Source organism: Streptomyces sp. Wb2n-11 (assembly GCF_001049855.1).
GTDB lineage: Bacteria > Actinomycetota > Actinomycetes > Streptomycetales > Streptomycetaceae > Streptomyces > Streptomyces altiplanensis.
In genome coordinates, this window is sequence record NZ_CVPB01000001.1 from 57,672 (window position 1) to 173,014 (window position 115,343).

At 70.9% G+C, this 115,343-nt stretch carries 57 protein-coding genes and 15 pseudogenes (2 of these 72 cut by a window edge); 29 read left to right on the forward strand and 43 right to left on the reverse strand.

The window, feature by feature from the left end:
* A protein-coding gene (locus tag BN1555_RS00070; protein ID WP_093796797.1) for a type I polyketide synthase crosses the window boundary here: on the reverse strand, nt 1-27,223 show its 5' portion. 1,241 nt of this gene lie to the left of the window's left edge; 27,223 of the gene's 28,464 nt are visible here — the first part of the coding sequence; its start codon is at nt 27,221-27,223; the stop codon falls past the left edge of the window.
* A 187-nt stretch (nt 27,224-27,410) separates the two neighbouring features.
* Nucleotides 27,411-28,442: a GDP-mannose 4,6-dehydratase gene (locus BN1555_RS00075; protein WP_093796799.1), complete on the reverse strand. Its 1,032-nt coding sequence runs from the start codon at nt 28,440-28,442 to the stop codon at nt 27,411-27,413.
* Between the two features lie 276 nt (nt 28,443-28,718).
* Here BN1555_RS00075 and BN1555_RS00080 point away from each other — a divergent pair, with 276 nt between their 5' ends.
* From BN1555_RS00080 to BN1555_RS00095, 4 genes and pseudogenes are all read left to right on the forward strand, one after another.
* Nucleotides 28,719-30,476: an ABC transporter ATP-binding protein gene (locus tag BN1555_RS00080; protein ID WP_093796801.1), complete on the forward strand. Its 1,758-nt coding sequence runs from the start codon at nt 28,719-28,721 to the stop codon at nt 30,474-30,476.
* 159 nt (nt 30,477-30,635) lie between these two features.
* Nucleotides 30,636-32,485 (forward strand): annotated as a pseudogene (locus tag BN1555_RS00085) (ABC transporter ATP-binding protein).
* 13 nt (nt 32,486-32,498) lie between these two features.
* Nucleotides 32,499-33,368 (forward strand): metallophosphoesterase family protein, encoded by an 870-nt coding sequence (locus tag BN1555_RS00090; protein WP_176709893.1) that lies wholly within the window; start codon nt 32,499-32,501, stop codon nt 33,366-33,368.
* Nucleotides 33,365-34,132, forward strand: a complete 768-nt coding sequence (locus tag BN1555_RS00095; protein ID WP_093796805.1) for a 4'-phosphopantetheinyl transferase family protein — start codon at nt 33,365-33,367, stop codon at nt 34,130-34,132. The genes BN1555_RS00090 and BN1555_RS00095 overlap by 4 nt, the downstream gene beginning before the upstream one ends.
* Nucleotides 34,133-34,245: 113 nt before the next feature.
* Here BN1555_RS00095 and BN1555_RS38365 read toward each other — a convergent pair.
* A pseudogene (locus BN1555_RS38365) lies at nt 34,246-34,416 on the reverse strand (ATP-binding protein); the annotation flags it as partial.
* A gap of 66 nt (nt 34,417-34,482) precedes the next feature.
* On the opposite strand from BN1555_RS38365, the pseudogene BN1555_RS00105 reads away from it, so the two are divergent.
* Nucleotides 34,483-34,944, forward strand: a pseudogene (locus tag BN1555_RS00105) (IS6 family transposase); the annotation flags it as partial.
* Nucleotides 34,945-34,980: 36 nt separating this feature from the next.
* Here BN1555_RS00105 and BN1555_RS39805 read toward each other — a convergent pair.
* Together BN1555_RS39805 and BN1555_RS00115 are read right to left on the reverse strand one after the other, a co-directional pair.
* Complete coding sequence (locus BN1555_RS39805) at nt 34,981-35,688, reverse strand: transposase (protein ID WP_369689021.1); 708 nt, start codon at nt 35,686-35,688, stop codon at nt 34,981-34,983.
* A gap of 299 nt (nt 35,689-35,987) precedes the next feature.
* A complete protein-coding gene (locus BN1555_RS00115; protein ID WP_255305788.1) occupies nt 35,988-37,973 on the reverse strand; it encodes a choice-of-anchor P family protein in 1,986 nt (661 codons plus the stop codon).
* 552 nt (nt 37,974-38,525) lie between these two features.
* On the opposite strand from BN1555_RS00115, the gene BN1555_RS00120 reads away from it, so the two are divergent.
* Together BN1555_RS00120 and BN1555_RS00125 are read left to right on the forward strand one after the other, a co-directional pair.
* Nucleotides 38,526-39,680 carry a cytochrome P450 gene (locus BN1555_RS00120; RefSeq protein ID WP_093796813.1) on the forward strand — a complete coding sequence of 385 codons (1,155 nt, stop codon included), beginning with the start codon at nt 38,526-38,528 and terminating at the stop codon, nt 39,678-39,680.
* A gap of 296 nt (nt 39,681-39,976) precedes the next feature.
* A pseudogene (locus BN1555_RS00125) lies at nt 39,977-41,160 on the forward strand (IS110 family transposase).
* Between the two features lie 18 nt (nt 41,161-41,178).
* Here the strand turns inward: BN1555_RS00125 and BN1555_RS00130 are convergent.
* From BN1555_RS00130 to BN1555_RS00140, 3 genes and pseudogenes are all read right to left on the reverse strand, one after another.
* Nucleotides 41,179-41,579 (reverse strand): annotated as a pseudogene (locus BN1555_RS00130) (transposase); the annotation flags it as partial.
* 143 nt (nt 41,580-41,722) lie between these two features.
* The gene (locus BN1555_RS00135) at nt 41,723-42,325 is read right to left on the reverse strand and encodes a hypothetical protein (protein ID WP_093796815.1); all 603 of its coding nucleotides are present in this window, start codon (nt 42,323-42,325) and stop codon (nt 41,723-41,725) included.
* A gap of 388 nt (nt 42,326-42,713) precedes the next feature.
* Nucleotides 42,714-42,908 (reverse strand): hypothetical protein, encoded by a 195-nt coding sequence (locus tag BN1555_RS00140; protein ID WP_093796817.1) that lies wholly within the window; start codon nt 42,906-42,908, stop codon nt 42,714-42,716.
* Nucleotides 42,909-43,417: 509 nt separating this feature from the next.
* Between BN1555_RS00140 and BN1555_RS00145 the strand changes: the two genes are divergently transcribed.
* A complete protein-coding gene (locus BN1555_RS00145) occupies nt 43,418-44,824 on the forward strand; it encodes a WS/DGAT domain-containing protein (protein WP_176709895.1) in 1,407 nt (468 codons plus the stop codon).
* A 359-nt stretch (nt 44,825-45,183) separates the two neighbouring features.
* Here the strand turns inward: BN1555_RS00145 and BN1555_RS00150 are convergent, their stop codons facing one another.
* Entirely contained in the window at nt 45,184-45,981 is a 798-nt protein-coding gene (locus tag BN1555_RS00150; protein ID WP_093796821.1) for a hypothetical protein, read from the reverse strand.
* Nucleotides 45,978-46,583: an ABC transporter ATP-binding protein gene (locus BN1555_RS00155; protein WP_176709896.1), complete on the reverse strand. Its 606-nt coding sequence runs from the start codon at nt 46,581-46,583 to the stop codon at nt 45,978-45,980. The genes BN1555_RS00150 and BN1555_RS00155 overlap by 4 nt, the downstream gene beginning before the upstream one ends.
* Before the next feature lie 280 nt (nt 46,584-46,863).
* Here BN1555_RS00155 and BN1555_RS00160 point away from each other — a divergent pair, with 280 nt between their 5' ends.
* Nucleotides 46,864-47,091, forward strand: coding sequence for a phosphopantetheine-binding protein (locus BN1555_RS00160; protein ID WP_093796823.1), 228 nt, complete (start codon nt 46,864-46,866; stop codon nt 47,089-47,091).
* 81 nt (nt 47,092-47,172) lie between these two features.
* Nucleotides 47,173-48,402, forward strand: coding sequence for a beta-ketoacyl-[acyl-carrier-protein] synthase family protein (locus BN1555_RS00165; protein WP_093796825.1), 1,230 nt, complete (start codon nt 47,173-47,175; stop codon nt 48,400-48,402).
* A gap of 30 nt (nt 48,403-48,432) precedes the next feature.
* On the opposite strand, the gene BN1555_RS00170 is transcribed toward BN1555_RS00165, so the two are convergent.
* Together BN1555_RS00170 and BN1555_RS00175 are read right to left on the reverse strand one after the other, a co-directional pair.
* Nucleotides 48,433-50,709, reverse strand: coding sequence for a TIGR03617 family F420-dependent LLM class oxidoreductase (locus tag BN1555_RS00170; RefSeq protein ID WP_093796827.1), 2,277 nt, complete (start codon nt 50,707-50,709; stop codon nt 48,433-48,435).
* Nucleotides 50,706-57,440: a type I polyketide synthase gene (locus tag BN1555_RS00175; protein ID WP_176709897.1), complete on the reverse strand. Its 6,735-nt coding sequence runs from the start codon at nt 57,438-57,440 to the stop codon at nt 50,706-50,708. The genes BN1555_RS00170 and BN1555_RS00175 overlap by 4 nt, the downstream gene beginning before the upstream one ends.
* A gap of 581 nt (nt 57,441-58,021) precedes the next feature.
* On the opposite strand from BN1555_RS00175, the gene BN1555_RS38370 reads away from it, so the two are divergent.
* Nucleotides 58,022-59,266: a wax ester/triacylglycerol synthase domain-containing protein gene (locus BN1555_RS38370; protein WP_176709898.1), complete on the forward strand. Its 1,245-nt coding sequence runs from the start codon at nt 58,022-58,024 to the stop codon at nt 59,264-59,266.
* A 106-nt stretch (nt 59,267-59,372) separates the two neighbouring features.
* Here BN1555_RS38370 and BN1555_RS00185 read toward each other — a convergent pair whose 3' ends face one another.
* The 6 genes and pseudogenes from BN1555_RS00185 to BN1555_RS00210 form a co-directional block, all read right to left on the reverse strand.
* A complete protein-coding gene (locus BN1555_RS00185; protein ID WP_369688926.1) occupies nt 59,373-60,839 on the reverse strand; it encodes a flavin-containing monooxygenase in 1,467 nt (488 codons plus the stop codon).
* 126 nt (nt 60,840-60,965) lie between these two features.
* The gene (locus BN1555_RS00190; RefSeq protein WP_093803058.1) at nt 60,966-61,532 is read right to left on the reverse strand and encodes a transposase; all 567 of its coding nucleotides are present in this window, start codon (nt 61,530-61,532) and stop codon (nt 60,966-60,968) included.
* Nucleotides 61,448-62,044, reverse strand: a complete 597-nt coding sequence (locus tag BN1555_RS00195; protein ID WP_107081124.1) for a helix-turn-helix domain-containing protein — start codon at nt 62,042-62,044, stop codon at nt 61,448-61,450. The genes BN1555_RS00190 and BN1555_RS00195 overlap by 85 nt, the downstream gene beginning before the upstream one ends.
* A 229-nt stretch (nt 62,045-62,273) precedes the next feature.
* Nucleotides 62,274-63,347 (reverse strand): annotated as a pseudogene (locus tag BN1555_RS00200) (IS701 family transposase); the annotation flags it as partial.
* Nucleotides 63,340-63,996, reverse strand: a pseudogene (locus tag BN1555_RS00205) (transposase); the annotation flags it as partial. The pseudogenes BN1555_RS00200 and BN1555_RS00205, both read right to left, overlap by 8 nt.
* A 96-nt stretch (nt 63,997-64,092) precedes the next feature.
* Complete coding sequence (locus BN1555_RS00210; RefSeq protein WP_093796835.1) at nt 64,093-67,005, reverse strand: AfsR/SARP family transcriptional regulator; 2,913 nt, start codon at nt 67,003-67,005, stop codon at nt 64,093-64,095.
* A gap of 185 nt (nt 67,006-67,190) precedes the next feature.
* Between BN1555_RS00210 and BN1555_RS00215 the strand changes: the two genes are divergently transcribed.
* Nucleotides 67,191-67,682: an RICIN domain-containing protein gene (locus BN1555_RS00215; RefSeq protein WP_093796837.1), complete on the forward strand. Its 492-nt coding sequence runs from the start codon at nt 67,191-67,193 to the stop codon at nt 67,680-67,682.
* Between the two features lie 151 nt (nt 67,683-67,833).
* Here the strand turns inward: BN1555_RS00215 and BN1555_RS00220 are convergent, their stop codons facing one another.
* The 4 genes and pseudogenes from BN1555_RS00220 to BN1555_RS00235 form a co-directional block, all read right to left on the reverse strand.
* Nucleotides 67,834-68,154: a hypothetical protein gene (locus BN1555_RS00220; protein ID WP_093796839.1), complete on the reverse strand. Its 321-nt coding sequence runs from the start codon at nt 68,152-68,154 to the stop codon at nt 67,834-67,836.
* On the reverse strand, nt 68,151-68,369 hold the full coding sequence (locus BN1555_RS00225) for a hypothetical protein (protein WP_093796841.1): 219 nt from the start codon (nt 68,367-68,369) through the stop codon (nt 68,151-68,153). Before BN1555_RS00225 ends, BN1555_RS00220 begins: the two co-directional genes overlap by 4 nt.
* 365 nt (nt 68,370-68,734) lie before the next feature.
* Nucleotides 68,735-69,766: an IS630 family transposase gene (locus BN1555_RS00230; protein ID WP_093803059.1), complete on the reverse strand. Its 1,032-nt coding sequence runs from the start codon at nt 69,764-69,766 to the stop codon at nt 68,735-68,737.
* A gap of 57 nt (nt 69,767-69,823) precedes the next feature.
* Nucleotides 69,824-70,126 (reverse strand): annotated as a pseudogene (locus BN1555_RS00235) (IS21 family transposase); the annotation flags it as partial.
* Between the two features lie 273 nt (nt 70,127-70,399).
* On the opposite strand from BN1555_RS00235, the gene BN1555_RS00240 reads away from it, so the two are divergent.
* The gene (locus BN1555_RS00240; RefSeq protein WP_255306337.1) at nt 70,400-71,893 is read left to right on the forward strand and encodes an ISL3 family transposase; all 1,494 of its coding nucleotides are present in this window, start codon (nt 70,400-70,402) and stop codon (nt 71,891-71,893) included.
* Between the two features lie 369 nt (nt 71,894-72,262).
* On the opposite strand, the gene BN1555_RS00250 is transcribed toward BN1555_RS00240, so the two are convergent.
* Nucleotides 72,263-73,678 (reverse strand): MFS transporter, encoded by a 1,416-nt coding sequence (locus BN1555_RS00250; protein WP_255305790.1) that lies wholly within the window; start codon nt 73,676-73,678, stop codon nt 72,263-72,265.
* Between the two features lie 95 nt (nt 73,679-73,773).
* On the opposite strand from BN1555_RS00250, the gene BN1555_RS00255 reads away from it, so the two are divergent.
* Nucleotides 73,774-74,352, forward strand: a complete 579-nt coding sequence (locus tag BN1555_RS00255; protein ID WP_093796845.1) for a helix-turn-helix domain-containing protein — start codon at nt 73,774-73,776, stop codon at nt 74,350-74,352.
* 343 nt (nt 74,353-74,695) lie between these two features.
* Here the strand turns inward: BN1555_RS00255 and BN1555_RS39810 are convergent.
* Nucleotides 74,696-74,827 (reverse strand): annotated as a pseudogene (locus tag BN1555_RS39810) (winged helix-turn-helix domain-containing protein); the annotation flags it as partial.
* Between BN1555_RS39810 and BN1555_RS39815 the strand changes: the two are divergent.
* Complete coding sequence (locus tag BN1555_RS39815) at nt 74,772-74,948, forward strand: hypothetical protein (protein ID WP_255306481.1); 177 nt, start codon at nt 74,772-74,774, stop codon at nt 74,946-74,948. The pseudogene BN1555_RS39810 and the gene BN1555_RS39815 overlap by 56 nt on opposite strands.
* 341 nt (nt 74,949-75,289) lie before the next feature.
* On the opposite strand, the gene BN1555_RS00265 is transcribed toward BN1555_RS39815, so the two are convergent.
* Entirely contained in the window at nt 75,290-76,333 is a 1,044-nt protein-coding gene (locus BN1555_RS00265; RefSeq protein ID WP_176709899.1) for a saccharopine dehydrogenase family protein, read from the reverse strand.
* 128 nt (nt 76,334-76,461) lie between these two features.
* On the opposite strand from BN1555_RS00265, the pseudogene BN1555_RS00270 reads away from it, so the two are divergent.
* Nucleotides 76,462-77,396: pseudogene (locus tag BN1555_RS00270) on the forward strand (helix-turn-helix domain-containing protein).
* A 406-nt stretch (nt 77,397-77,802) separates the two neighbouring features.
* Here the strand turns inward: BN1555_RS00270 and BN1555_RS00275 are convergent.
* The 11 genes and pseudogenes from BN1555_RS00275 to BN1555_RS00320 all read right to left on the reverse strand — a co-directional run.
* Nucleotides 77,803-78,225: pseudogene (locus BN1555_RS00275) on the reverse strand (transposase); the annotation flags it as partial.
* 47 nt (nt 78,226-78,272) lie between these two features.
* Complete coding sequence (locus tag BN1555_RS00280) at nt 78,273-79,145, reverse strand: IS3 family transposase (RefSeq protein ID WP_093796849.1); 873 nt, start codon at nt 79,143-79,145, stop codon at nt 78,273-78,275.
* A 17-nt stretch (nt 79,146-79,162) separates the two neighbouring features.
* Nucleotides 79,163-79,441 (reverse strand): annotated as a pseudogene (locus tag BN1555_RS38720) (transposase); the annotation flags it as partial.
* Nucleotides 79,442-79,547: 106 nt separating this feature from the next.
* A complete protein-coding gene (locus BN1555_RS41425; protein ID WP_093796853.1) occupies nt 79,548-80,825 on the reverse strand; it encodes a wax ester/triacylglycerol synthase domain-containing protein in 1,278 nt (425 codons plus the stop codon).
* Nucleotides 80,822-81,307, reverse strand: coding sequence for an ATP-binding cassette domain-containing protein (locus BN1555_RS41430; protein ID WP_093796855.1), 486 nt, complete (start codon nt 81,305-81,307; stop codon nt 80,822-80,824). Before BN1555_RS41430 ends, BN1555_RS41425 begins: the two co-directional genes overlap by 4 nt.
* Nucleotides 81,241-82,167 (reverse strand): annotated as a pseudogene (locus BN1555_RS41435) (ATP-binding cassette domain-containing protein); the annotation flags it as partial. The gene BN1555_RS41430 and the pseudogene BN1555_RS41435, both read right to left, overlap by 67 nt.
* A 184-nt stretch (nt 82,168-82,351) precedes the next feature.
* Entirely contained in the window at nt 82,352-82,681 is a 330-nt protein-coding gene (locus BN1555_RS38375; protein ID WP_141662785.1) for a hypothetical protein, read from the reverse strand.
* The gene (locus BN1555_RS00305; protein WP_093803061.1) at nt 82,668-83,789 is read right to left on the reverse strand and encodes a diiron oxygenase; all 1,122 of its coding nucleotides are present in this window, start codon (nt 83,787-83,789) and stop codon (nt 82,668-82,670) included. The genes BN1555_RS38375 and BN1555_RS00305 overlap by 14 nt, the downstream gene beginning before the upstream one ends.
* Before the next feature lie 23 nt (nt 83,790-83,812).
* Entirely contained in the window at nt 83,813-85,186 is a 1,374-nt protein-coding gene (locus BN1555_RS00310; RefSeq protein WP_093796857.1) for a hypothetical protein, read from the reverse strand.
* A complete protein-coding gene (locus tag BN1555_RS00315; protein WP_255305791.1) occupies nt 85,183-92,553 on the reverse strand; it encodes a type I polyketide synthase in 7,371 nt (2,456 codons plus the stop codon). The genes BN1555_RS00310 and BN1555_RS00315 overlap by 4 nt, the downstream gene beginning before the upstream one ends.
* Before the next feature lie 105 nt (nt 92,554-92,658).
* The gene (locus BN1555_RS00320) at nt 92,659-94,956 is read right to left on the reverse strand and encodes an MMPL family transporter (RefSeq protein WP_176709901.1); all 2,298 of its coding nucleotides are present in this window, start codon (nt 94,954-94,956) and stop codon (nt 92,659-92,661) included.
* Between the two features lie 238 nt (nt 94,957-95,194).
* On the opposite strand from BN1555_RS00320, the gene BN1555_RS00325 reads away from it, so the two are divergent.
* Nucleotides 95,195-96,031 carry an SDR family NAD(P)-dependent oxidoreductase gene (locus BN1555_RS00325; RefSeq protein ID WP_093796863.1) on the forward strand — a complete coding sequence of 279 codons (837 nt, stop codon included), beginning with the start codon at nt 95,195-95,197 and terminating at the stop codon, nt 96,029-96,031.
* Between the two features lie 52 nt (nt 96,032-96,083).
* Here BN1555_RS00325 and BN1555_RS38725 read toward each other — a convergent pair whose 3' ends face one another.
* From BN1555_RS38725 to BN1555_RS41440, 3 genes are read right to left on the reverse strand one after another with little or no spacing between them, the layout of a single operon-like run.
* A complete protein-coding gene (locus BN1555_RS38725; protein ID WP_176709902.1) occupies nt 96,084-96,419 on the reverse strand; it encodes a transposase in 336 nt (111 codons plus the stop codon).
* 54 nt (nt 96,420-96,473) lie between these two features.
* Nucleotides 96,474-96,647: a hypothetical protein gene (locus BN1555_RS38730; RefSeq protein ID WP_176709876.1), complete on the reverse strand. Its 174-nt coding sequence runs from the start codon at nt 96,645-96,647 to the stop codon at nt 96,474-96,476.
* Nucleotides 96,610-96,879, reverse strand: a complete 270-nt coding sequence (locus BN1555_RS41440; RefSeq protein WP_176709903.1) for a transposase — start codon at nt 96,877-96,879, stop codon at nt 96,610-96,612. Before BN1555_RS41440 ends, BN1555_RS38730 begins: the two co-directional genes overlap by 38 nt.
* Before the next feature lie 156 nt (nt 96,880-97,035).
* Between BN1555_RS41440 and BN1555_RS00340 the strand changes: the two genes are divergently transcribed.
* From BN1555_RS00340 to BN1555_RS00355, 4 genes are all read left to right on the forward strand, one after another.
* Complete coding sequence (locus BN1555_RS00340) at nt 97,036-97,689, forward strand: hydrolase (RefSeq protein WP_093796869.1); 654 nt, start codon at nt 97,036-97,038, stop codon at nt 97,687-97,689.
* 416 nt (nt 97,690-98,105) lie between these two features.
* Nucleotides 98,106-99,008: an alpha/beta hydrolase gene (locus BN1555_RS00345; protein WP_093803062.1), complete on the forward strand. Its 903-nt coding sequence runs from the start codon at nt 98,106-98,108 to the stop codon at nt 99,006-99,008.
* A 102-nt stretch (nt 99,009-99,110) separates the two neighbouring features.
* A complete protein-coding gene (locus BN1555_RS00350; protein WP_093796871.1) occupies nt 99,111-100,043 on the forward strand; it encodes a zinc-binding dehydrogenase in 933 nt (310 codons plus the stop codon).
* A 268-nt stretch (nt 100,044-100,311) separates the two neighbouring features.
* On the forward strand, nt 100,312-103,074 hold the full coding sequence (locus BN1555_RS00355; RefSeq protein WP_093796873.1) for a helix-turn-helix transcriptional regulator: 2,763 nt from the start codon (nt 100,312-100,314) through the stop codon (nt 103,072-103,074).
* 560 nt (nt 103,075-103,634) lie between these two features.
* Here the strand turns inward: BN1555_RS00355 and BN1555_RS00360 are convergent.
* Both BN1555_RS00360 and BN1555_RS00365 read right to left on the reverse strand, forming a co-directional pair.
* The gene (locus tag BN1555_RS00360) at nt 103,635-104,084 is read right to left on the reverse strand and encodes a hypothetical protein (protein ID WP_176709877.1); all 450 of its coding nucleotides are present in this window, start codon (nt 104,082-104,084) and stop codon (nt 103,635-103,637) included.
* A pseudogene (locus BN1555_RS00365) lies at nt 104,026-104,366 on the reverse strand (ATP-binding protein); the annotation flags it as partial. The gene BN1555_RS00360 and the pseudogene BN1555_RS00365, both read right to left, overlap by 59 nt.
* Before the next feature lie 178 nt (nt 104,367-104,544).
* On the opposite strand from BN1555_RS00365, the gene BN1555_RS00370 reads away from it, so the two are divergent.
* Together BN1555_RS00370 and BN1555_RS00375 are read left to right on the forward strand one after the other, a co-directional pair.
* Nucleotides 104,545-104,907, forward strand: a complete 363-nt coding sequence (locus BN1555_RS00370; RefSeq protein WP_255305792.1) for an STAS domain-containing protein — start codon at nt 104,545-104,547, stop codon at nt 104,905-104,907.
* Nucleotides 104,908-104,978: 71 nt separating this feature from the next.
* On the forward strand, nt 104,979-105,161 hold the full coding sequence (locus BN1555_RS00375; protein ID WP_093796879.1) for a DNA ligase-like domain-containing protein: 183 nt from the start codon (nt 104,979-104,981) through the stop codon (nt 105,159-105,161).
* Between the two features lie 95 nt (nt 105,162-105,256).
* Here BN1555_RS00375 and BN1555_RS00380 read toward each other — a convergent pair whose 3' ends face one another.
* The gene (locus BN1555_RS00380) at nt 105,257-105,595 is read right to left on the reverse strand and encodes a thioredoxin family protein (protein ID WP_093796882.1); all 339 of its coding nucleotides are present in this window, start codon (nt 105,593-105,595) and stop codon (nt 105,257-105,259) included.
* Nucleotides 105,596-106,121: 526 nt separating this feature from the next.
* Complete coding sequence (locus BN1555_RS00385; RefSeq protein WP_093796884.1) at nt 106,122-107,261, reverse strand: PucR family transcriptional regulator; 1,140 nt, start codon at nt 107,259-107,261, stop codon at nt 106,122-106,124.
* 86 nt (nt 107,262-107,347) lie between these two features.
* On the opposite strand from BN1555_RS00385, the gene BN1555_RS00390 reads away from it, so the two are divergent.
* From BN1555_RS00390 to BN1555_RS00415, 6 genes and pseudogenes are all read left to right on the forward strand, one after another.
* The gene (locus BN1555_RS00390) at nt 107,348-108,403 is read left to right on the forward strand and encodes a ferredoxin reductase (RefSeq protein ID WP_093796886.1); all 1,056 of its coding nucleotides are present in this window, start codon (nt 107,348-107,350) and stop codon (nt 108,401-108,403) included.
* Nucleotides 108,404-108,410: 7 nt separating this feature from the next.
* The gene (locus BN1555_RS00395) at nt 108,411-109,529 is read left to right on the forward strand and encodes a fatty acid desaturase family protein (protein WP_093796888.1); all 1,119 of its coding nucleotides are present in this window, start codon (nt 108,411-108,413) and stop codon (nt 109,527-109,529) included.
* 803 nt (nt 109,530-110,332) lie between these two features.
* Entirely contained in the window at nt 110,333-111,841 is a 1,509-nt protein-coding gene (locus BN1555_RS00400; protein ID WP_107081125.1) for an ISL3 family transposase, read from the forward strand.
* Between the two features lie 521 nt (nt 111,842-112,362).
* Nucleotides 112,363-113,073 carry a polyprenyl diphosphate synthase gene (gene uppS, locus BN1555_RS00405; RefSeq protein WP_369689022.1) on the forward strand — a complete coding sequence of 237 codons (711 nt, stop codon included), beginning with the start codon at nt 112,363-112,365 and terminating at the stop codon, nt 113,071-113,073.
* Nucleotides 113,070-114,538: pseudogene (locus tag BN1555_RS00410) on the forward strand (oxygenase MpaB family protein). The gene uppS and the pseudogene BN1555_RS00410 overlap by 4 nt, the downstream one beginning before the upstream one ends.
* A 116-nt stretch (nt 114,539-114,654) precedes the next feature.
* Nucleotides 114,655-115,343 carry the 5' portion of an IS481 family transposase gene (locus BN1555_RS00415; protein ID WP_093796890.1) on the forward strand. It continues 265 nt past the right edge of the window, so 689 of the gene's 954 nt are visible here — the first part of the coding sequence; its start codon is at nt 114,655-114,657; the stop codon falls past the right edge of the window.

A 115,343-nucleotide genomic window follows, 5' to 3' on the forward strand; every position in this document is an offset into this window, starting at 1 on the left:
CGAGCCGGAGGGCGACCTGCGCGCCGAGGGCTCCGGTGCCTCCGGTGATCAGCACGGTGCCGTTCGGGTCCCAGGTGCGGACGGGCCGCTTGCCGGGGGCCTGTACGAGGCGCCGGGCGAGGACCGCGGAGGTGCGTACCGCGAGCTGGTCCTCGCCGTCGAGGCCCGCCAGTGCTCCGGCGAAGCCCGCCGCGGCCCGCTCGTCGAGAGTCTCCGGGAGGTCGACCAGACCGCCCCAGCGCTCGGGGTACTCCAGCGCGGCGACCCGGCCGAGCCCCCATACGGCGGCCTGGAGCGGGTGGTTCACGCTGTCCGTGCGGTTCACGGACACCGCGCCCCGGGTGGCGCACCACAGCGGCGCCCCGATGGCGGCGTCGCCGAGCGCCTGGAGCAGCACGGCGGTGAGGGCGACTCCCTCGGGGACGCTGCCCGCCGTGGTCTCCCGCAGGGCCAGGAGCGAGAGGACACCGGCGAAGCGTGTGCCGTTCCCGGTGCGCGACCGCAGCTCCCCGGCCAGCGCGGCCCGGTCGGGGCCGGCCACTGCCAGCCGTACGACCTGGGTGCCCAGCGCGTCGAGTACGGCGTTCACCCAGGGGTCCTCGGCGAACTCGGCGGGGATCACGGCGAGCCAGGTCCCCGTCAGGGCCTTGCGGTTCGCGGTGGCTCCGCCGGTCAGCGCCTTCCAGACGATCCGGTGGCGCCAGCCCTCCATGACCGTTTCGTCGTTCTGCTGCCGGCGCCAGTCGAACAGGGCCGGCAGCACCTTCGAGAGGGCGTCGCCCTCGACGTCCAAGGTGGCCTCCAGCGAAGCGAAGTCCTCCTGTTCCACGGCGTCCCAGAACGCGCGGTCCGTCGTCCGGGTGTCCTGCGCGTCGCCGCCCGTGGGGGTGACGCCCGGCATGACGTCCGGCCAGAAACGGCCGCGCTGGAAGGCGTACGTCGGCAGGTCGAGCCACTGGGCTCCGGTGCCGGTGAAGAACGCGGACCAGCGGGGGCCCGCTCCGTGGACGTGGAGCCGGGCGAGCGCGCCGACGAGGGTGGTCTCCTCGTCGCGGTTCTTGCGCAGGACCGGTACGACGACGGCGCCCTGCGGTGCCGTCTCCTGGGCCATGGCGGCGAGGACGCCGTCCGGACCCAGCTCCAGGAACGTCATCACGCCCCGGTCGGCGAGGGTCTGCACACCGTCGGAGAAGCGCACGGCCTCGCGGACGTGACGCACCCAGTACCCGGCCGAGCACAGCTCCTCGGCCGACGCCACACCACCGGTCAGGTTCGACACCACCGGAATGACCGGCTCGGCGTACGACAGGCCCTCCGCGACCGCCCGGAACTCCTCCAGCATCGGATCCATCAACGGCGAATGGAACGCGTGCGACACCCGCAGACGCGTCGTCTTACGGCCCAGCTCCGCCAGCCGCACCGCGACCTCCAGGACCTCCTGCTCGTCACCGGAAACCACCACCGACGACGGCCCGTTGACCGCCGCGATCGACACACCGTCGACCAGCAGCGGCAGAACCTCGACCTCCGTCGCCTGCACCGCGACCATCGCTCCACCGGACGGCAACGCCTGCATCAACCGCGCCCGCGCCACCACCAGACGGACCGCGTCCTCCAGCGAGAACACCCCCGCCACATGCGCCGCCGCGATCTCACCGATCGAATGACCCGCCACGAAGTCCGGGGACACACCCCACGACTCCACCAGACGGAACAACGCCACCTCGATGGCGAACAACGCCGGCTGAGTGAAACCCGTCTCGTTCAGCAGGTCGACATCCCCGCCCCACATCACCTCACGCAACGGGCGCCCCAGCAGCGGATCCAGTACAGCGAGCACCGAATCCAGCGCCTCCGCGAACACCGGGAACCGGCCGTACAACTCCCGACCCATCCCCAACCGCTGCGAACCCTGACCCGAGAAGAGGAACGCGCGCTTTCCGACCCGCTCCACCTGGTGCTCGACCAGCTCGGGCGCCGTACGTCCCTCCGCCAGGGCGGTGAGCCCCGCCAGCAGACCTGCACGGTCGGTGGTCGTCAGGGCGGCCCGGTGGTCGAAGGCCGTGCGGGTCGTCGCCAGGGAGAACGCCAGGTCGGTCAGGGCGGCGTCCGGTCGTACGGTCACCTGGGTGAGCAGCCTGCGGGCCTGGGCGCGCAGCGCGTTCTCGGACTTGCCTGAGAGCAGCACCGGCAGCGCCCCGGGCTCGCGGGCCGGTCCGTGCGGGGTGGTGACCGTGGGGTCGGTCCCGGCGGGCGGCGCCTGTTCCAGGATGACGTGGGCGTTCGTGCCGCTCGCGCCGAACGAGGAGACCGCGGCGCGGCGCGGGCGGTCGGAATCGGGCCAGGCGACCGGCTCGGTGAGCAGCCGGGCGGCGCCCGCCGTCCAGTCGACCTGGGTGGTCGGCGTCTCGGCGTAGAGCGACCTCGGCAGGGTGCCGTGTCGCATCGCCATCACCATCTTGATCACGCCGGCGACGCCGGAGGCGGCCTGGCTGTGACCGATGTTGCTCTTCAGCGAGCCCAGCAGCACCGGGCGCTCGGGGTCGCGGCCCTGGCCGTAGGTGGCCAGCAGCGCCTGCGCCTCGATCGGGTCTCCGAGCTTGGTGCCGGTGCCGTGGGCCTCGACCGCGTCGACCTCGGCGGTCGTCAGACCGGAGTTGGCGAGGGCCTGGCGGATGACCCGCTGCTGGGCGGGTCCGCTGGGCGCCGTCAGTCCGTTGGAGGCGCCGTCCTGGTTGATGGCGGAGCCGCGCAGGACCGCCAGGATGTGGTGGCCGTTGCGCTGGGCGTCGGAGAGCCGCTCGACGACGAGCATGCCCACGCCCTCGGACCAGCCGGTGCCGTCGGCCGAGTCGGAGAAGGCCTTGCAGCGGCCGTCGTCGGACAGGGCGCCCTGGGCGCTGAATTCGACGAAGCCCGCCGGGGTGGCCATGACGGTCACACCGCCGGCCAGGGCGATGGAGCACTCGCCCGAGCGCAGGGCCTGGGCCGCGAGGTGCAGGGCGACCAGCGACGAGGAGCACGCCGTGTCGACGGAGACCGTGGGCCCCTGGAGTCCGAAGGAGTACGCGATGCGGCCGGACAGGAGGCTGGCCGACTGGGCCGTCTCCCACTGTCCCGCCTCGGCCGGCGGCCGGTAGTCGCCGCTGCCGCCTCCGACGTAGACGCCGGTGGTGCTCCCCCGCAGGGTCGCCGCGTCGATGCCCGCCCGCTCCAGTGCCTCCCATGCGGCTTCGAGCACGATGCGCTGCTGCGGGTCCATCACGATGGCCTCGCGCGGCGAGATGCCGAACACGGCGGGGTCGAAGTCGGCGGCGTCGTAGAGGAAGCCGCCGTTCCCGGTGGTGCTGCGGCCGCGGCCGCCCTCCGGCGGGCCGCCGAGCAGGGTGTCGAGGTCCCAGCCGCGGTCGGTGGGGAACTCGCCCACGGCGTCGGTCTCGTCGAGTACGAGCTGCCACAGGTCCTCGGGCGAGCCGACGCCGCCGGGGTAGCGGCAGGCCATGCCGACGATGACGACGGGGTCGTCCCCGGTGTGCGCCGAGGCCACGACGGGGGCCGTGGTGTCCGGCAGTGCGCCGAGCAGCAGGCTGCGCAGGTGCAGGGCGAGTTCGGCCGGGGTCGGGTGGTCGAAGACCAGGGTGGCGGGCAGGGTGACGCCGGTGGCGGCCGTGAGCTGGTTGCGCAGGTCGACGGCGGTCAGCGAGTCGAAGCCGAGGTCCCGGAAGGGCAGGTCGGATTCGACGGCGTCGGTGTTCGAGTGGCCCAGGACCACGGCGACCTTGTCGGTGACCAGGGCCAGCAGGGCGTCGTCGCGCTCCGCCTCGGGCAGCGCGAGCAGGTCGCGCCGGTAGGCGCCGTCCGCCGAGAGCTCGTCGCCGCGGTCGGCGTCGGCGGCGGCGATGGCGGTGCGGGCTTCGGGCAGACCGGCCAGCAGGGCGGTGCGGCGGCTTTCGGTGAAGGCCGGCGCGAAGGTCTCCCAGCGCACGTCGGCGACGGTGACGGCCGGTTCGCCGTCGGCGACGGCCCGGCCGAGCGCGGCGAGCGCCGCGTCGGGGTCGAGTACGGGCAGGCCGCTCAGCCGCAGGTGCGCGGCCATGGAGGGCTCGACCAGGTCCGACCAGGCGCTCCAGGAGACGGTGAGCGCGGTGGCGCCGCGGTCGCGGCGCTGCCGGGCGAGGGCGTCGAGGTACGCGCCGTGCGCGGCCTGCGCGGCCTGGCCCCGGACGCCCCAGACTCCGGCGATCGTGCCGAAGAGGACGAACGCGTCCAGCGGCCGGTCGCCGAGTACGGCGTCGAGCTGGAGCGCGCCGGCGACGGCGGCGGTGAGCCCCGCCTCCCCGGCGCCGATGCCGTCGGTGTCCGCCTCCGCGTGGATCATCGCGGTCAGCGGCAGGTCCTCGGGGAGCGCGGCCAGCAGGGCGGTCAGCGCGTCGTGGTCGGACACGTCGCAGACGGCGAAGGTGACCGTGGCTCCGAGCTGTTCCAGTTCGGTTTCGAGCTCCTCGGTCCCGGCGAGGTCGTCCGCGTGACGGCCGGTCAGGACGAGGTGCCGGGCGCCGTCGCGGGCCAGCCTGCGGGCGGCCCTGCCGCCCATCGCCGCGGTGCCGCCGGTGATGAGCACGGTGCCGGTGGGCCGCCAGGAGTCGCCGGCCGGGTTGGCCGTCGTGGCGGTCGTACGGACCAGGCGGCGTCCGAGGGTCGCGGTGGCGCGGACCGCGATCTGGTCCTCGCCGTCGCGGTGGCTCAGGGCCGCCGCGAGGGCGGTGCCCGTGCGGTCGTCGAGCGTGGCGGGGAGGTCGATGAGCCCGCCCCAGCGGTCGGAGTGTTCCAGTGCGGCGACCCGGCCGAGCCCCCATACGGCGGCCTGTCCGGCGCTCAGCAGCGGCTCGGCGGAGGAGACCGACACCGCGCCCCGGGTGACGCACCACAGCGGCGCGTCGATGCCCGCTTCGCCCAGGGCCGTCAGCAGCGCCTCGGGCCAGGCCGTCTCCGGCGGCAGGCCGGTGGCGTCCGTGGTGCCGGTGGCGAGCAGGGAGACGACACCGGCGAAGCCCGCTGCGTCGCGGTCCTCGCGGGCCGAGGTGAGCAGACGCGTCAGGTCCGCGGCGGTGGGCCCGGCGTTCACCCGTACGACGTCCGCGCCCAGCGCCTCGACGACGGCGTCCGTCCACGGGGACGGGTCGCCGGCGGGCAGGAGCACGAGCCAGGTGCCGGGCGGTGCGGCGGCGGTCCGCGCGGGCAGCGGGATCCAGGTCTCGCGGTAGCGCCAGTCGGCGCCGGTGGACTGCTCGCCGCGGCGGCGGCGCCACGCGGAGAGCGCGGGCAGCATCGTGGTGACGGTGTCGCCGTCCAGGTCGAGCGAGGCGGCCAGCGACTCGACGTCCTGGCGCTCCACGGCCGACCAGAACGCGGCGTCCACCGGGTCGGGCACGCCGACGGCCGCGATGGCGGCGGGCTCCGGCCAGTACCGCTCGCGCTGGAAGGCGTACGTCGGCAGTTCGACCCGGCGTGCCCCAAGCCCCTCGAAGAACGCGGACCAGCGCGGTCCCGTCCCGTGGGTGTGCAGGGCGGCCAGTGCGGCGACGACCGCCGCTTCCTCGCTCTGGTCCTTGCGCAGGAACGGCACGACCAGCGGCGTCGGCTGGGCGCCGTCCAGGCTCTGCTGGGCCATCGCGGAGAGCACCCCGTCCGGGCCCAGCTCGACGAAGGCGCCGACTCCGGCGTCCCGCAGGGTCCGTACCCCGTCGGCGAACCGCACGGCTTCGCGCACGTGCCGCACCCAGTAGGCCGGGGAGCGCAGTTCGTCGGCGGTCGCCAGGGCGCCGGTGAGGTTGGAGACCACCGGGATGCGGGGCTCGTCGAAGGTCAGGCCATCGGTGACCCGGGCGAAGTCCGCGAGCATCGCGTCCATCAGCGGCGAGTGGAAGGCGTGCGAGACCCGCAGCCGCCTGGTGCGGCGGCCGTCGGCGGCGAACACCTCGGCGACCAGCAGGACGGCGTCCTCGGCGCCGGCAACGACCAGCGAGCGGGGGCCGTTGACCGCGGCGATCGACACGTTCGCGTCGAGCAGCGGAGCGACCTCGTCCTCGGTGGCCTCGATGGCGACCATCGCGCCGCCCTGTGGGAGCGCCTGCATCAGGGTGGCGCGGGCCGCGACCAGGCGGCAGGCGTCGGCCAGGGAGAACACGCCCGCCACATGGGCGGCGGTGATCTCGCCGATGGAGTGTCCGGCGACGAAGTCCGGGGTGATGCCCCACGACTCGGCGAGCCGGAACAGGGCGACCTCGACAGCGAACAAGGCGGGCTGGGTCCAGCCGGTCTCGTCGAGGAGTTCCGACTCGAAGGTGCCCGGGAGGGCGAACAGCACTTCCCTCAGCGGGAATTCGAGCTCCGTGTCCAGGTGGGCGAGGACCGCGTCCAGCGCCTCGGCGAAGACGGGGAACCGCTCGTACAGCTCGCGGCCCATGGCGGCGCGCTGGCTGCCCTGGCCGGAGAAGAGGAACGCCGTCTTGCCCGGGGCGCGGCTCGCGACTCCGCGTGCGCTCTCGCGCACACCGCCGGGGCCGGCCAGCAACACCGCGCGGTGCGGGAAGACCGTGCGGTCGGTGGCGAGCGAGCGGCCGATGTCCAGCGGGGACAGCCCGGTGTTCAGCGCGGCGAAGCCGGTGATCCGCTCGATCTGGGCCTGAAGGGCCTCACGCGTCCGGCCGGAGACGATCCACGGCACGACGGCGGGGGCTGCGGCCGGCTCGGCGGGCTGTGCCTGCGGCGCTTCGAGCGCCGGCGCCTGCTCGACGATGACGTGCGCGTTCGTACCGCTGACACCGAACGCCGAGACTCCGGCGCGGCGCGGGCGGCCGGTCTCGGGCCAGGCGGTCTGCTCGGTCAGCAGCTCCACCGCGCCCGCCGACCAGTCCACGTGCGCGGACGGGGTACCGATGTGCAGGGTCTTGGGCAGCGTGCCGTGGCGCATCGCCATCAGCATCTTGATGACGCCCGCGACGCCGGCGGCGGCCTGGGTGTGGCCGATGTTGGACTTGACGGTGCCGAGCAGCAGCGGGCGCTCCCGGTCCTGTCCGTAGGCGGTGAGCAGCGCCTGGGCCTCGATCGGGTCGCCCAGGGTGGTGCCGGTGCCGTGGGCCTCGACGGCGTCGATGTGGCCGGGGGCCAGTCCGGCGTCGGCCAGCGCCTGCTGGATGACCCGTTGCTGGGAGGGGCCGTTGGGGGCGGTCAGGCCGTTGGACGCGCCGTCCTGGTTGACGGCGGTCGAGCGGATGATGCCGCGGACCTCGTGTCCGTTGCGTACGGCGTCGGAGAGCCGCTCCAGGACCAGGATGCCGACGCCCTCGGACCAGGCGGTGCCGTCGGCGCTGTCGGAGAACGCCTTGCACCGGCCGTCGGGGGCCAGTCCGCCCTGCCGGGAGAACTCGACGAAGGAGTCGGGGCTCGACATCACCGAGACGCCGCCCGCGATCACCAGGGAGCACTCGCCGGCGCTCAGTGCCTTGCCGGCCCAGTGCATCGCGACCAGCGAGGAGGAGCAGGCGGTGTCGACGGTGACGGCCGGGCCCTCCAGGCCGAGCGCGTAGGAGAGCCGGCCCGACATGACGCTGGCGGTGTTGCCGGTGGCGACGTAGCCCTGTACGTCGGACAGTGACCGGCGCAGCAGGTTGGGGTAGTCCTGGCCGTTGGTGCCGACGAAGACGCCGGTGCTGGAGCCGCGCAGGGCCGAGGGGTCGATGCCCGCCCGCTCCAGCGCCTCCCAGGTGGCCTCCAGCAGCAGGCGCTGCTGCGGGTCCATGGCGAGCGCCTCACGCGGCGAGATGCCGAAGAAGCGCGCGTCGAAGTCGGCGACCTGGGTGAGGAATCCGCCTTCGAGGGTGTCCGACGCGCCCGCTCCGAGCGCCTCGATGTCCCAGCCGCGGTCGTCGGGGAACCGGGTGATGCCGTCCCCGCCCTCTTCGAGCAGTTGCCACAGTTCCTCGGGCGAGGTGACGCCGCCGGGGAAGCGGCAGCTCATGCCGACGACGGCGATCGGGTCGTCGTGGACGGGCTTGCCGCTCGCCACCGGGGCGGCGGCGCGCTCGGGCAGCGAGCCGAGGATCTCGGCGAGCAGGAAGTCCGCCATCTCGCGCGGGGTCGGCCGGTCGTAGACCAGGGACACCGGGAGGCTGAGCCCGGTGACGGCGGCCAGGGTGTTGCGCAGTTCGAGCGTGGTCAGCGAGTCGAAGCCCAGGTCGCGGAAGGCCCGGTCGTCCTCGATGGCGCCGGGGTCGCTGTGGCCGAGCACGGCGGCGACCTGGGTGCGCAGCAGGTCGAGCACGAACGCGCCGCGCTCGGCGTCCGGGAGTTCCACGAGGCGCTGTCGCAGCAGCGTGTCGTCGCCGGTGGCGCCGGCCGGGGCGGTGGCCGACTGCCGTACCTCCGGCAGGTCGCCGACGAGCGGCAGCGGGCGGGTCGAGGCGAACGCCGGGACGAAGCGGGCCCAGTCGATGTCGGCGAGCGCGAGGGCGGTGTCGTCCTGCTCGATGGCGCGGAGCAGGGCGCGTACGGCGGGTTCCGGCGCGAGGGGTTCGAAACCGCCGCGCCGGACGCGCCGCTCGATCTCCGCCTCGTCGGCGACCATGCCCGATCCGGCCCAGGGGCCCCAGGCGACGGAGAGCGCGGTGCGGCCGTGTGCCCGCCGGTACTCGGCGAGGGCGTCCAGATAGGCGTTGGCCGCGGCGTAGTTGCCCTGTCCCGCGGCGCCGAAGACACCGGCGGTGGAGGAGAAGAGGACGAACGCGGACAGCGGGAGGTGGGCGGTCAGCTCGTGCAGGTTGAGCGCGGAGGCGACCTTGGCCTCCAGTACGGTCCGGAAGCTGTCCTGGGTCAGGGTGTCCACCACGCCGTCCTGGACGACACCGGCCGTGTGGATCACCGCGTTGAGCGGGGCGTCGTCGGGCACGGAGTCGAGCAGGGCGGCCAGGGCGTCGCGGTCGGCGACGTCGCAGGCGGTGATGGTGACCCGGGCGCCCAGGCCCGCCAGTTCGGCGCGCAGCGCGTCGGCGCCGGGGGCGTCCTCGCCGCGACGGCTGACGAGCAGCAGATGTTCCGCGCCGGCGCGGGCCAGGCCGCGGGCGACGTGGCCGCCGAGTCCGCCGGTGCCGCCGGTGATCAGGGTGGTGCCCGTCGGGTCGAAGGTGTCCGCGGTGGTCTGCGCCGCGGGGCCGTGGGCGAGGCGGCGTACGAACACGCCGGAGGCGCGTACGGCCGCTTCGCTCTCCCCGGCGGTCCCGGCCAGGACGCCGCGCAGCCTGCGCGCGCTGTGGGTGTCGAGCTGCTCGGGCAGGTCGACGCAGCCGCCCCAGCGGTCCGGCTGTTCGAGGGCGACGACGCGGCCCAGGCCCCATACGGCGGCCTGGTCGAGTCCGACGACCGGCTCGGAGCGGCCCACGGAGACGGCGCCGCGGGTGACGGTCCACAGGGGGGCGTCGATGTCCGCGTCGCCGAGCGCCTGTACGGCGACGGCGGTCAGGAGCAGGGAGTCGGGCACCCGGGTGCGGGCGAGGCCGCCGCAGCCGGCGAGGCCGAGCAGCGACAGGACGCCGGCGAACTCGCCGTGTTCGGCGCGCAGTGCGGCCAGCCGTTCGGCGAGCGCGGCCCGGTCGGGGCCGACGCCCTCGCACAGGACGGTCTGTGTCGCGAGGGCGGCGACGACGTCGGCGGACCATTCGGCCTCGTCGGTGCCGGGGGGTGTGAGGACCAGCCAGCGTCCGGTGAGCGTGGTGGGGGCGGTGGATCCGGTCTGCGGCTTCCAGGTGACCCGGTAGCGCCAGGCGTCCACCTCGGACTGCTCGTCGCGGCGGCGGCGCCAGGCGGTGAGCGCCGGGACCATCGCGGTGACGGTCGCGTCGTCGAGGCCCAGTGAGGCGACGAGTGAACCGACGTCGTCGCGCTCGACCGCCGACCAGAACTCTGCGTCGGCGGCGCTGCCGGTGCTCAGGGGTCCGGCGGCGGGGGCGGCGAGGGTGTCGGGCCAGTACCGCTCGCGCTGGAATGCGTAGGTGGGCAGCGCGATCCGGCCGGCGCCGCTGTCCGCGAAGTACGCGGTCCAGTCGACGTCCACGCCGTTGGCGTGGGCGCCGGCCAGCGCGGTGGTGACGGTCTGCTCCTCGGGCCGGCCGCTCCGCAGCAGCGGCAGCAGCGCGGTGCGCGGCTCGTCGGTGAGGCTGTCGCGGGCCATGCCGCAGAGCACGCCGTCGGGGCCGATCTCCAGGAAGGTGCGGACCTGGCCCTGTGCGGAGAGCCAGTTGACGCCGTCGGCGAAGCGGACGGCCCGGCGCACGTGCTGGACCCAGTACTCCGGGTCGGTCATCTGGTCCTCGGCGGCGAGGCCGCCGGTGACGTTGGAGACGAGGGGGATCACCGGCGGCTGGTAGGCGACGCCCCGCGCGACGCGGGCGAAGTCGTCGAGCATGCCGTCCATGAGGGGCGAGTGGAAGGCGTGGCTCACCCGCAGCCGCTTGGTCCTGCGGCCGCGTTCGCCCAGGGTGGCGGCGATGCCGAGGACGATGTCCTCGACGCCGGCGATGACGAGCGACGCCGGGCCGTTGACGGCGGCGACGGACACCTCGTCCTCGTGACCCTCCAGCAGCGGCAAGACCTCGTCCTCGGCGGCCTCCAGGGAGATCATCGCGCCGCCCTCGGGCAGCGCCTGCATCAGCCGTCCGCGCGCCGCCACCAGGGCGCACGCGTCCGGCAGGGTGAGCACGCCCGCGACGTGCGCGGCGGCGAGCTCCCCGACGGAGTGCCCGGCGAGGTAGTCGGGGGTGATGCCCCACGACTCGGTGAGCCGGAACAGGGCCACCTCGACGGCGAACAGCGCGGGCTGCGCGTACTCGGTGCGGTCGAGGAGGGCCGCCTCGGGCGAGCCGTCGGCGGAGAACAGGATCTCGCGCAGCGGCCGGTCGAGGGCACCGTCCATCCGGGCCAGTACGGCGTCGAGCGCGTCGGCGAAGACGGGGAACCGCTCGTACAGCTCGCGGCCCATGCCGGGCCGCTGGCTGCCCTGGCCGGTGAACAGGAACGCCGTGCGGCCGCGGGCCGTGCCGCCCTGCACCACGCCGGGTCCGGGCAGTCCGTCGCGCAGCGCCAGCAGGCATCGCAGCAGTTCGTCGCGCTCCCCCGCCACCACGGCGGCGCGGTGCTCCAAACCGGCCCTGGAGGTGGCCAGGGAGAAGGCGAGGTCGGTCAGGGGGGTGTCGGGACGCTCCTCGACCAGGGCGAGCAGCCGTCCGGCCTGGGCGCGCAGGGCGGTTTCGCTGCGGGCGGAGACCACCAGCGGCAGAGCGCCGGGGCGGGGCCGGCCGGCGGAGGCCGGCCGGTCGGCGGGCTCCTCGGCGGGCGCCTGTTCGAGGATCGCGTGCACGTTGGTGCCGCTGAGGCCGAACGAGGAGACGGCGCCGCGGCGCGGGCGGCCGGTCTCGGGCCAGTCGGTGCGCTCGGTGAGCAGGTCGATGGCGCCGGAGGACCAGTCCACGTGCGAGGACGGGGTGTCGATGTGGAGGGTCTTCGGTACGACGCCCTCCTGGAGGGCGTGCACCATCTTGATCACGCTGGCGACGCCGGAGGCCATCTGGGTGTGGCCGATGTTGGTCTTGACCGAGCCGAGCAGCAGGGGCCGTTCGCCGTCCCGGTCCTGGCCGTAGGTGGTGAGCAGGGCCTGGGCCTCGATGGGGTCGCCCAGGGCGGTCCCGGTGCCGTGGCCCTCGATGACGTCGACCTCGCGGGACCGCAGGCCGGCGTTGGCCAGGGCCTGGCGGATGACGCGCTGCTGGGAGGGGCCGTTGGGGGCGGTGAGCCCGTTGGACGCGCCGTCCTGGTTGACGGCGGAGCCGCGTACGACGGCGAGCACGGTGTGGCCGTTGCGGCGGGCGTCGGAGAGGCGCTCCAGCAGGACCAGGCCGACGCCCTCGGCGAGGGTCATGCCGTCGGCGGCCTCGGCGTACGCCTTGCAGCGGCCGTCGGTGGCGAGGGCCCGCTGGCGGCTGAAGCCGACGAAGGCGCTGGGGGTGGACATGATGCTGACGCCGCCCGCGAGCGCCAGGGTGCTCTCGCCGTTGCGCAGGGACTGGCAGGCCAGGTGGAGCGCGACCAGGGACGACGAGCAGGCGGTGTCGAGGGTGACGGCCGGTCCCTCGAAGCCGAACAGGTAGTTGACCCGGCCGGACAGCACGCTGGAGAGCGTGCCGGTGATCATGTGGCCTTCGGAGCCCTCGGAGGAGTTGGCCACGCTGGACGCGTAGTCCTGGTAGCTGGCGCCGATGAAGGTGCCGGTGAGGCTGGAGCGCTGGGAGACGATGTCGATCCCGGCGTGCTCGAAGGCTTCCCAGGCCGTCTCCAGCAGGAGGCGCTGCTGCGGGTCCATCGACATCGCCTCGCGCGGCGAGATCCCGAAGAAGCCGGGGTCGAACTCCGCGACGTCCTGGAGGAATCCGCCCTGGACCGAGTAGGTCTTGCCGGACCGGTCGGGGTCGGGGTCGTAGAGTCCCTCGGCGTCCCAGCCCCGGTCGGCCGGGAAGGCGGAGACGGCGTCGATGCCGTCCAGGGTGAGCTTCCACAGCTCATCGGGCGAGGTGACCCCGCCGGGGTAGCGGCAGCCCATGCCGACGATGACGATGGGGTCGTCGTCGGTCGCGGCGGCGGACGCGGTGGCCGCGGGCGTTCCGGCGCTCTGGGCGCCGGCCAGCTCGGTGCGGAGGAATCCGGCCAGTGCGGTCGGGTTCGGGTAGTCGAAGACCATGGTCGTCGGCAGCGTCAGTCCGGTGACGGACGCGAGGCGGTTGCGCAGTCCGACGGCGGTGAGCGAGTCGAAGCCCACGTCACGGAAGGCACGCTGGTCCGGCAGGGCGTCGGGGGACGAGAGCCCCAGCACGGCCATGGCCTCGGTGCGGACGACCTCCAGCACCAGCCGCTCCTGCTCGGCGGCGGACAGGACCCGCAGCCGGGCGGTGAACTCGCCCTCCACCACGGTGCCGGTGCTCTGCTCGGCGGCCTCGGTCAGGGCCCGGACCTCGGGGATCTCGGCGAAGAGGTTCGTGGGGCGGCTGGAGGTGTAGACGGGGTGGTACGTCGCCCAGTCGACGTCGGCGACCGCGACCGCCGTCTCGTCGTCGTCCAGGGCCCGCTTCAGTCCGCTCAGCGCCAGCTGCGGGTCCATGAACTCCAGGCCGCTGCGGCGGATCATCTGCGGGTCGACGCGGCCGGCCTTGATGTCGTCGGCCCAGATGCCCCAGGAGAGCGAGGTGGCGCGCAGGCCGCGGGCGCGGCGGTGGGCGGCGAGCGCCGCGAGGTAGGCGTTGCCTGCCACGTAGGCGGCGTGCGCCCCGCTGCCCCACATGCCGGCGGTGGACGAGTAGAGGATCAGGTCGTCCAGGTCCTCGTGGTCGAGGAGTTCGTCCAGGACCCGGGCGCCGGTCACCTTGGCGTCCAGGACGCGGGAGAAGGCGTCCATGGTGGTCTCGGCCAGCGAGTACAGCTCGATGAGCGCGGCGGTGTGCACGACCGTGCGCACGGTGCGGCCCTCCGCCTTGAGCTGGGCGAGGAGAGCGGCGACGGCGTCGCGGTCGGTGACGTCGCACGCGACGGCCTCGGCCTCGGTGCCCGACGCGGTGAGTTCCGCGACGAGTTCGGCCACGCCCGGGGCGTCCGCGCCCCGGCGGCTCATCAGCACCAGGTGCTCGGCGCCCCGCCCGGCCAGCCAGCGGGCCAGGTGCGGGGCGAGCGTGCCCGAGCCGCCGGTGATCAGGGTGGTGCCGCGCGGCGTCCAGTCGCGGGCCGGGCCCTGCCCGCCGCCGGCCGCGGCGCGGACGATGCGCCGGGTGAAGACCCCGGAGGCGCGGACGGCGAGCTGGTCCTCGTCGCCCAGTGCGCCGGACAGAGCGGACGCAAGCCGTCCGGCGGCGCGCTGGTCGAGTTCGCGCGGCAGGTCGACGACGCCGCCCCAGCGCTGCGGGTGCTCCAGTGCGGTGGTCCAGCCGACGCCGGTGACCAGGGCCTGGGTGGGGGACGTGATCTCGTCGGAGCGGCCGGTGGAGACCGCGCCCCGGGTGAGGAACCACAGCGGTGCCTCGATTCCGGCGTCGCCCAGGGCCTGGACCAGGGAGACGGTCAGGGCCAGGCCGAGCGGCAGCACGGGGGTGCGCTCGTCCGGCTCCTCGGCGGGGGCGAGCGTGGAGACGACACCGGTGATCTCCCCGGCGCCGGCCAGCCGTTCGGCGAGCACCGCGCGGTCCACGCACGTCCCGTCCAGGACGAGGCGGGTGACCGCGGCGCCCTGGCCGCTCAGTGCGTCGGCGACCTCGTCCGTGTCGCGGTCGTGGCCTTCGGCGCCGACCAGCAGCCAGGTGCCGGACAGCGACCGCTGCGGGACGGTGCCGACGGGGCTCCAGGACACCCGGTAGCGCCAGGAGTCGACAGTGGAGCGGTCCTTGCGGGACCTGCGCCACGTCGAGAGGGCCGGCAGGACCGCGGCCACGGAGTTCTCGTCCGTGCCCAGGGCGGAGGTGAGCGCGGAGACGTCCTCCTGCTCCACGGCGGCCCAGAACTCGGCGTCGGCGGGGTCGGTGGCCACCGCCGGCTCGGCGACGGGAGGGATGGCCCAGAGCTGTTCGTGCTGGAACGCGTAGGTGGGAAGGTCGACCCGGCGGGCTCCGGAGTCCTCGAAGATCCCTGCCCAGTCGACGTCGACGCCGCGGACGAAGACCTCGGCCGCCGAGAGCAGGAAGCGGGACACGCTGCCCTGGTCCCGGCGCAGCGTGCCGGTGGCGACGCCCGGTTCGGCCGACTCGTCGATCATGTCCTGCACGGCCATGGTCAGTACGGGGTGCGAGCTGACCTCGATGAAGGCGCGGTGCCCGGCCTCCAGCAGATCGTGCACGGCGTCGGCGAACAGGACCCTCTGGCGCAGGTTGCGGAACCAGTAGCCCGCGTCCATTCCCGCGGTGTCCAGCCAGTCGCCGGTCGTCGTGGAGAAGAACGGGACGTCGCCGGTGCGCGGGGCGATCGGCGCGAGTACGTCGAGGAGTTCGCCGTGGAGGTTCTCGACCTGCGCGGAGTGCGAGGCGTAGTCCACGGCGATCCGCCGCACGCGTACCTCGTCGGCGGTCAGCTCGTCCGACAGCCCGTCCAGCGCCTCGGGTTCGCCGGAGACGACGACCGAGCGCGGTCCGTTGACGGCGGCGACGGACACCCGGCCCTGCCAGGCGTCGAGACGGCTCTCCAGCTGCTCCACCGGTAGCGCCACCGATATCATCCCGCCATGGCCGGCCAGGGTGCGGCCGATGGCCTGGCTGCGCAGGGTCACGACCCGGGCGCCGTCCTGGAGGGACAGCGCGCCGGAGACGACGGCCGCGGCGATCTCGCCCTGCGAGTGGCCGACGACGGCGGCGGGCTCGACGCCGCGGGAGCGCCACAGGGCGGCCAGCGACACCATGACCGCGAACGAGGCGGGCTGTACGACGTCGACGCGCTCCAGGGTGGGCGCGCCCTCCTTGCCCTGGAGCACGTCGATGAGCGACCAGTCCACGAACTCGCCGATGGCCGCGGCGCATTCGGCGATCCGCTCGGCGAAGACCGGTGACTCGGTCAGCAGTTGGGCTCCCATGCCCACCCACTGAGAGCCCTGGCCGGGGAAGACGAAGACGGTCCTGCCCTCGACGTCGGCGGTCCCGCGGGCCACCACGGCGGACGGTCCGTCGGCCGCGACGGCGCGCAGGGCGTCCATCGGGTCGGTGTCCTCGGCGGGGACCATCACCGCGCGGTGTTCGAAGACCGCGCGGAAGGAGACGAGCGAGTATCCGACGTCGAGCGGGCGCGGCGAGGGGCTCGCGGTCTCCAGGTGCGACACGAGCCGGGCCGCCTGCGCGCGCAGCGCGGCTGCGGTCTTCGCCGAGACGGTCCACGGTACGACGCCGCCGGCCACCGGCATGGGCTCGGCGGCGGGGGACGCCTCGGGCTCGTCGGCGGGGGGCGCCTGCTCGATCAGGGTGTGGGCGTTGGTGCCGCTGATGCCGAACGAGGAGACCGCGGCACGGCGGGGCCGGCCGGTCTCGGGCCACTCCACGGCCTCGTGCAGCAGCCGCACGGAGCCGGAGTCCCAGTCCACGTGCGAGGACGGGTTGTCGGCGTGCAGGGTCCTGGGCAGCAGGCCGTGGCGCAGCGCCATGACCATCTTGATGACGCCGGCGACACCGGCGGCGGACTGGGTGTGGCCGATGTTCGACTTGACCGAGCCGAGCAGCAGCGAGCGCTCCGGGTCGCGGTCGCGCCCGTACGTCGCCAGCAGGGCCTGCGCCTCGATCGGGTCGCCCAGGGGCGTACCGGTTCCGTGCGCCTCCACGACGTCGATGTCCGAGGGGGCCAGGCGGGCGTTGGCCAGGGCCTGGCGCATCACCCGCTGCTGGGCGGGCCCGTTGGGGGCGGTGAGTCCGTTGGACGCGCCGTCCTGGTTGATCGCCGAGCCGCGGATCACCGCGAGGACGGGGTGTCCGTTGCGCCGGGCGTCGGAGAGCCGTTCGACCAGCAGGATGCCGACGCCCTCGGCGAGGGTCATGCCGTCCGCCTCGTCGGAGAACGCCTTGCAGCGGCCGTCCTGGGCGAGGGCCCGCTGGCGGCTGAAGGCGATGAAGGGGGCGGGGGTGGTCATGATCGTGGCGCCGCCCGCGACGGCGAGCGTGGACTCCCCGTTGCGCAGCGACTGGCAGGCCAGGTGCAGCGCGACCAGGGACGAGGAGCAGGCGGTGTCGACGGTGACGGCGGGGCCTTCGAGGCCCATGACGTAGGAGATGCGTCCGGACAGGACGCTGGGGATGCTGCCGGTGACCATGTGGCCCTCGGCGCCGTCGCCGGCGCCCAGCCCGTAGTCCTGGTAGCTGGAGCCGATGAAGGTGCCGGTGAGGCTTCCGCGGGCTGCGGCGGGGTCGATCCCGGCGCGCTCGAAGGTCTCCCAGGTGGTCTCCAGCAGCAGCCGCTGCTGGGGGTCCATCACCAGTGCCTCGCGCGGGGAGATGCCGAAGAACGTCGGGTCGAACGCGTCGGCCTCGTGCAGGAAGCCGCCGAGGGTGGAGTAGGTCTTGCCCTGCCGGTCCGGGTCCGGGTCGAAGAGGCCCTCGGTGTCCCAGCCGCGGTTGACGGGGAAGTCCGACACGGCGTCCGCGCCGTCGGTGAGCAGGTCCCACAGCTGCTCGGGCGAGTCGGCTCCGCCGGGGAAGCGGCAGCCCATCCCGATGATGGCGATGGGTTCGTCGTCGGCGGCGCCGGTGGCGACCGGCCCGGCCACGTCGAGGACGGCGCCGAGGATCTCGGCCAGGAGGTACTGCGCCAGCTCCAGCGGAGTCGGGTAGTCGAAGACCATGGTGCTGGGCAGGGTGAGGCCGGTGGTGGCGGCCAGGCGCTTGCGCAGTTCGACGGCGGTCAGTGAGTCGAAGCCGATGTCCCGGAAGGCGCGTCCCTCGGGGACGCTGTCCGCGGAGCCGTGGCCGAGGACGACGGCGGCCTCGCTGCGTACGAGGTCGGACAGGAGCCGGGTCTGCTCGGGCTCGGAGAGGGCGCGTACCCGTGTGACGAACTCGGAGGTGTCGCCGGTGTCGGCGGCGCCTGCCGCGTCGGCCAGTGCCCGGACCTCCGGCAGGCCGTCGAGCAGCGCGCTGGGGCGGGCCGAGGTGAACACCGGTGCGTAGCGGTCCCAGTCGACGTCGGCGACGGTGACGGTGGTGTCGCCCTGGACGACGGCGCGCCGCAGTTCGGCCACCGCGAGGGCCGGCTCCAGGAGGCCGAGTCCCTGGCGCTGCAGGGCGCCGGAGACCGCCTCGTCGGTGGCCATGCCCGCTTCGGCCCAGGGGCCCCAGGCGACGGAGGTGGCGGCCAGTCCGCGGGCGCGCCGGTGCTCGGCGAGGGCGTCGAGGTAGGCGTTGGCGGCGCCGTAGGCGCTCTGGCCGCCGCTGCCCCAGACGCCGGCGATGGAGCCGAAGAGGACGAACAGGTCGAGTTCGCGGTCCCCGAGCAACTCGTCGAGGTGTGCGGCGCCCGCGAGCTTCGCGGAGGTGAGTTCGGCGAACTCGGCGGGGGTCAGCCCGTCGAGGGGGCCGTACTGGCCGACGCCCGCGGTGTGCACCACGCCGGTCAGGGGCAGTTCGTCCGGGACGGCGGCCAGCACGGCGGCCAGCGCGTCCCGGTCGGCGGCGTCGCAGGCGACGATCCCGACGCGGGCGCCCAGCTCCTCCAGTTCGGCGCGCAGGGCGTCGGCGCCGGGGGCGTCCGGGCCGCGGCGGCTGGTGAGGATGAGGTTCTCGGCGCCGGAGCGGGCCAGCCAGCGGCCGACCTCCGCGCCGAGGCCACCGGTGCCGCCGGTCACCAGCACGGTGCCGCGGGCGGTGAACTCATCGGTGGCGGAAAGGGTTTCGGCGGCGTGCCGGACGAGACGGCGGCCCAGGGCCCCGCCCGCGCGGAGCGCCACCTGGTCCTCGCCGTCGGGGGCGTGCTTGACGGCGAGGACGCCGGCGAGGCGCTGCGCGGTCCGCTCGCCGAGCGTCTCGGGCAGGTCGACGAGCCCGCCCCAGAGCCGCGGGTGCTCCAGGGCCGCGGTCCGCCCGAGCCCCCAGGCCGCGGCCTGCGCGGGGTGGGTGAGGGGATCGGCGGGCCCGGTGGACACGGCGCCGCAGGTGGCCGTCCACAGCCGTCCGTGGGATCCCGTGTCGTGGAGTGCCTGGACGAGTGCGAGCGTCAGGGTGAGGCCGTGGCTGAGCGGCGCGTACGCGCCGGAGGGGCGCTCGTCCAGCGGGAGCAGGGAGAGCACGTTGGCCGCGCTGTCGAAGCCTTCGGTGGCTTCGAGCCGGGCGGCGAGCACCCGCCGGTCGGCACACGCGGCGTCCAGGGCGAGGCGGTGCACCCGCGCGCCGTGCGCGCTCAGGGTGTTCGCCAGCTGCTCGACGAGCTCGCCGGCGCCCCCGGCGTCCTCGGCGCCACCGGTGACGAGCAGCCAGGTGCCGTCGAGGACCGGGGCGGCGGGCTTGTTGAGCTGCGCCCATTCGACACGGTAGCGCAGCGCGTCCAGCCGGGACTTCTCCTGCTTGCCGCGCCACCAGGAGGTCAGCGCGGGCAGCAGGGAGCCGAGGGAGTCGTGCTCCTGCTCGCCCAGGCCGAGGATGGCGGCCAGCTCGTCGGCGTCGCCGCGCTCGACGGCGGCCCACAGCCGCTGGTCGGCGGGGTCGGCGCCGTTCGGGGCGGCGGCTGCGGCGGGCAGTTGCGGCCAGTAGAACTCGTGCTGGAAGGCGTAGGTGGGCAGGTCGACGCGGCGGGCGCCGCTGTCGGCGAAGTAGGCCGTCCAGTCCACCGTGACGCCTTGGACCTGGAGCCGGGCGAGCGCGGTGGTGACGGCCAGTTCCTCGCCGCGGTCGGCGCGGCAGAGCGGGACGAGTTCGGCGTCGTACGTGTCGCCGAGGGTGTCCTGGGCCATGGCGGACAGCGGGCCGTCGGGGCCCAGTTCCAGGAAGGTGGTCGTGCCGGCGTCGCGCAGGGTGCGGACGCAGTCGGCGAAGCGGACGGTGTCGCGGACGTGGGTGACCCAGTACTCGGCCGAGCACACCTGCTCGTCGGTGGCCAGGGCGCCGGTCAGGTTGGAGACCAACGGGATGCGCGGTGCGTGGAAGGTGAGTCCTTCGACAACGGTGCGGAACGCGTCGAGCATTGCGGCCATGCGCGGCGAGTGGAAGGCATGGCTCACCCGCAGGCGCTTGGTCTTGCGCCCGAGCTCGTCGAACGCGGCGGCGATCCCCAGGACGGCGTCCTCGTCGCCGGAGACGACGACGGAGTCGGGTCCGTTGACGGCGGCGATCGCCACGGCGTCCTCGCGGCCGGCCAGCAGCGGGGTGACCTCGTCCTCGGTGGCCTGGACGGCGACCATCGCGCCGCCCGTGGGCAGCGCCTGCATCAGCTTGGCGCGGGCGGCGACCAGGGTGCAGGCGTCCGTGAGCGACAGGACGCCGGCGGCGTGGGCCGCCGCGAGCTCGCCGATGGAGTGGCCGGCGACGAAGTCCGGCTTGATGCCCCAGGACCGTACGAGACGGAACAGCGCGACCTCGACGGCGAACAGCGCGGGCTGGGTCCAGCCGGTCGTGTCCAGCAGGGCGGCCTCGTCCGTGCCGTCGGCCGCGAACAGCACCTCGCGCAGGGGGCGGTCGAGCAGCGGGTCGAGGTCGGCGAAGACCGCGTCGAGGGCCTCGGCGAACATCGGGAAGCGCTCGTAGAGTTCGCGCCCCATGGCGGCGCGCTGGCTGCCCTGGCCGGTGAAGAGCATCGCGGTCCGGCCGCGCCGGGTCGCCTCGCCCTCGATCACCCCGGCGTCGGGGCGGTCGGTGGCCAGTGCGGTGAGGGAACGCAGCAGCCCGGCGCGGTCCCCGGCGAGCACGGCGGCCCGCTGGTCGAACCGGGTGCGGGTGGTGGCGAGGGAGAACGCCCCGTCCAACAGGTCGAGTTCGGGGTGCGCCTGCACGTAGGAGAGCAGGCGTGACGCCTGGCCGCGCAGGGCGGCGCGGGTCCGGCCCGAGATCAGCCACGGCGTGGTCGCGGGGGCGTGGCCCGGGGTGGTGCGCTCCGGGGCGGTGGCGGCCGGGGCCTGTTCGACGATGGTGTGGACGTTGGTGCCGCTGATGCCGAAGGAGGAGACGCCGGCGCGGCGGGGGCGGCCGGTCTCGGGCCAGGGGGTCGGCTCGGTCAGCAGCTCGACCGCGCCCGCCGTCCAGTCCACGTGCGAGGACGGGGCGTCGACGTGCAGCGTCTGCGGCAGCACACCGTGGCGCATTGCCATGATCATCTTGATGACACCCGCCACACCGGCCGCAGCCTGTGTGTGGCCGATGTTCGACTTCACCGAACCCAGCAGCAGCGGACGCTCCGGGTCGCGGTCGCGCCCGTACGTCGCCAGCAGCGCCTGCGCCTCGATCGGGTCACCCAGCGACGTGCCGGTGCCGTGCGCCTCGACCACGTCCACGTCCTCGGCCGACAGCCCGCCACTGGCCAGCGCCTGGCGGATCACCCGCTGCTGCGACGGGCCGTTGGGCGCGGTCAGGCCGTTGGACGCACCGTCCTGGTTGACCGCGCTGCCGCGCACCACGGCCATGATCTCGTGTCCGTTGCGCAACGCGTCCGACTGCCGCTCCAGCACCAGCATGCCCACGCCCTCGGACCAGCCGACACCGTCGGCCGACTCGGAGAACGCCTTGCACCGGCCGTCGGCCGAAAGACCGCGCTGCCGGGAGAAGTCCACGAACACCGTCGGCGTCGACATCACGGTCACGCCGCCGGCCAGCGCCAGCGAGCACTCCCCGCTGCGCAGGGCCTGCATCGCCCAGTGCATCGCCACCAGCGACGACGAGCACGCCGTGTCCACCGTCACCGCCGGCCCCTCGAGACCGAGGGTGTACGACACCCGGCCCGACGCCAGACTCGCCGAGCTGCCGCTGCCGCGGAAGCCCTCGAACTCGGGGGCGGCCAGCACCGCGCCGTAGTCGCTGTACATCACACCGGCGAACACGCCGGTCGCACTGCCCTTGAGCGTCACCGGGTCCATGCCGGCCCGCTCGATCGCCTCCCACGACGCTTCGAGCAGCAACCGCTGCTGCGAGTCCGTCGCCAGCGCCTCGCGCGGGCTCATCCCGAAGAACGCGGGATCGAACTCACCCGCGTCGTGCAGGAAGCCGCCCGAGCGCGTGTACGCCGTACCGGCGTGGTCCGGGTCTGGGTGGTAGAGCGACTCGATGTCCCAACCGCGGTTGGTCGGGAAGCCGGATATGACGTCCGCGCCCTCGGTGACCAGTCGCCACAGGTCCTCGGGCGAGGTCACGCCGCCCGGATAGCGGCAGCTCATCCCCACGACCACGATCGGGTCGTCCGCCTCCGCGGCGCCGCGTCCGGCCGCGGGCAGCGCCACGGCCACCTCGGCACCGAGCAGTTCTTCGAGGATGTATCCGACCAGGCTCCGCACGGTCGGGTAGTCGAAGACCAGCGTGGCGGGCAGCCGCAGCCCGGTCACGGTGTTGAGCCGGTTGCGGAGCTCGACCGCGGTGAGCGAGTCGAAGCCCAGCTCACGGAAGGCACGCCCGGGGTCGATGTCCTCGCCGCCCGCGTGGCCCAGGACGAGGGCGGTCTGGCCGCGCACGAGGTCGAGCAGCAGGTCGAGACGCTCCTCCGTCTCCAGCCGGTTCAGCTTCTGCACGAGGCCACTGGCCGTGCTCGATCCGGCGACGGAGGCACGGCGGGTACGGGTGCGGATCAACGAGCGCAGCAGCGGCGGGACTTCGCCCCGCGCGCGCAATGTCGGGAGGTCCAGCCGCACGGGTACGACGACGGGCTCCGAAGTGGACTGCGCCACGTCGAAGAGCGCCACGCCCTGCTCGGGCGTCAGCGCCCGCACGCCGGAGCGGGCGTGCCGGTCCGCCTCGGTCTCGGCCAGGGTGCCCGTCATGCCGCCGGTGCGGTCCCACGGGCCCCAGGCCAGGGACAGGCCCGGCAGTCCCTCGGCCCTGCGGCGCTCCATCAGCGCGTCCAGGAAGGCGTTTCCTGCCGCGTAGTTGCCCTGACCCCCGCTGCCGATGACGCCGGCGACGGAGGAGAAGACCACGAACGCGGTAAGGGCGTGGTCCTGTGTCAGTTCGTGCAGGTTCCACGCCGCGTCGGCCTTGGGCCGCAGGACCGCGTCCAGCCGCTCCGGCGTCAGCGAGCCCAGCACACCGTCGTCCAGCACACCGGCGGTGTGGATCACCGCGGAGACGGTGTGACGTGCCAGCAGGTCGGCCAGCGCGTCCCGGTCGGCGACGTCGCACGCCTCGACCGAGACCTCCGCGCCCAGCTCCGTCAACTCGCCCACCAGGGCTTCGGCGCCGTCGGCGTCCGCACCCCGGCGGCTCACCAGCAGCAGACGGCGCGCACCGTGCTCCGTGACCAGGTGGCGGGCCATCACCGCGCCGAGACCACCCGTACCACCCGTGATCAGGACACTGCCGTCGCCGTCCCACACCGGGTCGGCGGCGATCTCGCCCAGCGCCCTGCGCACCAGCCGCCCGGCCAGGACGCCGCCGTCGCGCACGATCGTCTGCGGCTCGTCCAGGTCCAGCGCCGGCAACGGCAGGACGACCGGCCCCACCGGATCGAGGTCCACCAGGCCGAAGCAGCCCGGATTCTCCGACTGCGCCGACCGCACCAGGCCCCACACCGCGGCCGCGGCCACGTCGGTGCCACCGACCGCGCCGCGCGTCACGAACACCAGCCGTGACGCGGCGAACCGCTCGTCGGCGAGCCAGGACTGCGCGGATGCCAGGGCTTCGGCCGTCAGTGTGTGGGCGGACCGCGCCACGTCGGCGCCGGTCCTGCCGTCGAGGGTCACCAGGACGACGGCGGGCACGGGCCCGTCGGCCGCCGCCAGCTCCGTCAGATCCCGGTACGCGGCGGCGGTGAGCGCCCCGTGCCCGACGAGTCCGAACGCGTCGGGGCCGACCAGGGCGACGGACTCGGGAGCGGTCGCCCCCTGCCGTACGGACACCCAGTCCAGGCCGAACAGCGCGTCACGCGCGGCCGTGGCGGCGGAGTCGAGCTGCTGGGCGGCGACCGCCCGCAGCACCAGCGACTCCACGGAGACCACGGGCGCGCCGGAGGCGTCGGCGACCTGGATCGCGATCGAGTCCTCGCCGGCCGGAGTCAGCCGCACCCGCAGTGCGGTGGCTCCGGTGGCGTGCAGGGACACGCCCTCCCAGGAGAAGGGCAGCCCGCCGCGGCTGTCCGCGCCGAGCTCGACGAAGGACGCGGCGTGCAGCGCGGCGTCCAGCAGTGCGGGGTGCAGTCCGAACGTGTCCGCTCCGGTGTCGCCGCCCTCGGGCAGTGCGACCTCGGCGTAGACGTCGCCGTCGTGCCGCCAGACGGCCCGCAGACCCTGGAAGACCGGGCCGTAGGCGAAGCCCTCCTCGGCCAGCCGGTCGTAGACGCCCTCGACGGACACGGGCCGGGCCCCGGCGGGGGGCCACTGCGCGGCGTCGAATCCGGCGCCGTGCCCGGCGGTCTGCTCGTCGACGGCCAGTACGCCGGTGGCGTGCCGGGTCCAGGCGTTCTCGTCGCTCTCCTCGGGCCGGGAGTAGATGTCGACCGTGCGGCGGCCCGAGTCGTCGGGGTTGCCGATCCACAGCTGGACCTGGATGCCGCCCTGCTCGGGCAGGACCAGGGGCGCGGCCAGGGTCAGCTCCTCGACCCGGTCGCAGCCGACCTCGTCACCCGCGCGGACGGCGAGTTCGAGGAAGGCGGTGCCGGGGAGCAGCGTGATGCCGCGCACGGCGTGGTCGGCGAGCCACGGGTGGGACTGGAGCGAGAGGCGGCCGGTGAGCAGCACGCCCTCGGAGTCGGCGAGCGAGACGGCGGCGGCGAGCAGCGGGTGGTGCGCGGCGCCGAGCCCGGCCGCGCGCAGGTCGGCCGACTGGCTCTGGGCGCCGCCCTTGGGCCAGTACCTGCGGCGCTGGAAGGCGTAGGTGGGCAGGTCGTGGCGGCGGGCGCCGGTGCCGGCGAAGTACTCCGTCCAGCGGACGGCGGTGCCGCGTACGTACAGCCCGGCCAGCGCGGTGGTGAGGGCGTGGGTCTCGGAGCGGCCGGCGCGAAGGGTGGGGAGCGCGGTGGATCCGTCGGCTGCGGCGGCATCCAGGCAGTCCTGGGTCATCGCGGACAGGACGCTGTCGGGGCCGAGTTCGAGGAAGGTGGTGACGCCGTGGCCGGTGAGCCAGCCGATGCCGTCGGCGAACCGGACGGCCCGGCGGACGTGGTCCACCCAGTAGTCGGCGGAGGTGACCTGCGCGACGGTGGCGGGCTCGCCGGTGAGGTTGGAGACGAACGGCAGCAGCGGGGCCTGGAGGGACAGCCCCGACACGACCGCGCGGAACTCGTCGAGCATCGGCTCCATGAGCGGTGAGTGGAAGGCGTGCGAGACGGCGAGGCGTTTGGTTCTGCGGCCCTCGGCCTCCAGGCGGGCGGCGATCTCGGCGACCGCGTCCTCCTCGCCCGCGAGGACGAGCGAGCGGGGGCCGTTGACCGCGGCGACGGACACGGTGTCCCGGTGGCCGGCCAGCAGCGGGGCGACCTCGCCCTCGGTGGCCTGTACGGCGATCATCGCGCCGCCCGCCGGCAGTGCCTGCATCAGGCGGCCTCGGGCGGTGACGAGCACGGCCGCGTCGCTCAGGGAGAGCACTCCGGCGACGTGGGCGGCGGTGATCTCACCGATGGAGTGGCCGGTCAGGTAGTCGGGCTTGACGCCCCAGGACTCCACCAGGCGGTACAGCGCGACCTCGACGGCGAACAGCGCGGGCTGCGCGTACTCGGTACGGTTCAGCGCCTCGGCGTCCTCGCCCCAGAGCACCTCGTGCAGGGGGCGGTCCAGCAGCGGGTCCAGGGCGGCGAAGGCGGCGTCCAGCGCGTCGGCGAAGACCGGGAAGGCGGCGTGCAGTTCACGGCCGGCGCCCAGGCGCTGGGAGCCCTGGCCGGTGAAGAGGAACGCCAGCTTCCCCTCGCCCTGGGCGGCGCCGCGCACCTGGTCGGCGGCTTCGCGGTCCTCGGCCAGCGCGGTCAGTCCGGCGAGTGCCGTGTCGCGGTCGGCGGCCATGAGTACGGCGCGGTGCTCGAAGCCCGCGCGGGTGGTGGCCAGCGAGTAGGCGACGTCCAGGGGGGTCGCGGCGGGCCCGGACTCCAGCGCGGCCGCCAGCGAGGCGGCCTGGGCGCGCAACGCCTCGCGGGTCCGTCCGGAGACCAGCAGCGGCACCGGGCCCCGGTGCGTGACCGTGTCGTCGTCCTCGCTCACGGGGGCGGGCGGGGCCTGCTCGACGATGGTGTGCGCGTTGGTGCCGCTGATGCCGAACGAGGAGACGCCGGCCCGCCGGGGCGCGCCGGTCTCGGGCCACGGGCGGTTCTCGTCGAGGATGCGGACCGCACCCTGCGACCAGTCGACGTGCGACGAGGGCTCGTCGGCCAGCAGGGTCCGCGGCAGCACTCCGTGCCGCATGGCCATGACCATCTTGATGACACCGGCGACACCGGCCGCGGCCTGGGTGTGGCTGATGTTGGACTTGACGGAGCCGAGCAGCAGCGGCCGGTCCTCTTCGCGTCCCTGGCCGTAGGTCGCGAGCAGGGCCTGTGCCTCGACCGGGTCACCGAGTGTGGTGCCGGTGCCGTGCGCCTCGACGGCGTCGACCTCGGACGCGGAGAGCCGGGAGTTGACCAGGGCCTGCCGGATGACCTCCTGCTGGGAGGGGCCGTTGGGGGCGGTGAGTCCGTTGGACGCGCCGTCCTGGTTGACGGCGGTGCCGCGTACGACGGCGAGGACCTCGTGGCCGTTGCGCCTGGCGTCGGAGAGCCGTTCGAGCACGAGGACGCCCACGCCCTCGGCCCAGCCGGTGCCGTCGGCGGTGTCGCCGAAGGAGCGGCAGCGTCCGTCGGCGGAGAGGCCGCCCTGGCGGCCCATCTCGATGAAGGTGCCGGGGCTGGACATGACGGTGACGCCGCCGGCCAGTGCGAGGGTGCACTCCCCCGCGCGCAGCGCCTGGGTGGCGAGGTGGACGGCCACCAGGGAGGAGGAGCAGGCGGTGTCGACGGTGACGGCGGGGCCGACCGTGCCGAAGGTGTAGGAGATGCGTCCTGACAGCACGCTGCCGGTGTTGCCGGTGAGCTGGAACCCCTCCGCGCCGTCGGCGGGGCCGACCCGGTAGTCCTGGGCCATCGCGCCCATGAACACACCGGTCTGGCTGCCCTTGACCGAGGTCGGATCGATACCCGCGCGCTCGAAGGCCTCCCAGGCCGATTCGAGCGCGACCCGCTGCTGGGGATCCATGGCGACGGCTTCGCGCGGCGAGATGCCGAAGAAGTCGGCGTCGAAGTCGGGGGCGTCGTGGAGGAAGCCGCCGGACCGGGTACTGGACGCGGAGAGCGCCTCGGTGTCCCAGCCGCGGTCGGCGGGGAAGTCGGAGATGCCGTTCTCACCGGCTTCGACCAGGCGCCAGAGGTCTTCCGGGCTGCTGACGCCGCCGGGGTAGCGGCACGTCATGCCGATGATGGCGATCGGCTCCTGGGCCGCCGACTCCAGCTCGTTGACGCGCTGCCGCGTCCGCCGGAGGTCCGCAGTAGCAAGCTTGAGGTAGTCCCGGAGCTTCTGTTCGTTGTCCATCTCAACTCAACCCATCTCGACAGCCAGTGGCCGAACATGAATCACGCGGGGGCATCTCGCGCTCGCCGTGCAATACGAAAAAATTGGAAATCCACATGGCTTCGCAGCCGTTCAGCAGGAAGCCATGTGGCGAGTGTCGTACGAACCGCGACGGGAATTCCCTAGTCCTTTGCGGCCCTTCGGACGGCTACCAGTTGGAGGCCAGCAGAAGGTCCCCGTATTCGTGTTCCCGGGAGACCTGATTCAGGTCGGAATCGACCATCATGCACATCAGCTCGGGGAAGTCGACGGTGGGCTTCCAGCCGAGCTGGGCGCGGGCGTGCCCGCTGTCGGCGCAGAGGACCTCCACCTCGGCCGGGCGCACCAACGCCGGGTCGATGACGACGTAGTCCTGCCAGTCCAGGCCCACGTGGTCGAAGGCGATGCGTACCGCGTCGCGCACGGAGTGCATGGTGCCGCTGCCGATCACGTAGTCGTCCGGCTCGTCGGGCCGGAGCATGAGGTGCATCGCGCGGACGTAGTCGCCGGCGAAGCCCCAGTCGCGTACCGCGTCGATGTTCCCCAGGTGCAGCTTCTCCTGGAAGCCGAGCTTGATGCGGGCGACAGCCAGGGATATCTTCCGGGTCACGAATTCCGAGCCGCGGCGCGGGGACTCGTGGTTGAAGAGCATGCCGGAGACGGCGTACATCCCGAAGGACTCACGGTAGTTGCGGGTGATGAAGTGCCCGTACGCCTTGGCGGCGCCGTACGGGCTGCGCGGGTGGAACAGCGTCGACTCGCGCTGCGGAGTCTCGGCGGCCTTGCCGAACATCTCCGAGGACGACGCCTGGTAGAAACGGATCTGGCCGCCCGAGGTGGTGCGCGAGCCGTTCAGGCCGCTCACCATCCGGATGGCCTCCAGGACACGCAGCACACCCATGCCGTTGACCTCGGTCACCAGCTCGGCCTGCTGCCACGACATCGGCACGAACGAGATCGCGCCGAGATTGTAGACCTCGTCGGGCTGCACGGTGTCGACGGCGGAGACCAGGCTGCCCTGGTCCATCAGGTCGCCGTCCACGAACGAGAGCTCGGAGACGAGCCGGCTGACCCTCGACTTGCGCGGGTTGGCCTGACCTCGGTTCAGCCCCCAGACCTCATAACCCTCGGCCAGGAGATGCTCGGCCAGATAAGAACCATCCTGGCCGGTAATACCGGTGATCAGTGCACGCTTGGTCATACGAACCCCTTCTCGACCACGGAGAGACCGCCCAAACGCACAGCTCGGTCGACGACCCAGCATCGAATACGCTTCATGTCCGGACGATAGACATCGGCACGCTCGCAAGCCGCCGGCCACGGTGTCAAGAAATCCCGGGCTTACTAGGGAATTTCCGAGTCGGGGCCCCGCGCGGAAGGCCGGAAGGGGCAGAACACTAGTAATTTTCGACTCCGCGATGGGGTGCACTGTGTGCGTCGGCGTTCGGGCCGGCTCTGCCAACCGGAGCGTCTTTCCGTGCTGCTGAGACTTCTGCGTACCCATGTGCGCCCGTACCGGCGCGCCGTCGCGCTGCTGATCCTTCTGCAACTGGTCCAGATCCTCGGGACGCTGCTGCTGCCGACGCTGGGCGCGGCTCTGATCGACAACGGCGTGGTCGCCCGCGACAACGGCTACATCGCCCGGCTCGGCGGCCTGATGGTCGCGGTGGCCTTCGTCCAGGTCCTCGCGGCGGTCGGCGCGGTGTCCCTGGCCGCCCGCACCGCGATGGCGATGGGACGCGACATCCGGTCCGTCGTCTTCCGCCGGGTGCTGGACTTCTCCGCCCGTGAGGTGGGCCGCTTCGGAACGCCGTCGCTGCTGACCCGCACGGTCAACGACGTCCAGCAGGTGCAGACGCTGGCCCAGTCGGGCTTCGGCATCGTGGTGGCCGCGCCCCTGATGTGTCTAGGCAGCGTCGTGCTGGCGCTCCGCCAGGACGTCCCGCTGGCGCTGATCCTGGTGCTGCTGGTGCTGGTCGTCGGCGTGGCGTTCGGTCTGCTTCTGGCCCGTATGGGCGCCCTCTACGCCCGCATGCAGACCGGTCTGGACCGGCTCGGCCGGATGCTGCGCGAGCAGATCACCGGGGTGCGCGTGGTGCGCTCCTTCGTCCGGGACGGCTACGAGCGCGAGCGGTTCGCCCGTACCAGCACGGAGCTGTTCGATGTCTCGCAGCGGGTCGGCCGCCTCATCGCGTCGATGCTGCCCGTGGTACTGCTCCTCATGAACGCCTTCACGGTCGCGATCCTCTGGGCGGGCGCCCACCGGATCGACGGCGGGGCGATGCGCATCGGCGCGCTCAGCGCGTTCCTGATGTATCTCTCACTGATCCTGATGTCGGTCGTGATGGTCGCGTTCGTGTTCCTCTCGGTGCCCCGCGCGCGGGTGTCCGCCGCGCGCGTCCAGGAGGTCGTGGGGACGTCGCCGAGCGTCGTCCGGCCGTCCCTGCCGGTGCCTGCCGCGTCGGACGCGGCGGGCCATGTAGAGCTGCGCGGCGCGGAGTTCCGCTACCCGGGCGCCGAGAAGCCGGTGCTCCAGGGGATCGGTCTGAGCGCCGGTCCCGGGGAGAACGTGGCGATCCTCGGCTCCACGGGCAGCGGCAAGACGACACTGCTCAACCTCGTGCTGCGGCTGTTCGACGCCACCGAGGGCTCGGTGCGGGTCAACGGCGTCGACGTCCGGGAGCTGAATCCCGAGGACCTGGGCCGGACCGTGGGCTTCGTCCCGCAGCGCCCGTATCTCTTCTCCGGGACCGTCGCGACCAATCTGCGCTTCGGCGACCCGGACGCCACCGACGACGAGTTGTGGCGGGTCCTGCGGATCGCCCAGGCCGATACGTTCGTCGCGAACATGCCCGACGGGCTCGACACCGAGATCTCCCAGGGCGGCACGAACGTCTCGGGCGGCCAGCGCCAGCGGCTCGCCATCGCGCGCACCCTGCTGCGGCGGCCCGCCGTCTACCTCTTCGACGACTGCTTCTCCGCGCTCGACCACGCCACGGACGCCGCGCTGCGGACCGCCCTGACGCCGGAGACCGCCGGGGCGACCGTGATCACGGTCGCCCAGCGGATCGCCCAGGTCCAGTACGCCGACCGCATCGTGATCCTCGACGCCGGCCGGGTCGTCGGCACGGGTACCCACGACGAACTGCTGCGCGACAACGCCACCTACCGCGAAATCGCCCTCTCCCAGCTCACCGAGGAGGAGACCGTTCATGGTCTCGCCGGACGGCCGTAGGGCCTGCCTGAGAAGTCACCCCCGGCCGGCGGCGCCCGGTGCGCACCCGCGCCACGCCGTCGCCCCGTCCGCGCTCGCGCGGGACACGGCGGACGCCGTCTCCCGCGCGCTCGCGCACCGGGCGCCGCGCACCACGTCCCGCGGGCGAACGGCGGGCCGGTGAAGACACTCCCCGAGCAACCCGAGAAGCGCGGCACGGGCCGCCGCCTGCTCGGCCTGCTGCGCCCGCACCGCCCCCGCATCGCCGTCGCGCTCCTCGTGGGAATCGTCGGGATCGTACTCAACGCGTTCGGTCCGCTCCTGCTCGGCAGGGCCACCGACCTGGTCTTCGACTCCCTCCTTGACGGGTCGGACATCGACTTCGACGCGGTCGGGCAGCTGCTGCTGATCCTGCTCGCGCTGTACGGCGCGGCCTCGCTGTTCATGCTGGCGCAGGGCCGGCTGGTCGCGGCCGTCGTCCAGCGGGTGGTCTTCGACCTGCGGCAGAGGGCCCAGGACAAGCTCGGGCGGCTGCCGCTGCGCCACTTCGACCGCAATCCCGCGGGCGAGGTGCTGAGCCGCACCACCAACGACGTCGACAATCTCCAGCAGACCCTCCAGCAGACCCTGGCCGAGCTGATCACCTCGGTCTTCTCCATCATCACCATGCTCGTCCTGATGCTGGTCGTCTCGCCGTCGCTCGCTCTGGTCATGCTCGCCGGCGTGCCGGTCTCCGGGGTGCTCGCCGCGTGGATCAGCAAGCGCGCCCAGCCCCGCTTCACGGACCAGTGGGACGCCAACGGCTCGATGAACGCGCAAGTGGAAGAGGTCTACACGGGCCATTCCCTGATCAAGGGGTTCGGCAGGCGCGAGCAGGCCGAGGAGCGGTTCGACAAGCTCAACGACGTCCTCTTCCGGGCCGGCGCCAAGGCCCAGTTCGCCTCGGGCACCATCGAGCCCGCCATGATGTTCATCGCCAACCTCGGCTACGTGGCCGTGGCCGTGGTGGGCGCCTGGAAAGTGGTCAGCGGCGAGCTGACCCTCGGGGACGTACAGGCGTTCATCCTGTACTCCCGGCAGTTCAGCCAGCCGATCGTGCAGGTCGCCGCGGTGGCCGGCCGTCTCCAGTCCGGGATCGCCTCGGGCGCCCGGGTCTTCACCCTGCTCGACGCCGAGGAGCAGAGCCCCGACCCTTCGCGTCCGGCGCGCGCCCAGGCGGCGGCCGGGCGGGTGGAGTTCGAGGGGGTGTCGTTCCGCTACTCCCCCGACAGACCGCTGATCGAGGACCTCTCGCTGACGGTCGAACCCGGCAGCACGGTGGCGATCGTCGGCCCGACCGGGGCCGGCAAGACCACGCTCGGCAATCTCCTGCTGCGCTTCTACGAGGTCGACGGGGCCGGATCCTGCTCGACGGCACGGACATCGCGACGATGACCCGCGACGGCCTGCGCGCGCAGTTCGGTCTGGTGCTCCAGGACACCTGGCTGTTCGGCGGCTCGATCGCCGAGAACATCGCCTACGGCCGCGCCGGGGCGACGCGTGAGGAGATCGTGGCCGCGGCGAGCGCCACCTGCGCCGACCGTTTCATCCGTACGCTGCCGGACGGCTACGACACCGTGCTGGACGACGAGTCCGCCGGGGTGAGCGCGGGCGAGAAACAGCTGATCACCGTGGCCAGGGCCTTCCTCGCGAAGCCCGCGGTGCTGGTGCTCGACGAGGCCACGAGCTCCGTCGACACCCGCACCGAGGTGCTGATCCAGCGCGCGATGAACACCCTGCGTGAGGGCAGGACCAGCTTCGTCATCGCGCACCGCCTCTCCACCATCCGCGACGCGGATGTCATTGTGGTCATGGAATCGGGCAGGATCGTCGAACGCGGCACTCACGACGAGCTGATCCGTGAACAGGGCGCCTACGCCCGCCTGTACGACGCCCGCACCCAGGGCCCCGCCCGGCCCGCCGGGAACGACGGGCAGCCGGTGGCGGGCGCCCTGCCGGCGGGATCGGCGCACCAACCCGACCCTGTGTGAGCGAGCCCGACCGATGAGCGATAAGGACCGTACTGTGCCTGCCGGAAAACTCCTCGCCGTGAGCGATCTCCATGTCGTGTACGACGACAACCGCACGCTGGTCGAGAAACTGCGCCCGGCCTCGGACGACGACTGGCTGATCGTCGCGGGCGACGTCGCCGAGAAGTTCGCCGACGTCGAGTGGGCGATGCGGCTGCTCAGCGGCCGGTTCTCCCGGGTGATCTGGGCTCCGGGCAACCACGAGCTGTGGACCCACCCGCAGGACCCGTGCGAGCTGCGCGGCGAGGAGCGTTATCTGCGGCTGGTCCGGCTCTGCCGGGAACTGGGCATATCCACCCCCGAGGACCCCTACCCCGTATGGAGGGGCGACGGCGGGCCGGTGGTGGTCGCGCCGCTGTTCGTCCTCTACGACTACTCGTTCCTGGCTCCCGGAGCCACGACGAAGGAGGAGTCGCTGCGGCTCGCCCACGAGTCGGGCGTGGTCTGCTCCGACGAGTACTTCCTGCACCCCGACCCCTACCCCAGCAGGGACGCCTGGTGCCGGTCCCGGGTCGAGGAGACCGAGCGCCGGCTGTCGGCCGTCGATCCGTCGCTGTCCACGGTCCTGGTCAGTCACTATCCGCTGGTCCGCGACCCCACCCGCGTACTGCACTACCCGCAGTTCGCACAGTGGTGCGGCACGGAGCTGACCGCCGACTGGCATGTGCGCTTCCGCGCCGCCGCCGTCGTCTACGGCCACCTCCACATCCCCCGGGTCACCCGCCACGACGGGGTGCGCTTCGAGGAGGTGTCGGTCGGTTATCCGCGTGAGTGGCGGGCGCGCCCGCCACGGACACCGCTGCGCCAGATCCTGCCGGAACCGGCCAGACAGGCCGCCCGGTGATCGGCTCGGTGCTGCCCGCCGAGGTGGCGGCCGAGGTGGCGTACGACGACGCGCGCGCACCGGACGACAAGCTGTTCCCGCAGGAGATGGCGCTGATCGAGCGCTCGGTGCCCAAGCGGCAGCAGGAGTTCACGACCGTACGGTTCCTGGCCAGGCGTGCGCTGCGCAGCCTGGGACAGCAGCCCGTGCCGCTGCTGCCCAACCGGCGCGGGGCGCCCCAGTGGCCGCAGGGCATCGTGGGCAGCATGACGCACTGCGACGGCTACCGCGCGGCGGTCGTGGCGCGGTCCGACACGACCGCCGCGCTCGGCATCGACGCGGAGCCGGACGCTCCGCTGCCCGACGGCGTGCTCGACACCATCGCGCTGCCGCACGAGATCGCCCTGATCGGCTCGCTGACCGCCCGGCACCCCGGCATCAGCTGGGACCGGCTCGTCTTCAGCGCCAAGGAGAGCGTCTTCAAGGTGTGGTACCCGCTCACCGGACGCGAACTCGACTTCTCCGAGGCGCAGATCGACATCAGCCCGGTCGAGCGGACCTTCCGGGCGCGGCTTCTGGTGCCGGGACCGCTCGTGGCGGGCGTCCGCGTCGGTGAATTCCACGGCCGGTGGACCGCCGGGCGCGGCCTGGTGGCAACGGCCATCCATCTGACCCACGCCGCACCGCAGACCCGCGTCACGGCGGCCCGCACGGACAGGCGTGACGAGGGGACGGCCGCCACCGCGCTCCAGGTCCCGCCGGACCGGAGTGACGACAGGGTGTAGTCACGCGCGGGCAGCGCCCGGAAATCCCCCGGCCACGAGCTTCGCAGGATTCACTCCGCCGCCTCGATTCATGAGTCGATCCCTGGGAACCCAGCTCATGGATGTCTCGGTGGGATCCGCGCGGTGACCACGGCTCCGCCGTCCGTGTGCATCAGCGCGTTGGTCATCAGCTCGTCGGCGGCCAGCTCGATCTCGTCCGCACGTTCCTGGGCGCCCCAGGCCCCCACCGCCGCGCGGATCATGTGCCGCGCCGAGCTCAGCGCCTCCGGATCACTCTGCGCGACAGGCGCTGTCGCGTTGGCTGACCGGGTGGGATGACCTTCGGGTCGATCATGGTGGAGGGGTTGTCCGTGGGCAGCGCGTCGCCGTCGTACAAGGGGCACCGCTGCCCGGTCGAGGCCATCTCCCGCTGCGTGTGGCTGTACTTCCGCTTTCCGCTGTCGTTTCGCGAGGTGGAGGAGCTGATGCTCCAGCGCGCGTCATCCTCTCCTGCGAGACCGTGCGCCGCTGGTGCGCCAAGTCCGGGCAGGCCTGCGCGGCCGCCGGCCCCGGCCCGGGGACAGATGGCATGTGGACGAGGTGCTCATCAAGGTCAACGGCGAGCTGAAGTATCTATGGCGAGCCGCCGACGCCGGCGGCAACGTCCCCGGCATCCCCGTGCGGAACCGGCGGGACAAGGCCGCCGCCAGGCGGTTCTTCCGCCACCTGACGATGAAGACGCGTGCAGTGCCGCGGGGGGCCGTCACCGACAAACTGCGCTCCCACAGCGCCGTGTCAACGGCGAGGTCATGCCTTCCGTCGAGCACCGCGCGGGACTGACACGAAGACGACCCCCTCATCGGGGTGGTTCAGGCGGTGATCGGTTCGAAGCGGATGGTCAGTCCGAGGCTGTTGGCCTCCTTGATCATGCGGTGCATGGCGCGTTCGGGATCTCGGCGGGTGAAGTGGTCGGCGCCGGGTTCTCGGTAGGGCGCGTGGTCATGCAGGACGTGCCAGATGGCGATGGCGAGTTTGTGCATCACGGCGACCAGGGCGCGTTTGCCTCCTCGTCTGGCCGCGGTCCTTCGGAAGAAGACACCGAGGTAGGAGTCCTTCTTCCTGATGGCGGCCATCGCGGCGATCCCGAGCAGACGTCTGAGGTTCTTGTTCCCGGGGCGGGTGCGTCCGGAGCGGTTCACTCCGGCCGACTCGTTCTGTCCGGGGCAGACCCCGATCCAGGACACGAGGTGAGGTTCCCCCGCTGCGCGGGAGGTGTTGATCAGCTGGTCAAGTGAGGTTTGCGGGGTTTCGGGCCTTGACCCAAGGCCCCATCCCCGCCTCCGGCTTGGAAGTCCGTGCCTGCTGGACGTCCAGGCTGGTCTACCCAACGCAGACCGTGACCAATCGGGCGATCCACCACTTCGCCGAAACCCTGCCCCGAGAAGACCATCGTGCCCACCTACGAGACCTTCCACCGCTTCACCGCCGGCCTCCGCCACCTCACCCCCGCCCAGCCGCCGGCGCTCCCGCTGCGCGGTCCTGAACGCCTTCGTGCCCGACCTTCGCCCCGGCACCACCAGTTCCGTCCCGGGTTACGGAAAGCGCGCGAGTTCCCGGGATCCCGGAGCCGGAGAACGTCGAAGCCGGACGCCAGTTCCCTGCCTCCGGGGGCTGCCATGCGGGTTCGGCCTCCATTCCTGGGCCAGAGGAGTGCCCGTGCCTATCCGGGCGTACTCCCACTCATCCGGTGCGCCGGTGTCGACTGACGTTGTTTTTCGCTTCGTTGCCACGGTTCTTCTCCCGCGTCCCAGCAGGTGTCCTGCCGTGCCGGCTGGCGGTTCGGCACGGCAGGACGTGTTGCTGGTGCTCAGGCGTGTCAGGGGTTGGGACAGGGACCCGGTGTGGGAGTGAGTGAGGCCCTGGTGCCGCTGACGATGATGTGTACACCGGTCAGCAGTTTGACGTGCAGGGCGTTGACGACGATGCCCTTGCCGTTGCCGTACGGCTTCTGTTCGTTGAGGATCACGGAGCCGACGAGAGGGATGGTGATGCCGGTGTTCGGGGCGGGATGCGCTGTGATCGTGATGCCGGCCACCTTCGTGTCGGTCAGGACGGAGCTGCCGCTTGTGGATACCGGCCCGATACCGTCAGGCGTCACACTGCCGGTGGCAGTGGCGGTGGCGGTGACTTCCTTCGCGGAGATCGTCCCGCCCAGCAGGTTCACTTGCGCGGTTGTGGCTTTCGCCGTGGCGGTACGGGCACCGTTCGTGCCGACAGCTCCCTTTGCCGATGTCTGGATGACGCCGAGGGAGCCGAGCGAGCCCAGTGAGGCGTTGAGCAGATCGGCGTCGTCGGTCCCCGGTTCCTGCGTGCAGGTGACGTCGGACGGCGCGATGGGCGGCACCGCGTCGATAACAGCGTCGACCTTAGCGCTGTATGCGTGCGCGTCCATCAGCAGAGAACCGAAGGTGACAGTGGCGCAACCCGGCGCTTTGAGGCCGACACGCTCGGTGGTGGCTGCCGCGCAGAGGGTGTACGAGGCGCCGCGGGCCGAGGTCACTTCGACCTGGACGGTGCAAGCGTCCTGCCCGTCCGCGAGGTTTCCGGTGGCGGTGAGCCTGTCGTTGTCCGGGGAGATGGTGACGGTGCCGGCACCGCAGGTGGTCGTGGCGGTGGATGGGTCGGACACGACCAGGCCGGGGGGCAGTTGCTCGGTGAACGACCAGCCGTTCTTGGCTGCCTTCTCGCTGGTGTTGGTGACTGTGAGAGTGAGCGTGCTGCCTGCCCCGGCGGGCAGGGATGTGGGGCTGAAGGCGATGTCGAGCTGGGGGGTGGCGTCCAGGAGTCGGACGTTGTCGAAGGCGCCGTCGTTGCCTATGCCACTGGCCTGTGCGTTGATCAGTCGGATACCGGCTGAGGGGCCGGAGAACAGCACGGCGTTGTTGCCGGCGTATGTGCCCACGGAGGTTCCGTTGATGACCTGGTCCGGGTCGGTGCAGGGGTTGATCGGCGTGGTGAACGTCGGGATCGCGGTGCTGCCGTCGAGCAGGTAGAACTCCAGCAGTGGGTGAGCGGCGAAGCAGTTGCGTGCGGCCGCGTCGACCGAGAAGGTCAGGAACCGGTTCTCCCCCTCGAGCGGGATGGGCTTCACCGTCTCCAGCTCGACCTTGCCGGCCCCCGGATTGCCTTCGGTATAAGCAGCGACGGCATGGTTGGTGGCCGGGTCATCACCGGACCACTGTCCGAGCGCGCTTGCCATGGACTCCAGCGGCCCCCAGAACGGGCCGCAACCGCTGCCGGGCGGGCCGCTGTCGGGATTGAGGGGAGAGACGATCCACCCGTTGCATCCGGTCAGCCACGCCGGGTCGGCGGTGTACGTCTGGGAAAGCGGGGGTGTTCCGGTGTAATGGGTGATCAACCGAGGGACGGCGTCCTGCTCGTACTCGAAGTCTTCTTCGAACACCACGGCGGGCGCTTGCGGGACACCAGGACTGCCCGGCGCCATCTCCCGCGCCTGGGCAACGGTGGCCGGGCCAGTGAGAACCACTCCCATGGCCAAGGCCATGACGGTCATGAAACCGGTGCCGTGCATTGCGCGTCCGCGCGCCCCGCTTCCTGTCGCAGCTCTTCTTGACGGTAATCGCCTGTACATCTGTGTGTCCCTTCGTCGCGTGGCCGGCTGTCTCCACGACCGGCGGATGCCGTGTCCTGTCGATGCCGGGCAGGTGAGTACCCGAATACCCGGCGGATGCCGCCACCAGGAAGATGCCGGATCCATGATCTGCCTGGAATCGGGCACACTTTCGCCATCGGTGTACCGGAGTATGCCTGTGGTCGGGACAGTCTGGAGCTGTTCAAGCACCGCCGCAGGGGCGCACGCACAAGCGCAGGGTGCACATCCGGCGCGCGAACGTTCACGCTCCGGCGCGCCCCTCAGCATCGCTGGTTTGGCCGGTTTCACCGGTTCACCCGGTTCAGCCGGGTGTGTAGCGTCATGATGCAAGAGGTGGGCCCTGGCCGACCGAATTCATGTCACTGGGCTGATCGTGCGCTGCGACGTGCGGTGGCGGGCCGAAAGGTGCAAACCGGCCGGACAGCAGAGATCACCGACCAGAAGGAGGCCCACCATGTCCTGGATCACCACCGGCCTTCGTGCGTTCAGCGGTGAGAGGCGCGCACGCTGGCACGGGTACTTCGTCGGATACGGGCAGCAGGACTGACGCAAAGCGCTGCGCTACAGGAGGACAACAGTGGCGTGGGTCACAAGGTGTGTTCAGGTGCTCATCGGTGGGACGCGCGCTCGCCACGACGCATACGGCGACAGCCCCGGACGCAAAACCTAGACATCCCGCCGTACGGGAAGGGGTGCGTAGCCGGAGCCGCGCGTCCCTTCCCTCGGATTGCGGAGGACTTCGTGTTCCTGGACAGGCAGAGCCTTTGGCATCACCTTCGAAGGTGGGAGAGCCTGGCGGCGGACGCCGACGGCCCGTTCAGGCTCCGCTTCGGGACCCTGTTCGTCGCCGATGCGGAAACGGCCCGGGACGTGCTGGTCGATTTAGCTGACAAGTACGTGCCGCAGTCCGGGTTCTTCCGTCTGGGACCGGCGCCTCTGCCCCAGCCGCTACGGGCCGGGGCGTCACACGAACTGCTCAAGATCCTGGCCCGTCACGATCTCCGCTCGTCGTTCGACGTCGACTCCGCCCTCCACGAGGCAGGTGACAGGTGCGGCCGCCTGCGGCACCAGCGCTGGGGAGTGCAAGTAGTCCGGCGGTACTTCGCACCGGTGATAGCACACCAGCGGCACAGCGAAATCAACTCGCTCGTCGATGCTTACCTGACCTCGAGCATCGTCGCCGACGACATCGTCGGTCACGCGGTGAGGCGTTCCCACCGCTCCGTACCCGTCATCCGGGCCGGATTCACCGAGCAGCTGGCACGGCTGCCCGCACAGAGCGCCGACGCCCAGGACCTCGTCGACATGGTGATGCGCCTGCCCGGGCAACTCTCCCTCGCGGATCGCGCGCAGTTGCTGCAGCGGCTCGTCCTTGCCACCGTCGGCTTCACCGGCGTAACCCTCGAATGGGTGGTGCTGCTCGGCATTCAGCACGGGTACAACGATCCAGCGTTACGACTGGAACATGTCCGATCGCTGGTCAAAGAGGCGTTACGTCTCTGTCCGACGGCATGGCGGCTGGCCAGGGTGGCCGCCATTGATCACGAGATAGCTGGCGCTCCGGTGCGGGCAGGCGAACACATCCTGATCGGCACCCACGCGCTCCACCGGTCGGCGACCGTGTGGGACCAGCCACTGGACTTCCGTCCCACGCGCTGGGAGAAACCGACCCGCGATCAGAAGCGGTCCTACCTTCCCTTCGGGAAGGGGGAGGAGATGTGCCCAGCAAACGGATTTGCGGCCCAGGCTCTCGAGCACCTCAGCTACCTCGCCCTTCGTCACTACCAAGGGACCGTACGGCTCCGGAGGCGAAAGCCTCACGCCCGCACGCTCCTGGCTCCACCGGCGGGCTGGACCCGCCTCACCAGAAGAGCACAGGCGGAACGGCAGGACTGAGCCAAAGGGTTCCCGCGGGCCTACTCAGTGACCATAAAAGGATCATTCGGGAAGATGCCTCCCCCTACCTTCTTGGTGGCCCCGCAATGGAGCGCCCGGCCTTCGGAGTTGGCATGACTTTCTCCCCCTGTCGAACGCATGGCCTGGGGGGTGGTGTCATCGGCTCCGGAGGCATCGACAGACCGCTGATCAGGGGCGTGACCACCGGCTTCTTCGCAGGTCGGGAGGCTCTTCGCAAGGTGGGTATGGCGATCGGTGCCGTGGGACGGCCGGGTGAGGACGACCGGAGGACGCACATGATCGACATCAGCGACATCGGCGCCTTCCTCGGCCTGGACGTGGGCAAGGGCGAGCACCACGCCACCGCCGTCACGCCGACCGGGAAGAAGGCCTTCTGCAAGCGGCTGCCCAACAGCGAGCCCAAGCTCCGCGAGGTCTTCCGCAAGCTGCAGGCCAAGCACGGGACCGTGCTCGTCGTGGTCGACCAGCCGGCCTCGATCGGGGCCCTGCCTCCGGCGGTGGCCCGGGACATGGGCTGCCCGGTCGCTTATCTGCCGGGCCTGACGATGCGGCGGATCGCCGATCTCTATCCAGGTGAGGCCAGGACCGACGCCCGCGACGCCTTCGTCATCACGGACGCTGCCCGCGTCATACCCCACACACTCCGCTCGGTCGAACTCGAAGACGAGACCACCGCCGAGCTGGGGATGCTCGTCGGGTTCGACGACGACCTGACCAGTGAGGCGACGAGGACCAGCAACCGGCTACAGGGCCTGCTCACCCAGATCCACCCCTCTCTGGAACGCGTCCTGGGCCCGCGCATCCAGCACCCGGCCGTACTCACACTCCTCGACCAGTTCGGCTCCCCCGCACAGACCCGCAAGGCCGGACGCCGCCGGCTGGTGACCCTGCTGCGGCCGAACGGCTGGCCCAGAACATCTTCACTGCCCTGGACGAACAGACCGTCGCCGCCCCGGGAACCGACGCGGCCACACTGATCGCCCCCAGCCTCGCCGCTTCCCTGACCGCAGTCCTTGACCAGCGAAAACTCCTGGCCGGACGGATCGAGGAACTGCTGGATGCCCACCCTCTTTCCAAGGTCCTGACCTCGATGCCCGGCGTCGGAATCAGGACTGCGGCCCGCATCCTCATCGACGTCGGCGACGGCAGCGGCTTCGCCACCGCCGGCCACCTCGCCGCCTACGCCGGCCTCGCGCCCGTGACCCGGAACTCCGGATCCTCCATCCGCGGCGAACACCCCTCCCGCCGAGGCAACAAACAGCTCAAAAGAGCCTTCTACCTCGCCGCGTTCGCCTCGCTCTCACAACCCGAGTCACGCGCCTACTACGACCGCAAACGCCGCGAGGGCAAACATCACATCGCCGCCCTCATCGCACTCGCCCGACGCCGCATCGACGTCCTCTTCGCCATGCTCCGCGACGGCACCTTCTACCAGCCATCCACACCGGCTACGGCTTGACGAAGACCATAGAGGCACCTTTTGCCGGGCCCGCTCCTGGTCGGCGGCGGCTTCCTCAAGGGCGTCCATGACCTCCTTGCCGATGCACATCCCGGCGGCGTCATGGCGGGCCCGGCGGTCGTGGAGTCCACACCGACCAGGGACAAGTCCTTCTTCCCCTGTCGGACGGCCTCAGCGATCACGCCTTCCAGCAGCGCGGTGAACACGCCGGCGTCCCTCCAGACCCGGAAACGGCCGTAGACCGTCGACCACGGGCCGAACTCGCCAGGCATCTCCCGCCACTGGCTGCTGGTGCAAAACCGCCGGATCACCCCCTCGAACTGCTCCCGCAGCCGCTCGGGGTACGGGCCATGCTCGCCTATCGGCAGGAACGGCTCGATCAACTCGCATCGCTCATCGGTGAGTTGTCTACGCGTCACGATCGCCTTCCTACCGGATCCGCCTTCCAGACGGATCCGGATCGGCAGGATTGATCACGACATCACACAGGCCCTAACGCCGTGACCGGCCCCCGGGCCTTTCAAGGCCCGGGGAGGGCGGTCGATGCGTATTCCGTCTGCGGTTACCAGCCGGCCTTCACCTTGTTGTATGCGGTGCGGCATTCCACGTCCGGGGCTTCGGCTGCGAGCTTCGTCATGGCGCCCTGCCAGACCTTCTTGGCCAGGACTTCCAACTTGCGGGTTTCGGTGGGGATGGTGGGCGCGTACTTCTTGACCGAGCCCATCGTGGCGACGGCCCACTTGTTGCATGCCGGCGCAGCCGCGTTCTGCCAACGGGTGTCGAGGTCCTTGGCCACGACGGCGCCGTTGGCTGTGGCCCAGCTGTTCCACGCCGCGCAGGCACTCTCGGTGAGCTCCGCCTGTTCGGCTTCGGTCAGGTTGACCACCTCGCTCAGCAGGGCGTTCCAGGGCTCGTCGGGGACGGTGTAGCGGGTGGTGGGAAACTTCTCCTTGGTCTTGAAAATGGCCTCCGAGCATGCCGGAGGCAGGGGGGCGGCCTGCATCTGAACGCCCCCATTCAGCATCTGCGGAGCGGCGGTCAGAGATCGGGAGGCCGGGGCAGGCGGCTGGGCAGGAGCGGTGAGCGCGGGTGCCGAGGCAGCCAGGACTGCAGCGGAGGCCACCGCGGTCGTCAGAACGGTGCGCTTCGTGCGGCGAGAGGTCATGTTGATGCTCCCTTGCTTGAACGGGGTGGTTCGGGACGGACTGCCGCCCGATGACAAAGCGGACGCAGGCCGATATGGCACATGAGTGCTTCCTCGGCACATGGGTGGGTGATGTCGGGGCTCGGGGCAACCTGCTCCATGATGCTGGCCAGCGAGCACAGCAAGAAGACCTGCTGTTTCGGCATCCGTTTCGAGGGGACAGAGCCGACGTGCACTCGCCGGGCGATTAGCCGAGGCACCGGCGAGCACCCGGCTGGTTCGGGTCACCGGGCCATCTGGATCGCACACCCTGCGCGGAGGGTGAGTGTCTGGCCGACTCGCGGACAGTCGTCCTGGACTTGGGGACGCGTCCGGTCTCGCTGAAGGTCAACGCCACCCGTTAACCCGGTTACTGGAGGTGATGCCCCCCTTCGCCGGGAAAAGCGGAGACGCACGCGCGCAACGCGGGATCGGTGTACGTCGTGATTCGCCCGGCCCGCCTCCTGCCCGGCGTACCCGAGGGCGCGCTCACGGGCGTGTCCAGCCCCACGGTGAGCGTGTCGGCGCCGACCAGCGCGCCGAGCGATATGAGGAGCGTGCGCATGAGTCCCCTCTGGTGGTCACCAACGTCGCGTGACGCCTCGTCAAAACACTAGAGGCTCACGGCTGCCTGGGGGCGGTGTGTCCCCCGTGTGAGGGACGGCGCTTCGAGGCTCTGCGGGGCGCGTTCGAGCCGCTCTGCCGTCGGGCGCGCTGCCCTGGCTCCGGCGAACAGTCACAGCGACCTGACGGAGCAACCGAAGTCGGTGCGATACCGTGTCGGGAGTAGCCGGAACCGCCACGTCAGCCGACGGTACGAGTCGGCCGAATGCCTAGCAGGGCGCCCAAGCCACTACAGTTTCCGGGGACATGGCTACTGTGGGCGCTATCCGGCCGGCGGATGCCCGTTCCCGACCCCTCGCAGCGGCGCCACGCCCACCGATCGTACCTTTCCGGGCCGGGGGGCCTCGCGCTCCCCGGGCCCCGGGCGACCCGGACCGGACCCGCAGCAAACCACTCGCCGCCGCCCGACCGCGACGGAAGGGCCCACACCACAGCCGGGGAAACGAGAAGATGGAACAGAGCACCCGTATGCCGCTCGCGGACTCCATGATGGTTTCCTCGCAGGAGCGGCATGCCGCGCCCGCTACCCTGGCGGCGCTGTTGGGGCTGTCCGGCCCACCGTTGCACCTGCGCGAACTGACGGAACGGGTGGAACGGGCCTGGGGCGTGGTGCCCCGGCTGTGGCTGCGACCGCACACCGACTACCGGGGGCGGCCGCTCCGACCGTACCGCTGGCTGGCCCCGGCCACGCCCCTTCCGCCCGCACCGGTCGCGCAGGAGCGGCTGGACCCCGGTGACCGTCTGGAGCACGTCGTCTCCCGGTTGATGAACCGGTGCTTCCCCCTCGTACCAGGAGGACTGCTGTGGGACGTACATCTCCTACACGACACCGCGGCGCGGCGGCAGACCGTGGTACTCAGCGTCCACCACGCGTTGCTCGACGGTCAGTCCCTGGGGGTGCTGATGCGGCTGCTGTGCCAGGGCCCCGGAGCCCTGACCCCTGCCACGGCCCATGGTGTCACCGTGCCGTTCACCCATCGGTACCCGTCGGGCGGCGTTCGGGCGACAGCGAGCGTCCTGACCAACGTGGCCCTCCCCGCGCCACGGCATGACTGTGTCCGCGCGGCCGGAAACCAGCCGGCCGTCGACTGGAGCACGGTGCCCCGGCAGCTGGTGGCCACGGCCCGAAGGGCTCTGCCGGACATGCCGGTGACGGTCAACGACGTGGTGCTCGCGGCGTTCGCCGGGGCGTTGCGGGCAGAGCCCGGTACACTCGGCGACCGGCCCGTGCCGACGGGCGTCCACAGTGCCGTCCCGGTCAGCATGCGACAGGCCATGGCCGCCGAGCACCACCTGGGGAACCTCGCGGCCGCGGTACGGGTGCGCCTGCCGCTGGAAGTGGACGACCCCGTACGGCGGCTGCACCATGTGCACCGGGTCATGACCGACCACAAACGGCGGCGCACGGCGATGGGCGCGGCCCGGATCATGGCCGTCCTGGCCCGGCCGGAACCGGTGGTGGTGGATCTCCTGGGCGAACTGACGCTGGCCAACCCGTGGATGAGGGCCGTCTCGTGCTCCAACGTCCGGTTGTGCGACACGCCCCTGCGGTTGGAGGGCCGCCCGGTGGAGGAGTTCCTCACGTTCTCCTGCCTGCCGCCCCGCATGAGCGTGCTGACCATGTTCACCACCTACGAGGACACCCACACCCTGGCGTTGACCGCGCGCCATGCTCTCGGCCCAGGACTGCCGCGGCTGGCGTCCGCCTTCCTCCGGGAGGTGGAGACCCTCGCCGACCGGGCGGTCTCCCCGGGCCACCGTCCTCCGCCGGCGGTCGTCCGCTCGTCGTTCGCCGCCTGCCTACGGGCTGGAGTGGACGCCGTGGGCCGGGGGTACCGTGCTCGTGGGCACCGGTGAGAGCGGTCACGTCCACCGGCCCCGGGAGGCCGACCGCGGCAGACGTATGAGGAGCCTCTCCGGTGTCACGCGCCGGCGCACTCCTCGGCAGACGCCTCGGCGAGGTCCCCGGCATGCCCCGCACAGACTGTCAGCCCCCGCGAGCTCCGCGGTCGCACCGGCAACGGCCAAGAGTCGATGTGTACGGTTCCTCGCCCGTCGGAGCCTACGGTCGGTGAGCGTCCTGTCGACGGCCGGAATGAACAGCGCCTTCCCGGCCCGGCCAACGCGTACGGCTTCACGGGTCCTCCGTGCCGGGACCCGCGTCCGGCCGGCGCCAGCCGGGAGGGCGCGCTGGCGGCGGATCCGTCGGACGCGGTTCACGAGGGGGGCTGGCTACCGGTTCGCGCGGGGCCACGCAGGGCCGACCGGGTCCGCCGGTGGAAGATGAGCAGGCCTACGAGGGCGCTGCCGGTGAACCAGGCCAGTTGCGCGACCAGGGGTCCGAGCGGCGGCGGGGCGGCGGAGAAACCGGCGGCCGCGCCGATCTGCATGGCACCGTACGAGGGCAGCCGGCTCACGATGCCGCTGTCCGCCCCATTGGTGAGCAGGGGATTCTGCAGGGCCACGTCGACGACGCTGATCATCACGATGGCGAACATGCCTTCCACCTCCCGGCGCAGCAAGGTGCCGAGTACGACGCCCAGCGTGCCGTAGGTCATCGCGGCACCGAAGAACGACACGGCCAGCAGGAGGGGGTGGTGGGGCGACCAGTAACAGCAGATGACGGCGGTGGCGTAGGCGGCGACCACCAGACTGCTCACCAGCAGACAGGCGACCCTCGCCAGTCCCAGCGGAACCCTGGGGTATCCGGCCATGACCAGGCGCTGATCGAACGCCGTGCCGCTGAAGGCGGTCGCGAACATCATGAAGCCGATGATCAGCGTAACCGCGTTCAGTCCGCCGGTGATCTGGGTGAGCCGGTTGCCGTCGGCGACCAGGACCTCGCCGGTGGCGTCCAGCCGGAAGCGGACCGGCGCGTCCGAGACGGCCAGACCGACCAGGGCCACCGCGGCGGGCACGAAGAGGGCCACCAGCAGCATGGCGAGCCGGTTGCGCGCCTGCTCGACGAGCACGAAACGGGTGGCCAGCGCGAGCAGCCGCGGGGAACCCTTCATCCGGCGCCCTCCTCCCTGCCGTGCAGCACACCGTCCCGCAGCCGCCACACCTGGTCGAGCCGGTCCGTGTCGTACGCCAGGTGCGAGACGACCAGGACGGACCGGCCGGCGGCCCGGAACCGTACGGCCAGGTCCCAGAAACGCAGGTATGTCTCCCAGTCGAAGCCCTGGTAGGGCTCGTCCAGCAGCAGGACCTGCGGATCGTGCATCACCGCCAGGGTCAGGTTCAGTTTCTGCCGGGTGCCGCCGCTGAGTACACCGGCGCGTTCGTCGGCGTACTCGGCGAAGCCCAGGACCTCGACGACCTCCTCGGCCCTCCGCAGGTCCGGGATCCCGTAGGCCGCCGCGAAGAACCGCAGATGCTGCCGCACGGTGAACGCGTCGTTGAGGACCACCCGCTGCGGGCAGTATCCGAACCGGCCACCGTGCCTGACCACGCCCCGGCTTGGTCGCATCTGACCGGAGAGGATCTTCAGCAGTGTCGTCTTGCCCGCGCCGTTCTCCCCCACGATCCCCACCAGCGCCCCCGCGGGCAGCTTCACGTCGATGCCGCGCAGCACGGCCCGCCCGCCGTAGGAGTGGTGGACGCCTTCCGCCTCCAACAGCTCTCCTCTTCCCTGGTGTTCACGGTCGCACCGGTTACCCATCTCCAACGAACCGGCGTCTTCGGGGAAACGGCGCACCGGGGGAAGCAGAGGCTCTCCGCGGGCCGTCGGCCGTTCGCGCGTCGTCGGAGCGCGCGCCCGGACACGCTGACGAGCGAGCAGACACACAGAGACAAAGTTACCCGAACGGGTGAATTTCGAATGGATCACCCATGTGGCGTAACTCTTTCGATGGTGGGGCGTTGCTCCGTACGTGGAGCCGCGATCCGAGGAATCTATGTACCAGATGCTGGCCGAGCTGCTCACCGACGAGTTCGGCGTAGAAGCCGAGTGGGTCACTCCCCGGGCGACCTTCCACGAGTTGGAGCTCGACTCGCTCTGCCTGACGGAGCTGGCGGTGATCGTCGCCCAGCGCACCGGTCTGGTAATCCAGGGCATCAGCCCCCAGTCCACGCTGGCGGAGGCCATCGGCCATCTGGCCGGCATCGCCTCCGCCCCGCCGTGAGCGCAGGGGCCCCGGCCACCCGGTCCGGTGGCCAGCCCCCCTGCGTTCACCGGCCGCTCCCCCCGGACGAAGGACTCCACAGTGCCGCGAATCCGTGAAGCCGCCGTCACCGGCCTGGGGATGCTGACCCCGGCCGGCACCCGGCCCGAGGACACCTGGGCCGCCCTGTGCCGGGGTCGGGGACTGGCCCGTCACCTGCCCCATCTCGCCGGGCTCCCCGTCGAGTTCGGTTGTGCCGTGCCCGCCCTCGACGCCCACGCGGAACTCGGCCGGCCCCTCGCCCGGCGCTTGGACCGCTTCACCCACCTCGCCATCGCGGCGGCCCGGCGCGCGGTCGGTGACGCCGGTCTCGCACCCGGCTCCTGGAACCCCGACCGGGTCGCGGTCGTCCTGGGGGTGGGGAGCAACAGCCTGACCACCTACGACCGGGAGTTCGGCCTCCTGGCCCAGGACCGCCCGACGTTCGTCTCCCCCATGGCCCTGCCCCGCAGTCTGCCCAACATGGTGGCCGCGGAAGTGGCCATCGACCTGGGAGTCCGGGGACCGGTGTTCAGCGTCTCCAGCGCCTGCGCGTCCGGTGCCACGGCCCTGGGCATCGCGCGCGATCTGGTGACCTCCGGCACCTGCGACATCGCCCTGGCCGGGGGCAGCGAGTCGGCCCTGTCGCGCATGGCCGCCACCTGCTTCGCCCAGATGCAGGCGCTCTCCCGTCGCGCCGGTGATCCCGCCGGTGCCTGCCGGCCCTTCGACACCCGACGCGACGGCCTGGTACTCGCCGAGGCCGCGGCCGTCCTGGTGCTGGAACGTCCCGACCACGCCGCCCGCCGCAGTGCCCCCGTCCGTGCCCTCTTCCGCGGTTTCGGATCCACCGCAGACGCCCATCACCCCGTCGCTCCCCACCCGGAAGGGTCCGGTGCCCGGCGTGCCGTGCTCGCCGCTCTCACCGACGCCGTCCTCACGCCCTCGGACATCGACCACGTCAACGCACACGGCACCGCCACTCCGGCCGGTGACGCGGCCGAGGCACAGGCGCTGCTCCAGGTGTTCGACGGCGACCCGCCGCCCGTCACCGCCTCCAAAAGCGTGCTCGGCCACAGCATGGGGGCCGCCGCGGCCGTGGAGGCAGCGGTCACCGTCCTCACGCTGGAGCACCAGCTCATCCCCCCGACCGCCAACCTCATCGGCCAGGACCCCGGCCGGGAGCTCGACGTCGTCCACACCGTTCCCCGCCCCCATCCCATGGCCACCGGCCTGTCCTCCTCCTTCGGCTTCGGCGGGCACAACGTCGTGTTGGTCTTCACCACCCCCTGACCCGGCGCGCACGCTCTTCCGGAGGACAGGTCACCCCACGGCCGGATCGGTTACGCCGAGCCCCAGGGCCGCAGGGTTCCACTGCTCGGCCCCCGGTCCGTGCGGGGCGGCCAGCAGTAGTTCGTCGGCGAGTCCGCCATACCGCCCACGCAGAAGCGCCCCGGTCCGTACGTGCGCATCCGGGACCGCGGCGAAGATGCCCAGAGTCTCGTCATCGATCAGGTCCGCGGCCCGGCGCCGGCGATCGGGGTCGTCCGTGAGCAACAGCCGTGACACCTCGTCGGCCAGACCGCCTCGCTGGTACAGCTCGAAGACGGGACGGTAGGCGCGGGTGCCGCAGAAGAGCGTGAGGAGCAGGCGGACGCGAGTATGTTCGTTCGCCCGTTCCTCGCACGTGCGGCCGGTCGCCACCAGGGGCGGACAGATCACGGTGACGTCCTGCCGGGTGCGCCCGGAGCGGTCGAGTCCCCGGTCGAGGGCGGGCAGCAGGACGTCCGAGAAGAGCAGGGGGGGAGCGTAGGGCGGGGCGATGAGCCCGTCCGCCAGTTCTCCGGCCAGTTCGGCCGTCCGCGGGCCCGTGGCGGCGAGGAGGACCCGCGGCGGGCCGTGGGGGGAAGGAGGCGGGGTGAAGAACGGGCTGGTCAGCACATGGGTGTAGTACTGCCCGCGGAAGTCCATGGGCGCACCGGTGTTCCAGCTGTGCCAGATGGCGCGCAGGGCCTGGAGGAACTCCCGCAGGCGGGCCACGCGGTGGCCGCCCGGCATGCTGTAGCGGTGGGTGAGGTTAGCTCCGACCTGTGATCCGATTCCCAGGGTGAGGCGCCCCCCGCTGTGCGTTTGCAGGTCGTGCGCCGCGTGGGCGAGGGTCATCGGGCTGCGCGCGAGGGCGACGACGGCTGCCGTGCCGAGGGGCAAGGTGGTGTGCGGAGCGGCCCGGGTGAGGGCGAGCAACGGGTCATGACGTTGCTCGGCCGCCCAGAAGCCACCGTATCCGGCGGCCTCGCACGCCACGGCGGCTCCCGCGAAGTCGGGGGCGTGGCCGTCGTGGACGAAGGTGATCGGTGCGGCGAGACCGCTGATGCGCACGGGTGGCGTCCGGTCGGGGACGGACGGCCCGGGAGGAGGCCCCGGCTGCGGCTCCCGGACGTGCCGTGGCCGGCTGTCGACGGCGGGCGTCGCCCTCCTCACCGGGAGGGCGAGGTGGGAGACGAGCCCGTCGAAGAAGTCCTCGGTCCAGGGAGCGGGCTTCACGTCTCGTACGGCGAGCGCCGCCCAGGTCGCGTCGGTGCCCAGTCGCGGCATCCGCTGGGTGGGACAGCTGGGCAGGACGGGACGGCTGATGTGCCGCAGGGCGGCCATCGGCCGTACGTCGGGGTTGCCGACGTGCTCTTCCAACTCCCGCCACCATCGGTCGGGCGGCATCTCGCTCAGCCGGTGTCCGGCCCGCCGCAGTGCGGCGGTGAGTTCGGAGAGGCACAGGGGGGCGGGGGACACGAGGTGGTAGGAACGCCCTGTTTCCGCCGGGTGGTGCAGTAGAGCGGCGATGCACCGCGCCACGATGTCCACCCGTTCACCGGGCACGTACAGGCCGCCGCCGGGGGCCGCGCCCAGCGCGGCGACGGCGCGCAGGAGGGGGATCAGGGGGTCGGTCGGCGGTGTGCGGCCGCTGACGGAGTGGCCGGTGATGACGCCCGGTCGATGGATGACGACGGGGAGGCCGTGCACGGCCTCCGCGCGGCGCAGCAGCATTTCAGCGTCGGCCTTGCTGCGCGGGTAGCCGTGGGGCCCGCAGGTGGTGTGCGAGACCGGTGTGTTCTCGTCGGCCTCCTCCATGCCCGCTGCGCGGGCGGCGAGGAAGACGGCCAGGGTGGAGACGTGGTGGACGACCGGGGGGTGACCGGTCAGGACCGTCCGGCGGTGTGCCAGGGAGACCAAGTGGGCGACGGCGTCGAGGTTCGCCGGGACCAGGTCGTGGTAGTCGGCGGCGAGGTTGACCTCCGCGGCGCAGTGGACGATGGCGTCGACGCTCTGCGCGAGGCTGTCGTACGCGCCGTGACTCAGGCCAAGGCCGGGAGCGGCCAGGTCACCGGGTACGGCGACGAGCCGGTGCGCGGTGTGCCGTGGCGGCTCGTCGAGGCCGGCGAGGCGCCGGTCCAGCCGGTCCTGGGCGGATGCGGTGTCCTGTGCCCTGATGAGGCAGTGGACTGTGGTGGCGCCGTCCTGGAGGAGCGCCGCGCACACATGGCCGCCGAGGCTGCCGGTGGCTCCGGTGAGGAGCACCGACCGGGGCGGGTGGGGAACGGTCACGTCGCCCCGCCGGGGGTGCCGGAGGCGAGTTCCGTGGCGAGAGCGCGTAGACCTGTGGCTTTGAGGAGGTGGGGCACCGTGATCTCACGGTGGTGCTCGCGCCGCAGGCGGGTGGTGAGTTCGGCGGCCAGAAGGGAGTCGATGCCCAGCCGGTTGAGGGGCTGTGTCGGGTCCACTTCATCAACGGGCATGTCCAGAACACGGGCGACCTGTGCGACCAGCCAGCGTTCCAGGTCCGACGCGGTGGGCGACGGCTCGGCCGAGTGCCGCGGCGGGGACGGTGGCGCGTCCTCGCGCCGCTTCGCCGGACCGTCCACGGGAAGGGACGGCTCCGGTACACGTGGAAGGGCGGAGGTGGACGGGTCCGGGTGCCGCGGGTCCGCTGTGCGCGCCGGTTCCGTGTCAGTGGCCGTATCAGCGGTGGCGGCGGCTACCCCGTCGGCAGCCATGACCGTGTCGGTGGAGCCGGAGGAACGGGCGGCTGAAGGGGGCGGGGAGCCGGCGCCGAGGTGGGTACGGCCGGTCCGGCCGGACGAGGGAAGCGTAGCCGCGCCGTCGAGGAGCTCTTCCAGGATCGGGTCGGTGGTGTCCTGCGGCGCGGAGGCCACGTAGGCGTGCCAGTCGGCGGGTACGCAGCACAGGTCGCCGTCCGCGGCGAGCACGGCGGTGAACAGCTCTGGTGCCTGCGCCGGCTCGATGGGCAGGAGGCCGGCCGGCAGTACCGACCGGCCGTCGCGTTCGCCGAGCCGGTGGGCCATGCCGGTCCCGGCCCAATACCCCCAGTTCACGACCGTCGCGGGAGCGCCTGCCGCGCGCCGGTGGGTGCCGAGCGCGTCGAGAAAGGCGTTGGCGGCGGCGTAGGAACCGAGCTGGCTGCTCAGACGCAGGCCGCTGAGGGGTGAGACGGCTGAAGAGAACAGGACGAAGAAGTCCAGGCCGTCGCCCGGGAAGAGGCGGTGGAGCGTCCAGCCGCCCGCCACCTTCGGACGCAGCGTACGGTCGATCTCCTCCTCGGTCGTGTCCCGCAGCGGGGTGGGGTCGAGGGCCAGAGCGCTGTGCACCACTCCGGCCACCCCCGGCAGCCCTCGGTGGGCGCGCTCGCGCAGCAGCGCGCTCATCGCCGACTCGTCGGCGACGTCGACGGCCGCGTACTGCACCTGGAGGTCCGGACGGTTGCCGAGGCGGGCCAGCAGTCGCGCGCGGGGGTCGGCTGGCGCCATGGTGGACAGATCGGTGCGGCCGGTGATGAGCAGGTGCCGGGCGCCGTTGTCCGCCAGCCATTCGGCGAACAGCCCCCCGATGCCGCTGAGGCCGCCGACGACAAGGTAGGTGGCGTCGGGGCGCAGCGGTGTGCGCGGCCTGCTGGGCGGGGGGAAGTGGAGGGCCAGCTTGCCGATGTGCTCGGCCTGAGCCATCAGGCGCATGGCCTGTGCCGCCCGCTCTGCTTCGAAGACCCTGACGCGGGGTGGACGCAGTTCGCCGCGGGAGAGCAGGCCGGTGACCTCCCGCAGGGTGGTTTCCAGAGTGACGGGGTCGTGCGCGTGCAGGGCGGCCAGATTCATGGCGTGGTACGAGCGGCCCGGCGCGAAGAGGCGGACGGGGAGGGACTGTCCGTCGTGCAACTCGTTGCAGGCGGTCTCCACGTAGTGGCCGAAGGGTGCGAGGAGTTCGAAGTTCGCCTGCCGGGCCTCCGCGCCCCTCAGGGTGTTCAGGATGACGTCGACGCCCGTGCCGTCGGGGTCGAGCAGCCGGCGGGCGAAGTCCGGGGAGCGGGAGTCGGCGACCTTCTCGGCGCCCATCCGCAGCAGCAGGTCGCGCTTGGCCTCGGTGCCCGCCGTGGCGTAGACCCTGGCTCCGCGCCAGCGGGCCACCTCCATGGCGGCCATTCCCATGCCGCCGCTCGCGGAGTGGATGAGGACCTTCTGGCCGGGCTGGAGGCGGGCCATGTCGATCAGTCCGCGATAGGCCGACACGTAGGCGACGGGGAAGGAGGCCGCCTCGGCCGGTGTGAGCCGGTGGGGACGCGGAACGGCGCAGGCGGCCGGTGTGATGGTGTAGGAGGCGGGGGCCGAGAAGGTGAAGGCGCACACCTGGTCACCGACGGCGAAGTCGGTGACGCCCTCCCCCACGGCCACCACGGTGCCGGCGCACTCGCAGCTCAGGAGGGTCTCCTCCTCCCCGGCCAGCATGCCTAGGGCGCGGAGGACGTCGTGGTAGTTCAGGGCGGTGTGGGTGACCTCGATGGCGATCCGGCCCGGTCCCGGTGGGGGGTTGCCCTTCGCGGGGGTGAGGCTGATGCCTCCGATACCGCCGGTGGTGGTGAGGACGGCTCCGAGCGACTGCGGTGCCGGGCCTGGCGGGGAGGGGACCAGCCGCGGTACGTGGGCGGTTCCGCCGCGCAGGGCGATGCGGTCCTCGGAGCCCGCCGTGTACAGGTGGGCAGCCAGCTGTCCGGCCTCGTCACGCGGCTCCCGGGAGTCGGATCCACGGGCGTCGAGGTCGACGAGGACGGACGGGCACCGCGGTGTCTCGAGCCTCAGGACTCGCACGAGCGGCCACAGGGCCGCCTGCCAGGGGGCAGGCACCTCGTCGTCGTCCAGGGCCGCCTGGGCACCGCGGGTGATCACGAACAGCGTCGGCGGCGGGGAGGACGGCAGCCCGGCCAGGGCGTGGGACACCGGCAGGAGACCGGCGCACAGGTCCGTCGTCACCCACTGCACCTCGCGCGGTGAGGCGTCCGGTCCGGTGGCTCCGGCCAGGGCTCCCAGATGGACGACGCCGGTCAGGGGTGTCTCGCGGGTGGCCTCCTTCAGTACGAGCGCCAGGTCGTCGGCCGACGTGAGGTCTGCCTGGTAGCGGCCGGGACCGTGGGCCCGGTAGCCGTTCCCGGGTCGCACGGTGTGGACGGTGCCACCGTTCTCGGTCAGTACGGCGTCCAGGGCGCGGTCCAGTGGAGAACCGCCGCTCAGCAGGAGCCAGTTGCCGCCCCGGCCGGATCGTGCGGGCGGCGGCAGCTGACGCCAGCGCACTCGGAGGATCCGGTCGGTCCGGCGAGAGGCCGGCCGCGGGATCGGGGCGGGCGTCAGGCTTCTGCCCCGTACACCCGTGATCTCGGAGACGACGGTGCCGTGCCGGTCCGCCACCACGAGGTCGACGCGAATGCCGTCCTCCGGGCCCGGCTCCCGCAGGGAGGCGTGTACCCACAGCTCTTCCTCGTCCGGCCGGCGGTACAGGCTCAGGCGGTCCACCGCCGTCAGTACGAATCCGCGCCCGGCGGGGTCGGCGGGGCCGGCCACGGCGAGGGCCGCCTGCAGGCATCCGTCGAGGGTGCCGGGGTGGATCCGGTGTCCGTCACGCGCCACGGGCCGCAGGCGCACCAGCGCCTCCTCCGTCCCGTGGTGGATCTCGGCCACACAACGGAACGGTCCCCGCCAGTCGTTGCCCCCGGCGGCACGATCCCGGTAGAAGTGTTCGCCGGCCTGCCAGTCGGCGCAGCGTCCGCGCACGTCGTCCAGGGCGACGGGCGGGGGTGGCTGTGTGGTGTCACCGGTGAGGCGCAGGGTCGCGTGGTGCTGCCGGGTGGCGGTCCCACTCCGGCGGCTGGTGAGACTCAGGCGTCGGGCGTCCTCGGCGCTCGCGCGGACGCCCACCCTCAGGTCCCACGGTTCGTCGTCGTCGAGCAGCAGCAGTTCGTCGAAGGTGACGTCCCGCACCTCGCTTCCCAGCCCGGCCTCCGCGGCGGCGGCGAGGGCCAGTTCGAGGTAGAAGGTGCCGGGGACCACTGGCCGTTCGGCGACGCGGTGGCCCAGCAGATAGGCGTGCCGGTCCCTGTCGAGCGCGCCCTCCCAGGAGGGAGTCCCCGTCCCGTCCTCCGCCGCGGGGGTGAGGACGGGATGCGGGGACTCCGCGCGGTCCTCCGCCGCGGGAGTGAGGACGGGATGCGGGGACTCCGCGCGGTCCTCCGCCGCGGGAGTGAGGACGGGATGCGGGGACTCCGAAGGGCGCGGAACGGGAGTGCCGGACACCGGGATCGCCTCCGAGGATGTGGATCGAACAGGGGGCCAGGGGAAAGCGCGTGCCTGTTGCCAGTACGAGAAGCGCTGCCACGGGTAGCCCGGCAGGGGCACATGAGTGGCGGGCCTGCCGAGGACCTTTGGCCAGTCGGGATCGCAGCCGGCCGTGTACAGGGCGCCCAGCGAACGCCGGAGGGTGGCCGGCTCGTCGTAGTCGCGGCGCAGGCTCTCCAGCGCCAGGGCGCCCTCGCGGCTCAGGGCCGTGGTGAGCACGGGGTGCGGGGAGACCTGGAGGAACACCGTGCGTCGCTCGTCGGTCAGCTGGGTGCGCACGGCGGTGTCCAACAGCACCGGTTCGCGCAGGTTGCGCCACCAGTAGTCGCCGTCCAACGCGGTGCCCGGCAGTTCCACCCCGGTGACGGTGGAGACGAACGGCACGCTCGTCCCGCGCGGGCGCAGACCGGCGAGCCGCCGCGTCAGGGGGCGGCGTACCGGATCGACACTGGGGCTGTGCGCGGCGTAGGCGACCGGTACGCGTATGCAGGAGACGCCCCGTCGCTCGCAGCCCTCCTCGATGCGGTCGACCGCCTCCGGCGTACCCGCGAGCACGGTGGAGGTGGGGCTCTCCTCCACCGCGATCCCGGCCACCACGCCCAGTTCCTCCACGAGGGTCGCCGCCTGTCCGGGCGGCACCTCCACCCAGCACAGAGCGCCGGGTCCGGCGAGTTCGTCGATGAGTGCGGCGCGCAGACAGCTGATGCGTCCGGCTTCCTCCAGGGTGAGGGCACCCGCCACCTGGGCAGCGGCGATCTCGCCCTGGCTGTGTCCCAGGACGGCATCGGGTTCGATGCCCCACGAGCGCCACAGAGCGGCCAGGGACACGCCCATGGCCCACAGCGCGGGCTGGATGGTGGAGGTCCGCCGCAGTCGGCTGTCGTCCCCGCTCCCGAGGAGCTCGCACAACGACCAGCCACCGTGCTCGCGGATGACGGCGTCGCAGCGTTGCAGCGTGTCGGTGAAGACCGGTTCCCGTCCCAGCAGCCGCCGTCCCATGCCAGCCCACTGGGAGCCCTGGCCGGGGAACACGAACACCACGCGCGGCGCGGACCACACCGCGCCGTCCGACGCCGACACGCCCCGCCGCTCCTCCCCCGCCAGGTGGGCGCGCAAGGCTCCGGCCAAGGCGCCGGGAGTGTCGGCGGATGCCGCGAGCCGGTGCTCGTGGTGGTCGCGTCCCGTAGCGGCGGACGCGCATACAGCGGCCGGGGTAGGAGCAGAGGGCGACTCCAGCAGGTTCGCGTAGCGTTCGGCGAGTTCCCTCAAGGCGGTGGAGGAACGGGCGGACAGGGGCAGCAGCAGGGGACCCGTCCCGGGTCGCTCCTCCGGTGCGGGCGGCCGGTCGGCGGGTGCGGCCGACAGGACCAGGTGCGCTCCGACGCCCGAAGCTCCGAAGGAGGTCACGCCCGCCACGAGAGGGCGCCCGTCGTCCGACAGCGCGGTGGGCCGCCGGGCGAGGCTCAGCGGTGCGGTATCCCAGTCGACGGCCGGGGTGGGGGTGCGCAGCCGCGCGTCTCCGGGGACGAGGCGGTGTTCCAGGCACAGTACGGTCCTGATGATCCCGGCCACCCCGGCGGCCGCCTCGGTGTGGCCGATGCTCGTCTTGACGGACCCCACCACACAGCGCTCGCGGTCACCACCCCGCGGGCCGAGCACCCGGGCCAGGGCCTTCAGTTCCACCGGGTCACCCGCGGCGGTGCCGGGGCCGTGCGCCTCGACGAACCGCGTGTCACGAGGGTCGACGCCCGCGGACTCGTAGGCCAGGCGCAGGATCTCCTCCTGGCCGCGCACGGTCGGCGCGATCATCCCCTGTCCGGTGAAACCGCCGCTGCCCACGGCCCCGCCGAGGATCACCGCTCGTACCCGGTCGCCGTCGGCCAGCGCCCGCGTGAGGGGCTTGAGCAGCAACATGCCGACCGCCTCGGACTGGACGTACCCGTCGGCGGAGGCGTCACCGAACTTGCACCGGCCGTCCGGCCCCAGCGCCCCGGCCCGCGCCAGCGACACCGAGGCGTAGGGGGCAAGCAGTACGTGGCAACCGCCCGCCAGGGCGTAGTCGCACTCGCCCAGCCGCAGGGACTGGCAGGCGGCGTGCACCGACACCAGTGACGACGAGCAGGCGGTGTCGATCGTCATGGCGGGGCCCCGTAGGTTCAGCGCGTACGCGATCCGGCCGTGGAGAGCGCTGTGGGTGCCGCCCTGGAGGGCGAACAGGTCGAGTTCGTCCAGGTCCCCGATCTGCCGCAGCCAGTAGTCGTTGCCGAAGGCACCGAGGAACACGCCCGTGCGGGCCCGGCTCAGCTCCCGGACCGGTACCGATGCGTCCTCGGCGGCCTCGACGGACGTCTCCAGCAGGAGTCTCTGCTGGGGGTCCATGCGCCGGGCCTCGCGGGGGGAGATGCCGAAGAACCCCGCGTCGAAGAGGTCGAGCCCGGGGAGGAACCCACCACGGACCGTCGGCAGCCTCCCCGGGGCGCCCGGCTCGGCGGCGTACAGCTCGCGCAGCCAAGCCCGTTCGGGAGGGGCTTCGGTGATGCCGTCCCGGCCGGACGTCAACAGGCCCCACAGTTCACGGACTCCCCCTGCTCCCGGGAAGCGGCCACTCATCCCGAGGACGGCGACCGCCCGGTCCGGGGCGGTCGAATTCCCTTGCTCCTCCATGAACCGAACCCCTTTTGCCTTCCGGTGATGAACGTGGCCCGGACCGTCCTTCCGGTTCGCCCGCTCCACGACGTTCGGTCGGTGCGGAGAACCCGAGGAACGGCCTCGCATCTTCCGCCGCCGTACACACATGCGGCCGAGCCCCTCGCGAAGAGGATCTCCGATACCGGGAATTCTGTTTCCGTATGTCCTGCGGGAGTTGGCGGGCCCCTGGTCCCGTACTCCGCTGCCATTCATTCCCGGGAAACAACCGGCGAATCCCCCCCGTACAACAGGACGGGAGTTCGATGCCGCTTCCCCTGCAGGGGGAGTTCCTACGGGCCGCTTGCGACGTATCCGGATCGCGTGCTCCTATTGCTGGCGGCCGAGCAGCCACTCGGCCGCCAGGGCATGAGGCGCCCAACGGACCGCGGCCCGAACGCGTTTCGCCCCTGCCCGTACCGTCCGGGCGCAAGCGGTCCGTACACCACACGGACGGAACCAGTCCTTCGTGGCGCGCCCGGCCGCACGTGGGCCCGAGAGGAAGGGAAAGTCCCGTTCACCCCGCGCGGCATCCACCCGCCGACGACGAAGGGCCCTTGATGGACGACGCGCACACGGCCGGGCCGTCCCACCGGATGGCACCGCTGGACCAGGTGTTCTGGAAACTCCAGCGTCACGCCCCCCACCAGGCGACCTTGGCGGTCCTCGCCCACCTGGAGGGTGCCGTGGGCTCCTCCGAGCTGATCGAGTGGCACCACGGCCTGATTGCCGCGTGGCCCCGTCTGGCCTGCCGGGTCGCCGACGGCCGGCGGCCTCGGTGGGAACCGGACCCCCACTTCCGGGTAGAACGGCATGTGAGCCACGTGGCCGTGCCGTACCCGCCGGACGATCCGCGCCTGGACCACCTGGTGCACAATCTGGTCAACACCTCCTTCCCGCCCGACACGGCCCCGTGGCAGGCCTACCTCATCGACGGTCCCGACGGGAACAGCGCCTACCTGCTGAAGATCGCACACGCCCTGACCGACGGCCTGCGCATGGTGGACCTGGTACGCGGTCGACCCTCCCACATCGACGCCCCCGCCCCCCGGAAGCACGACACTCACCTTGCGCATGACGGCCGACTGCGACGGGCCCTCCGGTGGCGCCGGCCGGCGGCGTTGCTCCTGTCCCCGGACCACCGCCCCGCTGTCCGGGCCAGCGCGGCACGCCAGTACGCCTCCTTCGCCTTCCCCCTGGAACAGGTACGCAGAACGGCCCTCCGGACCCCTGCCGGAAGCGTCAACGACGTACTGATGCACGCGATCGCCCACGGGCTGGCGCGGTACCGGGCCCGATACGCGGGCGAATCCCCGCGGCCTCTCTCGGTCTTGACGCTGGTGGGCCGCTGGCCCCTGTCGGCACCCGGCGTCGGCAATGACCTCACCTTCGCCAGCTTCCGCCTCTCCGGCCGACACGACGGCATCGACTCCGCGCTGCGGGAGACACGGGCGGCGGTCACCGGAGCGGGTGGCGGTCACCCTCCCGACGTGGCGGCCCTCGCTGCCAGGATCTCGCCCTTCGTACCCGGAAGGACGCTGGTGGCCTCCCTCAACCGCTTGGGCCGACGCCATGACTTCATGATCACTAACGTTCCGGCCGGCCGTCGTCCCTTCTCGATCGCGGGGGCGCCCGTCACCGCCGTCTACGGAATACCTCCGCTGCTCGGCACGGAGATGGTCACGGCTGTCGTCCCCTACCGGGAAACCTGCCACCTCTCCGTGGTCACCGATCCGGCACGGATCACCGACATCGGCGCCCTGGTCACCTGCATGCGCGACGCACTGGCGGAGACGACGGCCTGACGAACCACTCCGCCGTACGGCGTGCCGGCACCGACACGCCGTACGGTTGCTGGTCGGTGCGGCCCGCCGGCGGCACGGGCACCGGCCGAGGGGGCGGGCCTCCGGTTCAGCGGAGACGTCCCGGCGGCATTCCCCGCCGGTCTCCCGTATCCGGTTCCACGGACGGGCGGGGGCCCGGGACCGGAAGACCCGGAGAGCGGGGAGCGGCGGGCGCGGCATCGCGCAGTCGGCGCCTGCCCGCTCGGCGTTCACGGGCGAGGGCCCGCCGGATGGTTCGGCAGTCGACCTCGATCCCGTGGCGGTAGCTGTGTGAGTAGATCCTGTCGTGGCGTCGACGTTCGCGCCGGTTCGCCCGGGCCATGTCCACCGGCGGGGGCGGGAGCGCCGAGCCGTCGATCAGGTCGGCGATCCATTCCGCCTGCTCCTCCAGCAAGGGGAAGGCCGCTCCGGAAGGTTGCGCCAACCCCATGAAGTACAGTCCGGCGCGGTCGACGGGGACGGTGCGCAGATAGAGGTCCGTCCGGCCGTCCTCGGCGGAGAAGACCGAAGGGCTGAGGAAGGGGAACGACAGTTTGTATCCCGTCGCGTACACGACGGCATCCACCTGCTCCCGCGACCCGTCGGTGAAGACCGCATGGTCGCGGGAGAACTTGGCGACTCCCGGTTTTGCCGTGATCGCCCCGCGCACCAGTTGGACGAACAGCTCGTCCGAGCACGTCGGATGCGCGGACAGGAGCCTGTGATCCGGTTCCGGGAGGCCGTAGTCGGTCACCCTTCCGCGGCTGAGCCGGAGGGCCAGGTTCAGCACGGGGCGTTTCACGAAGAGGGGCAGTCCGGTCAGCGGACTCGCGGCGAGGCGGTCGGCGGGCCGACCCAGGATCACCCTGGGGATCACATGAGCGCCGCTACGGGTGGACAGGAAGGTCCGCGCCGCCGTACGTGAGATCTCGGCGGAGATCTCGCACGCGGAATTCCCCATACCGACGACCAGCACCCGTTTGTTCGCATACGGACGTGGGGTGCGATAGTCATGCGAGTGCACCATGGGCCCCTCGAACGTGTCGGCGCCCGCGATGGGGGGACCTGGGAACCGGGGATCCCAGTGGTGCCCGTTGGCGACGATGACCGCCGTGTGACGGCGAGTCTCCTCCTGCGGTTCGCCGCGCCTCTGGTGGACGACCTCCCAGTCACCGTCGGGACGGGGCCGCGCCGCGGTCACTTCCGTACGGAATCTCATGTGCCGGTACAGGGAGTACGTACGCGCGTAACTCTCCAGATAGGCCAGCACCTGACGGTGGTGTGGAAAGATTGGATAGTCGTCCGGCATGGGCAGGGAGTCGAAGGCCATGCCCTCCCGGGAAATGTTGGTGTGCAAGGACTCATAGATCCCGGACATGCCGTTGTCGTTGCCGAAACGCCAGAGTCCGCCGATCCCCGATCCGGCCTCGTAGCAGTCGAAATGGATGCCTCGTGATGCCAGCACTTTGCTCGCAGCCAGACCAGAAGGGCCGGCTCCGATCACGCAAACGGTGTTCGCTCGCACGTTCCTCCCTCTGACCGGGCGTCGGACCACATTTCCGCAGAGACATTCACCGCGGAAGAGGCGGCCGGAAAACACCGTCCATGACGGTAGTCCGCCTCCGATCTGACGGGTACCCGAGTGATTTTCCGATTCCTGTGCGATACTGACTTCGGCGCTTCAAGGTGACGTTGGGGCGTTGAGGGTGAGGCCGGTGCCGGCTATGAATCCGTCGAGGGTGTGGGGCCGGTACTGAAGGCGTTTGAGGCGATTGCGGACGAGGGCTTCGAGGTGGTCGAGGGCCATGACGGCAAGGTTGGCGAGGCTGTGTTTGACGTGGGCCCACACCCACTCGACCGGGTTGAGGTCGGGTGAGTAGGCGGGCAGCAGGAACACCGTCAGCCATTCACGCTCGGCGACGAGGTCCCGCATTTTGCGGGAGACGTGGGTGTTCAGCCGGTCCCAGACCAGCACGATCGGCGCCCTGACCAGCTGATGGACGCCGTCGATCAACGCGATGAAGTCCCGCTCGCCCATACTGCGACGCTTGCCTTTGCCTGCGGGATGGCTCCGCAGACGGTGGCACAGCCGGGTCCGGGAACCCGGCCGCATCGCGATCAGGCCGGCCACCGACAGCCGCCCCGAACGTCGTCCGCTCACGGTCACGAGGGGGGTGCGTCCTCGCCGGCCCCAGGTCCGTCCCCGGGGCGGTCTGCGGGTGAAGCCGGCTTCGTCCTCGAAACAGATGTAGCCCCCGCAGGCCGCCCGGGTCCTTTTACCTCCGTCCAGGTCACCTCCTTCCACACGCTCACGGCGCTCTCGTCGCGCTCGGCGACCCGCCGCGCGGGCACCTGCGGGGAGAAGCCGAGCCGGTGCATCAACCGGGTGGCGCCCGAGACGCTGTAGGAGATGTGGAATTTCCGGCCGATCAGCGTGGCCACCCTTGATGCGGTCCACACCTGGTCCTCCACCCACCCGTGCGCGGCCGGACCCTGCTCCAGATATGCGGCCAGCTTCTCCAGAGACCGTGGGGACAGGCGGCACCGTGAGCCGCTCGGACCGCGGGAGGCCAAGGCCTGAACGCCACCGTCCCGCCACAACTGGTGCCACTGGTAGGCCGACTTCACACTCACCCGCAACTGCCGTGCAACCTCCGACGGCTTGACCCGCTGCTCGAACAGTTCAGCCGCCTGCATCCGTACCGACTCCCGACGCCGACGTCCCGTAGGAGTCAGTCCGCCCCCATCCGCATATCTCACACACCACGGATACAACCACCCACCCACGCTCATCAGGAGCTTCACAACGATTCACCCCAACGAGCTGAAGTCAGTAACGGTCCCGGAGCCAGCGGCGGTCACTCATGGCACGGCCTGATGAGACGCGTCGGCGCGCTCGCATCCACGTCAAGGACCGGTCCCGCAAGGGGGCCGGGTTGGCGCATCGGCTGGTCGCTAATACTCCAGCTGTAGATCGTGATCTTCATGTCTAGGATGCGGCTTGCCGCCGGTAGTGACTCGTGCGTGATCGTGCCTGGTGACGGCGGCGCCAGTCGGACCAGGCGAGCCGGTGGGTCGCGTCGCGGACGGGCCGGACAACGAGCGCGATGAACAGGCGGCAGATCTCGTTGCAGGACAGCGGGATCAGGTAGTCCGGCGTGGGTCGTTGTGCGTGTTCGTCGGCGCGGACGACGGCGAGGAAGGCGCGGGCCAGCATCGCGAGGGTGACCCAGCGGGCCCAGGAGGGGTAGCGGCGGACCTGGTGCTCGTCCAGCCCGGCCAGTCCCTTCTCCATTTGGAAGGTCTCCTCCACCCGCCATCTGGAACCTGCGACCTTGACCAGGGTGGCCAGGGATGTCGGCGTGGTGGAGTGGCAGCGGTAGTAGGCGAGTTCACCGGTGGTGCGGTTTCGGCGGATCAGCAGCTGGTGGTGGCCCGGGGCCGGCTCGGCGAGGTCGATGACGGCCCAGTCGTAGAACCGCTGCCCCTTCGCGCCGCGTCCGGCCGAGAGCTTCTGCCAGGCCCGCTTCGGCACCCTCTTCACCAGGGCATCGGCGCGGAACTTGCCTGCTCCGGTGGGTACTTCGGCCGAGCAGACCACCGCCAGGACGTAGCCGATGCCGCGTTCCTCCAGAGCCGTACGGAGTCTTGGGTTGCCGCCGTAGACCTCGTCCCCGGTGACCCAGCCGGCGTCGTGTCCGGCATCCAGGAACCGTTCGATCATCGTGCGGGCCAGTTCCGGCTTGGTCGCGAAGTCGGTGTCCTCGCCGAGCCCGGCTGCCCGGCAGCGGTCCGGGTCGCACGTCCAGGAGCGCGGGATGTACAGCTCCCGGTCCACCGCCGCGTGCCCGCGCTCGCCGGCGTAGACCAGGTAGACCGCGACCTGGGAGTTCTCGATCCGCCCGGCCGTTCCGGTGTACTGGCGCTGGACCCCGACCGTGTGGGTGCCCTTCTTCACGTCGCCGGTCTCGTCGACCACCAGGACCGCGGCATCGTCATAGAGGTGCTCGACGACGTACTCGCACACGTCGTCACGGACGCCGTCGGCATCCCAGACGGCTCGGCAGCTGAGCCAGCGCGAGTTGAGTGGCTTCGATGTGGTCGGCGGCGGTGTTGGAGCCGGCGTTCCCAGGGCGCAGCAGGCCCGCGACCGGCTCACCGGAGCCGGGGCGTCCATGGTCGGCGAACGCCATCAGCGGGTGGTGGCCATAGGTCTTCTTCCAGGTCGCGGCGGCGTCCTGCTTGTCGGAGTGGGGCAGCACCAGCACCCCGTCGATGTCCACGATCACCTGCCCGGAGGCGTCCAGGGCCGCCTACTTGGCCAGGCGCCAAACTCGGTTCCGCACTTCGGATCGGGCGGTGCGGATCGCCGTCAGGGCCTTCGGGCCGGCCGCCGCCAGAGTATCGAGCAAGCGGGAGACTGTCGGATCCGAGGCGACGGGGCCGAACACCGCCGGCTCGGCCCGCAGCATGCCGACGTCGGCCAGGCAGTCCCCGCCCAGGGCCACCGCCAAGGCCACATCCAGCAGGACCTTGCCCGGATCGTGCACCGCCCGCGGCTTGCGCCACGGCGCCAACGCCACTGAAAGCGCCTGATCCAGCCCGGTCTTGCGGGCCGTCTCCACCAGCAGTACGCCTCCCGCCTGGGAGACCACCAACCGGCCGCCGCCCTCGACGCGGACACGTGGATAGGACCCGATACGCTTCTTCACCTGGGAAGTGCCTCCGGGGGGAGCCCGCGATGGATGCGAGATAGCGGGGTCGGCCGTCGTGGGCTGTCCATGGCAGTAGGCGTGGCCTCGGGGCGCTCATCGCCGCGTCCCGCGCTCGATCGCTTCCGCCAGGGCATGGGCGACGGGTTGCGGTCCGCAGGGCCCGGGATCTGCCGTACGGATGCGTCGGATGTGCTGCCGCATCGCGTCGGCCTCGGCGTCCAGGCCTCGATCGGTGTAGATCGCGGCGGCCTCTCGCCGACAGGCGAGGGCCTCGTCCGTGCGCCCGAGGGCGTCCAATGACGTGGCGAGGACCGCCAAGGGCCAGGCCAGTGTCTCGTCGTGGCTGCCGATGGACCTGCGACCGAGGTCGACGGCGCGCCGGCACAGGACGACAGCCCTGTCATGGTCGCCGATGCCCTGCATGCCCCTGGCGATGGCCGAGAGGGCGCATGCCTCACCGTCCTTGTCGCCGAGCCGACGGCGCAGTCGAGCGCTTCGGATGCCGTGCTCGATGGTGAGGCGGGGGTTGCCGAGGTCAGCGTGGAGTACGGCGATGTTGCCTTCCGCCACCGCTTCCCATCGCCCGGTGTCGAAGCCCCGGCTGAGCACGAGCGCCTCGTCGAAGTGGCGCAGCGCCTCGACGAGGCGGGTCTGTCGGCGCAGCAGCTGGCCGAGTTCGGTGCGGGCGGCGATCTGGATGTGGTTGTTGCCGACGTCCTTGGCCAGGGCGCAGGCGCGGATGAGATCCCGCTCCGCGTCCGGATGCTGGAGGTGTGCCAACGCCTCCCCACGAGCGAGCAGGACGTTGGCTTCGTGATCGATCCGGCCGGAGCGCCGCGCCGCGTGCAGGGCCGCGGTGGCGGTGTCGACGCGCTCCTGCCAGCCGCCCATGAGCACCAGGAAGCCGAGAGCGTCGACGAGGTGCAGCGCGTACCGGTCCATGGCGGTGTCGACAGCGTGGTGCAGGGCGGCGACGAGGTTGGCCCGTTCCGCGGTGAACCACGCCCAGGCGTCGTCACGGCCGGCCAGGAGGTGTGGATGGGCTGACTCGGTGGGGTTCGTCACCACACGGGTGCAGGTGGGGTAGAGCAGGCGGTCGGCGGTGTGCGCGGTGTGGGCGTACCACATGAGCATCGCGTCGAGAGCGTGTCCCCGTTCGGTCTCGGAGTCGTGCGCACCGGCCAGTTCGCCGGCGTAGGCGCGCAGTAGATCGTGAAAGCGGTATCGGTCGTGCGCGACCGGTTCGATGAGGTGCGCGTCTGCCAGCGCCCGCAGCAGTCGCCGTGTCGTGTATGGGGGCAGGCACGCGAGGGCCGCGGCGGCGGGTGTGGAGATGTCCGGGCCGGGATGCAGGCCGAGGCGCCGGAACAGGCTCGCCTGCGCTGCCGGTAGCTGTGCGTAGGACCACTGGAGTACGTTGCGGACCGCGGCGTAGGGATCCTGGCCCCAGCTCAGTGCGTCGAGTTTGGAGTCCTCGTCGGCGAGCTCGTCGGCGATGTCGGCGACGGCGACATGTTCGTACGCGGCGGCACGCCCGGCGGCGATCCGCAGCGCGAGCGGCAATCGCGCACACAGCCGGATGAGGCTCTCCACCGCGGCCGGCTCCGCCTGGGCGCGAGCGGGGCCGATGATGCCCACGACCAGGGACGAGGCCTCGTCCGGAGACAGCACGTCGAGGGTGATCCGGTACGCGGCTTCGGTGACCACCAGCCCGGTCAGGCTGTCGCGGCTGGTCACCAGCACCATGCACCCGGGCGCTCCCGGCAGCAGCGGCCGGACCTGCTCCGCGCTGTTGGCGTTGTCCAGCACGATCAGCATGCGTCGCCCCGTCGCCAGCGTGCGAAACAGTCCCGAACGGGCGCCGGTCCCGACCGGCACCGCCGCCGGATGTACGCCGAGCGCGACCAGGAAATCGTCGAGGACCTCGTCCGGGGTCGCGGGCCTGCCGGGCCCGTAACCGTGCAAGTTGGTGTGCAGTGTGCCGTCCGGGAACCGGTCCTGGACGCGGTGGGCCCAGTGCACGGCGAGCGTCGTCTTGCCCACTCCGCCGGATCCGTCGAGGGCGGAGATCACCACGGCCTGACCGCCGGCGGGCGGTAACAGCGCGTCGAGTGCCGCCACGTGATCGGCACGGCCGGTGAAGTCGCGAATCGCCTGCGGCAGCTGACGGGGCACCCGTGGCGTGACGGACTGGGGTGGCCTCGGGGCGGGCAGCGTGCCGACCGCCCCGGCGCGATCGTCCCGCGGTATCCGGTCGGCCCGGCGGGCCCCGGATTCACCGCGCAGGATCCGCTCGTGCAGCCGCTGGGTGCAGGGGCCGGGGCCGACCCCCAGTTCCTCGGCGAGGCGGGTTCTGAGGCGGTGGAAAACACCCAGCGCGTCAGCTCGTCGGCCACAGTGGTCCAGCGCCGCCATCAGCTGGGCGTGCAGGCCCTCGTGCAGGGGATGGTCGTGCACGAGATCCGCCAGATCGTGCACGACCTCGTGGTGCTCGCCGAGTTCTATCCGCCACTTGGCGCACTGCTCCAGCGCGCTGAGCCGCTGCTCGTCCAGCCGCGCGGCGGATCTGGCCAAGGCCGCCGTGCCCAGCCCGTCGAGTGCGGGCCCACGCCACAGGCCCAGCGCCGGCCGGATCAGCTGGACCGCCCGCTCGAGTCTCCCCTCGGCGGCGTGGCTGCGGCCCTCGGCCACTCCGGCGGCGAAGCGGAGCGAGTCGAGCCGGGCGGCGTCGAGGCGGATGCGGTAGCCGGGCTCCTCGGTGAGGATGAGCCGCCGGTCGGTGTCGCCCAGGCATTCCCGCAGCGCCGAGACAGAGTTCCGCAGCTGTTTGGTGGCGGTGGGGGGTGGCTCGTCGTCCCAGGTCATCTCGATGAGCTTGGACAGCGACACCACCGTGTTGGGCGCCAACAGCAGGGCTGCCAGAAGCCGTTGGCGACGCGCCCCGGGCACCGGCACCCGCTCACAGCCTGTCCGGACGTCCAGCGCACCGAGAATGCGAAAGTCCATCCTCCCGGCCTCTCCCCCCTTGCCACCAGTAAGAAAATCAAAGCACAGCGTTCGTGGCAACGCCCACCCACCGGCCGTTGGTGACGGCGTGAGGACGGCGTGAGGACGGCGTGCGAGAGGTTGTGGACGTCTCGAGGCAACCCGGGACCAGAACCACCGATACGCCGAACTCAAGGGGATAAGACATGGAAAACAAGAAGAATCTCGCACGTCTCGCCGGCGCCGGGGCGGCGCTGGCCATGGGATCGACGCTGCTGGCCGGCGCCCCGGCTTCGGCGCAGGCGGCGGCGGTGCCGATCTACCAGGTGATCAACGGAAACAGCAGCAACTCCTGCCTGCAGGTGGCGAACATCGCGTCAGGCAAGGGAAACGTGGTCCTCGGCAACTGTGACCGCAGGGCGAGCCAGGTGTGGACCGTCATCGACGGCGTCTTCAGGAATCCCCAGTACGACCAGTGCCTCGACGGAAACGGCGCGGACGTCTACACGGGATTGTGCAACGGCGGCGAATATCAGGACTGGAGGACCACCTCCGGCAGCCCGAAGTCCATCTTGCATTACGAGAGCCAAAAGTGGCTGCACGCGAGCGGAGCAGTCGGGGCCGAGGTCGTCTTCCGGGACACCAAGGAGACGGCGTCCCGCTGGGTGATCGACCAGGTGGGATGGATCAACCCGTGAGTGCGGGGGCCGGCCTCACTGACGGCTCACGCTGACGGCTCGCACTTTCGGCTCGCGCTGAGGGTTCGCGCTGACGGCTTGCGCTCTTGGCAAGCGGTACGCGGACACCGCGGTCCCGCCGCCTCGGCACTTGGGCGCCTGCGCGGTGACGTCACGGTGGGGCAGTCTCGGGGGACGGACCGGCCGGTCCGTCCCCCGAGACGTCGAGGCGAGCACCGCGTAGCTCCGCGACCGTGAGTGCATCGTGCAGCGCCTCGTACAGTCGCGCCACCAGAAAGTGCAGTTCGACGGTGGACAGCTCCGGCTCGGTACGCATCGCCCGGGCGTGAGCGAGCACTGTCCGGTCCGACCGCAACGGACTGGCCTCCGTGACCGCCGCGATTCGGGCGACACCGGCCTCGGCGAATGCGAGGTAGCACGGTCGGCCGTCGTCGGTCGTCCACGGCAGCAGGCGTGGTCTCGGGGCGTTCATCGTTGCGTCCCGCGATCGATCGCGTCCGCCAGGGCGTGGGCGACGGGGGGTGAGATTTTCCCGAGGTCGATGAGACCGTACACCGGTTCGCCGTTCTCCTCCCGGACCCGTACGACCAGGGGCGGGAAGAAGACGCCCGCCTTCTGGAGCGCGGAGGCCAGCGCCGTGCGCGCCTCCACCTGCTTCAGTCTGCTGCTCCCGCTTTCCTCCGTCATGGTCAGGCCACCTCGATTCCGTGGATCCGGCGGGGCCCCACGTCCACGCCGTGAAGGACCAGCCACAGCGTGATGCGACGCATCCATTGCTTCCATACGTCGTGTCGTTCACTTGTTCCCGTCATGGCATCCACATCCCGTGTTACGCAGTACGCCTCCCGCCTGGGGGACCACCGACCGGACGCCGTCCTCGACGCGGACACGTGGATAGGACCCGATGCGCTTCTTCACCTGGGAAGTGCCTCCGACGGTGGCAGGAACAAGGACCTGAAAAATCTTCATTCTTGCTGGTCAGAGGCACTTTCTGCTTACGTGATCACCAGTCGGGCAGTCCGCGACGTGAAAGCGCGAGGCTAATGGGTTTCCTACTGGATCGTGTAGCGGACGTGCCGGGCGGCGAAGTATCCGCAGATGATGCGGGGCTGCTTCTGGCGTCGGCGCAGGAAGCGCCGGGTCTCGTGGGCGAGGTCGTCGGCGGAAGAAGTGGCGCGGGCCGCGTGGACATGGTGCTTCAGGTCGGCGTTCAGGAGTTCGTCGGGGTTGAGCTCGGGGCTGTAGCCGGGCATCAGGTGTAGTTCGACTCGTTCGGTGTTGTCAGCGAGCCAGGCACGGGCGGCCTTGCTGCGGTGGACCGGATGCCGGTCGACGATCACGTGGACCTTCCGCCCGGCCTGGCGGGCGAGGCGGTCAAGGAAGACGCAGAACACCTTCGCGGTGAACTTGCCGGGGAAGACGGTGAACCACAGCGCGCCCCTGGAGGCGACCGCTGACATGATGTTGACCTTGAAGCGACGTCCGTTCACCCGCACCACTGGGGCCTGCCCGGCCGGCGCCCACGGGCGTCCCGGCGGGGCCGTTTCGGAGCGCAGTCCGCACTGATCGGCCCAGACGAGCTCGGCTTTCTCCCCGCTCGCCCGGGCCCGGATCGCGGAATACTCCTCCTGAATCCACCTGCTGACCTGGTCGTCCTGCTGCCGGTAGGAACGGCGGTCGGGCCGCTGCGGGGTGAAGCCGTGCCGGCGCAGCCACTTGCCCACACCCCGTTCGGTCATCGACACCCCGCACACCATCTTGATCAGCGCCCTGACCGAGCCACGCGTCCACATCACCCCGCTCTGCCCCAGGTCGGCCGGGGTGTGGTCGCACATTGCCCGCAGGACTGCTCCACGCGCTGACTCATCGACCAGCTCACCCTTGCCCGCACGGGATTCACGAACTGCCGCGAGCAGTGCCTGCCTCCCGCCGGTCCGACTGGCCCGCCACCAAGTGCCTACCGACCGCTCGGAGACCTCGAACATCTCCGCCGCCTGGCTGTACGTCCGAACCCGCCCCGACTCCAGCGCACTCACCACCCGCAACCGCAGATCCTCCTGCGCAGCAGGCGACAGACGCCGCATGTCCCCACCCTCGATCACACCTCATCAACGAGCAGGCAACCCATCAGTTCCGGTTCAATGGTTGCCGGTGAAGCCGTACTCCTTGACCAGCCGTTCGTGAATGACCGTCGCCTTCATCAGGATTTCGGCCCGCAGCATCGAGTCGATCAGCGGCGCGAACTCGTCCACCACCTGCCCGCGGTGCTGTCCGTTCGACGTCCGTCGCGGCGGGGCCGCCGGACCCTCAGCGGAGAGGTACTTACGGACCGTTTTGCGGTCCAGCCCGGTCTCCCTGGCGATCTCCGACAGGATCATCGCCCCTGACTCCAGCAGGCCACGGAAGCGCCGCAGTTCCAACCAGCGATGCGGATCCAAGACCATCTTCAGCCGCCCTTCTGCCGCCCCATATCGATCAGCAGCAGCGTGCCGAGCACCCGTCCTCAGCGCGTCAAGAACTGGCCGCGTTCATTCGTACGTGGGTGGGGACGTTCATGGCTCTGGCAAGATTTTCGTAGCCGGAGATCACCTCGGTGACACGGTCGGCCGGTCCGAATACCGGGCAGCCTATGCCTGTGCTCTGTTGAACTGGCAAGACTGTTACCGCAGTTGTCCAATGTGCTGGTGGTCTCGGTCGATGTCTCCGATGCTGTCGTTGTGGTCCGCGCCCGCACGAGATCCGGTGTTCCAGCGGAATGTACCGGATGCGGCGAGCCAAGCGCGTGGGTCCACAGCCGCTATGTACGGCGCCTCGCCGACATCGCTCTCGGAGGCCGGCCTCTGCGCATCGACTTGTCTGTATGCCGCCTGTACTGCGAAAACCCGACTTGCCCGAAAGTGACCTTCGCCGGGCAGGTGCCAGGGCTGACCGTGCGTTACCAGCGCCGCACACCGCAGTTGCAGCGCCTGGTGGAGGCCGTCGGTGTGATCCTGGCCGGCCGGGACGGCGCCCGGATGCTGCGGATCTTGAACGTCACGCTCTCGCGGTGCACGGTTCTGTCTCAGCTGATGCGGATGCCGCTTCCGCCACTGGAGACACCCCGGGTGCTGGGGGTGGACGACTTCGCGCTCTACCGCGACACCTACGGCACCCTCCTGGTCGACGCCACCACCCGGCTCCCGCTCACGCTCTGGGAGGGACGCGACGCTGAACGGCTCGGCCGCTGGCTCCGCGATCATCCTGGTGTCGAGGTGGCTTGCCGCGACGGCTCGCTCGCCTACCGGCAGGGCATCACCACTGGTGCCCCTGACGCAGTGCAGGTCAGCGACCGTTTCCATCTCTGGCAGGGCCTCTCCCGCCGGGTCCAGGACATCGCCTCCACGCACCGCGGCTGCCTGCCCGCAGCACTTCCCGCTGTCAGCGAGATCGATTCAGCCCCGATCGAGGAGGCTGCCGAGGACGCCGCGGCGGACACCCGGGCCGGGCGCCATGCCCGCAGGTTGTTCGAGGCCGTGCACGCTCTGACGCACACCGGCCGCAGCCACAGTTCCGTGGCCCGGGAGCTCGGCCCGGACCGCCGCACCGTGCGCAAGTACGCGCGGGCCCGCACCTGGCAGGAAGTGATGCGTCGCCCGCCCCGCAAGCCCTCCAGCCTGGACCCCTACCTCGACTACTTGCAGCAACGCTGGGACGAGGGACAGCACAGCGCGAAGATCCTGCACGAGGAGCTCCAGGCCAAGGGCTACCTCGGCCACTACCAACGGGTGAAAATGGCCGTCGCACCCCTACGACGGGGCCTGCCCGTGGACGCGCCTCGCGAGCGGCCGCCGTCCCCGCGTGAAACCGCCCGCTGGATCACCACCCATCCGGCCCGCCGCAGCCTGCACATCAACGACCGCCCGCCCCGGCTCCTCGATCATTGCCCTGGCTCAAAACCGCCCACGACTTGGTCCGCCGGTTCGCCGGCATGCTCGAAAACCGCGACGCCACACTCCTCCCCGGCTGGCTCGACGACCTCGCGAAGAGCGGACTGGCCCCTCTCGCCGGCCTCGCCGGAGCCCTGCGCGAAGACCGGCATGCCGTCGCCCAGGGCATCGCCACCCCCTACAACTCCGGGGTGGACGAAGGCCGCATCACCGATGTCAAGCTGCAGAAACGCCTCATGGCTGGCCGCGCCGGCGTTCCACTCCTCCGCCAGCGCGTCGTCCTGATCGCCCACCTCCGCCGACAATACGCAGACCGGCCGACCGGGTTACCGACATGATCTCCGGCTACGAAAATCTTGCCAGAGCCACGTTCATGCGTACGCCGACACGGGAGCTGCCGCTGCCCCGGCCCTCGGCGTCGTACTTCTCGTATCCGAGGCGATCGGTGATCTCGCCCCTCCGGGGCGGACTCAGGACCCCCTGGCCAGCTGCTGCAACAGCCCGCCCTCCCCGGTCAGCTGCAGACCCTCACTCGCGGGCCCGGTCGACCAGCATCGCGACCAACTGCTCGTCACTCACCGGCACGACCACCGCCACCTGGCCGCTGTCCGCTATCCGCTCGATGGTGGTGTCGCTCATCTGGCGTCTCCTTGATCATCGAATCCGCCGATCATTGAACACTCCCGGCCGTGGCTGCGAGGCGCGTGCCGCGAGGAGGAGGAATAGTCCGCAGGCCGCCACAAGCAGCCATCCCGGGCGCGACGCGGAGGCGAGGCCGATGGGGCCGGCGCTCGCGACCAGACCCCCGGCGACGGCGATACCGACCGCCGCACCGGCCTGGCGCGCGGTGGAGGTAATCGCTCCTGCTACGCCGGCCTGGGACGGCGGCAGACCGCTGACCGCGGTATTGGTCAGGGGGGCGTTGGCGAAGCCGAAGCCGACTCCGATCAGTAGGTAGGCGAGGAGGATCAGCGGCATGCTCGTGTCCTGGCGCAGGTTCGTCAGGCACAGACCGCCGGCCGCGGTGAAGACACCCGCGAGGATCAGCGGACGCCGCGGTCCGAGGCGTCCCACCAGAGTGCCGGCCAATGGCGCGCACAGGGTGGCCCCGAGTGCCATGGGCAGGGTCGCGGCGCCGGTCGCAAGCGGTGTCCAGCCACGGGAGTGCTGGAGGTAGAAGGTATTGAGCAGCAGGCTGACGTTCAGTGCGACGAACACGGCCATGGCGCCGAGTACCGCCGTTGCGAACGGCGGTCGGCGGAAGAGGCTGAGGTCCATCAGAGGTTCGCTGCGGCGCAGTTCGACCAGGACGAACCCGGCCGTCGCCGCCGTGACCAGGGCGTAGCCGACGAGGGCTGTGGGCGAGGCCCAGCCGATGCGGGGTCCTTCGATGAGGACGCCGACGAAGAGGCAGAGAGCCACGGTGAGGAGCACCTGACCGGGCAGGTCAAGGCGCCGGGCGCGTTCTGCTCGGGACTCCGGCACGAACACGGCGACTAGGACGAGGGCAGCAACGACGACCGGCGCGTTGATCCAGAACACCGAACGCCAGCCGAACACGGCGATGAGCGCTCCTCCGGCAACTGGGCCCGCCGCCATGCTGAGCCCGAAGACCGACGCCCACACGCCGATCGCCCGGGCCCGCTCCCGTGGGTCGGGCATCGCGTTCACCACGATCGCCAGGGCCACGGGGCTCAGCATGGAGGCTCCGGCCCCCTGGGCGGCCCGGGCGGCGACGAGCACGCCGAGTGACGGGGCGAGGGCGCACGCGAGGGAGGCCAGGCCGAAGACGAGCAGTCCGCACTGGAAGATGCGGCGGCGTCCGAAGCGGTCCGCGAGCGCGCCGGAGACGATGAGGAGGCTGGCCAGGACCACGGTGTAGGCGTTGACGACCCACTCGAGACTACGAGTGCCCACGCCAAGGCCGTGCCCGACCTCGGGCAGGCCCACATTGACGATGGTGGTGTCTACCCCCACCAGGAACATGCTGAGCGCGCAGACTGTCAGCACCATCCAACGCCGGCGCGCGCTCAGCGGGGAGGGTGGAGCGGCCAGGGATGTCGTGAGCACGGGAAGTCCCCCTTCTGCGGGATCGGTTGCCGCCCAGACTCGGGTCGGGGCAGGGCCCAGGCCCAGGAAATTTGCGAAGGCTGCAAAATAGCCGCATGGACGCCGAACTCGCGGAACTCCTCGACAGCATCGGGCCACGGCTGCGCGCTCTGCGGCGCGATCGCGGCCTCACCCTCGAGACCCTCGCACAGGACACCGGGATCTCCGTGAGTACGCTGTCGCGCCTGGAGTCGGGCCGACGGCGTCCGACGCTCGACCTTCTCATTCCGCTCGCCCGGGCCCACCGCGTCGCACTGGACCAACTGGTGACGGCTCCGGCCACTGGTGATCCACGGGTTCATCTGAAGCCGCGGCGCCGGGAGCGTGGAAGCGTCCTCGTCCCGCTGACGCAGTACCCGGGCCGGGTCCAGGTCTTCAAGCAAGTGCTCGCGCACCGCGAACCGAGACTGGTAAGCCACTCCGGCTACGAATGGCTTTATGTACTCGCCGGCGAGCTCCGCCTCATCCTCGGGGAACGCGAGATCACTCTCAGGCCGGGCCAGGTGGCGGAGTTCGACACCAGTGAACCTCACTGGTTCGGCCCCGCGGACGCCGAAGCGGTGGAAATCCTGCACCTGTTCGGTCCCCACGGCGACCAGGCGGTCGTCCGCACCGGCCCGACGGCAAACGGCTGAGGGCGTTCCTCACTGGCAGGCGGGCTGAGCCGAAGCGGCGCTGTGCGGACGGTATGCGCGGCAGACGGAGAGCCAAGCTGACCCTCGACTGCCCGGTGCCAGCCCAGCGAGAGCTTCGGGGCAGCCTCTGTTGAGGACTGACAAGTGAACAGGAATTTACTTGAAACAGAAAGTGACAATGGCCGAGGTGCGTGAGGCCGGCGGCGTCATCGAGGATCCGGCTTCGTCTTCGAAGAGAGCCGGGCCCCGAGCGCCGCCGCGGTCGTTCCACGTCGGGCCACACGTCCTTCACCCAGTCGGCCACGGCCGCCTCGTCCCGCTCGAGAGCGCGTCGAGCGGGGACCTGATGACTCCAGCCGTCGCGTCGCAGCATCTGGGAAATGCCGGACAGGGTCGTGCTCTTGTGGAACCTGCGGCCGATGAACGTCTTGATCCGTGTCGGAGTCCACCTCTGGTCCGGCCATCCGCGCGTCACCGGCCCCCTGGCCGGTTCCTCCTCCAACACCGTGGACAAAGACCCGCTCAACTTCGGCGGGGAGGCCGGGCCACATGAGCGCAAGGCTCCCTGCCCCGTATCGCGCCAGGCCCGCCGCTGAACCGACCGAACGCTGAAACCCGTCGCCCGACGTCCTGGAGGGATCGACTCGTGTCGTCGGTCATCCGGCCGGGACGGTCGAGGCCAACGGGATCGCTGGTAGGCGCGGTACTGCTTGCGCTGCACCGGCAAACGCCCTGCCCGAGCCCCAGCAGTGCCTCGTCGACCACCTCTGCGAGGGCCTCCGGGCACTGACCTGTCCGAAGAGGTCCGGGTTCCGGCAGCGCTTGTCCAGCACTTCGGACAGCGCTCGTGGCGGTGAGAATCGAACGAGGCCGTCGATGTGCATGTCGTCACGGTTCGCCAGGGGCGCGCGCCCGACGGCTGGGCGGATGACCCGGGTCAGGCGATCTGCTTCTGGGGGTGCAGGTCGAACGCGATACGGGGGGCGAGCGCCCGCAGGAGGTCAGGGGCATCGAAGATCTCGCCGGCAGAGGTGACGCCCACAGCCTTGGTGCGGCCGGTGAGGACGCGGTCGAGGGCTTCGACGACGAGGGGCGCGGTGATGGCGTAGATGTCCTGGCCGGCGGCTGTGGCCCGGCGTTCGGCGCCACCTGAGCGGACGACAACGTCAACGAGGAAGGTCTGGTCGGAGCGTCCGCTTTCGTCGGCGGCGGTCGGAGCCGGTGTGTCAGGGGCGGCGACGTCGCGGACCGCCTCGGCGTTCATGTAGGTGGTCACGTCGGGAATGGGCAGGTGCTGGGGGACGGTCACGACGTCCGCCATGGTGAACTCCGCGACCACGGGCCGGCGCCCCACCGGCTCCGGGAAGGTCCACTCGGCAGTGGGCGCGGCATCGGTGCGGTGCTCCCACCGTCCGCCGCGGTAGCGCAGGCGGAAGTTGCCGCGCCGCTTGCGGGAGACCGCGCCCGACAGCCGGGTGCCGGCGGTGGGATGCCAGTTGCTGAGCGCATAGGCGATGTGGGCCTCGTCGGCCGAGGTCCAGTCGCCCATGGCCGCAGTGGCCAGCAGGTCGCCGAGGCCGCCGAAGAAAGCCATGGCCGGGACGATCACCGCTCCCATGTCCCGGGCCCGCTCGCGGAAGTGCGCGAAGGTGTCGAGGTTGGCCTCGATCTCGGCGGCCACATCCAGGTACGAAATCCTGGCCCGGAGCGCGGCTTCGATCACCGGGCCGGTGGTCGAAGCAAACGGGCCGGCACAGTTGATGACCGCCACCGCACCGGCCAGGGCCCGATCCAGCGAGGCCGGGTCGTCGACCGACGCCACCCGGGCCTCCAGCCCGTGTTCGCCGGCCAGTTCGCCCAGCGCCTGCGCGTTGCGTCCGGACAGCACCGGAACGAACCCGCGCGCGGCGAGCTCCGCGACCACGAACTGTCCGGTGTGACCGTACGCGCCGAACACCGCCACCAGTCGGCCTGACTCCATGAGACTGCTCCCGTGTACTCGATTGCCCGCTGCGATGTCGATCACCGGCGGCCTGACACCCCCATCCTGTCCCTCCGGCGGAACCTCGCACCATCGTCGGAAACGACATGCCACGTACACTTTCGGACATGCATCGCATCGCGCTGGCCATCACCGACGGCATGCTCCATTACGAACTGTCCGTGGCCCTCGAGATTTTCGGAGCCGACCTGACCCACGTCGTGGACCCCTGGTACGACTTCGCCCTCTGCGGACCCGGACCGGTGCGCATCAACCGCTTCCGCCTGGAGCCCGACCACGGACTCGACCACCTCCCGCAGGCAGACACCGTGCTCGTGCCCGGCTGGGCCGACACCGACCGCGAACCTCCGGCGGAACTGGTCGACGCGGTGCGCGCGGCCCACGCGGCAGGCGCCCGGGTGGCCTCACTGTGCACCGGCGCCTTCGTCCTGGGTGCCGCCGGTCTGCTCGACGGGAGGCGCGCCACCACGCACTGGGCCCACACCAGGGAGCTGGCCCGGCGGTACCCGGCCGCCACCATCGATCCGGACGTCCTCTACGTCGACAACGGCGACGTCCTCACCTCGGCGGGCAAGGCCGCCGCCATGGACCTGTGCCTGCACCTGGTCCGCCTCGACCACGGCTCGGCCGACGCCAACAAAATCGCTCGCCGCCTGGTCGTCCCCCGCACCGCGACGGCGGCCAGGCCCAGTTCATCACCACCCCCGTCCCCGAGCCGGGCAACCACCCCCTCGGCGAGCTCTTCCCCTGGGTTCTCCAACGCCTCGACCAGCCCCTCACCGTCGAGGACCTCGCCCGCCGGGCCGGTCTGAGCTCACGCCACCTGGCCCGCCACTTCAAGCACCTCACCGGCACCACGCCCCTGCAGTGGCTCCACACCCAACGCATCCGCCACGCCCAGGAGTTGCTGGAGACCACCGACGCCACCGTCGACACCGTCGCCGAGGCCGCCGGAATGGGCACCGCCACCACCCTGCGACGCCACTTCCAGCGCACTGTCGGTGTCCCGCCCGACACCTACCGCCGCACCTTCCGCCCCTGAAGGAGCAGTTCCAAGGAACCGGCGGCCCATCGAACGGCACCAAGGCACAGCGCTGTCCGAAGGGCTGAACAAACGCTGCCCCAACTCGGGTTCCGGCTCAGGTCCTGTGCCCGGTAAGGCCGGGTTGTCCGACTGGAGACCGAGCAGTGGGGCTTCCTGAGACAACGGCTCGGATGCGAGGACAGATCGAATGCGGCTGACGCTCTGCCGCCGCTTCGGGCCATCGGGTGTTTCGTCCCAGAGCCCGGCCAAGCAGTGTTTGAGGTGTGCAGACCCAGTCCGCCCAATCCGCCGGCCGCACATCCTTGTGGCCATGACCAACCAGTCTCCGGAGCCTTCTCCGTGCCCTGTTCCATCAGGCGAGCCTCCCGGGAACTCGGGCCTTGGTCCCGGATGTTGAACACGTCTATGCGGCTCGGGTCAGGGTAGTTGCTGCTGGTTCGAGGTCGTTCTCGTGGGCGGTCGGAGACCGCTGGCCGAGGCGGGAGTGCCGGCGGCGGGTGTTGTATCGGGTCAGCCGGCGGAAGGCGTCGGGTCTGGCCTCGCGCTCGCTCGACCAGGCCTTCCGGCCTTTGAGCGTCTCCCTCTTGAAGGCGGCGTTGAAGCTTTCCGTAGCGGCGTTGTCGACGCTGGAGCCGACCGCGCCCATGCTCTGTCGGCCCTCTGCTGACCTGCGGATTTCCGCGAAGTCTCTGCTCGTGTATTGCGATCCGTGGTCGGTGTACATGATCGCTCCGGCCAAGTTTTTACGGGTTCGCTCGGCGGCCGCCAGGGCGTCGGTGACGAGTTCTGTCCGCATGCGGCCGGCGATCGCCCACCCGGCCAGTCGGGCGAGGTGAGCTTGTTCCGCTTTGACGGACACCATCGGTGTGGTGGTCAGGCTGCGAGTGCGGTCTCGTATTCGGCGGGACTGCGATAGCCGAGGCTGCTGTGCAGACGGTGCAAGTTGTACCAGCCCTCGATGAAATCGAAGATCGAGGTGCGGGCGGCGGCCCGGCTGGGCCAGGAGATGGCGTCGAGCAACTCCCTCTTGATGGTGGCGAAGAACGACTCGGCGAGTGCGTTGTCCCAGCACTGTCCGGTGCGGCCGACCGACAGGCGCACCTCCAACTGGTCTGCCAGTGCGGCAAATTGCTGGCTGGTGTACTGACAGCCACGATCCGAGTGAAAGATCACCGGCCGAGTGGGACGGCGCTTCCGACAGGCGGCGGTGAGGGCATCGGCGACCAGATCGGTCCGCAGGTGGTCGGCGGTGGCCCAGCCGACCACGCGACGGGAGGCGATGTCGATGACGGTGGCCAGATAGAGCCAGCCCTCCTCCGTGGCGATGTAGGTGATGTCGCCGCACCAGCGGGCATCCAGGCCGGCGGGGTCGGGCTGGAAGTCCCGGACGACGAGATCGGGCCGCAGGGCAGCTCGTGGATCGGGGATCGTCGTCAGGTGCCGTCGTCTGCGGTGTCGGCCCTGCAGGCCGGCAGCCCGCATCAGCCGCGCGACACGTCGGCGGCCACATCCGGCGCCTGCTCGCTTGAGCACGGCATGGACGCGCGGGGCGCCGTAGGTTCCCCGCGATCTTGTGTGGACGTCGGCGATCTGTTCCGCCAGCTCGGCGTCACGGACCGCGCGGGGACCAGGCTTGGCAGCGCGGCGGGCGTAGAAGGCGGTCCGGGAGACCTTCAGCAGCTCACACGCTCGTTTGAGGCTGTGACCTGCGCGCTTCTCCGCCTCGATGAACGGGTGCACCGTCACCGGGTCTCCTTTGCGAAGAAAGCCGTGGCCCGCTTGAGGATGCCGACGTCCTCACGCAGACGGCGGTTCTCCCGCCGCAGTGCGGCCACTTCCTCGCGTTCGCTGCTGGTCAGGCCGTCCCGCTCGCCCGCATCGACCTCGGCTTGCTTCACCCGGTCACGCACCGCGGTCTCGGTCAGATCGAAGTCCTTGGCGATCTGACCGACCGAGCGGTCACCACGTCGGCACAGCTCGACGGTCTCCGCCTTGAACTCCGGCCTGAACGAGCGACGAGGGCGAGGCTTCTTCTTCCCCATGCCCCCATGATGGACATCCTCCCGGGGCTGAACCCCTGATCTCGGATGTCCGTCACAGCGGATCAAGCCCAATTTTCCGTTACCACCGAATGTGAGACAGAGCCCATCAGCGGATACTTTCGTTGTCTGTCCCCGTACCAATCGCAGGCGCTGGGTACTCTGATGTCCCGGTGCAAGCCCCGACGGCCTGGCGCCATAGGCCAGGAATCGATGCGGCGCGAGGCAACGCATCATCGTGAACGAGACCACACCGGACGACGCCCGCGGCGCGGACGAACGAGATGTACGCCAGCCGTCCGCCGTAAAGATCGCAGATCAGAGATGCGGCTCTCACCGGCCTGTCCAGGCAGGTGAAGTCATGAGGCAGGGTGATGCTGCTGGCGAACATCGGAGCCGCTGTCTCACCGATCCCCGCGCCGGCGACACGGTGACCCCACGCTGTGGGAAGAAGTCGCAGCGCAAGTCGGGAGGCGTCGCGGACCCGGTGAGTACGTAGGGCCCGGGTCTGCCCGTGGACGTGGCGGACGGCCTGCTCCAGGTCGGCAAGGTGGCAGGGAAGGACTACTCGGTGAGCAGTGGTGAACGAGCCGGCCGCGAACCGTTCGTGTTCTTGGCGGAAGGACATCGGTACCAGGACGGGTAGCTCCGGGACCGGATGCGGGGTCCGGGACAGGGTGCGATGCCAACGTCCGAGCGCACCCGCCAGTCCGGCCAGGCACACGTCGTTGACGGTGACACTGTGCCGTCTCGCCAGCTCGCTGAGATGCGACTCAGGTGCGTCCGCGTAGGTCCAATGCGTTTGCTGCGTCGGCGCGGAGCGCAGCTCGGTCCAGCCCTTTCCCGGGCGCAGCGCGGCCAGGGAGGACTGGCCGGCGAGCAGGGATCCCACCGCGGTGGGGAGTGCGGCAGGGTGCGGTCGCGGTCCTGGAGTCGGCCGGTCGGACAGGAGCGCGAGGACGGCGTGCGCTGCCCCTACCCCGTCCTGAAGGGCGTGATGGACACGGTAGACGATACGGAAGCGGTGCCCGCCCGGGGCGTGCAGCAGCCACAGGTCCCATGGGGGGTGCGGGGGTTCGGGCAGTTGCTGGCCCAGCAAAGTGGTGATGGCCGCTGTCATCGCGTCCTCGGTGTCGGAACAGACCACGTGGTGCACGTGCACGTCCTCGCGGAGTGGCTTTTGCCTTAGGGTCCATCGGTACCGACCGGGCGGAGGCGGCAGCGAGCGGAGCGGCGTGTTCGAAGCCGCCCGTCGGAGGACACGCTGCGTGAGAGCTTTGAAGGTGGGGGCTGGCCCTTCGAAGTCCAGCACATACCCGCAGGCGATGCCGTTCCGGAGAAAGAAGCGGTCCACCGGTCCGGTGACGTGCGACTGCTGTGGCGTCATGTGTGCCTGTCGTCGAAAGGAGCACTGGTTGGCTGAGGCCGGGCCGGTAACTGCCGCATCGGGGTGGATCTACCGGGCGTGACGAGGTGGCCGGAGACACCGGCGAGCCGATCGTGCCGGTGATGGCTCGCGGCGGTGTGTGGCAGTGGCTGGATGGTGATGGCATGGGCCGCACCGGGGGAGACGTATGGACGGTGGGTGGCCATGAGAACCGGACGTGTGGCGGCCATTCGTTCCAAGGTACGCAGCACGTGTTGCTCGCCTGCCGGGTCCAGCTGTGACGTCGCCTCGTCCAGCAGGAAGAGGTCGGCATCGGTGAGCAGCGCACGAGCCAGGGACAGGCCTTGGCGCTGCCCGCCGGACAGGAGGCGTTCGCCGCCCAGTGGGATGTCGAGACCCTGGGCAGCCGCTCGATGGTTTCGCCGAGCGCAACCGCATCCAGCGCATCCCGCAGCGCGTCGTCGCCTGCGCCGTGGCCGCACCCCATGCGCAGGTTCTCACCGACCGCGCCCTCCCACAGGGTGCCTTGTTGCTCTACGTAGACGATGCGACGACGTAGCCGTGAGAGTTGCCACGCGCTGATGTCCTCGTCCAGGACGTGGATCTCCCTGTGGTCGGCGTGCAACAGCCGGGTGATCAGCGCGAGCACCGTGGACTTGCCGGAGCCGGACGAGCCGATTAGGGCGGTCAGGCCGGTAGAGGAAACGGTGAAGGACAGATCGAACAGCGCTGGGGTGGACTTCGGGTGGGAGAAGGTGACACGGCGGAACGTCACGGCCCCGCCGGCCCTGCCACGGGCCCGGAACGCAGGCTGGGACGGTGGCACGGACGGCGTCTCCGCCTCGGCCGGGAAGGCGAGCGGACGTTCGAGTCGGGTGCGGGCGGCCAGCCCTGCTCTTCGGTGTCCCCTGCCCAGCGCGACGACGGTGATCGGCGAGGCAAGACAGAGAAGGAGGAAGAACGTACTGAAGACCGTCAGGGGCAGGGTTTCCGAGCCGATGCGGTGGACGGCCGTCACGGTGACGGCCACCAGGGTCAGTTGCCGGGCCAGGCCGACCGGAGGGCCGATGAGGGAGTGCAGTCGTGTGGCCGCTGTCGAGACCACACTGAAGGATGCCGAGGCCTGCTCAAGCGTTCCGGAGGCCGTCGTCTCGTAACGGTATATCTTGACGGCCGTCAGCATCTCCAGACATGTGTGAAGGCGTTGGTTCAGGCGGGCCGTGGCCTCCTGCTGCGCGGCGGCCACGCGTCGGGTACGAACGAGCACCCCGGCCAGCGGTCCGCCGACAAGGGCGAAGGCCCCGACGGCCAGAAGGGTGAGCTGCGGGTCCAGGTAGGCCATGGCCGTCAGGACGCCGTGACACCGGACGCCACCGCCGGAAGGTGGACAAGGCCGCTCTCCGCCGCCATACGTATCAGAGCGGTGTCGTGGGTGATCCGGGCAGTGAGGTCACCCACTCCGTGCGCCCGGACATCGGGCAGCGGCAGACGCAGTACGTGTCGAATGACCTGTTTACGCACGTTCTTCACCAGTTTCCCCCTGGCGCGGCCAGCAACCGGCCGCAGGCGGCCTGGGATTCGAAGGCGGCCAGCGTCACAACGGTCGACAAGACGACAGGGCCAGCCACCGGCTTGCCACGGACGAGCGAGGTCAGGACCTCACTGACCGTCCAGGGCAGGGCGAGTCCGGTTCCGGTCGAGCACCACGCCAGCGCGGCGGCGCAGGCAAATAGGACACGGTTGGGGCGCACAAGGGCGGTCAGACGCACACCGTTGCCGGGCACGAGGCGCCTGCGGGACTGGTGCGTCAGGTCTTCGGCAGCCCGGTGGCCCCCGCGTGCGTCACGCGGATACATCGGCGGCACCGGTGCGCCTCCCCTCCCCCAGAGCAACCATCTCGGTGATCTCCGCGGCACGCGCCGCTTCCTCGGCTGCGAACCGTTCCGCATCCAGCGCTTCGGCGATCTCGTCGTCCTGACGCATCAGATGGTCCAGATCGCTCCCTCGCGCGTCTCCGTCGCACAGGTCGGTGAACGCCTCCTGGACCTCAGGGCTCCACAGCCCGATGTCCTTCACGCAGGGCGCGATCCGGGAGAACAGGGTTCGGCGGAAGGCTCTGAGGTAGCTGCTCTCCTCGGCGATGCGGACGGCCGCGGCGCGCGGCACCCCGAAGTTCTCCAGTACCTCGGTGCCGCGCAGGCGGTTCCGCATCAGGTGGCAGCCCTCGATGACGAACTCCTCGCGCTCGGCCAGTTCGGTCGCGCTCAGTTCACGGTAGTGGTCGCGCAGGGCCATGCGGCCGAATGCCACGTGGCGGGCCTCGTCCTGCATGACGTAGGCCAGTAGGTGCCGCGGGAGAGGCTTGCTGGTGGTGTCCCTGAGCAGTCCGAATGCAGCCAGTGCCAGTCCCTCGACGAGGACCTGCATGCCGAGGTAGGGCATGTCCCAGCGGGAGTCACGCAGCGTGTCGTCCAGCAGGGTGCGCAGGCTGTCGTTGATCGGGTAACTGAGCTCGATCTTCTCCCGCAGGAAACGGGAGAAGATCTCCACGTGTCGGGCCTCGTCCACGGTTTGAGTCGCCGCGAAGAACTTGGCGTCGAGGTCGGGTGCGCTCTCCACGATGCGGGCCGAGCAGACCATGGCGCCCTGCTCGCCGTGCAGGAACTGACTGAACTGCCAGGCGGCGAAGTGCTGGCGCAGTTCGCTTTGTCGCTCGGTTCCCAAGCGGTCCCAGTAGGGGGTGCCGTGCAGGGGCAGCGCCTCGTCAGGTGTGCCCAGCGGATCAGCTGGGTCCACGTCGAGGTCCCAGTCGATCCTGCGCACGGCGTCCCACTGCTTGTCCTTACCGCGCTGGTAGAGCGCGAGCAGGCGTTCGCGTCCGTCGTCGTAAGCCCACGAGAAGGTGCTCGCCGCGCCGGCGGGCACCGTCCAGTGGCCGGCCGCGGGCTCGGGGCGGGCAGGCATCGTCACGGCTGTCCTCCTGGCCGCTAGAGCGGCTGATCGACGTGGTCGGGGGTGTACCGGACGGACTCGGCGTAAGCGTCCAGCAGTCCCTGCAGGGGCTGTTCGGGGAGACCGGGCTTCCACAGCTCGACGGCCATCTCGCCGTGGTAGAGCATCGGCCAGCGCACGAACCGCCGTCGATCCGAAGCGTCGTTGACGGCACGTGAGCGGGCTACGGTGTCGGCTGCCACATCGGCCACCAGATCGGTGCCGCAGCCGAAACCGTACGGGTACAGCTCACGGTTGGGAGGCACGGACTCGATCACCGTGTCGTCGGCGCAGCTGACGCCCACGTGTGCGTGCACGCCGCCGCGGATGAGCGGGGCGGTGCGTTCTCCGTCGGGATCCAGCACCCAGTGACCGCCCGCCGACCGGCTCAGACGGACGGTGGGAACAGCGGAGAGGAGGGCGCACACCTCCCATGCCTCCACCGACGGCCCTTTGGGGTCGACACCTTCCGGGGCGAGGACGCGCAGGCGGCCGCCGTGGGGGTGCGGGTGGAGGACGGTGACCTCGTCCTCGCGCAGTGCGCGCTTGTCGACGTCCCAGCTTCCGGAGGCGGTGACCACTACGGCGTCGAGTCCAGGGTCGTAGAGGAACAGCATGCCCTCGCTGAGACGCTTCCAACCGAGGTACTCGCGGTACATCGAGGCGAGCGCATCGGAGACGTAGCGGTCGATGCGTACCGGCTCGGGGAGCAGGTCGAGTTCACCCATCCGCCGCCCGGCATCGGTCAGGTGGCCGGGGGCCGGGGAGTTGGCCCAGGCAGTAGGGGGCAGGGCGTCGTGGACTACGTCGTAGCGGTCGCCGACATCCCGTGCGCAGGCGGCGGTGACCAGCCGGTCGCGGATCCGGTCGGCCAGGTCCCCGGTCTCGGTGGGGTGGCCCCCTTCCATGGTGAAAAGAGTGGCCTCGCGCCTATCACGGTTGACCAGGACCACGCGGGGGGCGGCGGTCCGCGCCATGACGGTGCGCCCGATCTCGACCACCTGGGTGTGCCGCAGGTCGGCCAGGTGTTCGGGAACTTGGGCGATCACCACGGTCCGGCGCGAGCCCACGCGCAGCCCCAGCTCAGCGCACGTCCGGGCGCTCAGTGGGGGACTCTGTTCGGGTACGCGCTCGCACAGCGGTCCGGGCCCGTTGGGGATGTGTGTGACGATCAGCAGCAGGTCGACATCGCCGTGTGAGGACTCGACCACGGTATGGCCCTGCTCTTCGAAGGCCGCGCCAAGCTGCCGGACGAAGACACCCAGTGCGCTGTCCTCCGGGTGCGCCTGTCCGGCTACCTGCACCACCAGGGGACGCCACCAGGGCAGTTCGTCGAGTTTCACCGTTGGGCGGTCCGGTACGCCGGTCATCGGGCGCCTCCGGTCACCATGGGCAGGACGCGGCGTGCGAGATCGTCGAGACAGCTCGCCGCGATCAACTCCAGGGCGGGAATGTTGCATCCAAGCATGCGGTCCACGTGGACGGACAGTTCGACGACCATGAGCGAGTCGAGTCCCAGCTGGTCCAGCTTGCGGGTGCGATCGACACGCTCGGGCGAAGTCTGCAGAACCCCGGCCACCAGTGTCGCCAACTCTGCGGAGATCGTCTCCACCGCCTCGTCGTCCGCCATCGCGGCGAGCCTGGACCGCAGCGCCTCGGTATGGCTGACGCCCGCCCGGCCGGTGGCCCGGACGCAGGCGGCGAAGGCGGGCCGGTTCAGCCCGGAGAGCAGTTGTCCCATCCGTTCCCAGTCCATGCGGCCGAACACCGCTACGTCCGGTCCGTGGGTGAGTTGCCGCTCGAACGCCTGCCAGATCTCCGCCGGGGCGACCGAACCGAAACCCATACGCTGCAGGGTCTGTTCGAAGCCGGTCCGCACGACGAAGCCGGTCTCGGCGACGCCTCCCAAGATCTGGGCGGTCCCGACCCGGCCTTGGGAGCGCCGCTGGCGCACCAGGGCTTCGAGGTAGGCGTTGGCGGCGACGTAGGCGCTCTGCAACTGGTTGCCGCCCAGGGTGGTCACCGAAGAACACACCTGGAAGAAGTCCAGCTCGCGGTCCGCGGTCAGTTCGGACAGAACGACGGCTCCACGCACCTTCGGATGCAGGACGGCGTCGAAGCGCTCAGCCGTCAGCTGCGCGAGCGGGGCATCATCGAGAACCATGGCCGCATGCAGGACGCCCCGCACTGGGTGCCCTGCGTCGTCCGTGTCGCTGATCGCCTTTCGCATCGCCTCGTGGTCGGCCACGTCCGCGGCAACCACCGTCACCTCTGCTCCGGCCTCCGCGAGCCGCGCCAGCAAGGCCGGCGCCTCGGGGGAGCCGGCGCCGCGCCGGCCGACCAGAACCAGGTGCTGGGCGCCCCGCTGCACCAGGTTCTCCGCCAGCGCCGCGCCGAGCCCGCTCAGACCTCCGGTGACCACGTAGCTCCCGGTGGGGTCGGGTTCCATGGGCGGCACCGGTTGTTCGACCGCGACCGGCTCGCCCAAATCGATGACGATCTTGCCGAGGTGCTTGGAGTGGCGCAGGGAGCGGAACGCGTCGGCCACCGCGTCGGCGGCATACACCTGATGCGGCAGTGGCCGGTAGCGGCCATCGGTGACGCGGCGGCACAGCTCGGTGAACTCACTGGCCGCGACCTCGGGAAGCTGTTCGGGAAGAGTGGCCACGTCGACCCCGAAGTAGGCGATGTTGCGCCGGAACGGTCCGAGGAGCATGGGGGTGTTGGCGTAGAGGTCGCGTTTGCCCAGCTCGACGAACCGGCCGCCGGGGCGCAGGCACTCCAGCCCGCGGGCGATGGCCTCGCCGGCCAGCGAGTTCAGCACCACGTCGACGCCCTGGCCGTCGGTCAGCTCCCGGACGTCCTCGGCGAAGCCCAGGTCCCGCGAGTTCAGGACGTGCCGGACACCGAGCATGCGCAGCAGGTCGCGTTTGCCCGGCGTGCCGGCGGTCGCGATGACCTCGGCGCCCACTGACCTTGCGTACTGCAGGGCGGCCAGCCCCACACCGCCGGCCGCTCCGTGGACCAGTACCCGTTCCCCCGCTCGTAGGCGGGCCAGGTTCTCCAGCCCGTACTGAACGGTGAGGAAGACCGCGGGCAGGGTGGCCGCCTCGGTGAAGGACATTCCTTGCGGAATGCGGCCCAGCTGTTCGGTTCGCAGAGTGACGTGGGAGGAGAACCAGCCGACGCCGGTGCCGAAGACCCGGTCCCCGGGGACGAGCCCGTTGACTCCCGCCCCAACGGCGACCACCTCTCCGGCGCCTTCCAGGCCCAAGGAGGTTTCTTGGCGGCCGGGGACCGGCTGGTCGTCCGGGATCAGGCCGGTGGCCAGCATGACGTCGCGGTAGTTCAGGGCTGCGGCCCGCACAGCGACCAGTACCTCGCCGGCCCCCGGACTCGGGACGGCCTGTGGTTCCCAGACCAGGCGGTGGGACATGCCGGGGTCACGCAGGCTCAGCCGGTAGCCGTCGCTCCGCCGGCGAAGCGGTGATGCTGCCGTGGTGAAGCGGGGGACGAACCGGCCACCGCGGGTCAGCACGATCTCGGCTTCGGAGTCGGGCTCGCGTAGTTCGGTGAGCAGGCGGGCCGCATCCCGATGAGCATCGTCGGAACGCTCCAGAGAAATTAGTCGCACCTTGATGGCCGGGTATTCGCTGGCGACCGTGCGGCCGAGCGCCCACAGCGCTGCCGCCTCGGGCGTCTGCGGACGCTCGGGAGCGGGAAAGATGCCGGTCGGAGGCAGGATCAGCCAGAGCGCGGCGTCCTGTCGGGTGCTGAGTCCGGCCATCACCTCACGGATGCGGCAGGCCGCGCTGGTGATGTCGGCGGCCGGGTCGGACCCCGGGCCGGGCACGTCCAGGAGCAGGACCATGCGTACAGCGCAGTCCGGCTCGGACGGCATCTTCGCCGCCCAGTCCAGCTCCTCCAGCGCCAGAGGCCGGGTGCCGAGTTCGTCGGCGAGCCGACCGGGCAGGTCTCCGGGTACGTCCGCCGCCACCAGCCACCTACCGGCCGGGGTTGGCGTGGTGGCGGGCGGACGGCAGGAGGGGAGGGTTGCCGCCGTGCGGCGGGCCAGGATCACCGAGTCGCTCGCACATGTCATGTCCGGTGCTTCGCCGGTGCAGGCTACGGCGTCAAATCCGTGCGCGGTGAGCAGGCTCTTCCACTGCTCACGCTGGAGGAGGGGCGAATCCTTGCGGAGGTCGGTGTCCGTGTAGTCCCAGTAGTCGTCCAGCGCGCCGAAGAAGGTGGACACCCAGTCACTGTCGTGGCTTTCCAGCGCGAGCAGCATCCCCCCGTCGGCGAGCAGTGCCCCGATCCGGTCGACAGCCGCGCCCAAATCCTTCGCGGTGTGCAACGCGTTGGCGGCAACTACCAGATCGAAGTGGTTCTCGAGCACACCCTGTTCGCGGGGATCGCCATCGATGTCGAACGTGCTGTACTCGACGAAGTCGTACGCGGCGAAACGAGCCTTCGCCCTGGCCAGGAAGCCGGCCGAGCGATCGGTGAACTGGTAACGGGTGCGTTCGGGGGGAAGCAAGGGCAGCAGCGCGGCAGTCATGCCGCCGGTTCCGGCGCCGACCTCGAGGATGCGCAACGGCCGGTCGCCGGGCCAGTGCTCGACCATCGCGCCGAGCAGCTGACCGGCATAGGCGTTGTGCAGGCGCAGGTGCGGCGCGTTGCCGTAGAGCTGAGTGAGGAAGTGCTGGTCCGCCTCGCCGAAGAGGACCTCCCGAGGATCGTTCTCTCCCCGCAGCAACCGGGGCAGACGCAGCCCGCAGCGCAGACCCGGCAGCGCCAGCGTCAGCGCCTCGGGCAGGTCGGCAATCAGGGCACGGGCCAGCTGCCTCGGGTCTGCGGCGGCGGATGCCTCGGTGAGCCGCCAGCGGCCTTCGGCCACGGGCTCGGCCACACCGAACGCGCACATGGTGCCGGCCAGCCGGTGAAGGTAGGGCCGGAACTTTGGCAGCGCACCCCCCGTGCACAGGTCGTCGACCGAGAATTCGGACTGGCCCGGGAGAAGCGCGTCGACCGCCTGCCGGGCGAAGAGCGCCGCGACCTGCCCGGTGCGGGCCGTCACCTGGTCGTAGCGGTCGTCGCTACGGTTGCGCAGGCACTCCCGTGCGGAAGCAGTGCGCGTCAGCAGTTCGGCGGGAGCCGGCAGCCGCACAGGCGCTGCGGCGTCCCGCGGGGCGGCGCGGAGCACGAGTTCCTGCAATGCGGCCGGGTCACCGGCGTGCTGGTCGAAGCGGCGCAGCCGGCAACCCTCCAACTGCACGCAGACCCTGCCGTCCCGATCGGTCAGCGCGACATCCCAGACGGCCTCCCGGCTGCTCGCCCTGACGAGCCGCAGATGCAAGTAGCCCTCAGAAGCCGGTGGCTGCCACAGCCGTACGGCCGTCAGCTGGACGGGCAGGAAGAGCGCGTCCCCCGTAAGCGCGGCAAGAAGCGGGGCGCCGGCCTGCAGGGCGCCGTCGGTTACCACCGGGTGGGTGAGGTAGCCATCCGTGTTCTGGTCGGTGCGGTAGGAGGCGAGCAGCTCCCCCTCGCCGAGCCAGAACTCGGTCAGTACCTGGAAGGCCGGGCCGTGCGTGATGCCGCTGGCGCTCAGGCCCCGGTAGTGCGCGTCCGCGGGCAGTGGGTCGGGGCGGAGCCGGCCTCGCAGAGCGGTCAGGTCGAGCAGGGCGGGCGCCGGGCGCAGGAGGCGGCGTACCCGCCCTTGGGCATGGTGCTGCCAGGCCCCGTCCGGTCCGGTACGGCTGGAGATCGTGACGGTACCGGTCCGCGGTTCGACTCCGGTCTGCAGGAGCAGGTCGTCCGTGCTGTCCTGCCCGGGCAGGACGCAGGCGCTGGTGACGGCGAGGTCGGTGATCTCAAGCTCGGTCGTGTTGAGGAGCTGCTGACCGGCCGCGAGCGCGGTTTCGAGATATCCGGTGGCCGGGAGGACAGTGGTAGGGCCGACCCTGTGATCGGACAGCCACGGGGTGCGCACAGTGCTCAGTACGCCGTGCCAGGCGGGCTCGGCCGTGACGGCGCGCTGGCCGAGAAGAGGGTGCAGCGCCATTCCATCGCTGACGATCCCCGACCACCAGTTGGGTTCCGCGAGCCAGTGCCGCTCCCGTTGCCAAGGGTAGGCGGGCAGCTCAACGGGCGCGGTGGGTTCGGGGAAGTGCTCCGCGGTGGCGACCGCAGCGCCGGCGGCCAGCAGGTGGGCCACCGTGCCCCTGAAGGCGGCCGGACCGTCGGCACGCCGGGAGCCGGTTTTCACCACCTCGCAGGGCGAGGAGCCGCCCTGCGCCAGACGGCGCAGGTAGGGACCGAGAACGGCATGCGGGCCGATCTCCACGAAGACGTCGAAACCCTCGGCGGCCAGCGTCTCGACGGCCGGGGCGAACTGCACGGGTTCGCGGACGTTGCGCCACCAGTACTCGGCGTCCAACTGCCGGGAGCCGGCCAGGACGCCCCCGGTCACGGTGGAGGCGAACAGCAGATACGGCTCGGCAGACGAGAGACCGGCCAGTGCACGCTTCAGGGGCTTTTCGATCGGGTCCATGGCGGAGCTGTGGAAGGCGTAGTCAAGGTCGAGCTCGCGCGCGAACACACCACGCTCCTGCAACCGTTCCCTCAGGAGCGCCACATCGGCGGCCGGTCCGGCAACCGTGCTGTCCGTACGGCTGTTGACACCGGCCAATTCCACTCGCAGGGCGAACCGCGCGAGTTCCGAGCGCAGCTCCTCCTCGCGCAACCCGACGGCCGCCATACGTCCCCTGCCGGCCGTGGCCTCCTGTTCCCGGCTCCTTGCGGCGACCACCTGCGCGGCGGCCGCCAGATCGAGCGCTCCGGCCACGCAAGCTGCGGCGATCTCCCCGACACTGTGGCCGACGACCCCCTCCGGCCGCACACCGCGGGCACGCAGCACCTCGACGACACCGAGCTGATACGCGAACAGCAGCGGCTGCGCGACCTGGGTCGACTTCAGACGTTCCGCATCGCCCACCGCCATCGCGTCGACCACCGACCAGCCCAGCAGCGGATCCAAAGCCTGAGCGACGCGCTGTACGGCCCGCCGGAAAACCGGCTCCGTACGGAGCAGCTCCGCACCCATGCCCGGCCACTGCGACCCGTTGCCGGAGAACGCGAACGCCACACGGCCGCGCTCGACGGCCCTGGCCGTGGCCGCACCCGGTGCCGGACGCTCGCCACGGGCGGCCCCCAGCAGTGCGGACGCGGCCTCCTGGGCGGTCTCGGCCACAACCACGGTGCGGTGGTCGTGGCGGGCCCGACGGTGAACGGTGGTATGCGCGATGCCGTAGAAGGCGCTCGTATCGGCGTGTTCCAGTCTCTCGGCCAGCCGGCCACACGCCTCGGCCAGAGCCCCCTGGCCGCGGGCGGTGACCATCACCGGCAGCGGGCCCTTGCCCGTCGGCCGCGGGCCGGAGCCGCAGGGAGCCGGTCCAACCAACACATGGGCGTTGGCACCGCCGAAGCCGAAGGAGTTGACCCCGACCACGGCGGCAGGAGACACCTCCACGTGGTGCGGCCGGACGGTGGGGCTGAGGTTGAGCTCCTGGAAGCCGATGCGCGGGTTCAGCGGCTCCGCGTGCAGCGTGGGCGGCACCATGCCGTGCCGCAGCACCAGGATCGCCTTCAGTAGTCCGGGGACTCCGGAGGCCGGCTCCAGATGCCCGAGGTTGGTCTTCACCGAGCCGACGGGCAGCGGGCCGACCGAACGCCGCGTTCCCAGTGCGCGGCCAATTGCCTCGCACTCGATCGGGTCGCCGATCGCGGTGCCCGTACCGTGGGCCTCCAAGTAGACGAGGCGGTCCGGATGCACGGACGCCTCGGCATAGGTGGACGTCAGAAGGTGCTGCTGTGCCTGCCCGTTCGGCAGGGCGATGCCCGAGGTACGGCCATCGTTGTTGGCGCCACTGCCGAGGATGACCGCATGGACACGGTCACCGTCGGTCATGGCATCCTGCAGCCGCTTCAGCAGCAGCAGGCCACCGCCCTCGGAGCGGACATAGCCGTCCGCGTCGGTCGAGAAGGCGCGGCACCGGCCCGTCGGCGAGAGCATCGACGCGGCGGAGAACCCGGCGAACACGCGTGGGTCGAGGAGAATGTTGACGCCGCCGGCCAGCGCCAGCCGTGTACGGCCCGCACGCAGGTGTTCGTAGGCCCGGTGGACTGCGGTCAGCGCCGAGGAGCAGGCCGTGTCGAGGGCAAAGCTCTCCCCGTGCCAGTCCAGTAGGTGTGAGATGCGGTTGGCCGTGTTGGCGAGGGCGGTACCGGACATCGAGTAGACGTCGCTCACCTCGGGCCTGCCCTGGGCCAGGCGACCGAAGTCGTGACTGGAGCAGCCGACGAAGACGGCGCCGTCGGACCCGGCACAGGCCGCCGGGTCCACGCCCGCGTCGTCGAGCGCCTCAATGGCGAGCTCCAGCAGCAGCCTCTGCTGCGGATCCATGTGCAGCGCTTCACGTGGGGAGATGCCTCGGAAGAACTCGCAGTCGAAGCCCTGGATGTCCGGTAGGAAGCCGCCGGCCACGGTGTAGGACCGACCGGGTCGGCGCCGACCGCCGTCCAGGAAGTCCGCCCTGTCGAACCGGTCCGGCGGAACCTCCCCGACCAGATCCTCGCCCTTGACCAATGCGGTCCACAGCCCGCCCAGGTCGCTGATGCCACCCGGCAGTCGGCAGGCGGTACCGATCACGGCGACGGCGTGGTCGAGCTCGGCCATGGGGCTCCTCATGATGAGTAATCCGGAGATAGGAAGAAGATCACTGCGAGTCTTCAACGGCCGCCGGGCATATCACGACGTCCTTCACTCGAATGGTCCCCTCCGTCACCCCTTCGTGTGACTTTTCGGCCTGGTCACCGGCTGGCGATCCCCCTGCCTCCGCTCGGGCAGCCGCGCAGGCAGACCGCGTCCGCCGAGGGGTGCTGGTGTCCACCAGTTCGCCCGGCCCGCCAGCTGCATCACTGCAGGAACCAGGACACCCCGGACGACGGTGGCATCGAGAATCACGATGGCGGCCATGGTCGCCCCGAGTACCACCAGAAGGCTGACCTCCGACACCATCAGCGCGCCCATGCTGACAGCCACCACCAGCGCGGCGGCGGTGAACAGCCGGCCGGTGTGTTCGATGCCGAACACGATGGATGCGGTGTTCCGGCGCGTACGCCGCCACTCCTCCGCCATCCGGGAGACGAGGAAGACCTCGTAGTCCACACAGAGCCCGAACGCCAGGGCAGCGGCCAGCAGCGGCATGGTGATCTCCAGCGCGCCCTCGCCCCCTCCGGCGGGAGGCCCGAGGAGCTGCCACCGTTGGAAAAGCAGCACCATCAGCCCGAGCGCCGCTCCAATGCTGAGCCCGCCGAGGGCCGCGGCCTTCAAAGCGACCAACAGGCTCCGGGTGAAGACCAGCAGCATGACGAACACACCGCTGAGCATCAGTGCCGCCCACCAGCCAAGCGCGTCGGTCACAGCCTTCTTGGTATCGGCGAGCTGCACAGCGGTCCCCGCCACCAGGGCAGGCCCTGGGGCGGGAGCGCCGCGTACGGCATCGACCAGCCCGGCGGTATCGCGGGACTGCGCGGGCCCCCGCGCGAACACCACCACCAGTGTGCCGCGCTTGGCGGCCCCTTCGGCGTGCCGGGCTTCGACGAGCCTTCCGTCGGCATACTCTCCCGCGATGGTGCTCACTCGGGCTGTGCCACGCAGCGCCGACACGTACCGGGCATAGGCGTCCAATTCTGCCGCCTGGGCCACCGGATCCGTGCGCGGCAGCACCACCGTCAGTTGCCGGTCGGGCGAATAGGGGAAGTCACCGCGGATGGCTCCCGCGACAGCTCGCGCCTCGGCGCGAGGCGGCAGGATGGTCTCGTCCATCAAAGCCGGGCGCAGCCCTATGACGGGCATCGCCAGCCCGACAAGCAGCACGGAGCCCGCCACCCCCCACAGCAAGGGCCGTTTGGTCACGGTGACGGCGACGCGTCGCCAGGCCGGGCTGACCGACAACTCGGTGACGGCCCGCCAGCGGCGCAGACGTCGGGACGCGGCCCGTCCGTCGATCCACGCGCCCAGGACGGCCACCATGGCAGGGAGCAGGAACAGGGTGCCCAGGGCACAGAGTGCGACGACGACCAGCGATGCGATCGCCAGCGAGCGGATCAGCCCCAAAGGGAAGACCAGCAACGCCGCCATGCACCACGCCATGGTCAGCGCGCAGCAGACCACCGCCCGGCCGGTGGTCGACATCGCCCGCCCCACCGCCTCCTCGGTGCCCAGTCCACGGGCGCGCTCCTCCCGATACCGGGAGAGGGTGAACAACGCGTAGTCGACGGCCAGACCGAATCCCAGGGCACAACCGAGGTTGACGGCGAAGACCGACACCGGCGCAAGCCGGGTCACGACCGTCAGCACGGCCAGGGCCCCCGACGCGGCAGTTGCCCCGATCACCATGGGCACAAGCGAGGCACCCAGGGAGCCGAAGGCCAGCACCAGGACCACGAGAACCAAAGGGAGGTTGAACAGCTCCGAGCGCAACAGGTCTCGCTGCGCCTGATCGGTAGCGGTGACGTTGACCCAGGCCGGGCCGCTCGCTGCGAGATTCAGCCCGGGAGCGGCGGCTTGCAGAGACGGAACCAGGTCACGGGCCGTGCGGGCCGCTTCGGAGTCGTCACCCTTGAGATCGATCCGCAGCAGCGCGCCGCGCCCGTCGGCGGAACGCAACGGGCCCAGCTCGGCACTCCAGTACGACAGTGCGACCCCGACACCGGGTGACCGGGCGGCCAGTTCGGTCACCCGTCGGCCCTGCTCCGCCACGTCAGGCACGTCGACCGACCGGCCGGGCCGGGCATACAGGATGAGATCGGGCGTACTCGCTGCGAACGGTCGAGCCGCGGTCTCGGCTCGCCAAGCGGCCGTACCCTCCGCGACGTAGCCGCCATTGGACCACCGGCCGCCCGTGCTCAGGCCCACCACGGCGCACAGCGTGAGCAGGCAGGCCGTCGAACCGAGCACCCACCAGCAATGCCGGTACGACCACCGTGCCACCGCGTCGAGCAGGCCGGCCCGCCGCTCGACGGCAGCGGTACGCGTTGTCGAGTTCACGCTCTCCTGGAGCGTGGCGACTTCCATGGATCTGTCGGACATCGGGGACGCTGTCCCTTCAGGGGGCCAGTACGTGAAGGGGCTCTCCTGTCGCCCCCGGGTCCCCTGCTCAACGTCCGACCGAGGTGGCGGACACGTTTTCTCACCCGTGCGTGTGGCGTGGCGGGAAATCCTGCGCCACTTCCGGAGAGCAAGTCTCCTCACGACAAGGATGGATGGGCAAGGCGCGGACCACATCCCGCCTCACCTCCCAGAGAGGCATACCATGCCGACTGCGCTCGTCACAGGTGCCAGCACCGGGATCGGCCGGGCGCTGGCCCACGCTCTCGCCGACCGCGGCTATCACCTCATCCTCGTCTCTCGAGACGCCGCACGGCTTGAAGCACTGGCAGTTGCCCTGCCCTCCCCCGGTGCCTCCCACGAGGTGCTGGCCGCGGACCTCGCGACAACGAACGGTTGCCGTACGGTCGAACGACGACTGCAGGACAAGGGGCATCCAGTCGATCTGCTCGTCAACAACGCGGGGATCGCACCCCCACTGCCTTTCCCTGGCAATCCGGTCGAGGTCGAGGAAGCGGTTCTCGACCTCAACGTACGGGCAGTGCTACGCCTCACCCACGCCGTGCTGCCCGGCATGGTGGCCAGGCGGTCGGGAAGCGTGCTGAACGTGGCATCCGTGGCGGCGCTCGGGCCTGGCTGGCTGGCCAGCACCTACCCTCCGAGCAAATCGTGGATCCTGGCCTTCACGGAGTCCGTCGGCCGATCACAGTACGTTCGGCGAGCCGGTGTACGGATGACCGCCGTGCTGCCCGGTTACACGAGGACGGACTTCCACGCACGTGCACGCATCGCCACAGAGAACTTCCCCTCCTGGATGTGGCTCTCCCCCGACCGGGTCGCCGAAACCGCGCTACGCGACCTGGAGCGTGGCCGGACGGTAAGCGTCCCCACCGCCCGTTACCGGCTCCTCTGCCGGGCTTTGAGACATCTGCCGCGCCCTTTGGTGCTGCCTTGGTGCTGGGACCCCAGCGGTGCGGCAGAACCCGACCCGGATGCGCCAGCCGACTATGACGACCAACGGCCGGTGAGCATGCAGAGGTAGTCGTCCTTGGTGGTACAGGCGCCCATCTTCGCTAGTGGCTCGGCTTGTACCGTCATCTTGGAGGTGGCCGTGGGCGGAAGCCTTTGAGTTGGTTGAAGCAGCGTTCGACGGTGTTGCGGCGGCGGTAGATCTCAAGGTCGAAGCCCGCGGGCCGACCGCCTTGTCCACCGCGGTTGCGGCGGTTCTGCTTCTGGTCGTTCTTCTCCGGGATCGTGTGTCCGATGCCGCGTTTGCGCAGGTAGACGCGGGATCCTCGTGAGCTGTAGGCCTTGTCGGCGATGACGTGGTCCGGTCGGCAGCGGAGCCGGCCCAGGCCAGCGCGGGGCACCGGGATGCGTTCGGGCAAAGGCCGTGCGCAGATGCCGTCGTGCCGTTGACCGGGAGTCACCAGTACGGCCGGAGGGCCGGCCGCGGCCGTCGCAGGTGAGATGGATTTTGGTGGTCAGGCCTCCGCGGGATCGGCCGAGGGCGTGATCGTCCGGTTCGTCCGTGCGGTGCTTCCCCTTTTTCGCCCCGTGGCGGCGGCATGCTGGTGGACGCGGACGAGGGTGGAGTCGATCTGGACCCGCCAGTCGATGTCACCCGCCGCATCGGCCTGGGCCTGGATCTGCTGCAAGGACCGGGGGGAACACTCCGTCGATGGCATAGCGGCGGAAGCGGGTGCAGACCGGCTTCCACGAGCCGTAACGTTCCGGCGGGTCACGCCAGGAAACCCCGGTCCGGATCTTGTGGACCATCCTGTTGACGACCCTGCGGTCCTTCGCGCGAGGCCGGCCTCTGCCGGCACTCGGTACCAGCGGAGTCGGCAACGCCCACTCGGCATCCGGCAGTTCATGGCGACGAATCACGACACCATGATCCTCCAACGAACGATCACTTGAAGACGGACCCTAGGTACCCGGCTTACGCAGAAATCACGGATGTGCGGACCTGTGGCCGCATGGGAACTTCGAGTCAACGGCCGCCAGCGGGCGCCGCGACCGACACGGACACCGGAGTTTCCCATGACGAACCACGGCATCACCTACACCGGCCTCGACGCTCTGCTCACCCCCGAGAATTCGGTTCTGCTGCTGATCGACCACCAGGGCGCCCAGTTCGCGGGAATGGGCAGCACGGACACCAACCTGGTGGTCAACAACGTGACGGCCCTGGCGAAGGGCGCCAAGCTATTCGACGTCCCGACCGTCCTGACCACCGTGGTGGAGGACCGAGGCGGTCGGATCATCCGCCAGTTGCAGGAAGTCTTCCCCGAGCAGACCCCGATCGACCGCACCGCGATCAACACCTGGGAGGACCAGCGCGTCGTGGACGCCGTGGCCGCGACCGGGCGCAGGGACCTCGTCATAGCGGGCCTGTGGACGGACATCTGCCTGGCCTGGCCTGCCATTCACGCCCTCGCCGACGGCTACCGGGTCTTTGCTGTGACGGACGCCTCGGGCGCTACCACCACCGAGGCTCACGAGCGCGGCATCCAGCGCATGATCCAGGCTGGTGTCATCCCCACCTGCGCCGGCACCGTCATATCGGAGTGGCAGCGGGACTGGGCCCGGGAGGAGACGGTCCCCGGCATCACCGACATCATGCTGCAGCACGGCGGCAGCTTCGGTACGAGCCTCGCCTGGGAACTGCAGCTCCTCGGGCTCGACAAGGGATGACGTCTCTTGTGTCTTCGGGCTCCGGTCGGGCCCCAGCACTCCTCGGCCCGGCCGGAGCCCGAAGGCCCGGGTCCCGGTACTCGTTCCATGGCTGACCGGAACGGGTCCAAAGGGCAGGGCCGTCCGCATGGGCGGGCGGTCCCGACGGCGATCAGGTACTCCATTTCGCCTGGCGGTCTCCGTTGCCACGACGTCTTGCGTACTGCACCGGGCGGAGCAGCGCGGCCGCCGCGGTCCGGACGTCCTTTCCTGCCCCGATCTTTCCTGCCCCGATTCGGCCCCGCCGGGAAGCCGAGTCCTGTTCCCAGCCCCCACCCCGTACAACAGGAGTAACCATTACCACCATCGACAACATCGGGCCACCGCCCCCCTTCGACCCCGAACTGGCCGATGCGCTGGGCCTGTTGTCCGAGATCATGCCGACGGCCGTCCTGCCCGGCATGATCCCGGGCATACGCCGGACCATGCGCGCCATGCGCCCCTCCGACGAGGAACTGTGCCGGGATGGGGCCCTCGTGGTCGAGGAGTTCCGGGTGCCGGGCCCGGCCGGCGCGCCAGCGGTCCCTCTACTGATCTGCCGCCCGGCCGAAGTCTCGGGCCCCCTGCCCGCGGTCTATTTCACCCACGGCGGCGGGATGGTCTTCGGGGACAACCGGAGTCTCCTCGCGGAGATGCTGGACTGGGTGCGGGAACTGCACCTCGTACTCGTCTCGGTCGAGTACCGGCTGGCCCCCGAGCATCCGTACCCCGCCGCTCTGGAAGACGTCCACGCGGGCCTGCGGTGGACCGCTGCCCACACCGGCGAACTCGGCATCGACCCCGGTCGCCTCGTCGTCGCGGGGGCCAGCGCGGGCGGCGGTCTCACCGCCGCGCTCACGCTGCTCGTGCGGGACCGGGGCGAACCAGCACCGGCGGGGCAGATGCTCGTCTGCCCCATGCTGGACGACCGCGACACCACGGTCTCCGGCCACCAGATGGCCGGGCTCGGCGTGTGGGACCGGACGTCGAACAACACCGGTTGGAGCGCGCTGCTGGGAGACCTGCGAGGTGGGCCCGACGTCTCCTCCTATGCCGCACCGGCGCGTGCGGCGGACCTGTCCGGGTTGCCTCCGCTCCTTATCGACGTGGGCTCCGCCGAAACGTTCCGGGACGAGGCCGTCACCTATGCGACGCGCGTCTGGCAGGCCGGTGGAGAGGCGGAGATGCACGTCTGGCCCGGTGGTTTCCACGGATTCGACGCCTTCGCGCCCGACGCGACGCTGTCCAGGGACGCGAGGGCGGCGCGGGTGCGCTGGCTCCGCCGGACTCTGCACCTGTAACGGCCGGCCAGGCCTCCACGCCTGCTGTCGTCTCACGCCGCAGGCGCCGGCCCCGGCACGACCACCTCATCCGCTGAACCCGCACCAAGAAGGAGACTCATCATGCGAGCCCTTGCCGCCGCCGCGTACGGACCGCTGGAAGACCTGGAGTTCATCGACCTGCCCAGACCCGTCCCCGGGCCGGGACAGGTGCTCGTCCGGACGGAGGCGGCCGCCCTCAACGCCATTGACAAGGCCCTGGTCACCGGGGCGATGCGGCACGTGTTGCCGGTGCGGCACCCGTTCGTGCCCGGTGTCGACGTCAGTGGGGTGATCGAGGCCGTCGGCGTCGACGTCACCCGCTTCACCGCCGGCGAGGCGATCATGGCCTGGAACGACGTCTCCTCGGGAGCACTGGCGGAGTACGTACTGGTGGAAGCCACCGCCGCAGCCGCCGTACGGCCCGCCGGACTGACCCCGGCGCAGGCAGCCGCGCTCCCGACCGCTGCACTGACCGCAGCGGCGCTGCTCGACATCTCGGGAACGAGCCCGGGCGACACCGTGCTCGTGGTGGGTGCGGGCGGTGGCGTGGGCTCCTACCTCGTGCAGCTCGCCGTCCGGGCGGGTCTCGTCGTGTTCGCGACCGGCCGCACCGGCGACCAAGAGTTCCTGGACGGTCTCGGAGCGCTGCACACCATCGACTACCAGCACGTGGACATCACCGAGGAGGCTCTCCGGCTCGTACCAGGCGGAGTTGACGTCGTATTCGACCTCGCGAACACCGGTCCCGCCCTGGCACGGACCGCCGGCGCGGCCCGCAGCGGCGGCCGCCTCGTCTCGCCCCTGGGCGGGCCGGCGTCCTTCGAGCGCGGCGTCAGCGCCGTGTACGGAGGAACCACCACTCCAGACGGGCGGCTTGCGGCCCTTGCCGCGCAGGCAGCCACGGGTGAACTGCATATCGCGATCGGGGCCGACTACGCGTTCACCGAAGCGCGGCGCGCACTCGTCGACTTCGCCCACAAGCACATCCGCGGAAAGGTGACCATCACGTTCTGAGCCGTCACGCCGCGAGCGGGGCGAGCGCACGGTACCCGGCGGTGCCCGATCTTCCCCGATGCGGCCACCGTCACCGGCGTACCGCTCGTAGCCGGATCTCCGTCCAGCGTTTCGTTGACGCGCCGAACGGCCATGCCATACGCTCCCGGCCAGGGGGTATAACCGCTGCTCAGAGACTGTGCCGCGTGGCTTCGACGGTCGTCCCGGGCAGGTCCGACGCCCCCGCTCCCGGTGCCGCCCACCGAGGTGTCACGGCGGCGGAGGCCCCATGCCGGCAAGCCACTTCGCTCCCCGACGTCCAGTGCTCCCCGGTCGGCGTCACGAGTCGGACGTGCTCGATCAGCTCCTCCACCGGACACAGGCAGGACGGGGCGGCGCCCTCGTCATCCGCGGGGAAGCGGGTATCGGCAAGACCGCCCTGCTGGAGTACATGAGGACGGCGCCCGGAATACGCACCTTAAGAGTGTCCGGAGCCGAGTTCGAGAGCGAGCTCGCGTTCGCCGCGCTGCACCAACTCTGCGGGCCGATGCTGAGTGTTCTGCAGCGCCTGCCGAACCCTCAACGCGGCGCGGTGGAGGCGGCCTTCGGGCTGAGCAGCGGTACGCCCGACCGTTTTCACCTCGGCCTGGCGGTGCTCAACCTTTTGTCGGAGGCGGCAGGCAGGCAGCCTTTGCTCTGCCTGGTCGACGATGCCCAGTGGCTCGACCGGGCCTCGGCACAGGCCCTCTCCTTCGTCGCACGGAGGCTTCACGACGAGCCGGTGGCGGTCGTCTTCGCGGTGCGGGCACCCTTGGGCAGTGCAGAACTGACGGACCTTCCTGAACTGCGCCTCGAAGGTCTGGCCGACGCCGATGCCCGCGGGCTGCTCGCCTCCCAGTTCCGGGCGCCGATGGACCGTCAGGTACGTGAACGGATCATCGCCGAGGCGCGGGGCAACCCGCTCGCCCTGCTGGAGCTGCCGCGGACGGCCGAACTGGCGGGTGGCTTCGCCGTTCCCGAGGCGGCGCCCGCGCCGGGAAGTGTCGAGGCCAGCTTCCGCAGCCGCTTGGAAGGACTGCCCGCCGACACCCGGCTCCTGCTGCTGACGGCGGCGGCGGAGCCGATCGGGGAGCCGTCGCTCCTGCGGCGGGCAGCGGAACTTCTCGGCGTCGATCCGGCGGCCGCGACGCCGGCCGAGGACGCCGGGCTGCTGACCGTCAGCGCCTGGGTCCGGTTCCGGCACCCGCTGGTGCGTTCCGCCGTCTACCGCGCCGCCTCCCCGGAAGACCGCCGCGCGGTGCACCGGGCGCTCGCCGAGGTGACGGACGCCGATGCCCAACCCGACCGGAGGGCCTGGCACCGTTCCATGGCGGCCGCCGGCCCCGACGAGGGCGTCGCCGCAGCACTCGAGCACTCCGCCGGCCGCGCACGGGCACGCGGTGGCATCGCGGCGGCCGCCGCCTTTCTCGAACGAGCGGCGACCCTCACACCGGATCACGACCGCCGTGCCGTACGCGCGCTGGCCGCGGCCCGAGCCAAGCGCGACACAGGCGCCGCGGAAGCGGCTCTGACGCTGGTGTCGATGGCGGAGACGAACCTGGGACCGGGCGACGAGCCCCGACGGGCGGAGGTGGCCGCCCTGCGCGCCCGGGTCTCCTTCGACAGGAAGCGCGACGACGAAGCGGTGGTCAGACTCCTGCGAGCCGCGAAGCTCACCACGCGTTGCGATGCAGCCGGTGCCCGGGAGCTGCTGCTCGACGCCTTTGCAGCGGCCGTGTTCGTCGGCCGGTTCGCCAAGGGGCCGCGCCTGCTCGAGGTGGCAGAGGCGGCACATGCCATGCCACCCGTCGAAGCCCCCCCGCGCCTGCTGGACATACTTCTCGGAGGACTGGCCACTCAGGTGAGTGAGGGGTACACCGCGGCCGTTCCGCAGCTGCGCCGCGCCGTCGACCTCCACCGTCGTGCCGACGACGGCAGCGAGTACGGCCTTGGCGAGGTGTGGATGGCCTGCAACGCCGCAATGGACCTGTGGGACGACGCCGCCTGGAGAGTTCTGGCCGACCGCCAGATCTCCCTGTGCCGGCAGCACGGTGCCCTGGCGTCTCTTCCCGTACTCCTGAGTTTCCGCGCCCTCGCTCACATCCACGCAGGGGAGTTCGGTGACGCGGCGGCACTCGTCGACGAGACCCACTCGATCGCGGTCGACGTCGGCGCCCCGCCCGTGGTGTACGTCGATGTCTCCCTCGCCGCATGGCGGGGGGACGAGGCCACGACGGCCGCCCTGGCCGATGTCGCGATGCGCGCCGCCCACGAGCGGGGAGAGGGCAGGCTCGCCAATGTCACCGAGTACGCCCGCGCCGTGCTGCACAACGGTCTCGGCCAGTACGAGGAGGCTCTGCAGGCGGCCCGTCCCGCGTGCGATCTTGACGAACCGGGCTTCCACTCCTGGATCCCGGTGGAATTCGTGGAGGCGGCGGCGCGAACCGGGCGACGAGATCTCGCCCTCCCGGTGATGAAGCGCCTCTCCGAACGCACCGGGGCCAGCCGCACCCCCTGGGCGGTGGGGGTCGAGCTGAGGTCCCGGGCGCTCCTCACGGACGGCCCGGCAGCCGACGAGCTCTACCAGGAGGCGATCGTTCAGCTCGGTCGCAGCGAAGGCACCGTCCACCTCGCGCGCGCCCGGCTCCTGCACGGTGAGTGGCTGCGACGTGAGGGGCGCCTCTCCGAGGCCCGTACCCAACTGCGTGCCGCGTACGAGCAGCTCTCGTCGATCGGAGCGGAAGCGTTCGCCGCACGCGCCGCACGTGAACTGGCGGCCGGTGGCGAGCAGGTGCGGAAGCCGAAGACGGAGGCACAGCACCGGCTCACGCCGCAGGAGTTCCAGATCGCGCGACTTGTCGCCACGGGTGCCACCTCCAGGGAGGTGGCCACCCAGTTGTTCCTGAGTCCGCGCACGGTCGACACCCATCTGCGCAACATCTTCAAAAAGCTCGACATCACCTCACGCCGCCAGCTGCGCGGCCTTCCCCTGGTCGTGGCCCAGACCACGTGAGCTGCCGGTGCCGCCGCTGCCAGACGGGGTCTCCGGGCGGCGTGCCTTGCCCATCCTCACAGTCGGGGATCTTGGTCTCGCCGTGGTCAACTGCTGGCTGATCGCCGGGACGGGTCTTGACCCAAGGCCGGGTAGTCAGCGTTTTCGCAGGTCACGCAAGGAGGGCTGGGCTCCAAGCTGTGGCGCCGTAGAGGCCGGGTCCGAGTTTGTGGATGAGGCCGGTCTCGGCCCATCTGGAGAGCTGTCTGTACATGGTCCCCATGGTGATGTCGCCGAAGTGGGAGGCGATGTCACGGGGCGCCAGAGGCGGTCGGGGGCCTTTTCGAGCAGGGCCAGGATTCGGTGGCGGCGGCGCTCGGCGGGGGCGGTGTGCCGGTCGTCGCGGGAGGCGGCGGGGAGCTGAGAGCGGGATTCCGGAGGCTCGGGGACGTTGATGTCGAGGCTGGTGACGGTGCGACTGTTGTCGGGCCCGCCGTCCTCGTGGCGGGTGCTGTAGCGGGACATCGGTGACTTGACCTTGCGGGTGCTGACCCGTCGGCGGCGGGGCGGGAGGAGGCGGGTCAGGATCCGGTGGCCGACCAGTCCCAGGCGTCCGGTGCCGGCAGGGTCGGTGATGACCGCGGCGGCCCGGACGACTTGGTCGCGAGCGGTCTGGAGGGCGACGGTGAAGCAGCAGCGGCCGGGCCGGTGCCCGGCAGCGACTCCGCGGCCTCGACCATCACGGCCCGCAGGACCTGGTAGGGAGTGAGCAGGGCCCACGTCTCCTGCTCGGCGCCGGCCGGGTCGCCCGAAGGCAGGACGTGTCCGTTCATGATCGTGTGGCGGAGTGCGTAGTACGCCGATTCGTGTTCCCACCGCTGGTGGTAGAGACCCACCAGCACGGCCGCCGGGTGGCGGCGGGCGTCAGTCAGGGTAGTGACCAGCCGGTAGGAGCCGGTGAAGACGGTCCCGTCAGCGCAGGTCACCATGATGGTCGCGCCGATGACACGGATCTTCTCCGTACCGATCACCGACGGTGATGCGTTTGCCGACCGGCTCCCGCTGGACTTCGAAGCCCTGAGCGACGGCCGTCACGGTCTCCAGCCCGGCCGCCCCACCCGTGCGGAGTCCACGGCTCGTGCGACCGGCAGCACCGGATCGGGGTCCCACACCACCACCTCGACCATGTCGCCGGCGATCCGCAGATCCGTCAGCACCGGGCCGGGCGCGTACTTGCGGGCGCTGGTGACCAGCTCGCTGACCACCAGCTGGGGCAGGTCCACAGCGCGCTGCGAGACGGGCAGGCCCTGTTCCATCATGGCCGCTTTCACTACCCCGTTCACACCCCCGCACGTACCCGCGCCCGCGCGGTACACGCTCCACTCTCCTGCGCCGGCTCCCCCACCGGAACAGCATCGCCCGGACGTGCGGGGCAGCGCTTTCGGGCCGAAGGTCTTGGCGTGCAAGTATCACCGAACGGCTGAAGAACGAGTGACGGACGCCGGACAAGCCGAACAGGTCGGCGGGCTGTCGGTCGTGGCCACCGCCACGGACGGCATCCGCGTGCTGACCCTGGGCGGGGAGATCGGCCACCACACCGGCGACCAACTGGGCGACGCCCTGGACATCACCGGCACCGCCCGGCCCCGCATCGTGATCGATATGCGCCAGGTGACCTCCATGGACTCCAGCGGCATCAACATCCTCATCGCCGCCTACCGGGGCGTCACCGAGGCCGGCGGCTGGCTCCGCCTGGCCGCACCCACCGACTCCGTCCTGCGGGTGCTGCAGATCGTCGGCGTCCACGACATCATCGAATGCCACCCCACCCTCCACGAAGCCCTCGTTCCCTGACCCGCTCATACACCTCTTCACCGCCACCCAGCACCTGGGTGGCTCACGGGCCGCGGGGAAGACATCCAGGCATGTCCTGGACGCTGCCCGAGCCGACATGGGACGGCTACCGCGCCCAGCTCGCCGTCCACGCGGACGAGCGGGTGCTGCTGCACTACCGGCAGGGAACAGACATGACGGCATCGTTTCCCGAGAGCCGGGCGGCTGCCCTTGCGCGGCTGCCGCCGGACACCGGGCTGGACGGCGGTATGTGACCTGTGGGGGTGTCTCAGCCCCGAGGTGTCTCAGGAGGCACAGCTTCCATAGACGAGACGTGACGGGCGTCGCGGTCACGTGCCGCAGCGGCCGCTCAGAGGTGGCCGTCCAGGAACTTCCGTAGCTCGGCGATGGTCATAGGCCCCGTGCTGTGCGCCACCGCCTCCCCCTCCTTCAGCAGGACGCAGGACGGGGCTCCGGTGATCCCGTACCGCTCGGTTGCGGCCGGACAACGCGTGATGTCGGCGCGGACGGCCGTCAGGCGGCCCGTGTAGTCGTCGGCGATGCCACCCACGACGAGGTCCATCACCCGGCAGGGCTCGATTGCCCTGGGCCATGTCCCGGTGAAATATGCGAGGACCGGAACTCCGCTCATCCCGAGGATGAAATTGAACTCCGCGTCCTCACGGGGTCGGTGAACCCGCTTCGTCATGGAAGCTCCTGACCTCACGTCCGTTGTTCCATCCCCATCATCCCTCGCGCGGTGCGCCAGGCCGGCCCGGTCGGTCGTCCGGTCGTCCGGTCGACCTGTCGGAGGGGAGGCACGGGGCTGTCGCAGAACCACGGTGGCCCCCGGCGCGAGCGGCCCGGCCCCCGCCCCTGGTGGCCCGGTCCGGCCGCCCCGCCGGTCACCCCGTTGCAGCCCGCCGCGCGCCCGTGGGTCAGCTCGTGCCAGAACAGCGCCCTCCACGACGACATGAAAGCCGGTCTCCAGGGCAGAGCGTGCCAGATCACCGACCAGATGCTCGATGAGCGCGTCGACGAGCGGGCCGGTGCACATCGTTCACCCGAGCCAGTCGAGCCGTATCCGCCACCGCGTTTCTCAGAGACACCGCCCCCGACGGGCTTGCCGAGGCCTTGTCCGGTCTTCACATCACCCCCCGGTCCCAGCTGGCTGGTACCGCTCTCCCCCGGGCCGCATGAGCCGGCTGATGACACCGAGAACGAGGCGGTACTCGTCAGCTGACCTGAAGACCGACCGCCAGCGTCAGTTCAAGGGCCCGGTGTGGCGATGCGAGATCCGGAAACAGCTCCCGCAGCTGCGTCATCCGGTACCGGACTGTCTGGGGATGGACGAACAACGCCGCCGCCACCTCGTCCCGCCTGCCCTGGTGCAGCAGCCACGCCCGCAACGTCTCCTCCAGCCGCCGTGCGGTCGCGACAGGCAAGGTCCGCAACGGTGCGAGGGCTCGGGCACGCAGGTCTGCGAACGCGTCCGCGTCGGCGCTCAGCACCAGCTCGGGCAGGTGGTCCTCGGTGTCGCGGATATCAGGGGAGAGGGAGCGTGCGCGTAGGGCTCGTGCGTACGAGGCGGACGCACGAGTCCATGGCCGGGCCGGGCCGACCACGGCGGTGCGGTCGGTCAGTTGCCGCAAGAGATGTGATCGGTCGGCGTCGGGGACGAGCAGCACACCGATGGCGTCCGGCAGATCGTCGAGGACGAGGGTGCCCGGGTCGAGCGTGCGGTAGGCAGGCCGGGCCTGGAGGGCGGGCAGCAGGACCGCGGTCAGCGAAGCCGGAGGCTGCCACCCGGCCCGTTGAGCAGAGGCCAGCAGCACGTCCGGGCTCGCGTCGGCGAGGAGGTCGCGGGCCAGGTGTTCCAGGTGGCGCTCGTGGGCCCTGCCCCGGGCGGCCAGTTCGTCGGCGTGGCCCGCGGCGCTCGCGGCGGAGAGTTCGTCGATGTAGGCGAAGGTCAGCTCGGCGAAGTTGGCGACCTCGGCGGCGGGCAGGCCTACGGGTACGGCACCCGCTGCCAGGCATCGCCAGGCCACGCGGGCGCCGACGCGGTAGGCGCTGAGCAAAGCGTCCATCGAACGGCCGTCGCGCACCTCGCCGCGGCCCAGCTCGTAGGCTGCGTCACCGGCGTCGCCGCCTGTGGCGTTGCCGCTCGCGAGGTCCAGGTAGTGCCCCAGGGCGGTGCGGACGGCTCGGCGGATGGTGCCGCCCATGCGGCCCGAAAGGGCGTTGGCGTAGGAAGGGACCTCGTCGATGATCGCCTGGACGACCTCGTCGGCGGTGGTCTTCAGCGCGGCCCGAAGTGCGGTGACCGTCGTCTCATCCAGGGCCAGTTCGCTGGCCCTCCGGATTGCATGGCTCACGTTTTGTTCCCTGCGAACAATTCTGCTGATCAGATTTACGTCCTGTGGTCAGGACTTTACGCCTTGAGGCGCAGCAAGCTGGAGTCATGACGAGTACAGCCCTCCGCAGCAGGGCGTGGAAACTGCTGGAGATGGTCACGACGCCGCTGCTGCCGTCGGACTACCTCGACCTGGTCAGCCCGCTGCGTGCGGGCGCTGACCTGCGTGGGCGCATCGAGGCCGTGCACCCCGAGACGGGTGACGCCGCGACTGTCGTGATCAGGCCGGGGCGGGGCTGGCGCGGCCACACAGCCGGTCAGTACGTGCGGATCGGGGTCGACGTCGACGGGGTGCGCCTGTGGCGTGCCTACTCCATCACCTCGCCGACAAACCGCCAGGACGGCCGCGTCACGATCACCGTGAAGGCGATCCCGGACGGCAAGGTCAGCAACCACCTGGTCCGCAGGGCGAAACCGGGCACGCTGATCCAGCTCGACCAGCCGACCGGTGATTTCGTGCTGCCGCAGGCCAAGCCCGCCAAGGTGCTCTACCTGACGGCCGGCAGCGGCATCACGCCCGTGATGGGCATGCTGCGCGACACCGAGTTCGACGACGTCGTCATGGTCCACTGCGCGCCACAGCCGCAAGACGTGATCTTCCGCAACGAACTGCACGACCTGGTCGCGGAGAAGAAGCTGCGGCTCACCGAGGTGCACACCAACACAGACGGCATGCTCGACGTCGCCCGTCTCGACGAACTCGTGCCCGACTGGGCCGAGCGCGAGACCTGGGCCTGCGGGCCCGCGGGTCTGCTCGACGCCGCCGAAAAGCACTGGACCGAGCACGGCGTGCAAGAGCGCCTGCACACCGAACGCTTCCGCCCCAGCATCGTCGTCGCCGGCGACGGCGGCGAGGTCACGTTCAGCGCCACCGGCAAGACCGTCGACGCGGACGGCGCCACGCCGTTGCTGGACATCGGCGAGGAGGCCGGCGTGCTCATGCCCTCCGGGTGCCGCATGGGCATCTGCTTCGGCTGCGTCACGCCGCTCAAGGCGGGCGCCGTCCGCGACCTGCGCACCGGCGAGATCACCGAGGCCGAGCCGGGCGTCCTCATCCAGACCTGCGTGTCCGCCGCGGCGGGCCCTTGCGACATCGAACGGTAGGAGCACCTTGACCGCCATCGACCCCACCGCCCACCTGACCGCGGAGCAGATCGAGGAGCTTGGCCGCGAGCTGGACGCAATCCGCGACGAGGTGATCGCCGACCGCGGCGAGAAAGACGCCGCCTACATCCGTAAAGTCATCTCGGCGCAGCGCAAGCTCGAGCTGGTCAGCAGGGGCGTGCTGCTGTTCTCGATCTTCCCGCCCGCGTGGCTGCTCGGCACCGCCGGTCTGTCCGTGGCGAAGATCATGGACAACATGGAGATCGGCCACAACATCCTGCACGGCCAGTGGGACTGGATGCGAGACCCGAAGATTCACTCCACCACCTGGGAGTGGGATCACGTCTCACCGTCCGACCAGTGGAAGCACTCGCACAACGAGCTGCACCACACGTACACCAACGTGATCGGCAAGGACAACGATCTCGGCTACGGCATCATGCGCGTCGACGAGGACCAGAAGTGGCACCCGTTCCACCTCGGCCAGCCGCTGTGGAACTTCATCAACGCCTGCTTCTTCGAGTACGGCATCGCAGCGTACGACCTGGAGCTCGGCAAGAACCTGCACAAGCGCCGCCGCAAGAACCCGGAGTTCCGCGCACGGGCCAAGGCTGTGGGCCGCAAGATCCGCAAGCAGGTGCTCAAGGACTACGTGATCCACCCGCTGCTGTCGGGCCCGTCCTTCCTCACCACGCTCGCCGCCACGTTCACCGCGAACCTGGTCCGCAACCTCTGGACTCACTCGGTGATCATGTGCGGGCACTTCCCCGAGGGCGTGCAGGTCTTCGAGCGCCGGTCGATCAGGGGCGAGACGCGTGGCCAGTGGTACCTGCGCCAGATGATGGGCTCGGCGAACATCAGCGGCAGCAGGGCCATGCACTTCATGACCGGCAACCTGTCGCACCAGATCGAGCACCACCTGTTCCCGGACCTGCCGAGCAACCGGTACGCCGAGGTCGCGGTGAAGGTGCGCGCGCTGTTCGAGAAGTACGAGCTGGAGTACGTCACCGGGCCGCTGCCCAAGCAGGTGTTCTCCGCGTGGCGCAAGGTCTTCCGGCTCTCGCTGCCGAACAAGAAGCCCAAGGTCAAGACGCCGGACCGCGAGCAGGAGCTCGTCGCGGCCTGATTCCCGGTATTGGTTCAGATCTTTCGGCCGTACCGGCGGCACCGCCGGGTTCGGTGAGATCCGTTGCGGACGGTAGGCGACCGCGACATCGGACCGTACGACACGGGATCCGGAGCAGCTCAGTGTCCGGCTGCGCTGCCCGGACGTGCGCCAGGAGCCCAGCACACAGCCCCCGGCGAGGTGTTGTAGTGCGCTGACCTGCCGTGGTCGGGCCGGTAGTCGGGGGCGTACGCGCACTCGGTTTACCGACGGGCGGGCTGGGTGGAAGGCATGGGCTGTGACGTGGACACTGCCGGAACCGATGTTCGCCGCCCCTGTGTCCGACCCTGCGCTGCCGCCGGGGTGGGCGGTGAGCCGAAATGGGACGGCTACCGTGCTCAGTTCGCCGTGTACGCGAGCGGGCGGGTGCTGCTGCGCTCACCGCGCGGCACGGACATGACGGCCGCGTTCCCCGAGATCCGGGCGGCGGCCCTGGTGCGGGTCTGTCCAGTAAACGGCCCTGTCTCACATTCGGTGGTAACGGAATGTGATGGAAAGAATGCCTGGTCGAGTCGCGTGAACGCCCACTCCATACTTCTTGGCCCTACCTGCAGCGGACTCAGAGCCGGGATATCAAGCTGCGGCTGACCTGCACCAAACGCTATATGTAACGAGAGTAGCTGTCCGTTACCACCGAATGTGAGACAGAGCCCAGTAAACGGGTCTTCCAAAATTTTCGTAGGCGTTGATCGGTTGCGTGGTTTCGGCCTGGCCGGATAGCTCGGTGCGGCAGGGTGGTGGCGTGTGATGTCGAGCTGACGGACCTGCTGCCGCACCTGTCGTCGGTGCTGGTCGAGACGGTGGAGACAGGTGGAGCCCTGGTCAGGATCACGGTCCGTACCCAGGACGGGGTGCCGGTGGACTGTCCCGGCTGCGGGCGATCCTCGGACTGGGACCACAGTCGTTATGTTCGGCGGGTCGCTGACGAGGCGGTCGGCGGCAGACCGGTGCTGATCGAAATCTCGGTGCGGCGTCTGTACTGCGAGAACCGCGACTGCGCGAAGGCCACGTTCGTCGAGCAGGCCGCCGGGCTGACCGAGCGCTACCAGCGCAGAACCCCGGGACTGCGGCGGATCGTCGAGGCACTCGCGGTGGTGCTGGCCGGCTCCGCCGCGGCCCGACTGCTGACAATGCTGCACCACACGCTGTCCTCGGCGACGATGCTGAACGCTCTGATGCGCATCCCGCTGCCCGACCGGCCCACACCGACGGTGGCCGGGATCGACGAGTTTGCCCTGCTCAAGGGCCAGAACTACGCCACGATCATCATCGATGCCGACAGCGGACGGCGCATTGACGTGCTGCCCGACCGGAAAGCCGCGACGGTGACCGCCTGGCTGCGTGAGCATCCCGGTATCTGCATCATGTGCCGGGACGGCTCCGGAGGCTTCGCCCAGGCCACCACCGACGCCGACCCGGAAATCATCCAGGTCAGCGACCGCTGGCACCTCTGGCACGGTCTGGTCGAGACCGTCCGTAAGGAAGTGGACGCGCACACGTCGTGCTGGAGGAAGTTCGGCCCACCTCTGCCCGAAAGCAGACGCGCGGCCACCACCCGGGAACGCTGGCAGCAGGTCCACCACCTCCTCGGCCAAGACGTCGGCCTGCTCGCCTGCGCCCGCCGCCTGGGCATCTCGCTCAACACCGTCAAACGCTACGCCCGCGCCACCGAGCCGGAGCGGATGATCCGTGCTCCCGTCTACCGTTCCTGCCTCGTCGACCCCTACCGCGACCACCTGCGCAGGCGTCGCACCGACGACCCGGCTGCCCCGGTCACCCACCTGCTCGCAGAAATCCGTGAGCAGGGCTGCACCGGCAGCGCCGACCTCCTGGTCCGCTACATCAATCAAGGCCGCGTCGAGGCCGACCACGCCGCCCTCCCACCCCGTAAGGTCACCGGCCTCCTCACCCGCCACCCCGACCGCCTCGACGACAGGCACCGCGCACTGTGCGGCCAGCTCGCCGGTGCCTGCCCCGAGATGACCGCACCGGCCGACCAGATCCGCACCTTTGCCGGCCTCCTTGTCCCCTCCGCGGGCAACGACGAGCAGTCGACGGCCTGGATCACCCGGACCCGTGCTGCTGACCTGCCCTTCCTGCACCCCTTCGCCACCGGCCTGGAACGCGACCGCACCGCCGTCGACGCCGCCCTCACCCTGCCCCACCACAACGGCCGCACCGAAGGCGTCAACTGCAAGATCAAGCTCCTCAAGCGCCAACGGTACGGCCGCGCCGGCCACCCCCTCCTGCGCCAGCCCATCCTGCTCAACTGACCGACAGCGGCACCGATCAACGCCTACGAAAATCTTGGAAGACCCGTTCTTCGTACAGTCCCGGAAAACGTGCCGGGTGCGCACGAAGTGAATGAGCGGCATCGTCACCGGCGATGCCGCTCATTCCCGCATGGTGCAGTGCACCCCCATCCAGTGCCGGTACGAAGGGTTTGGACGTATGTGCCAAGGGTGACAGTCACCCGTTTGGCCGGTCAGGGCCCTCTCGCGCTGCCAGACTCCCGGGAGACAACACGCCGGTGGGGCGTGAGCGAGGCAAGGGCGGTGAGACGGGGGTGGGCCTGACCGAGCGCGGTACGGCCGGTCGTACCGCTCCGGACGGGACGGGTCCGGGCGTGAGGGACCACGGCGTCCCACGCGCACGAGCGGCGACGGAGGACCGGCCGGGCCAGCGACAGCGCGACGACGGGCCCGGCGAGCCGCAGCCGGGCGACGGGTCGGGCTGGGAACGGCGAAGCAAAGGGCTCGGCGAGCAGCGGCGGGATGACGGGCCGGCGCGTGCGGTGCCGCAGCACGTGGCCTGCGTGATGGACGGCAACGGCCGCTGGGCGCAGCGGCGTTCGCTTCCCCGCACGGCGGGTCACCGGGCCGCGGAGACGGCCGTTATCGACATCATCGAGGTGGCCCGGGCAGCGGGCGTCGAGTGGCTGAGCCTGTACGCCTTCTCCACCGAGAACTGGAATCGTCCTGGCACCGAGGTCGACTACCTGATGCGCCTGGTCCGCCGGGTTGTGCGCAAACACGCGCCGCTGCTGCTCGCCCGCGGCATCCGCTGCCGCTTCCTCGGAGTCACCGACCCGCGCATCCCCCGTGAACTGACCCGGGACTTCGACGACCTGGCGACGCTGACCGCCGACAACCAAGGAATGACGCTGACCGTCGCCTTCGACCACGGCGGGCGCCGGGACATCGTCGAGGCCGCACGATCGCTGATCCGCAGTGGGACGCCCGCCGGTGAGGTGACCGAGCGGCTCTTCGCGGACCACCTGCCGTTTCCCGACACCCCCGACGTGGACCTCGTCATCCGCACCTCCGGCGAGCAGCGCATCTCCAACTTCATGCTCTGGCAGGTCGCCTATGCCGAGTGGGTCTTCCCCGAGGCGCTCTGGCCGGACTTCCGGGCCCCCGACTTCCTCGCCTGCCTGCACACCTATCGGGGCCGCGATCGCCGCTTCGGCGGTGTGCCGCCCCGGACGAACGGAGACCCATCATGACGACCGGAACCACGGGAACGGCCGACGAGGCGCCTCTGTTCGGCCCGGAATCGCAGTTCAGCGCCTTCTTCGACGACCCGCGCTGGGCGCTGGCCATGATCCGCGCCACCGTGCTGGAGGCGGCTCACCCGCAGATCGGCGCCGCCCTCGTCGACAACTCCACCTTCGTCGCCCACCCCTGGCGCCGACTTCGCAACACCTTCCTCAGCATGCGGCGCATGTTCGGCGCCGACTTGGCGGTACGTGAACGGGAGGCCGCCCGGCTCAACCGGCTGCACGCCCGCATGAGCGGCTCCGACTCCCGGGGTCGCGCCTACGACGCGATGGACCGGGCAGCCCGGGCGTGGGTGGTCGCCACCCTCTTCGAGAGCGCCGTCACCATGTGCCGGCTGAGCGGCCAGCCGCTCGACCAGGACACGATGGAGCGGATGTACGCCGAGTACCGCACGTTCCTCGCCGTGCTCGACGGCGACGCCGCAGAACTCCCCGAGGACCTGAACGACTTCTGGCGATACTTCGACCGGGTCGTCGAAAGCGAGCTGGAGAACACCGAGGCGGCCCGCGTCATCCTCTACCGACTCTTCGACCACCTGCCCGCCCCGGCACTGCTCGACGGCGCGCCGACACTGTGGGCGGCCGGCCGGGCCGTCGTCGGCCCGCTCCTGGGCGCGATCACCGTCGCCTCGCTCCCCGAGCCGTACCGGCGCCGGGCCGGCCTGCCGGAGATGCCCGGCGCTCCCACCCTCATGCAGGGCACCTACCTCGCCGCCGGTCTCGCCCGCTTCCTGCCCAAGGGCTGGATCAACGCCGAAAGCATCATCGAAGTCCTCTCCCTCTCACCTGGCAGCGACGACCCCCGCGCCCGGACCATGGCCGCTTTGCGCGCCCGCATGAAGCGTGCGTCGGCCCTGCTCCGCCTCCTCACCCCGCTGGGCGGCGACACCGATCCCGCCCCGGGCCCGGCACCTTCGGCGGGCACAGGGGAGGGCCGGCGCTCGGCGGAGGAGTTCTTTCGCCAGGTGCTGGACCAGACCGGCGACGGCCATCTCGACTGGCCCGACCTCGCCGCCATGGCCCGCGAACTCTCCACCCGCCTCGACTTGGACGAGCCCGAGGAGACCCGGCTCTACGACGCCTTCGCCGCCTGGTGGCGCGAGCTCCAGGCCGCCCTCGACACGGACGGCGACGGCCGCGTCAGCGCCGACGAGTACGCCGCCGCCGTCCCTCCCTCGCCGGCCCCGCGCTCATCCGCGTCGCCGAGGTGCTTTTCGACGCCACCGACAAGGACGGCAGTGGAACCATCGACCCCGACGAGTACCGGGCCCTCTTCCGCACCGCCTTCCACCGCGACCTCACCACCACCGACGGCACCTGCGGTCAAAGCGCATTTGTGGGCGACTTCCTTTCCTTCATGTCGGGCCGCCGCACGAGCACCCCGTACGACCCCCTCCTCGCCGACGCCTAGTTGTTCTGTCCACGGAGGTTGGTGACAGCGATCACTGAAGAGTGAACTTGAACGAGTGAGGGCCTTCCGGGTTCGGTGTGGATTGCGACATCTGCACCGAACGACGAAAGGCCCTCATGCCCCACCGTAATGCACCCCTGACCGAGACCGGACGACTGCGCCTGGCCCGCTGCGTGGTCGAGGACGGCTGGCCCCTGCGCCGGGCCGCCGAGCGCTTCCAGGTCTCACCGACCACCGCTCAGCGCTGGGCCGACCGCTACCGGACGTTCGGCGAAGCAGGCATGAGTGACCGCTCCAGTCGCCCGCGCACCAGCCCGCGCAGGACCCCGACCCGCACCGAGCGGCGCATCATCAAGGTCCGTGTCCTGCGCCGCTGGGGGCCGGCCCGCATCGCACACTTGCTGCGGCTGGTGCCCTCGACCGTGCACCGTGTGCTGACCCGCTACGGCCTGGCCCGCCTCACGCACCTGGACCGGGCCACCGGCCGCGTCATACGCCGCTACGAACGCGAGAAGCCCGGCGAACTGGTCCACGTCGACATCAAGAAGCTCGGCAACATCCCCGACGGCGGCGGACACAAGGTCCTGGGCCGCCAAGCAGGCCGCAAGACCCGCAAGAACGCCGGCTACAGCTACCTGCACACCGCCGTCGACGACCACTCCCGCCTCGCCTACAGCGAGATCCTCACCGACGAGAAGAAAGAGACCGCCACCGGCTTCTGGACCCGTGCCCAGGCGTTCTTCACACAGGCCGGGATCACCGTCGAGCGGGTGCTGACCGACAACGGCTCCTGCTACCGCTCACG

What these genes read in the sequence shown, in the direction of transcription:
- BN1555_RS00075 (WP_093796799.1), bottom strand. Translation starts at nt 28,442, where the DNA reads ATGACCAAGCGTGCACTGATCACCGGTATTACCGGCCAGGATGGTTCT.
- BN1555_RS00090 (WP_176709893.1), top strand. Translation starts at nt 32,499, where the DNA reads ATGAGCGATAAGGACCGTACTGTGCCTGCCGGAAAACTCCTCGCCGTG.
- BN1555_RS00135 (WP_093796815.1), bottom strand. Translation starts at nt 42,325, where the DNA reads ATGACCTCTCGCCGCACGAAGCGCACCGTTCTGACGACCGCGGTGGCC.
- BN1555_RS00140 (WP_093796817.1), bottom strand. Translation starts at nt 42,908, where the DNA reads ATGCGCACGCTCCTCATATCGCTCGGCGCGCTGGTCGGCGCCGACACG.
- BN1555_RS00145 (WP_176709895.1), top strand. Translation starts at nt 43,418, where the DNA reads ATGGAACAGAGCACCCGTATGCCGCTCGCGGACTCCATGATGGTTTCC.
- BN1555_RS00150 (WP_093796821.1), bottom strand. Translation starts at nt 45,981, where the DNA reads ATGAAGGGTTCCCCGCGGCTGCTCGCGCTGGCCACCCGTTTCGTGCTC.
- BN1555_RS00160 (WP_093796823.1), top strand. Translation starts at nt 46,864, where the DNA reads ATGTACCAGATGCTGGCCGAGCTGCTCACCGACGAGTTCGGCGTAGAA.
- BN1555_RS00175 (WP_176709897.1), bottom strand. Translation starts at nt 57,440, where the DNA reads ATGGAGGAGCAAGGGAATTCGACCGCCCCGGACCGGGCGGTCGCCGTC.
- BN1555_RS38370 (WP_176709898.1), top strand. Translation starts at nt 58,022, where the DNA reads ATGGACGACGCGCACACGGCCGGGCCGTCCCACCGGATGGCACCGCTG.
- BN1555_RS00210 (WP_093796835.1), bottom strand. Translation starts at nt 67,005, where the DNA reads ATGGACTTTCGCATTCTCGGTGCGCTGGACGTCCGGACAGGCTGTGAG.
- BN1555_RS00215 (WP_093796837.1), top strand. Translation starts at nt 67,191, where the DNA reads ATGGAAAACAAGAAGAATCTCGCACGTCTCGCCGGCGCCGGGGCGGCG.
- BN1555_RS00220 (WP_093796839.1), bottom strand. Translation starts at nt 68,154, where the DNA reads ATGAACGCCCCGAGACCACGCCTGCTGCCGTGGACGACCGACGACGGC.
- BN1555_RS00225 (WP_093796841.1), bottom strand. Translation starts at nt 68,369, where the DNA reads ATGACGGAGGAAAGCGGGAGCAGCAGACTGAAGCAGGTGGAGGCGCGC.
- BN1555_RS00230 (WP_093803059.1), bottom strand. Translation starts at nt 69,766, where the DNA reads ATGCGGCGTCTGTCGCCTGCTGCGCAGGAGGATCTGCGGTTGCGGGTG.
- BN1555_RS00255 (WP_093796845.1), top strand. Translation starts at nt 73,774, where the DNA reads ATGGACGCCGAACTCGCGGAACTCCTCGACAGCATCGGGCCACGGCTG.
- BN1555_RS39815 (WP_255306481.1), top strand. Translation starts at nt 74,772, where the DNA reads ATGAACGTCTTGATCCGTGTCGGAGTCCACCTCTGGTCCGGCCATCCG.
- BN1555_RS00265 (WP_176709899.1), bottom strand. Translation starts at nt 76,333, where the DNA reads ATGGAGTCAGGCCGACTGGTGGCGGTGTTCGGCGCGTACGGTCACACC.
- BN1555_RS41425 (WP_093796853.1), bottom strand. Translation starts at nt 80,825, where the DNA reads ATGACGCCACAGCAGTCGCACGTCACCGGACCGGTGGACCGCTTCTTT.
- BN1555_RS38375 (WP_141662785.1), bottom strand. Translation starts at nt 82,681, where the DNA reads ATGTATCCGCGTGACGCACGCGGGGGCCACCGGGCTGCCGAAGACCTG.
- BN1555_RS00305 (WP_093803061.1), bottom strand. Translation starts at nt 83,789, where the DNA reads ATGCCTGCCCGCCCCGAGCCCGCGGCCGGCCACTGGACGGTGCCCGCC.
- BN1555_RS00310 (WP_093796857.1), bottom strand. Translation starts at nt 85,186, where the DNA reads ATGACCGGCGTACCGGACCGCCCAACGGTGAAACTCGACGAACTGCCC.
- BN1555_RS00315 (WP_255305791.1), bottom strand. Translation starts at nt 92,553, where the DNA reads ATGGCCGAGCTCGACCACGCCGTCGCCGTGATCGGTACCGCCTGCCGA.
- BN1555_RS00320 (WP_176709901.1), bottom strand. Translation starts at nt 94,956, where the DNA reads ATGGAAGTCGCCACGCTCCAGGAGAGCGTGAACTCGACAACGCGTACC.
- BN1555_RS00325 (WP_093796863.1), top strand. Translation starts at nt 95,195, where the DNA reads ATGCCGACTGCGCTCGTCACAGGTGCCAGCACCGGGATCGGCCGGGCG.
- BN1555_RS00340 (WP_093796869.1), top strand. Translation starts at nt 97,036, where the DNA reads ATGACGAACCACGGCATCACCTACACCGGCCTCGACGCTCTGCTCACC.
- BN1555_RS00345 (WP_093803062.1), top strand. Translation starts at nt 98,106, where the DNA reads ATGCCGACGGCCGTCCTGCCCGGCATGATCCCGGGCATACGCCGGACC.
- BN1555_RS00350 (WP_093796871.1), top strand. Translation starts at nt 99,111, where the DNA reads ATGCGAGCCCTTGCCGCCGCCGCGTACGGACCGCTGGAAGACCTGGAG.
- BN1555_RS00355 (WP_093796873.1), top strand. Translation starts at nt 100,312, where the DNA reads ATGCCGGCAAGCCACTTCGCTCCCCGACGTCCAGTGCTCCCCGGTCGG.
- BN1555_RS00375 (WP_093796879.1), top strand. Translation starts at nt 104,979, where the DNA reads ATGTCCTGGACGCTGCCCGAGCCGACATGGGACGGCTACCGCGCCCAG.
- BN1555_RS00380 (WP_093796882.1), bottom strand. Translation starts at nt 105,595, where the DNA reads ATGACGAAGCGGGTTCACCGACCCCGTGAGGACGCGGAGTTCAATTTC.
- BN1555_RS00390 (WP_093796886.1), top strand. Translation starts at nt 107,348, where the DNA reads ATGACGAGTACAGCCCTCCGCAGCAGGGCGTGGAAACTGCTGGAGATG.